This window comes from Jeongeupia sp. USM3 (assembly GCF_001808185.1).
In the GTDB taxonomy this organism is placed as follows: Bacteria; Pseudomonadota; Gammaproteobacteria; order Burkholderiales; family Chitinibacteraceae; genus Jeongeupia.
Genome location: NZ_CP017668.1, coordinates 3,430,040 through 3,545,382, shown reverse-complemented (window position 1 = coordinate 3,545,382; position 115,343 = coordinate 3,430,040). Strand labels below are relative to the sequence as shown.

Here is a 115,343-nt window from a genome sequence, read left to right as displayed (position 1 = left end):
CAGGGCCTCGCGGTGCTCGCAGCGATGACCGTGCTCTTCGTCGTCGCCTACGGCGTCACCGTCTGGGCCGAGCTGGCCGGCAACCCGGCGCTGCAGCACGCCGGTGCCGCCAGCAGCATCAATATGGAGGGCAAGGAAACGCGCTTCGGCATCGTCGCCTCGAGCCTGTTCGCGACGATCACCACCGCCGCGTCGTGCGGCGCGGTCAACGCGATGCACGACTCGTTCACGCCGCTCGGCGGCATGGTGCCGATGGCGCTGATGCAGCTCGGCGAAGTGGTGTTCGGCGGTGTCGGCTCGGGCCTGTACGGCATGCTGGTGTACGCGATCCTCGCGGTGTTCATCGCCGGGCTGATGGTCGGCCGCACGCCGGAATACCTCGGCAAGAAGATCGAGTCGTTCGAGATGAAGATGACCGCCGTCGCCATCCTCGCCACCCCGGTTCTGGTGCTCGCCGGCACGGCGATCGCCGTCAGCGTTGCCGCCGGCAAGGCGGGCGTGCTCAACCCGCAGGCGCACGGCTTCTCGGAAATCCTCTACGCCTTCTCGAGCGCCGCCAACAACAACGGTTCGGCCTTCGCCGGTCTGTCGGCCAACACGCCGTTCTACAACGTGATGCTCGGTCTGGCGATGTGGTTCGGCCGCTTCGCGATCATCGTCCCGGTGCTGGCGATGGCGGGTTCGCTCGCCGGCAAGCAGCGGCTTGCCGTCACCGCCGGCACGCTGCCGACGCACGGCCCGCTGTTCGTCACGCTCTTGATCGGCGCGGTGCTGCTCGTCGGTGCGCTGAACTACATCCCGGGGCTGGCGCTGGGCCCGATTATTGAACATTTGCAGATGATTGGCTGATTCGTTCCGGGCCCGACCGGGCCCGGAACGAGACCCTTCAGGGGAATAGAGAAATGACCAAAAGACTCGAAGTGCCGGACGAAGTCGGCACCGAACAACGCACCGGCAGCGGTGCCCGCAAGCTGCCGCTGCTCGACCCGGCCTTGCTGACGCCGGCGATCGTCGACGCGTTCAAGAAACTCGCGCCGCAGGTGCAGTGGCGCAACCCGGTGATGTTCGTCGTCTACGTCGGCAGCATCCTGACCACCCTGCTGTTCGGTCAGGCGCTGTTCGGCACCGGCGAGGCATCGGCCGGCTTCATCGGCGCAATCGCGGCATGGCTGTGGTTCACCGTGCTGTTCGCCAACTTCGCCGAAGCGCTGGCCGAGGGCCGCAGCAAGGCGCAGGCCGCCGCGCTGCGCGCGACCAAGAAGAACGTCATCGCCAAGAAGCTCAAGGCCGGCAAGAAAGGCGCGTACGAGCTGATCGACAGCCCGAGTTTGCGCCGTGGCGACTACATTCTGATCGAAGCCGGCGACACGATTCCGGCCGACGGCGAAGTGCTCGACGGCGTCGCCTCGGTCGACGAATCGGCGATCACCGGCGAATCGGCACCGGTGATCCGCGAATCGGGCGGCGACTTCTCGGCCGTGACCGGCGGCACCCGCGTGCTGTCGGACTGGATCGTCGTGCGCGTCTCGGTCAACCCGGGCGAGGCCTTCCTCGACCGGATGATCGCCATGGTCGAAGGCGCCAAGCGCCAGAAGACGCCGAACGAGATCGCGCTGACCATCCTGCTGGTTGCGCTGACCATCGTCTTCCTCGTCGTCACCGTCACCCTGCTGCCGTTTTCGCAGTACAGCGTCTCGGTCGCCGGCGCCGGCACGCCGATCACGATCACCGCGCTGATCGCGCTGCTGGTGTGCCTGATCCCGACGACGATCGGCGCACTGCTGTCATCCATCGGCGTCGCCGGCATGAGCCGGATGATGCAGGCCAACGTGATCGCCACCTCGGGCCGCGCGGTCGAAGCCGCCGGCGACGTCGACGTGCTGCTGCTCGACAAGACCGGCACCATCACGCTCGGCAACCGCCAGGCATCAAGCTTCATCGCCGCACCGGGCGTCACCGAACAGCAACTGGCCGACGCCGCGCAACTGGCGTCGCTGGCCGACGAAACGCCGGAAGGCCGCTCGATCGTCGTGCTCGCCAAGCAGCGTTTCGCGCTGCGTGGCCGCGAACTCGCCGCCCACCAGGCCGTGTTCGTACCGTTCACCGCGCAGACGCGGATGAGCGGCGTCGACTACGACGGCCGGCAGATCCGCAAGGGCGCGCTCGACGCGGTGCGCCAGCACGTCGCCGACATCGGCGGGCTGTTCCCGGATGCCGTCACCAAAGCCGCCGACGACGTCGCGCGCCGTGGCGCGACGCCGCTGGTCGTCGTCGACGGCACCGCGGTGCTCGGCGTGATCGAGCTGAAGGACATCGTCAAGGGCGGCATCAAGGAGCGCTTTGCCGAGCTGCGCGCGATGGGCATCAAGACGGTGATGATCACCGGCGACAACCCGCTGACCGCCGCGGCGATCGCCGCCGAAGCCGGCGTCGACGACTTCCTCGCGCAGGCCAGACCGGAAGACAAGCTCAAGCTGATCCGCGACCACCAGGCCGAGGGCCGGCTGGTGGCGATGACCGGCGACGGCACCAACGACGCCCCGGCGCTGGCACAGGCCGACGTGGCCGTGGCGATGAACACCGGCACGCAGGCCGCGAAAGAGGCCGGCAATATGGTCGACCTCGACAGCAATCCGACCAAGCTGATCGAGATCGTCGAGATCGGCAAGCAGATGCTGATGACGCGCGGTTCGCTGACGACGTTCTCGGTCGCCAACGACATCGCCAAGTATTTCGCCATCATCCCGGCGGCGTTCGCCACCACCTACCCGCAACTGGGTGCACTCAACGTGATGGGTCTGCACAGCCCAGCCTCGGCGATCCTGTCGGCGGTGATCTTCAACGCGATCATCATCGTCTTCCTGATCCCGCTGGCGCTCAAGGGCGTCAAGTACCGCGCGCAGTCGGCGGCGCAGCTGCTGCGCAACAACATGCTGATCTACGGCCTCGGCGGCCTGATCGTGCCCTTCGTCGGCATCAAGCTGATCGACCTGCTGCTGGTTGCGCTGCATCTGGCCTAACGGAGAAACACCATGAACATCTCTTCCCAACTCCGCCCGGCGCTGACGATCTTCGCGCTGCTCACCGCGCTGACCGGCGTGCTCTACCCCGCCGCCGTCACCGGTATCGCCCAAGGGCTGTTCCCGAATCAGGCCAACGGCAGCGTGATCGTCAGCGACGGCCGCGCCGTCGGCTCCGGGCTGATCGGCCAGAACTTTACCGAGCCGAAGTATTTCTGGGGCCGCCCCTCCGCCACCGGGCCGATGCCGTACAACGGTGGCGCATCGAGCGGCAGCAACCTCGGCCCGACCAACCCGGCGCTCGCCGACGCGGTCAAGGCACGCGTCGCCGCGCTGAAGGCGGCCGATCCCGACAACAAGGCGCCGGTACCGGTCGACCTCGTCACCGCATCGGCCAGCGGCCTCGACCCCGAGATCAGCGTTGACGCCGCCGCCTATCAAATCGGCCGCGTCGCACGCGCCCGCGGCCTGTCGCTCCCGCAGGTCGAAGTGCTGGTTGCCGCCCACACGCAAGGCAAGCAGTGGGGCGTGTTCGGCGAAGCACGCGTCAACGTGCTGAAGCTCAATCTCGCACTCGACACGTTCGGCAAGTAACGCTGTACCCGCCGTGCGCTTTGTACGCCCGCCCCGCGCGGGCGTTTTTTTTGGGGCAGATCGCCCCGGCACCGGCGCAGGGTCAAACCGCGGCAGCCCGCAGTGAAAACGTTGCGCGAATGCGAATCGACCGCGTGTCGGCACACCGGGGCAACCGTTCATCTGCCCGACACCGCCTCCGCACGGGCCTTTGCCGCAGCCCGGCCGAACCGGTTCACGCACCGGTACGGTGCATCAACCCTTACAAGCCCGATGCCGGACCCGGCTGAAAACGTGTAGTGATGTAGTCAAATCAAGCCTTCCACGGGTGCAACCCGTAACGCACCATCCTGCACAACCCCTTGCATTGCATCAGTTTTTCAGTTGGCGCAATGGTGCAACCCTTGGGGATTATCCGTAGTTGTACCGCTCGAACTAGATCGTACTATGGGCCGCATATTCCACTTGTAAGCAACGGACCATGGCCAATACCACGCTGGGGATCAAGGTTGACGACGTGCTGCGGACACGGATCCGCGATGCGGCGCAAACGCTGGAGCGTACGCCGCATTGGCTGATCAAGCAGGCGATCTACGCCTATCTGGAGCGCGTCGAACAGGGCGCGCGGCCGGTCGAGCTCGGCGGCGGTAACACCACCGAGATCGACGAGGCGCAACCCGCCGCCGATGCCCCGCCGGTGCCCTTCCTCGAGTTCGCCCAGAGCATCGCGCCGCAGTCGGTGCTGCGCGCGGCGATCACCGCCGCGTGGCGCCGCCCCGAAACCGAGTGCGTACCGCTGCTGATCGAGCAGGCGCGCCTGCCGAACCCGCAGATGCGCGACGACGTCCAGGCGCTGGCGCACAAGCTCGTTTCCCGGCTGCGCGGCAAGCGCAAGGCCGGCGGTGTCGAGGGGCTGATCCACGAGTTCTCGCTGTCGAGCCAGGAAGGCGTCGCGCTGATGTGCCTGGCCGAGGCGCTGCTGCGCATTCCGGACAAGGCGACGCGCGACGCGCTGATCCGCGACAAGATCAGCAAGGGCGACTGGCGCGCCCACATGGGCAACTCGCCGTCGCTGTTCGTCAACGCCGCGACCTGGGGGCTGATGCTCACCGGCAAGCTCACCGCGACCAACAGCGAGGCCGGCCTCTCCGCCGCGCTGACCCGGCTGATCGGCCAGGGCGGCGAGCCGCTGATCCGCAAGGGCGTCGACATGGCGATGCGGCTGATGGGCGAGCAGTTCGTCACCGGCGAAACGATTGCCGATGCGCTGGCCAACAGCCGCAAGTACGAGGCCAAGGGCTTCCGCTATTCGTACGACATGCTCGGCGAGGCGGCGACCACCGAGGAAGACGCGCAGCGCTACTACGCGTCGTACGAGCAGTCGATCCACGCCATCGGCAAGGCCGCCCACGGCCGCGGCATCTACGAAGGCCCGGGCATCTCGATCAAGCTTTCCGCCCTGCACCCGCGCTACAGCCGTGCGCAGCAGGAACGCGTGATGAGCGAGCTGCTGCCGCGCGTCAAGGCGCTGGCGCTGCTGGCCCGCCGCTACGACATCGGCCTGAACATCGACGCCGAGGAAGCCGACCGGCTGGAACTCTCGCTCGATCTGCTCGAAGCACTGTGCTTCGACGCCGAGCTGGCCGGCTGGAACGGCATCGGTTTCGTGGTGCAGGCGTACCAGAAGCGTTGCCCCTTCGTGATCGACTTCATCGTCGATCTGGCCCGCCGCAGCCGGCACCGGATCATGGTCCGGCTGGTCAAGGGCGCGTACTGGGACAGCGAGATCAAGCGCGCCCAGCTCGACGGCCTCGAGGGCTATCCGGTCTACACCCGCAAGATCTACACCGACGTGTCTTACCTGGCCTGCGCGAAAAAGCTGCTGGCGGTGCCCGACGCGATCTACCCGCAGTTCGCCACCCACAACGCCCAGACGCTGGCGACGATCTTCCACCTCGCCGGCGCCAACTACTACCCGGGTCAGTACGAGTTCCAGTGCCTGCACGGCATGGGCGAACCGCTGTACGAGGAAGTCACCGGCACCGTCGCGGACGGCAAGCTCGGCCGCCCCTGCCGCGTCTACGCCCCGGTCGGCACGCACGAAACGCTGCTCGCCTACCTCGTTCGCCGGCTGCTCGAGAACGGCGCCAACACGTCCTTCGTCAACCAGATCGCCGACGAGAAGATTTCGATCGACAGCCTGATCACCGATCCGGTCAGCGCCGCCGGCGCGGTCAGCCCGGTCGGCGCCCCGCACGACAGGATTGCGCTGCCGCGCGAACTGTTCGGCGCGGCGCGGGCGAACTCGGCCGGCATCGACCTCGCCAACGAGCAGCGTCTGGCCTCACTGTCGGCCGCGCTGCTGGCCGGCGCGCAATGGGGCGCCGCACCGCTGCTCGGCGACAACCACGTCAGTACCGGCAGCCCGCAGTTCGTGCTCAACCCGGCCGACCGCCGCGACGTGATCGGCACGGTCATCGAGGCCGGCCTGGGCGATGTCGAGGCCGCACTGCAGCACGCCGTGGCCGCCGCGCCGATCTGGGCCGCGACGCCGGTGTCCGAGCGCGCGGCGATCCTGCGGCGCACCGCCGACCGGCTCGAGGCGCAGATGCCGTCGCTCTTGGGGCTGATCGTCCGCGAAGCCGGCAAGACGCTGGCCAACGCCGTCGCCGAAGTCCGCGAGGCGGTCGACTTCCTGCGTTACTACGCCGGCGAGATCGAAAGTGAATTCGACAACGACAGCCACCGCCCGCTCGGCCCGGTGCTGGCGATCAGCCCGTGGAACTTCCCGCTGGCGATCTTCATGGGCCAGGTTGCTGCGGCGCTGGCCGCCGGCAACCCGGTGATCGCCAAGCCGGCCGAACAGACGCCGCTGATCGCCTTCGAAGCGGTCCGGCTGCTACGCGAGGCCGGCGTGCCGACCGGCGCCGTGCAACTGCTGCCCGGCCGCGGCGAAACCGTCGGCGCGGCGCTGGTGGCCGATGCGCGCATCCGCGGCGTGCTGTTCACCGGCTCGACCGAAGTCGCCCGGCTGATCTCGCGCACGCTGGCCGACCGGCTCGACCCGCAGGGCCGGACGATTCCGCTGATCGCCGAAACCGGCGGCCAGAACGCGCTGATCGTCGATTCGTCGGCGCTGCCCGAACAGGTGGTGTTCGACGTGCTGAACTCGGCCTTCGACTCGGCCGGCCAGCGCTGCTCGGCGCTGCGCGTGCTGTGCCTGCAGGAAGATGTCGCCGACCGTGTGCTGACGATGCTCAAGGGCGCGATGCGCGAGCTGAGCATCGGCAATCCGGACCGGCTGGCGACCGACGTCGGCCCGGTGATCGACACCGAGGCCCGGCAGAACATCGAGCGCCATATCGCCAGACTGCGCGGCAGCGGCTTTGCCGTCAGCCAGTTGCCGCTGCCGGCCGAGGCGCGCCACGGCAGCTTCGTGCCGCCGACGCTGATCGAGATCGACGCGCTCTCGTCGCTCGAACGCGAAGTGTTCGGCCCGGTGCTGCACGTGCTGCGCTACAAGCGCGACCAGTTCGACGCGCTGATCGACGCCATCAACGCCACCGGCTACGGCCTGACCTTCGGCGTGCACACGCGCATCGACGAGACCATCGCCCACGTCACCCGCCGCATCCATGCCGGCAACCTGTATGTAAACCGCAACGTCGTCGGCGCCGTGGTCGGGGTGCAACCCTTCGGCGGCGAAGGGCTGTCGGGTACCGGCCCCAAGGCCGGCGGCCCGCTCTACCTCTCGCGGCTGCTGTCGCGGCGTCCGCAACGCGTCTGCGCCCTCCCGGTTGCCGCCGAATCGTCGCTCGGCGCACTGGCGGCTTACCGCGATGCGCTCGTCGCCCAGGGCGCCGATCAAGCCGCGGCCCGCTGCAGCCGTTATCTGGCGAGCACGCCGCTCGGCGCCGACGTGACGCTGCCCGGCCCGACCGGCGAAACGAACCGTTACCGGCTCACGCCGCGCGGACCGCTGCTGTGCCTGGCGTCGACGACGGCCGGTGCGCAGGCACAGCTTGCCGCGGCGCTGGCCAGCGGCAACATCGCCCGCTTTGCCGACAGCCCGGTCGCGAACGCGATGCTCGACGCGCTGCCGGCTGCACTGCAGGCACGCGTCGAACGCGCCGACGTCGCCGAGATCGATGGCGGCAGCCGGCTCGGTGCGGTGCTGTTCGAGGGCGACAGCGACACGCTGCTCGAACTCGGCCGCCGGATCGCCCGGCGCGACGGCCCCATCGTCCCGGTGTTCGGGCTGGCAAGCGCCGAACTCGATGCCGGCGACGATTACGACATCACGAGGCTGTTCGCCGAACAGTCGGTCAGCGTGAACACCGCAGCCGCCGGAGGGAATGCCAGCCTGATGACGATCGCCTAGCACGTCCTCGCACGCCGCCCGCCGGCAGCGCACCCGTCCGGCCGCCCAGCGGGGGCATCCCGCCCCCGCGGTACGCCGGAACCCGCCCGGTGCTTGCGAAACCGGCATGAATGCTGGAAAGCACCTACATCAGACAAATCAGCGCCTGGTGTACGTTTGGTTGAAAGGTTTGTTCGTAAGCCAGTTTGAAATTGTCCCGCCAGCCCCCGAGGGCTGACGGCAATCCCCCTGTAGCAACGGACTACAGTCCATCTAGGAGAAGGCACGATGAAGTCGAACATGAAGCAACTGATTGCCATGACCGGTCTGGGCCTGGGCGCCCTGTTCACCGCACAGGCCCACGCCGATTACTCGGTGGCGATCGCAGGCCCGATGACCGGCGCGTACGCGTCGGCCGGCGAGCAGATCAAGCGCGGTGCGGAAATGGCCGTTGCCGACATCAACGCCAAGGGCGGCGTCCTCGGCCAGAAGCTCAAGCTCGAGATCGGCGACGACGCCTGCGATCCGAAGCAGGCCGTTTCGGTGGCCAACGCCATGGTCAACAAGAAGATCGTCTTCATGCACGGCCACTGGTGTTCGAGCTCGACGATCCCGGCATCGGACATCTACAACGAAGCGCAGATCCCGATGGCGACCGTGTCGACCAACCCGCAGGTGACCGAGCGCGGCCTGAAGAACATCTTCCGCATCATGGGTCGCGACGACCAGCAGGGCGGCATCGCCGGCGGCTATGTCGCCAAGCATTTCGCCGGCAAGAAGGTCGCCGTGATCGACGACAAGAGCGCCTACGGCAAGGGCCTGGCCGACGAAATGGCCAAGGGCATGACCGTCAAGGGCCTGAAGCCGGTGCTGCGCGAATCGATCACCGCCGGTGAAAAGGACTACTCGGGCCTGGTGTCGAAGCTGAAGACCGCCGGCGTGCAAGTGATCGCCTTCGGCGGCTACCACACCGAAATCGCGCTGATCCTGCGCCAGGCCAAGCAGGCCGGCATGAAGCTGACCGTGATGGGCGGCGACACGATGAGCAACAACGAGCTGGTGACCGCCGCCGGCGGCAACGCCGACAGCGTGATGTTCACGTTCGCACCGGATGCGCGTACCAACCCGGCCGCCGCCGACGTCGTCAAGCACTTCCGCGACGCCAAGGTCGAGCCGGACGGCTACACGCTGTACGCCTACGCCGCCATGCAGCTGTTCTCGCAAGCGGCCACCCAGGCCAAGAGCGTGAAGTACGGCGACCTGCGCAAGGCGCTGGCCGGCGGCACGTTCAACACCGTGGTCGGCAAGATGGCCTTCGATGCCAAGGGCGACCTGAAGGCGCCGGGCTTCGTCGTCTACCAGTGGAAGGGCAACAAGTACGAAATGGTGAAGTAAGTCCTGACCGTCCGCGCCGGTTGTCCGGCGCGGCACCCGGGCCGGCCGGCAAGCCCAAGGGCCGCCGGCCCGCACGCACCACAGGTGCCCGGGGAAACCGGGCCTCGGCCTGAACCCCCGTAGAAGGTCCCCCGGCGATGCAAGCCGGCACGCCTCGATTGCACCTCATACTCTGGAGCAAGTATTCATGGGACTCCTCATCCAACAGCTGATCAACGGCCTGACGCTGGGCTCCGTGTACGGGCTGATCGCGCTGGGCTACACGATGGTGTACGGCATCATCGGCATGATCAACTTCGCGCACGGCGACATCTACATGGTCAGCGCGATCATCGCCGTCACCATGCTGACGCTGCTCGGCACGCTCGGCATCATGGCCGTGCCGGTCGCGCTGCTGATCACCCTCGTCGTCGCGATCATCTTCACCTCGGTCTACGGCTGGTCGGTCGAGCGGATCGCCTACCGGCCATTGCGCAACGCATCAAGGCTGGCGCCGCTGATATCGGCGATCGGCATGTCGATCTTTTTACAGAACATGGTGCAGCTCACCCAGGGCGCCCGCGTGAAGCCGATCAACGCACTGCTGCCCGGCGGCTTCGAGCTGTTCACCAGCAACGGTTTCACCGTCCACCTCGCCTACACGCAGATCATGATCATCGTCGTCACCGCGGTGTTGCTGGCGGTGTTCACGTACCTGATCACCAAGACCTCGTTCGGCCGCCAGCAGCGCGCCTGCGAGCAGGACCGGACGATGACCTCGCTGCTCGGCATCAATGTCGACAGGACGATCTCGCTCACCTTCGTCCTCGGCGCCGCGCTCGCCGCCGTCGCCGGCGTGATGGTCACCGTCTATTACGGCGTCGTCGATTTCTCGATCGGCTTCGTCGCCGGCATCAAGGCGTTCACCGCAGCGGTGCTCGGCGGCATCGGCTCGCTGCCCGGCGCGATGCTCGGCGGCCTGATCATCGGCATGATCGAGTCGTTCTGGAGCGCCTACCTGTCGCCCGAATACAAGGATGTCGCCACCTTCGTGCTGCTGATCCTCGTGCTGATGTTCCGCCCCAGCGGTCTGCTGGGTCGCCCGGAAGTGGAGAAAGTCTGATGACCACGACTACGCATAACCTGCCGAACATGGCCGGCCGGCTCAAGGACGCGACCGGCATCGCGCTGGTGTCGCTGCTGCTCGGCGTACCGATGATCGGCCTGAAAACCGTCGACGTCGGCGGCGCGCTCGCGATCGCCACCCGCTGGCCGTGGCTGCTGGCCTTCGTCGCGACGATGTTCGTCGGCCGCCTCGTGCTGCAGTACGTGCTCGACCACGTGAGCCTGAACAAGGCCAAGCGTGCGCGCACCCGTCCCGACATCGCCGCGACGCGGCCGTGGCTCAAGTGGGTCGGCTACGGCGTGGTCGGCTTCGCGCTGGTGCTGCCGATCGCGTTCTCCGGCAACCGCTACGTCGTCGACACCGCCACCACCGTGCTGATCTACGTGATGCTCGGCTGGGGCCTGAACGTCGTCGTCGGCCTCGCCGGCCTGCTCGACCTCGGCTACGTCGCGTTCTACGCGGTCGGCGCCTACGCCTACGGCCTGCTGTCGACGCACTTCGGCTGGGGCTTCTGGGAGACGCTGCCGGTTGCCGGCCTGCTGGCCGCCTCGTTCGGCGTCATCCTCGGCTGGCCGACGTTGCGGCTGCGCGGCGACTATCTGGCCATCGTCACGCTCGGCTTCGGCGAAATCATCCGCCTGGTCCTGCTCAACTGGACCGAGTTCTCCGGCGGCCCGAACGGCATCGGCTCGATCCCGCGCCCGACCTTCTTCGGCCTGCCGTTCTCCCCGGACAGCGACGCCGGCCCGACGTTCGCATCGTTCTTCGGCCTCGAGTACTCGCCGGAACACCGGGTGATGTTCCTCTATTACCTGATCCTGGTGCTGGCGCTGCTGACCAACCTGTTCGTCTCGCGCCTGCGCAAGCTGCCGGTCGGCATGGCCTGGGAAGCGGTGCGCGAGGACGAGGTCGCCTGCAAGGCACTCGGGATGAACGTCACCAACATCAAGCTCTCGGCATTCGCGATCGGCGCCATGCTCGGCGGCTTCGCCGGCGTGTTCTTCGCCGCACGGCAGGGCTTCATCTCGCCGGAAAGCTTCGTGTTCTCCGAATCGGCGACGATCCTCGCCATCGTCGTGCTCGGCGGCATGGGCAGCCAGCTCGGCGTGGTGATCGCCTCGGTGCTGCTGGTGCTGTTGCCCGAACTCGGCCGCGACTTCTCCGAATACCGGATGCTGCTGTTCGGCGCGGCGATGATCCTGATCATGGTATGGCGACCGGGCGGCCTGATCGCCCATCGCGAACCGACCTACCGCCTGGCGAAAGGAGCACGGGCATGAGCGAGATGCTGCTCGAAGTAGACCACCTGACGATGGACATCTGCGACCTGACCGCGATCGACGATCTGTCACTGTCAGCGAAACAAGGAGCGCGGGCATGAGTGAGATGTTGCTCGAAGTAGACCACCTGACGATGCGCTTCGGCGGGCTGACCGCGATCGACGACCTGTCGCTGGCAGTGCCCAAGGGCAAGGTCACGTCGATCATCGGCCCGAACGGCGCCGGCAAGACGACGTTCTTCAACTGCCTGACCGGTTTTTACAAGCCGACCGAAGGCAGCGTGCGGATGCACCACCCGGTCCACGGCCCGCTGCTGCTGAACGAGATGCCGTCGTATCACGTCGCCCGCAAGGCCGGCGTCGTGCGCACCTTCCAGAACATCCGGCTGTTTCCGAACATGTCGGTGCTCGAGAACCTGATCGTCGCGCAGCACAACGCGCTGCAATCGGCGTCGCGCTTCTCGCTCGCCGGCCTGTTCGGCCGCGCCGGCTTCCGGCAGGCGCGCGAAGCCGCACTGGAAAAGGCCGAGATGTGGCTGACCCGGCTCAAGCTGATCGAGCTGGCCGACACCGCCGCCGGCAACCTCTCGTACGGCACGCAACGGCGGATCGAGATCGCCCGCGCGCTGTGCGTCGACCCGCTGCTGCTCTGCCTCGACGAACCCGCCGCCGGCCTCAACCCGCGCGAATCGGCCGAACTCAACGAGCTGCTGCTGTACCTGTCGCGCGAACACGGCAAGGGCGTGCTGCTGATCGAGCACGACATGAATGTCGTGATGCGCGTGTCCGACCATATCTGCGTGCTCAACTTCGGCAACAAGATCGCCGAAGGCACGCCGCAGCAGATCCAGAACGATCCGCACGTGATCAAGGCCTATCTGGGCGAAGAAGACACCGACGACAAGGAGGCCGCATGAGCGCCATGCTGGAATACTCGGGCGTGCACGCCTATTACGGCGCGATCCATGCGCTGCGCGGCGTCGACCTTATCGTCAACGAGGGCGAGATCGTCACGCTGATCGGCGCCAACGGCGCCGGCAAGTCGACGCTGATGATGACGCTGTTCGGCAAGCCGGCGGCGTCGACCGGGCGGATCAGCTTCCAGGGCGAGGACATCACCCGGATGCAGACGCACCAGATCGCCCACAAGGGCATCGCGCTGGTGCCGGAAGGCCGGCGCATCTTCCAGCGCATGACGGTGATGGAAAACCTGCAGATGGGCGCCACCTTCGCCGATCCGGCAAACTTCGACGCCGACCTCAAGCGCATGTTCGAGATGTTCCCGATTCTCGAAAAGCGCCAGCAGCAGCGCGCCGGCACGCTCTCGGGCGGCGAGCAGCAGATGCTGGCGATCGCCCGCGCGCTGATGGGCCGGCCCAAGCTGCTGCTGCTCGACGAACCGTCGCTGGGGCTCGCGCCGCTGTACATCAAGCAGGTGTTCAGGATCATCAAGGAGCTGAACACCCGCGACAAGATGACGGTCCTGCTGGTCGAACAGAACGCCCACCACGCGCTTAAGGTCGCGCACCGCGCCTACGTGCTGCAGCACGGCGAGATCGTGCTCACCGGCACCGGCGAGGAGCTGCTCGCCAGCCCCGAAGTCCGCGCCGCCTACCTCGAAGGCAGCGCCGAAGCGCACGGCTGATCGCCGCATCCAACGCCCGGCTGGTCCGGGCGTTTCCCCTCCCCGTTTCGGTACGCAGGTCTCCATCCGGCCCGATGGCGCCAGACCATCCGGCGGCCTGTACGGGTGCCGGTCCCGGCTCGCGGCCGGCCACCCCACCCTTCACATAAATTTCGCCAATATTGCAGACGTGGTAGAGTTTCCCGACATTGCCACCGCGCCGCCTGCCGGCGCGAGAGGAACGACGTCGCATGGCCCGCCCCCTCCCTCCGCTGGACTTACTGATCGGCTTCGAGGCCGCCGCAAGGCAGTTGAGTTTCTCCAAGGCCGGCGAAGAGATTTTCCTGACCCAGTCCGCCGTCAGCCGCCAGATCCGCAAGCTGGAAGAACACCTCGGTCTGGCGCTGTTCGAGCGCCGCCCGCGCACGCTGGCGCTGACCGAGCAAGGACAGCTGCTGTTCGAGGTGGTGAGCGGCACGCTGGCCCAACTGTCGGACACCGTCGAAAGCCTCCGGACCCGGCCGCAGAACCAGGAACTCACCATCTCGACCACGACGGCGTTTTCGGCGCTGTGGCTGGTACCCCGGCTGGCACGGCTGCGCGCGCAGTACCCGGAAATGGCACTGCACATCGAGGCGGACCCCCGCCTCGTCGACCTGACGCAAGGCCGGATCGATCTCTCCATCCGCTACTGCGCGCCGGAACAGGCCCCGGCCGGCAGCAGCATCCTCCTGTCCGGCGAAGCGGTGTTCCCGGTGTGCAGCCCGGCGCTGCTGCGCCGCAACGGCCGCAAGCTCGGCAGCGTGGCCGACCTGCGCCACCACACGCTGCTGCATCTGGCCGATCCGGACAACGCCTGGCCCTGGCTGCTGTGGTCGAGCTGGTTCAGCGACATCGGCGCCGACCTGCAGGTCGGCGACATCGGCTTCCGTTTCAGCCAGCTCGACCAGATGATCCAGGCCGCCGTGCGCGGCCACGGCGTTGCGCTCGGCTGCTCGCCGCTGGTCGACCACCTGCTCGATGAAGGCGTGCTGGTCGCGCCGCTGGCCGAGCGCGTGATCAGCCCGCGGTCGTTCTACCTCTGCCACGGCCCCCGCCGGGACGCGACGGTTGCCGCCTTTGTCGGCTGGGTGCAGAGCGCCATGTCACCGTCCGGCGCCAGCGGGACCGCATAGCGGCCCGGTCGCTGCCGTCGGGCACTGACCGCGTCATGCCGCGACCGCCGGCGCCTTGCAGTAGCCCTCCTGGCGCAGGCGCTCGACCAGACGGCCGCACACCAGCGCCACCGACGCCATCCGCGTCGGATTCATGTGTGCGCGCAGATCGGTTTCGAGGTGCACCAGGCCGTCGGCCGAGTGCGCCGCGCAGATCCGGAACGCGTGTGCAAGCGCCTCCCGGTCGCCGATGCCCTTGAACACCTGCTCCGGCAACACCACGCCCACGCCCGGATCGTTCGGCACGACCAGCGCGCGGATCGCCGGCCAGCCCATTTCGGCCAGCAATACCCCGGCCTCGGGCGAGGTGATGTCCGCCGGCACCCGCCCCTTGACGAAGCGGGTCGGCACGTCGGTCAGGTATTCGACGAACTCCACCCCGCTCTCGAGGTCGACAAAGGCGAGCAGCTCGGCATTGCGTGCGCCGGGAAACAGCGTCTGGCACGGCCGGTAGGCACCTTCGCTCGCCACCGCGCGCGGCACCCCGGTCGCCCGGCAGGCGCGCCGCGCCTTCTCGAGTGCCGCTTCGAACGCGGTCCCCGGGCGACGCACATCGCCGGAAAAGGTGCCGAGCGTGTCGGTGTCGTAATCGTCCGGCAGCAGGACCTGAAAACCGAGCGAGGCCAGCGGGACGGCAAGGACCGCCTCCTTACCGTGCATCGTCGCGATCAGGATCTGCGGCGCGTCGACCGGGCCTGCAAGGTGCGTCAGCGACAGGGACGAAATGCCGTCTCCGCCCAGGGGGCCGAGCGGATGCTGCGGGTGAGTGGTCGTCATGGTGGTTCCGTTGAAGCGTTGTGGCATTAGGCGGCGAGGTGCTGCTGGTCCGGCATCGTCTCGACCGCCGTGCTCGTCAGCCGGGCAAACGGTTCGAGGATGGCGACCGCGTGCTCGTGCATCGATGCTTCCGACAACTGGCCCGATGCACGGGCGGCGCACGCGTCGTCGACCAGGGCGAAGCGGTAGCCGCGGTGATAGCCGTCAACGATGGTCGACAGGCAGCACATCGTGGTGCCGTAACCGATGACGACGAACTCGTGGTCCGCATGGGCGGCTGCGAACGCCTCGAACTCCGGCGCCGAGAACGCCGAATAGTTGTTCTTGACCGCATGTGCCTCGCCGGCCTCGGGCACGAAGCCGTCGATGAAATCCGAGGTGTCGGCGTGGCGGTTGAACAGCTCGCCGTCCTGCAGGTGCTGGACATGGACGATGGGCCAGCCTTCGCGGCGCGCGAACGACAACATGTCGTAGGCGTTGTTCAGCGACGTGCCGATCGTCCTGATCTGGAACTTGCGTCCCATGGCGATGTATTCACGCTGGATGTCGATCAAAACAAGAGCCTTCATGGCGTTTCTCCGTGGGTGAGTTGGGAAAGCAAGCGGGTCAGGAGGGTCAGGCGGTCGCGGTAGGCACTGAGCAGCAGGTGCTCGCTGTCGGTATGCATGCCGCCGCCGTAGGGGCCGACGCCGACGAGCAACTGCATGCCGGTGTCGGACAGGTTGTTGCCGTCGCTGCCGTAACCGACCGCGCGGGCATGGAAGGGCTGCCCCAGCTGGTGGGCGACCGCTTCGAATCGGGCCGCAAGTACCGACGTCTGCTCGGCGGGCAACAGCGGCATCTCGGCAATCTGCTTCACCTCGCTGCGCACGCCGCGTTTCAGCCGGTCGTTGTAGACGTCGCTCTGCCGGGCGATGTCGTCGATGGCCGCCGAAAGCCGCTGCCAGTCGGCCGTTTCCCGGAAGCGGACGTCGAAGGTCACGCTGGCCTTGTCGCAGACGACATTCGGCTTGGTACCGCCCTCGATCACCCCCGGGTTGATCGTCAGCCCCTGCTGCGGCCGCGCCAGCGCGGTGATCCTGGCGACCTTTTTCGCCAAGTCGAGGCAGGCGTCCAGACCGTTCTCCGGCTCCAGCCCGGCGTGGGCCGCCTTGCCGGTCGACGTCAGCCTGATCCAGCGCACGCCCGACTGGCTGCGCACCACCGCGCCGTCCTCGAGCCCCGGCTCGAACACCAGCCCGTAGGGAATGCCGGCCGCCAGGCTGCGCAGGGTCTTCTTCGAATACGGCGAGCCGATCTCCTCGTCGTCGTTGATGACCACGCGGACGTGCTCAAGCCGGCCGGCCTGCTTGAGCTGCGCCAGCACATTCAGCATCAGCACCAGGCCGCCCTTCATGTCGATGATGCCGGGGCCGGCGAACCGGTCGCCCAGATCGGCGAATTGCTGGAAGCGGCTGTCCTTGGCGAATACCGTATCCAGATGCCCGACGAGCATGACCTTGGGCGCCTTGTCCGGCGTATCGAAGCTCAATACCTCGCGGCCTTGCTCGGCCAGCGCATGCCGAGTGGGCGTCATGCCCAGTGCGGCAAATTGCGGAATCAGCAATTCGCGCGCCTGCGCCAGTCCGGCGGTATTGCGCGTCTCGGTATTCACCTCGACGATCTGCTTGAGCAATTGGACATACGCCGGCTCGATCGCGGCAGCCCAGGCTCCGCCGCTGAACGCGGCAGCCAGGAGCAGTCCGGTCAGTCCGTGTTTCATCGCTGCCCCCTTTCCGCGGCCGTGATCCGCTTGGCACTGCGGAAAAGGCCGCGCTCCTGCGGGCCGGGCTGATGCAGATCGCTTTCCGGCCGGTTCAATACCGTCGGCTTGCTGCCGATATGCAGCCAGGGCTGGGCGGTGTGCTCGCTGTCCGACATTTCCATTTCCACATAGTCATGATCCGAAAAGGCAAAATCATTGCCGACCGCACGAAAGCCATAGCCTTCGTAAAAGCGCTGCAACCGCGCCTGCGCATGCAGATAGAAGCGTGAGAAGCCCTTGCGCCGGCATACATCGAGCACGAAGGCCAGCAGGCGGTGTGCATAACCAAGACCGCGGAATTCCTCGCGGATCGCCAGCCGTTCTATCTTGGCGAAACCGTTGAAATAACGGATCCGCGCAGTCAATACCGGCTCGCCCGCATCGGTCAGTCCGACGATTTGCGTCGCGGTGTGATCGTTGAGATCGAATTCCTCGCTGTACGGGCAAAGCTGCTCATGCATGTAGACAATGGCGCGCACGAGCATGGCCTTGAAGCGCTCATCCTCGCCTTCGACGATCTTGATCGTCAGGTCGCCGATCGCCGGCGCGGTATTGCGGTGCAATTGGTGGATGGTCATGTCGCGCCTATGCCTGGTTGCCAAGGGGGAGCTCCGACTCGCGTGCGTGGCGCAGCGATTCGATCATCGCCTGCACCGTTGGCGTCGTCAGTCCGGTTGCGCCATTGCGGATCGCAGTTGCCGATACCTTGTCGCGCCGCACGACCGGGTACGGGTAAATCCAGCCCGATTCGTCGTAAATGCTGCGCACCCACATGCCGCCGAGATCGCTGCCGTGAATACCGTGAACCGGCTGGCCCCGGTAGACCTTCCTGACATAGTTGAGGACGGCATAGAACCCGCCGCGCGCATACTCATCGGGCAAGGACAGCACCTCGACCTTGTCGCTCAGGCCCGCCTCGGCAATCGCGCTGCGCATCATCGCCAGCCGGGTGTCGTATTCGTAAAAGCGGAATCCGGTCGGAAAATAATTGACATGCACGTCGGCGCGCCCGGTTTTCTCGTAGATGCGCATGCCCCGCTCGTAACGGGCAATCCTGATTTCGCCGCGCTGCAATGCCTGCGCGTGCAGTTTCGGTATCGTCGTACTGTGGATGTAGACCTTCTCCAGCCCGCGCTGCGCAATCGCATCGCGGATCAGCGCCAGATGCGTTGTATGGATCGGGTTGAAGGTGCCGAAAAAAACGCCGACGCCACCGCGGCGGAAGAAGCGCGCACGCAGGTCGGACGCCAGACCGATGACAAAGAACAGCGCGCCGAATACCAGCCCCAGCGTCAGGAAGGCCGCCTTGGACCAGGCCAGGCCCAGGGTCGCCAGCGCGGTGATGACGATATTGATCGACAGCGCAATCAGCACGTTGCGGTTGCGATCGCCGATTTCGCGATTGGCGAGCGCCAGCGCAACGTATTGCATTCCCTGCGATGCGCAGGTCGTGATCAGCGCCACGCCCAGAATGCCACCCAGCGTATCGATATTGCCGGGCCGGAAAACGCCGCCCTCGATCAGCACCAGAAAAATGCCGATATTGAAGGCCAGTTGCGGCACGAACCGCCCCATGCGCCCCAGGCTGACGCAGGCGGTCCGCAAATTGATCAGCTCTTCGAGCCTGTTGCTGATTTTCGAGTAATACGGAATGAAGAATCCGACAAAGGTGCACAAGGCAATCAGGGCCGCATTGTCGAAGGCGTGGTGCGCAAAGCCGTAACTGGCATACATCAGCGCACCGATGGTCAAACCCAATTGAACCGAAGGACTCAATAGATACATCCGGCGTTTCATCATTTCTCCCGCTTTTGGCGCAAGTCAGTAAAAGCACTCGTGTATTTCAGACCGGCAAATCCGGAAAACAATTGGCTGAATTGGCTGCCGGCCGTCAATCAGCCGGCGTCGCCTTTTTGCGGCGTTTGTCCTGACTGGATTAGCGGACGAATTGTGGTGATTCGGCACCTGCCATTCAAATGACTTTTTGGCACGCCTTGCATGCGCGGCCGGAATGCATGCCCGCCCGGCCGAGGACTGCGCCGCTTGCGGCGCGGGCGCGTACAATGGCCGGTTATCCATTTCCTGCCCCCCCCATGTCCGAAGCCATCCGCCTTTCCAAACGCATGACCGAACTCGGCCTGTGCTCGCGCCGCGAAGCCGACGAGTTCATCGAACAGGGCTGGGTCCGCGTCGACGGCCAGGTTGTCGACGTGCTCGGCAGCCGCGTGTTTCCGCACCAGAAGATCGAGCTGCAACGCCGCGCCGCCGCAGTGCAGGCCGAACGCGTGACCATCCTGCTCAACAAGCCGGCCGGTTTTCTCGCCGGCCCCGGTGAACCGGGCATCCGCCCGGCATGGCAGCTGATCAAGCCCGAGACGCACTTCGCCGACGACCGTTCGGGCATCCACCCGCTCAAGCGCCATTTCAGCCATCTGGCCGCCGCCGGCTGGCTCGACCTCGCCGCTTCGGGCCTGATGGTGCTGACGCAGGACGGCCGCGTCGCCAAGGCGCTGCTCGCCGACGATCTCGATTACGAGAAGGAATACCAGGTCCGCGTGGCCGGCACGATCACCGAAGAAATGGTCTCGCTGCTCAACCGCACCTACACGATCGATGGCGTCACCTGGAAGGCCGCCAAGGTCAGCCAGCAGAGCGAGCACCAGTTGCGCTTCGTGCTGCGCGAATCGCACAAGAAGCAGATCCAGGAGCTGTGCGAGGCGGTCGGCCTGCGCGTCGTCGGCATCAAGCGACTGCGCATCGGCCGGATCGGCCTCAGGGACCTGCCCGAAGGCCAGTGGCGCTTTCTGGGACAGAACGAGCGCTTCTAGGCCGCAAGCGCCGCCCCGCGCGGGGCATGCAGCGCGTCGGTCCGGGCGCCACCGGGCAGGACGATGCGTTCGCCGTCGGCCGGAATGCGCACGCGGTCGCTGACGCCGGCGCAGCTCAGCGCATGGGCCAGGTCGTCCCGCTTCACCGGGCAATGATTCAGCGCCTCGAGGTGGTTGGCGATCACGATGCCGCGCGCCAGCCGGCTGAACTCGGTCACTTCGGCGATGCCCATGATGATCTCGCCGCCCAGATCGAAGCGCGCACCGCCGGCCGGTACGACGCTGACGTCGGGCTGCCGGGTCGTCACCAGTGCGCGCACCTCGTCGGTCAGGATCGTATCGCCGGCGAGATAGAGGCTGGGCTCGCCCGGCCATTCGATCAGGTAGCCGACGCCGTGCATCATCAGCCGGCCGACCGCGCCACGGCCGTGGCGGCAAGGCACCATGCGGATCTGCCCGCCGAGAAACGGCTGCGCCCCGGTCTGCGCCCGCAGCGCTTGCACGTTCAGGCCCCGTTTCCGCAGGTAGTCCGCATCGTCCGGGCTGCAGATCACCGGCATCTGGCGCTCGCGCAGCCAGCGCGCGCCGGCGCGGTCGAGGTGATCGAAATGCCCCTTGCGGCAGTGCGTGATCAGGCAGTGGGTGACTGCCTCCAGGCAGCCGTCCGTCTCCGGCGGCAGCTCGACGACGGGATTGCGCTGGTGCTGGCCGTCGAGCCAGCGCAACGACGGCAGCGCATGCCGGCGCGCCAGCATCGGATCGACCAGCACGCGATGGGGGCCGGCTTCGATCACCAGCGTGGCGTTGCGCAATTGAACGATGTTCATGGCGATTCCTTCGGTTGTCGGTCAGCGATTGTCGCCCGCCGGCCGAAGCCGCTACCATGGCCGGATCGGACACGAAGCGAGCAAATCCGGCCATGCCCCCATCTCCGCTGCGAATCGGTCTGCTCGTCTACCCGGGCTGCATGCCGGCCGGCCTGCTGGCCTTCGCCGATCTGATTCACGCGGCCAGCCTGCTGGGCGGACAACTGACGACCTGCCTGGTCGGGCTGGACGCCGGCCCGGTCCGCTGCGCCCACGGCCTCGTGCTCGACGCCGAACAGCGCCTCGCCGACGCGCAAATCGACGCACTGCTGCTGCCCGGCTTCTGGGCGACCTCGCTCGAACAGATCGACGCCACGATGGCGCAGCATGGTGCGCTGGTCGCCGCACTGGCCGCACGCCCCGCCACGCTGCAGCTGTGGAGCTACTGCGACGGCGTCGCCTTCGTTGCGGCGGCCGGGCGCCTCGACGGCAGGCAGGCCACCGGAACCTGGTGGATGCTGCCGTGGTTCGAGCAGCACTACCCCAAAGTCGACTGGCAGCTGGCGCTGCCGCTGGTCAGCGACGATGCCCGCATCACCGCCTCGGGCGTGCACGGCTATCTGGCGATTGCCGAACAGGTGATCGAACACAGGCTGGGGGCCGACGCCTATGCCACGCTGACGCGGCTGATGGTGTTGCCGCAGCCGGAGCGGCGCCACCCGGTCTTCGCCCGCGTCGACGTCCTGTCGCAGCGCGACGCGCTGCTGCAGAAGCTGCGCCACTGGGTGCGCCGCCTGCCGGCGAACACGCTGTCGGTTGCCCTGCTCGCCGGGCGGCTGGCGATGTCGGAACGGACGCTGGCGCGCAAGGTCGCCACGGCGACCGGCGACACCGCTGCAAACTTCATCCGCGCGGTCAAGCTGCACCAGCTTGCCGAACGGCTAACGACGTCGCAGAAACCGGCGAGCAGCATCAGCGACGATCTGGGCTTCAGCAGCGACGCGGTAATGCGGCGGATGTTCCGACAGCTGACCGGGCTGACGCCGAATGCCTATCGCCAGCACTACGGCAGGACATCGCTCGCCGCCGGCCCGACGCGCGCACAAAAATCATACAAACGCGAAACTTAAACCCGTCAGCATTCCGGTGACACAATGACGGCAGCATCGGCCGCTCACCGACGACAGGAAAACCGGAATGCCCCAGTGGATGACATCTGCACGCGCGCTCGGCCGGAGTAAGCCGCGATGAACAAGGTCATGATCGTCGAGGATGACCTGCGGCTCTCGCGGCTGATCGCCGACTTCCTCGAACAGCACGGCTACGCGGTCAGCACCGAACACCGCGGCGATACCGCCGTAGCCGCGGTCAAGCGCGTGAAGCCCGACGTCGTCGTGCTCGACATGATGCTGCCGGGCAAGGACGGCCTGCAGATCTGCCGCGACCTGCGCGAATGGTCGAACCTGCCGGTGCTGATGCTGACGGCACGCGAGGAGGACATCGACCAGATCCTCGGGCTCGAGGCCGGCGCCGATGACTACGTCGTCAAGCCGGTCGAGCCGCGGGTACTGCTCGCGCGGATTCGCGCACTGATGCGCCGCCAGCATGCGCCGGCCGGCTCGCCGGACAGGCTGCAGTTCGGCGCGCTGACGATCGACAGCGGCACGCGTTCGGTCACGCTCGACGGTGACGAGGTCGACACCGGCACCGCCGAGTTCGAACTCTTGTGGCTGTTGGCAACCAGCGCCGGCAAGGTGCTGTCGCGCGACGCGATCCTGACCGCGCTGCGCGGCGTCGACTACGACGGTCTCGACCGCAGCGTCGACGTCGGCGTCAGCAAGCTGCGCAAGAAGCTCGGCGACGACCCGCGCGAACCGCGGCGGATCAAGACCGTCTGGGGCAAGGGCTATCTGTTCAGCCGTGACGAGTGGGAAAGCTGACATGTTCCGGCTCTTCATCCGCGTCTACCTGATCCAGATCATCGGCTTCGCGATCGCCATCACCGCGCTCGAGTACGGCCTCGGCTACATCACCCGGCCTTACGAGCAGGAATTGAACTACCAGACCGCGCGCGGTTCGTTCGGTCACCTCGCCGACGAATTGCGCGGCAAGCCGCTGGCCGAACAGCAGGCGCAGCTCCGGCGCTGGCAGCCCGACTACGGCCTCGGCCTGCGGCTGGTCGACGGCGCACGGATGACACTCGCCCCGGACGAGCGTGCGCTGCTCGACAAGGGCGTGTTCTTCGGTCGCGACGAATTCGAGCTGTTCTTCGTGCCGATCGACTGGCCCCGCAACCGGACGCTGCTGGAAATCCACGTCAAACCGCCGCCGCGTACGCTGATCCTGTCGATCCAGATCGGCTCCTACCTGCTGCTGGCACTGACGTTCGCGTTCTGCCTCTACCTGTGGTTCCGGCCGCACTGGCGCGACCTGCAGCAGTTGAAGGCCGCGGCGAAGCGCTTCGGCGACGGTGACCTCGGTGCGCGTGCGGGCCTGACGAAACGCTCGTCGATCCGCGATCTGGCCGCGCAGTTCGACATCATGGCGACGCAGATCGAATCGCTGGTCGCCAGCCGGCGCGACCTGACCAACGCGGTCTCGCACGAGCTGCGCACGCCGATGGCGCGGCTGTCGTTCGAGCTCGACGCGGCGCGCAAGCTCGACGATCCGGCGCAGTGGCGGCCGCTGATCGACAATATGCGTCAGGACCTGACCGAGCTCGAAACGCTGACGTCCGAACTGCTGAGCTTCGCCCGGCTCGAGCACGCCAGCAGCACCTTCGTCCAGGAGCCGGTCCGTGCCGACGACTGGCTGGCCAGCGTCGTCGCCATGGTGGCGATCGAGGCCGAAGCCCGCAGCGTCCGTTGCTTGCTGCGGCCCGATGCACCGGAGACGGTGACGCTCGACGCCCGGCAGATGGCGCGCGCGCTGATCAATGTCGTGCGCAACGGCGTCTACCACGCCCGATCCAGGGTCGAGGTGAGCCTGATCCAGACCGGGTCGCGATTCACCTTGTGCATCGACGACGACGGTCACGGCATCCCCGAGGCCGAACGCCACCGCGTCTTCGATCCGTTCGTGCGGCTGGACGAGAGCCGCAACCGCGCGACCGGCGGCTTCGGCCTCGGGCTGGCCATCGTCCGGCAGATCGTCAAATCGCATCAGGGCGACGTCCGTATCGAGGATTCGCCGCTCGGCGGCGCGCGCTTCGTCCTCGCTTGGGGATGAGCGGCGCGGAATCACTTACCCCGCGCCGCGGGATCAGAACGTGTAGTTCAGCGTCAGCAGCCCGATATAGTTGGTCCTGGTGTCGATCAGCGGGCTGTCGGCCGCGTCGCCGGCATACTGCGTCACCGACGCCGACAGGTCGGTGTTCCAGTGCCTGGTCCACTTGTGCGTCCAGTTGACCGTGGCGCTGTAGCTGTTGATGCCCGCTCCGGCCTTGTACGCCTTGAAACGGCTGGTTCTGCTCTGCGCCTGGGTGACGCCGAAATAGGTCTGGTTGTACTTGCTGTCGCCAAGGTGCAGCGCGCCGGCGATGCCGATCGTGTCGGTCTCGCTCAGCTCGAAGGCGTGGCCGAGCCCGACATGCCACGACAGCCCGCGGTCACTGTTGCTCAGCGCCTGTTCCAGCGACACCGACAGCTGCGTCGCCGGGGTGATCATGAAACCCAGCGATACCGTGCCGAGCACCGATCCCTTGACATCGCCCATGCCCTTGAGCCGGTCCGAGCCTGCAACGAGGTTCTTGTCGCTTTCCGAACGGCCGAAGTCGTAGCCGACGCCGATACCCAGAATGAACCGCTCGCCGAGCGGCGTCTGCCAGCCCACGCCCTGCAGCGGGTCGATATAGATCCCCTCGGGCGTCAGCATGTGCAGGTTGAAATACGGCCCGAACTCGTAGTCCTTGCTACCGGCGAATTTGGGCCCGTAAGCGACGCCGGCGCCGATCGTGTATTCGGACTCGGTGAACCAGTCGCCGACGCCGGTGGTGATCGCGTCGATACGCGGGTCGGCCAGCGCCGGGGAAGCCGCCAGCGCGGCCAGCAGCGGCAGCACACGGCGTTGAATCAGCTTTTGCATGGTAAGAACACTCCGGTTGAAACATGCCGGAGTATGCAAACCGCACCGATGCGACTTGTCGTAGAACTGTCGTTAACTTGTAAAAGTTCGTGCATTTAAAAATAAGGCAAGAACAACGCTCATCGGCGTATTTTTAACGCAACACTTTCAATACAATCGCGCCACACTTTCGCCGAATGCGGAACCGGTGCAGCCCAGAGAATGCCGACGTTGCCCAATCAAGCGGTCGCGTCATGCTCTCCCTTCCCCCCGCCTTTCAGCCGACGTCGCGTCGGTCTGCATTCGTCCCCCAGCCTGCCGGATCGGTCGGCATCCTGATAGTCCACGGTCTCGGCGGCACCGAAGCCGACCTCGGTGCGCTCTCCAGAACCTTGCAGCGCGCCGGCTTCGCGACGCATGCGCTGACGCTGCCCGGCCACGGCGGCCGGCCCGAAGAGCTGCACGGCGTGCGTGCGGAAGACTGGGTTGCCGCCGTCGTCGCCCACTACCGGGCACTGGCGGCGCGCTACCAGACCGTCCACCTGATGGGCATGTGCCTCGGCGCCCTGCTGGCGATCGAGGTCGCCAAGCGCGTCGACCTGCGCGACGGCCGGCTCGTCGTCCTTGCGCCACCGGTGTTCATCGACGGCTGGGCGATGCCGTGGTACCGCGACGTGCGCCACGTCGTCTACCGGCTGCCGTGGCTGGCGCGGCTGCTGCGGATTTCCGAGTCCGAGCCGTACGGCATCAAGAACGAACTGATGCGCGCCATGGTCCAGGCCAAGCTGTCCGACGGCGACGCCTTCCACTACCCGTGGGTGCCATTGACGTGCATCCGCGAGCTCGACCGGCTGCGCCGCTGGGTGCGACTCGAGCTCAACCGCGTCCGCACCCCGACGCTGATCGTCCATGCGCGCGAGGACGAGCTGAGCAGCCCGCGTTCGGCCGCGCTGCTCGCGCGGCGGATTCCCCGCGCCCGGGCGGTGATCGTCGGGAACAGCTACCACATGCTCTGCGTCGACAACGACCGCAAGCAGGTCGCCGCCGAGGTACTGAATCACCTGCTGCCTCAGTCGTCGTCCTGCACCGTCTTGTAGCCGGCGGCCAGCCGCTGCTGCACGTCCGGCGGCACCGCGTCGTAGTGGCTCAGCGTCAGCGCGTACGCCCCCTGGCCGGCGGTGATCGCCTTGAGCCGGCCGGCGTAGCCGTCGAGTTCGGCCAGCGGCACCTGGCCGCGGATCAGCACCCGCTGCAGCGACAGCGATTCGGTGCCGCCGACCTGGCCGCGCCGGCCCGACAGGTCGGCCGTCAGGTCACCGAGATAGCGGTCCGGCGCGGTGATCTCGATCGCCACCACCGGCTCGAGCACGACCGGCGCGGCGGCGCGCAAGGCGTCGAGCATCGCCTTGCGCCCGGCGGCCTGGAAGGCGACGTCCTTCGAGTCGACCGAATGGCTCTTGCCGTCGTAGACCGTCACCGCCAGATCCTCGACCGGGCTGCCCGATACCGGCCCGGCCGCCAGCGCCGCGCGCACGCCCTTTTCGACCGACTGGATGAACTGGCCCGGAATCACCCCGCCCTTGACCGCGTCGATGAAATGGAAACCGGCGCCGCGCGGTTGCGGCTCGATACGCAGGAACACCTCGCCGAACTGGCCCGCGCCGCCGGTCTGCTTCTTGTGGCGGTGATGCCCTTCGGCCTGCCGAGTGATCGTTTCGCGGTAGGACACGCGCGGCACGCTGGTGTCGACCTCGAGCCGGTAGGTGCCCGCCATCCGGTCGAGCAGGTAGCGCAGGTGCAGCTCGCCCATGCCGCGCAGCACCGTCTCGTGCGTGACCGGATCATGGTCGACCTTGACGCACGGGTCCTCCATCTGCAGCCGGTGCAGCACGTCGCCGATGCGCTGCTCGTCGCCGTGGCGGCGGGGCTTGATCGCCAGCCCCTGCATCGGTACCGGAAACGCCGGCGCCTGCAGGCGGATGTGGTCCTCGTCGTGCGAATCGTGCAGTACCGCATCGAAGGCGATCTCGTCGACCTTGGTGACAGCGCCGAACTCGCCGGGCAGCAGCCGGTCGACCTCGTCGTAGCGCTTGCCCTGCAGCCGCAGCAGGTGGCCGACCTTGAACGGCTTCCTGCCGTCGCCGACGAAGAGCTGCGCGTCACGCACCACCGTGCCCTGGTGGACGCGGAAGATGCCGAGCTTGCCGACAAACGGGTCCATCACCACCTTGAACACATGTGCAAGCACGTGCCTGGCCGGGTCCGGCTCGGACCGGAACGGCTTGCCGTTGCAAACGAACAGCGGCGGATTGCCCTCACGCGGATTCGGCGCCAACTTTGCCAGCACGTCGAGCAGCTCGGACACGCCCGCGCCGGTACGCGCCGAGACGAAGCAGACCGGAATCAGATGCCCCTGCCGCAGCGCGGTTTCGAGCGGCGCATGCAGCTCGTCCGGCGTCACCTCGCCCTGTTCGAGGTAACGCGCCATCAGCGCCTCGTCGACCTCGACAACCTGATCGATCAGCGCCTGGTGGGCGTCGGCCACCGACGAGAAGTCCGCGTCGCCGTCGGGCGAAAAAAAACAGTCGACGATGCGACTGCCCTGGCCGGCCGGCAGGTTGAGCGGCAGCACCTCCCTGCCGAAGGCCTCGCGCAACTCGGCCAGCAGCGCCGGCAGGTCGACGCGCTCGGCGTCGATCTTGTTGACGACCAGGATCCGGCACAGGCCGCGCTCGCCCGCCCAGTCCATCATCCGCCGCGTCGTCAGCTCGATGCCGTTCTGCGCGTTGACGACGACGAGCGCGGTGTCGACGGCCGTCAGCGCCGCCAGCGACTGGCCGATGAAATCGTGGAACCCCGGGGTATCGATCAGCCTGACCGCGACGCCATCGTGCCGCAGGTAGGCCAGCGCGGACGCCAGCGAATGACCGTACTCGCGCTCGAGCGGATCGAAATCGCAGACGGTGTCGCCGCGCTCGAGCGACCCCATCACCTGGATCGCGCCGCCGCGGCAGAGCAGCGCCTCGGCCAGCAGCGTCTTGCCACAGCCGCCGTGGCCGACCAGTGCAACCGTACGGACCGCTTCAACCGGATCATTGGACATGGCCGTCTCCGAGCGTCACAGGTGTTTCGAGTATAGCGAGCCGGCCGCGCAGCGAAAGGCAGCGTCCTGTGCGGCAGCCAGCACGGCAACTACTGCAGCGGCACGTGCCGCCTCAGCACCTCGCCGATGTCGACGCCGAGCGGATACCGGTTGAGATGGTGCCAGCCGTCGACCAGCCTGACCCCGTCGAGCTTGGGCCGCGAGTTGATCGCGCCGAACCAGTCGATATTGCCGATGAACTGCTGCGCCTGGGCAAAGCCTTCGGGCAGATCGACAACCGCGCCAAAGGTCGCGATCTTCAGCTGCGCCAGGCACCGGCGGTTTTCCTCATGCGCGCACAGGAACTGTTCGAGAACGAAGTCGAGCAGCAGGCAGCCCTTGCTGTGGCCGACCAGCAGCCGCAGCGCCGGCGGCGCCGCCCCGAGGATGGCCTCGAGCGCCTCGATGTCCGGCGAGGACGGCAGCGCCGCATCGAATGCGTTTGCCACTGTGCCGCCGGCGTTCAGGGTTGCGGCCGGAACCGGCCAGTGGCCCCACCGGCGCAGCTGCGCACGGAGCTTGTACTCGATCGCGTCGCTCATACCGTAGAAGAACCAGCCGCCGAGCGCTTCGGACGCCAGGTCGGCCATGCCGTAACCGGAGACGACGCCGGCCACGTCGATCCCGTACGCATCGGCGACGCTGCGTGCCAGCGCCGCGGTCCCGAGCGCCGAGCTGCCGACACCGGCGACCACCAGCGCCTGCACCCGGTCGCCTTCGGCGGCCAGGTAGGCGTGCGGATCGGCGTAGTGGCGGATCTCGCCGGACGGCCCGCCCGGCGGGACGACGACGATCGCGCCTTCGTGATCGAACTCCTCCCGCAGCTTTTTCTGTTCTTCCGCGTTCAAGCGGCTCACATCGTAGAACAGCGTGTCGAGCAGCGAATTGCGCCATTTGATCGACGGCGGGACGGGCAGAGAATACATGGCAGCGACTCCGGCGCAGGCAAAGCATATCCCCGAGCGCGGCCACCTTTTTTTCGGACGGTCAGGTGTGCCGTCTCCTCTGGATAGCCCCGGCACGCCGCCGCTGCGGCCGGCTTCCGACGGAAGGGCACGGCAAGCACCGGCGCAAAAAAAACGCCGGCACGGGCCGGCGTTCTGGCGGACGACGCGGGTTCAGCCCATCCGTGCGCGGATCGCCTGCTCGATCCCGGCCGCGTCGAGCCCGCAGTCGGCGAGCAGCTGCTTCTGTTCGCCATGCTCGACGTAATCGTCTGGCAGGCCGAGCTGCAGCACCGGCTTGACCAGCCCCTGCCGCATCATGCTCTCGATCACCGCGCTGCCGGCGCCGCCCATGATGGCGTTCTCCTCGACGGTGACGATCAGCTCGTGGCCGGCCACGAGTTCGGCGACCAGTGCGTCATCGAGCGGCTTGACGAAGCGCATGTTGGCAACCGTGGCGTCGAGCGCTTCGCCCGCGTTCAGCGCAGCTTCGAACAAGGTGCCGAAGGCAAGGATCGCGACCTTGCTGCCGGTCCGGGCGACGCTCCCCTTGCCCCAGGGCACGCCGGTCATCTCCATCTCGACCGCAACGCCCATGCCGCTGCCACGCGGGTAACGCACCGCCGCCGGGCCGGGATGCTGGTACGCGCTGTAGAGCATCTGCCGGCACTCGTTCTCGTCGGCCGGCGCCAGCACGGCCATGTTCGGCACGCAGCGCAGGAAGGACAGGTCGAACGAACCGGCGTGCGTCGGGCCGTCGGCGCCGACGAGACCGGCGCGGTCGATCGCGAACGTCACGTCGAGGTTCTGCAAGGCGACGTCGTGGACCAGCTGGTCGTAGGCGCGCTGCAGGAAGGTCGAATAGATCGCGACGACCGGCTTGAGCCCTTCACAGGCCAGGCCGGCGGCAAAGGTCACCGCGTGCTGCTCGGCGATGCCGACGTCGAAATAGCGCGCCGGAAACTGCTGCTCGAAGCGCACCAGGCCCGAGCCTTCGCGCATCGCCGGCGTGATGCCGACGAGCTTGTCGTCCCGTGCGGCCATGTCGCACAGCCAGTCGCCGAACACCTGGGTGAACGACACCTTGGCACCGCCCCCTTTCGAACCGCCGCCCATGCCGTTCTCGGGCTGGAACGGCGTCACCGCGTGGTACTTGACCGGGTCGTCGACAGCGAGCTTGTAGCCCTGGCCCTTCTTGGTCACGACGTGCAGGAACTGCGGGCCCTTGAGCTGCCTGATGTTCGCCAGCGTGGTCACCAGCGCGTCGAGGTTGTGGCCGTCGACCGGGCCGATGTAGTTGAAGCCGAGCTCCTCGAACAGCGAAGCCGGCGTCAGCAGCGCCTTGACGTGCTCCTCGCCCTTCTTCGCCAGCTCCTTCAGCGGCGGCACCGCGCCGAGCACCTTTTCGGACGCATTGCGGAAGCCGTTGTAGAACTTGCCCGACAGGAGCTTGGCCAGATAATTGTTGAACGCACCGACGTTCGGCGAGATCGACATTTCGTTGTCGTTGAGGATCACCAGCAGATTGGTGTCGCGGCGATGGCCGGCGTTGAACAGCGCCTCGATCGCCTGGCCGGCGGTCATCGCGCCGTCACCGATCACCGCAATCGCATGCCGCTGCTCGCCCTTGAGCAGCGCCGCCTCGGCAAAACCCAGCGCCGCGCCGATCGAGGTGCTCGAATGACCGACGCCGAAGGTGTCGTACTCGCTTTCGTCGCGCTTGGGGAAACCGGCCAGGCCGCCCTGCTTGCGCATCGTGTTCATCCGTTCGCGCCGGCCGGTGAGGATCTTGTGCGGATAGCTCTGGTGGCCGACGTCCCACACCAGCCGGTCTTCCGGGGTGTTGAACACGTAGTGCAGCGCGATCGTCAGCTCGACCGCGCCGAGGTTGGACGCGAAATGGCCGCCGGTATGGCTGACCGAATCGAGCAGGAAGGTCCGCAGTTCGTCGGCCAGCGGCACGAGCTGCTTGCGTTCGAGCTGGCGCAGGTCGGCGGGACAGGAAATCGTTTCTAGCAACATGGAGTCAGAACCGGCGGTCGACGATGAAGTCGGCAAGTTGGGCCAGCCGCGCGGCGCGGTCGCCGAACGGTGCAATGGTGTTGCGGGCGTCGGCCAGCAGTTCGGCGGCCTTGTCCTTGGCGCCCTTGAGGCCGAGCAGCGCGACATAGGTCGGCTTGTGGTTGGCGGCGTCCTTGCCGGCGGTCTTGCCCAGCGTGGCGGTATCGGCCTCCTCGTCGAGGATGTCGTCGACGACCTGGAAAGCCAGGCCGATGCACTTGGCAAAGTGGTCTAGCCGCGCCCTGTCGTCGTCGCTCAGCGCCGTACCGCAGTCGGCGCCCAGCAGGACCGAAGCGCGGATCAGCGCACCGGTCTTGAGGATGTGCATCAGCTCGAGCTGCGGCAGGTTCAGGGCCTCGCCGACGCTGTACAGGTCGATGCCCTGCCCGCCGCACATGCCGTAGCTGCCCGAGGCGCGCGCCAGCGTGCGCACCATGCCGAGCTGCACGGCGGCATCGTCGGCAAGCGGCCTCGCGGTCAGCGCGTCGAAGGCCGCGGTCTGCAGCGCATCGCCGGCGAGCAGTGCGGTCGCCTCGTCGTACTTCACGTGCACGGTCGGCTTGCCGCGGCGCAGCACGTCGTTGTCCATCGGCGGCATGTCGTCATGGACCAGCGAATACGCGTGGATCATCTCGACCGCCGCTGCGGCGTGGTCGAGCCGCGCCGGGTCGGCGCCGACGAGCTCGCCGGCGGCGAATGCCAGCAGCGGCCGGACGCGCTTGCCGCCGTCGAGCACCGCGTAGCGCATCGCCTCGTGCAGCCGCGCCGGGTGCTGCGCAGCCGGCGGCAGCAGCGTTTCAAGCACGGTTTCGACGCGCGCCTGCACGGCGTGCATCCAGCCGGAAAAGGACTCGGTCACCGGCGCAACGGGTTCAATCGGGGAAACGGTCATTCGGACTCCGGCTGGAAGGGCTTGAGCTGGCCGGCTTCGAGGATCTTCAGTTGCTGTTCGGCGTCGGCGAGCTTGCCCTGACAGAAACCGAGCAGCGTCTGGCCGCGCTGGTAGGCGGCAAGCGAAGCTTCAAGCGGCAGGTTGCCGGCTTCCAGCTCGGCGATCAGGGCTTCGAGCTCGCGCAGTCCGGACTCGAAATCGGCCGGTGCGGCGGACGTCGTTTTGGCGGCTTTGGGCATGGGGACGCGGGCGGCAGTAAAATCCGCCCAAAATACCCCCAAGCCCCGTTCAAAGTCAATCGCAGACTGGGTTTCAGCCCAGCAAGGCGCGCTCGAGGAAGCCGTCGAGCAGGCGGTTTTCCTTCAGGTACAGCGTCACCGTGTGCTGCGCGTCCGGGTACGGGTACAGCCGCACCGACGGATGCGCCGCCAGCCGCAGCGCATGCACCGCATCCAGACACACCGCTTCGGCATTGCCGCCGCCGGCATCGGTACCGAAGCCGACGTGCAGCTCGCCGCGGAAATCGTGCGCGGCCAGGAGCGCGGACAGGTCGTCGCACATGCCCGCGGGCGGCCTGGCTGCCAGCGCCTGCATCACCGGCAACCAGCGCCGGTCGTTGTAACGCAGCGCCTCGTCGACCTTCAGGTGCGACAGCGGCCCGAACGCGGCAATCCGCGCCGCGCCCAGCCGCACGCCGTAGTGGATTGCGCCATACGCCCCCATCGACTCGCCCAGCGTCGCCACGTACGACGGGCGGATCCGCTCGATCAGCGTCTGCAGGCTGGCCAGCGTTTCGTCGACACCGTCGCCGAGCCCCTGCACCCCCTGCTGGTACCACTGGCTGCGCCGGTCGCGCAGCAGGATGCGGTTGACCGGCCGGCCGGCGATGTCCGCCAGCTTGCGCGTGCGGCCCCAGCCGTAAAAGCCGGGATGGCCGTTCCAGTCGACGAAGGCGAAGGTGATCACCAGCGGCGCGCCGGGGTGGATTTCGTCGATCAGGAACTCGCCGGGCGCGGCCTCGACGAGTTCGCGCGACAGTGCCGGAAACGGCTGGGCGAGGAATTCGGGGGTCAGGATATGGCTCATTCAGGCTCCGTGTATTGGCAGGGTTCCAGCGCTAGTAGTCGAGCTGGCCCGGGTAGAAACCGGTGAAGTCATTATCCCAGCGGAAGTTGATCGACGAAACCGTGCAGGACACGTCGAGCCCTTCGACGAAATGCCAGCAGCCGACCGGCAGGAACAGGATCTCGCCGGGGTTGAGGATGCATTCGAGCACCTGCACGTCGCGCATCATCGGGAAGCGGGCGTAGTCGATATTGCGGCCGTCGACCTCGCTGAAGCAGTGGCGGTGGTTGTACACCCGTGCCACCTCGGCCGGCGGGATCAGCAGCACGCGCTTGCGGCCGAACACCTGCGCCATGAAGTTGTTGGTCAGGTCGTGGTGGAACGGCGTGATCGTCCCGGCCGGCCCGAGCCAGAAGAAACCGTCGTCGGGCGAGCCGGCGTCCTGGTACTCGGACAGCGGCTTCAGGTCGCGCCACAGCCCGGCCAGCGCGCGGCGGTTCTGCGAGGTGTTGTTCGCCGTCATGTAGAAATCGTTGGTGCGGCCGGCGTTCGCGATCTTCGCGACATAGTCGCCGAAACGCATCGTCTGCCGGTGCTGGACCGAGTTGATCTCGTACTGCGCATCGCGGTCGCGACCGAACTGCACCTGCACCTCGGCATCGCCGAACTTGCCGGCGAAGTAGTCGAGGTTCCACTTCTGCATCGCCGGCCAGTCGTCGAGCATGCCGGTGATGATCACCGGCCGGCCGGTGCTGTAGAACTCGCGGTAGAAGCGGTCGCGGCCGAGCTTGTGATGCCGCTCGACCTGCAGCTCGAACTGGCGGTTGAGCTTGCGCTGGATGTCGAGAATCCAGTCGTGCTTGGCCAGCCGGTTCTTCAGCCGCGTCGCGCCGGCGAGATAGGGGCTGGTCTGCGCGGCATCGAGCTCGCGCCGTGCCTCGGCGGCGTCGATCCCGGCGCCGACCATCACGTCGCACAGCGATTGCGGCGCGCTGCCGAGGATCAGGTTCTCGGCGATCCAGCGCCGCCATTCGTCGTCGACGCGCATCGCGCCCTGGCTGACTTGCTCCATGCTCCATCCTCCTTGTTCGTATGCCGCAACAAAACGGCGCCCACCGCGGTCGACCGGATGATCGCCGGACTTTGTACTCGCTGGGGCCATGACTACTTTATCCGCATATTCAGCCCGGCTTAAGCCGCACCATTGTTTTTGCGCTAGGCTGGAGACACCGTTCCCCCACCCCGCCGCGGCCAGCCCAATGAGCACGATTTTCGGATTTTCCAGCCAAAACAATGCCATCGCGCCGCTCTCGCAATGGCTCAAGCAGCATCCCGAAGTCGGCTACCACCATTTGTCTGCGCTCGGCGGCCAGCCCGATACGCCGTGGCAGCTGCGCGCCGGTGGCGCACAGGCCGCGCTGGCGGAAGCGCTGTCGCAGCGCGACGGCCTGCGCCTGCTCGCCCGGCTCGACTGGACCCACGGCAACGATCACGCGGTCGCGCTCAGCCGCAGCCGGATCGGCGTCGTCATGCGCGGCCAGCTCGAGAATGCCGCCGCGATCGCGGCCAGGCTGCAGGCGCTCGGCTACGACGCCGACGCCGACCGCCCGGCATCGCTGATCGCCGACCTGCTTCACTGGCACGAGCGCACGCTCAAGGACCTTGGCCGCGCGGCGTGGACGGTGCGGCAGGAGCTCGCCGGCATCTATGCCTTCGGCGCCGTCTGCAGCGACGAGGGCAGCCCGCTCGTGTTCACCGCCAGCCGCATTCCGCTGCACCTGTCGCTGTCGATCGGCGGCCTCGCCTGCAGCGACGACGCGCAACTGCTGCCGGCCGACCGGCGCGAGCAACTGCTGCTGCACGACGGCGACGTCGCCAGCCTCTATCCGGGCCATTTCGACGTGCTCGGCGCCACCGGCCTGCCGGTCCGCCGCAACACGACGCTGGCCTTGGGCGGCGAGCAGACGCTCGACCACTTCGGCCATCACATGGAGAAGGAAATCGATGCCCAGCCGGCGCTGTTTGCCGATGCGCTGGCCGGGCAGCCCGCACTGCCGGCACTCGCCTCGCTGCTCGACGGCGACGATGTCGGCGCGCTCGACGACGTGCGCTCGGTGGCGCTGGTCGCCAGCGGCAGCAGCCATCACGCGGCGCTGACCGCGCGCTACTGGCTCGAGGCGATGACCGGCCTGCCGACGCAGGTCGAGCTCGCCAGCGAGTTCCGCTATCGCGAAGCGGCACCGCTGCCGCAGACGCTGATCGTCGCGATCTCGCAGTCCGGCGAAACCGCCGACACCGTCGCCGGGCTGCGCTACGCCGCCCAGCTCGGCGCGACCCACACGCTGGCGATCTCGAACGTCGGCGACAGTACGCTGATGCGCCAGGCGCGCTGGCGGCTGGCGACCAATGCCGGCCCCGAGGTCGCGGTCACGTCGACCAAGACCTTCACCGCGCAGTTGCTGGCGCTGTACCGGCTGGCGTTCGCGCTGGCGCGGCAGCGCGGGCGCGCACCCGACGAGGCCGCGGCAACCGCCAGGCTCGCGCAGCTGCCGCAGCGGACCGTCGAGGTGCTGGCGCTCAAGCCGCAGCTCGACGACTGGGCCCGCCATATCGCACAGGGGCAGACGCTGTTCTGCGTCGGCCGGCATGCACATTTCCCGGTCGCGATGGAAGGCGCGCAGAAGGTCCGCGAGGTCGCCTACCTGAATGCCGAGGGCCATGCCGGCGGCGAGCTCAAGCACGGGCCGCTTGCGGTCGTCGACCGCCACCTGCCGGTGGTGGCCTGTCTGCCGTGGAACCGGCTGGCCGAGAAGATGCTCGCCAACCTGCAGGAAGTCCGCGCCCGCCAGGGACGCATCTACGTGCTGACCGACGCGGCACTGGCGTCGGACGAGCGGATGAGCGTGATCCGGATGCCGGCGTCGCTGGGCGAGCTCGACCCGCTGCTGTACGCGGTCGCTTTCCAGCTGCTCGCCTACCGGATCGCCGTACACCGCGGCAACAGCATCGATACGCCGCGCTATCTGGCCAAGACGGTGCTGACCGAGTAGGCGCGGCCCGTGCCGGCCGGCGGCACCGTACTCGCTGCCCTGCTCCCTGCCGGTCCCGGGCGTGCCCTCGGACGTGTCGTCCCCCTTGCCTGTGCACCGCGCGCCGCCGGTGCGCCCGGCGCAGTCGCCGCAGCACTCAGCATTCGGCCGCCAAGCTGCCGAGCGTGCGCATCGCGGTATTGAGCTCGCGCGTGTACGGCAGCCCGCACGACAGGCGAATGCACGAATCGAAGCGGTCCGAGTTCGAAAACATCTGCCCCGGCGCAATGGCGATGCCCTCGCGCATCGCCCGCTCGAACAGCAGCTCGGACGATGCCCGCCCGGGCAGCTCGACCCACAGGATCAGGCCGCCCTGCGGCGGCGTCAGCCGGGTACCTTCGGGAAAATAGGTCGCGACGGCTTCGATCATCTGCTCGCGCTGGTCCCGCAGCGCCAGCCGCAAGCGCCGCAAATACCGCTCGTAGGCGCTGCTGCCCATGAAATCGGCCACCGCCAGCTGCAACAGCACCTCCTGCGCGCGGCTCTGCGCATGCTTGAGCTGCGCGACCCGCTCGTGCCAGCGCCCCGCGCTGATCCAGCCCAGCCGCATTCCCGGCGCCAGCGTCTTGTGCAGCGACGCGCAATGGATCACGTTGCCGGTCCTGTCCCACGCCTTGGCCGCCGACAGCGGCGTATCGGTACTGCCGAGCAGGCTGTAGGTGTCGTCCTCGATCAGCGGAATCGCATTGGCCTCGCACCACGCAACCAGTCTGGCCTTGCTCTCGTCGGGCATCACCGCACCCAGCGGGTTCTGGAAGTTCGGCACGACGACGACCGCCTTGATGTCGCGGTAGGTCTGCGCGGCGAGCTCGAGCGCCTCGACCGAGATGCCGCTCTGCGCACTCGACGGGATTTCGAGCGCCTTCATGCCCAGCGCCTCGAGGATCTGCAGCAGGCCGTAGTAGGTCGGCGATTCGACCGCGATCACGTCGCCCGCTTGCGCCACGGCGCGCAGCGCCAGGTTCAGCGCCTCGATGCAGCCGTTGGTGATGATGATGTCGTCGCGGCCCAGCACGATCCGCGACGGCAGCGCCCGCTCCGCCAGCACGCTGCGCAGCGCTGCGCTGCCCATGGGCGGTGCCGACGACGTCAGCACCGACGGATCATTGCGCAGCGCCCTTATCGTCGCCTGCTTGAGTGCCTCGGCCGGATACAGTTCGCACGCCCCGCTCGCGGCCGCGAGATTGAACTGCACCGGATACTGCTTGCCCTGGGCGATGATGCTCGTCACCCGCTCTTGAATGCCGACGTAACGCGCCGGCTCGGCAAGCCGGACCGCGGGTTCGGACACGGGCTCGCACGCGGGCCGCCTCGGCTGGCGCACGAAGTAGCCCGAGCGCGGCCGCGCCTCGAGGTAGCCGTCGCGTTCGAGGTGCCGACAGGTCTGCAGCGCGGTCGACAGGCTGACCGCATGCCGGTCCATCAGCGCGCGCAGCGACGGCATGCGGCTGCCCGGTGCGAGGGTGCCGGCGTCGATCGCCTGCCGGTAATGGATCGCCAGCTGGCGGTAAAGCGGGAGTGTGTCCATGCCTGCGATCATAGCCGCGGCCGGCGATGGAAACAGATACAGATGCACGGCTTCTGTATCGCAACACGGGCGATTTTCCGCCGCTGTTCCGTATCGCCGCTGCACGGCCTATGCCTCGAAGCGCGCCGGCCCCGCCGATAAGCTGGCCGGGTCGATTCAGCGGAGTCCGTACCATGGCCATTCAGCACGCAATCCGGCTCGCCGCCGGGCAGACCGTCAACCTTCCCGTCCGCCCCGGCGCGGTGCTCCACGTCGTCCACGGCCGCATCGCCCTGCTCGCCGCGCCGCAGTGGCTGGCCGAAACCATGCTGCCCGGCGAGCACCCGCTGCGCCTTGGCGAGCACTGGCTGTTCGAGCGAGAGGGCTGCATCACCCTGCGCGCCGACGTGGGAGCGCAGCTCGTTTACCAGGAGCCGGCGCCGCGTCGCCGCCGATGCTGGTTCGTTGCCTTCTGGCGGCCACACATCATTTCACCAGTCTGACAACAACAGTGATTGCAAACGGCAGCGCAGCGTCGGGCCTCGGAGAAAACCACGGCCTTTCTCGACGCCGCTGCCGACATTGTGCCATTCATCAGGATTTCATAATTCATCAATACGCTCCAGGCTTACAAAAACAACCGGAAAGCCCCGTGCGTATCGCAGCCCAGCTCAAACTCGTCAGCATCATTACCGTGTGCGCGCTGGGTGCGCTGGCCGGCTGGATCAGCTGGCAGAACCACCGGCTGCATCAGGAATACGGCCAGTTCCGCGACAACCAGGGCGCGCTCGGCGCGATCGCGACGATCAAGGGCGAGATGCTGATGCTCTCGCGGCTCGATCCGCTCGCGGCCGACGCCGAGACCCGGATCGCGCGCGCCGAGCAGACGGTCGCCGCTGCGGCGCAGAAGCTCAGGCCGCTGCTCGACCGGGACGGCGCGGCGCGGCTCGACGCACTGCTCGGCACCCGCTGGGCCAATTACCTGAAGCAGTACCGCAGCGCGGTGGCGATCTCGGCGACCAGCCCGCAGGATGCGCTCGGCATTCCCGAGTCGATCTACCACGCCGAGCTGGAGCCGACGCTGGCCGGACTCGACGCCGCATCGCAACGCAGCCGCGGCGACGCGGCCGCCGTCACCGCGGCGATCGACCAGCGCGCCGGCCGGCTGCTGGTGCTGACGCTGCTGCCGCTCGGACTCACCGCCCTGCTGATCGTCGCCAGCCAGCGCTCGTTCGCCCGCACGCTCGACCGGCGGATGGCGACAATGGCCGGCGCCGTCACCCGGCTGTCCACCGGCCAGCTCGACCTGCGCCTGCCCGAGGGCAAGGACGAGTTCGGCCGACTGGGCGAGCAGCTGAACCGCTTCATCGACCGGCTGGCGTCGACGCTGAAGCAGGCGCAGCGCGCGGCGCAAACCGCGCGCGACGACGCCGGCGACGTCGCCCGGCTCGCCGGCGACATCCACGCCGACGCCGAACGCCAGACCCGGCACCTGCAGGACATCGCCGGCAGCAGCGCCAGCCTCGAAACCGCGGTCCAGCAGGTCGGCGAGCGCGCCGAGCAGGCCGCGGCCGCGGCACTGCAGACGCTGGATGCGATCGACGCCGCCCGCGACGCCGGCGATGCATCGCTGGCGCGGCTCGATCGGCTCGAACACAACTTCGGCCACGCCGAACAGTCGATGCGCTCGCTCGCCGACGCCATCGACCGGATCGTCTCGGTGGCCGCGAGCATCGACGCGATCGCCGGCCAGACCAATCTGCTCGCGCTGAACGCGGCGATCGAAGCCGCGCGCGCCGGCGAGGCCGGCCGCGGCTTTGCCGTTGTTGCTGACGAAGTCAGAAAACTTTCGCAATCGACGACCGAGTCGACCCAGCAGATTCGCCAGATCCTCGATGCGACGCATGCGCGCACGCGCGAGACGCTGGCGGCGATGCAGGCCGCCGCCGCCTGCGTGGTCGAGTGTCACGACGACGGCGCCGTCGTCGGCGGCGCGCTGGCCCGGATCGGCGGCGCGGCCGAGCGCGTCGGCGCGATGATGGCGGCGATTTCCGATACCGTCGACGAACAGGGCCGCGCCAGCAGCGCGATCCGCGAAAGGCTGGAAAACATTGGCGACAGCGCCAGCGACAGCAGCAGCAAGAGCGAAACGATGCGCAACGACATGGACGGGCTGACCGCGACCGCCAACGCGCTCGACGAGCAACTCGGCTGGTTCCGGCTCGCGGCCTGACCGCCCCGCCACCACGCCTTAGCGCAGTTTTTTCCTTTCCGCATCAGGGAAACACCTGAATGATGCGGACGGCATTCCCTCGTCGGCATGGCGCCGTGCGTGCAATAATGCTCGCCACATCTAGTAAGAATCAACCTTACTAACGCTGTTTGTCGCACACAAGGACATGCTGGTGTTAAGTAATAGCTACAACGATGTTCTTGTTCTTTGCTCGCTGCTGGTCGCCATTCTCGCCTCGTACACCGCACTGGACATGGCCGGCCGGGTCGCGACGGCGCAAGGCCGTGCCGCGCGCTGGTGGCTCACCGGCGGGGCGTTCGCAATGGGGCTGGGCATCTGGTCGATGCATTTCATCGGCATGCTGGCCTTCAGCCTGCCGATCCCGCTCGGCTACGACCTGCCGATCACCTTTGCATCGCTGCTGATCGCCATTGCGGCGTCGGCGTTCGCGCTGTGGCTGGTCTGCCAGCAGACGCTGCCCTGGGGGCGGCTGGCGCTCGGCGCCCTGCTGATGGGCGCCGGCATCGCCGCGATGCACTACACCGGCATGGCGGCAATGCGCATGCTGCCCGGCATCCGCTACGTGCCGTCGCTGTTCGTGCTGTCGATCGTCATCGCCGTCGCCGCGTCGGGCGCGGCGCTGTGGATCGCGTTCCGGCTGCGTTTCGCGTCGCCGCACGTCAAGCTGATCCGTTGCGGCGCGGCCGTGGTCATGGGGCTGGCCATCGTCGGCATGCATTATACCGGCATGGCCGCCGCGCAGTTCCCGCTCGGCAGCTTCTGCGCCGCCGCCAACAGCGGCATCAGCACCAGCTGGCTGGCGATGCTGGTCATCGTCGTGACGCTGGCGGTGCTGGCATTCGCGCTGATGGTGTCCGTGCTCGACAGCCGCATGGCCGCGCGCACCGCGGTGCTGGCCGCGTCGCTGGCGGAAGCCAACCACGAGCTGATGCACCTGGCGCTGCACGACAACCTGACCAAGCTGCCCAACCGGCTGCTGCTCGAAGACCGGCTCGAACAGGCGATCCGCAAGGCCGGGCGCGAGCATGGCCGCTTCGCGCTGATGTTCATGGACCTCGACGGCTTCAAGGCGGTCAACGACGCCTACGGCCATCACGTCGGCGACGGGCTGCTGATCGAGGTCGCCGACCGGATCCGCCGCGGCGTGCGCGCGCAGGACACGATTGCCCGGCTCGGCGGCGACGAATTCGTGCTCATTCTCGAGCTCGGCGGCCCGCAGGACGCCGCGTCGGTCGCCGAAAAGCTCGTCGACGCGATCGACCAGCCGTTCACGGTCCAGCGCCACGCGCTGAGCGTGTCGGCCAGCATCGGCATCGCCCTCTTCCCCGACGACGGTATCGAGCAGCGCGAGCTGATGGCCAATGCCGACGCGGCGATGTACCACGCCAAGGACACCGGCCGGAACGGCTACTGCTTCTTCGAAGCATCGATGAACGCCAACGCGCAGGCGCAGCTGCAACTGATGCACGATCTGCGGCTGGCATTGAGCCGCGGCGAACTGTTGCTGCACTACCAGCCCAAGTTCAGCGCACCGAACGCCCGCGTCGTCGGCGCCGAAGCCTTGCTGCGCTGGAACCATCCGCAGCGCGGCCTGATCAGCCCGGAAGCCTTTCTCGACCAGGCCGAGCGCTCGGGCCTCGTGCTGCAGATCGGCGACTGGGTGCTCAACGAGGCCTGCCGGCAGATGCGCGTCTGGCGCGACGCAGGCCGTGACTGGTCGATCTCGGTCAACCTCTCGGCGCTGCAGTTCGCCCACGCCAGCCTGCCGCAGACGGTTGCCGGCGCACTGGAGCGCCACGGCCTGGCGCCTCAGCACCTGACGCTCGAGATCACCGAAACCACGGCGATGCGCGACGCCGAAGCCAGCCTTGTCATCCTGCGGCAGCTGGCGGCGATGGGGGTCGGGATTTCGATCGACGATTTCGGCACCGGCTACTCGAGCCTGCTGTACCTGAAGCGGTTGCCGGCGAACGAGCTGAAGATCGACCGCGGCTTCGTCAACGAACTGGCGCACGACAGCGACGACGCGGCGATCGTCTCGGCCATCGTCGCGCTCGGCCAGACGCTGAACCTCAGCATCGTCGCCGAAGGCGTCGAAACGCCGGCGCAGCAGGAATTCCTGACCCGGCTCGGCTGCGATTCGCTGCAGGGCTACCTGCTCGGCCGCCCGGTCCCGGCCGACGATTTTCCGGCGGTGGTCTGCGGCGATGCCGCCCGCTGAGGCGGGGCGTCGTCGTCGGGCAGCATCGGCCTCGCCGGCGCCTGCAGGCTGGCAATGACGATGCCCGCCAGCACGCAGGCCAGCGCAATGCCATGGACCAGCGTCGGCTGCTCGCCGAGAAAAACGATGCCGTAGCCGGCCGCGGCAACCGGCAGCACCGCGGTGAACACGCCGGCCAGTTGCCCCGGTACGTGGCGTATGCCTTTCATCCACAGCCAGAACGAGAACACGCTGGCGGCCAGCCCGTACCAGAGCACCAGCGCCCAGGTACCCGCGTCGACGCTGGCAAAGTCGAACGACCACGCCGCCGACACGCCGAACGGCAGCATCAGCAGCAGGCCGATCGCATGCGTATACGCGCAGATCTCGATCGCCGGCAGCGTCTGCGTCAGCCGGCGTGACAGGATCACATACAGCGACTCGCAGCAGACCGCGCCGAGCACCAGCAGGTTGCCGAGCAGCGAACCGCCGTCGCTGCCGCCGCCGCGCGCGACGTTGACGATCAGCACGCCGCCCATCGCCAGCGCCACCGCCAGCAGCGCGCGCCGGCTCGGCGTTTCGCGCAGCACGGCCCAAGCGAGCAGGATCACCACCGCCGGGATCGTGCTGGTGATCACGCCGGCCGCCAGCGCGCTGGTGTGGCGCACACCGTAGAGCATCAGCAGGGTAAACAGGAAGGTGCCGAACAGCGCCTGCAGGAACAGGTTGAACCATTCGGCCCGGCTGACCCGGCGCAGGCGCGACAGCCGGAACACCGGCAACAGCACCGAGACGCCAACAACGAAACGCAGCAGCGCGAACAGCAGTACCGGCATCGTCGCGACGATGGCCTTGCCGATGCCGACATTGCTGCCGACCATCAGCATCGACGCGATCAGACAGAGCGCGTAGCGGTTCATCGTCAACAGGCTCTCACAGCACGAAGCGCATCGACAGATCGATCGCCCGCACGTCCTTCGTCAGCTTGCCGACCGAGATCCGGTCGACACCGGTTTCGGCGATCGCGCGCAGCGTATCGAGGTCGACGCCGCCCGATGCCTCGAGCAGCGCCCGGCCGCCGCTGAGCGCCACCGCGTCGGCCATTTGCGGCAGGGTGAAATTGTCGAGCAGCACGCTGGCCGCGCCGGCGGCAAGCGCCGCATCGAGCTCGAGCAGGCTTTCGACCTCGATCTGGATCGACACCCCGGCCGGCGCCAGCGCCTGCGCCGCGGCCAGTGCCTCGGCGATGCCGCCGGCGGCCATGATGTGGTTTTCCTTGATCAGGATGCCGTCGTACAAGCCGATGCGCTGGTTGGCGCCGCCGCCGACGAGCACCGCGTACTTCTGCGCCCGCCGCAGCCCCGGCAGGGTCTTGCGGGTATCGAGCACGCTGGCGGCGGTGCCGGCGACGATGTCGGCGTAGCGGCGCGTCTCGGTGGCGACGGCCGACAGCAGTTGCAGGAAGTTCAGCGCCGAGCGCTCGCCGGTCAGGAGGCTGCGCGCCGGGCCGGTCAGCTCGCACAGCAGGGTGTCGGCCGAGACGCGCTCGCCTTCGGCGACGCGCCATTGCACGCTTACATCCGGGTCGAGCTGGCGGAACACCTCGTCGAACCACGCGATCCCGCAGACGACCGCGTCCTCGCGCGCCAGCACCGTCGCCCGGCCGCGGGCGCCGGCGGCGATCAGCTCGGCGGTCCAGTCGCGCTCGCCGACGTCCTCGGCCAGAGCGGCGGCGACGTTGGCGGCGATCAGTTCATGGGACGGCAAGGGGTGGGACATGCGGAAAACCTGTGGGCGATGGATTGAAAGACGGGAAGGCCGCAGTGTACCGAGGCCGGCCGGCGCAACACCAGTCGGGTCTCGACCTAGACGGCGAACGCGGGAAACGGCAACGGCGCCAGCGCCGCGGCGAGTTCGTCCCTGATGCGCAGGATCGCCTCGCGCGTATCGGCTTCGATCCGCAAGGTCAGCACCGGCGTGGTGTTCGACGCGCGGATCAGGCCGAAACCGTCGGCGTACTCGATACGCAGGCCGTCGACCTCGAGCACGCCGGTCGCGGTCGGGAACGTCGCCGATGCGGCGATACGGGCGACGACGGCATGGCCGTCCTCGGGCACCGGCAGCTGCAGTTCGGGCGTTGCCAGCCGGCTCGGCAGCGCGGCGAAGGCATCGTCGAGGCGCACGCCGCCGGCGACGAGCTGCAGCAGCTTCGCGCCGGCGTAGAGGCCGTCGTCCAGGCCCCAGGCACCGAAGGCGAAGTGGCCCGACAGCTCGCCGGCAACGAGCGCGCCGGTCTCCTTGAGCCGCTTCTTCATGTGCGTGTGGCCGGTCGCGATGATCTCGCTCGTGCCGCCGTGGTCCTTGATCCAGCGCGACAGCACCCCGGTCGACTTGACGTCGTACAGCACATGGCCGCCCGGCCGCCGGGCCAGCTCGGCGGCGGCGAACAGCATCAGCAGCTTGTCGCCGGGGATGAAACGGCCGGCCGGCGTCACCACGCCGACGCGGTCGCCGTCGCCGTCAAACGCAAGGCCGGCGTCGGCGCCGGTCTCGATGACGACGCGCTTGAGCTCGGCAACGTTCTTTTCGACCTGCGGATCCGGATGGTGGTTCGGAAAGCGGCCATCGACGTCGCAGTACAGTTCGGCCACCTCGCAGCCGAGCGCACGGTACAGCGCCGGCGCGAAGGCGCCCGGCGCGCCGTTGCCGCAGTCGACGACGATCCTGAGCGGTTTCGCGAGCGGCAGGCTGGCGACGATCGCATTGCGGTATTCGGCGTCGATGGCGAGCGGGCTCACGCTGCCCTGGCCGTCGACGAAGTCCTCGCCGGCGATGCGCTCGTAGAAGCCCTTGAGCTGGCGACCGCCGACCGGCACGCCGGCCATCATCACCTTGATGCCGTTGTAGTCGGGCGGATTATGGCTGCCGGTGACGATGGCACCGCAACCGGCCGCATGGCGGATCGCCGCGTAATACATCATCGGCGTTGCCACGAGGCCGAGGTCGAGCACGGCGATGCCGCTCTCGGCCAGCCCGCGGATCAGCGCCTCGGCCAGCGCCGGGCTCGATAGCCGGCCGTCGCGGCCGACGACGACGCAGGCCTGCCGCCGGGCACGGGCCTCGGCGCCGAACGCCCGGCCGATCAGGTACGCCGCTTCGGGCGTCAGCAGGTCGGTGCGCGCCCGCACGTCGTAGGCCTTGAAGATTTGTGCGGGAATCGTCGCCATGGTCATCCTCGGCTAGGGTGTCTGGTTGCGCTGCGGACCCGGACCCGACCGGCTCGCGGCGGCGACCCCGGCCTGCCGCGCTAGCGCGCGTCGGGCGCATGGAACTGAAAATACCGCATCAGCGTGGTCGGCAGCCAGTCGAGCTTTCCCGGAGGCGGGCCGGACGGAAAGCCGACATGGCCGCCCTCTTCCGGCTGCAGCAAGGTCACCCAGCGCGACACGTCGTCGTCGCCGGGCAAGGCACCAGCCGGTACGAAGGGATCATTGCGGGCGTTGATCACCAGTGTCGGAATGCAGATGCCGGCAAGGCCGGGCTTGCTACTCGCGCGCGCCCAGTAGTCGTCGACACCGTGGTAGCCGTGCAGCGGCGCGGTGACGAGATCGTCGAACTCGCGCAAGGTCGTCGCCGAACGCACCCGGTCCCGGTCGATGAACGGGTTGTCGCTGATCTTGAGCTTGGCGAGCATCTTGCGCTTGAGCGTGCGCAGGAAGTTGCGCGTGTAGACGCGGCGATTGAAGCCGGTATCGAGCGCGGCACCGCAGACCGCCAGGTCTAGCGGTGCGCACACGGCCGCGGCGGCCGTCACGACGTCGCCGGCGGCGTGGCCCTGTTCGCCCAGCCATTTGAGCAGCGCATTGCCGCCGAGCGAGACGCCGACCGCGTAGACCGGCGCATCCGGATGACGCGCGCGGACGCGCCTGAGCACCCAGTCGATCTCGGCGGCATCGCCGGCGTGATAGGCGCGCGGCAGCCGGTTGGTCACGTTGCCGCACGAGCGGAAATGCGGCACGACGCCGCGCCAGCCTTTCGGATAGAAATGCTGGAACAGCGAGGTCGCGTAGTGGCTGCGCGAACCGCCTTCCAGGCCGTGGAACAGCACCAGGATCGGCGTTCCGGCACGGCCGTCGACCCAGTCGACGACGATGCTGTCGAGGTCCGGCGTCACCCAGGTCTCGCGCCGGTAGGCGAGCGAGCGCTGCCACAGCAGCGTGGCCGGATAGATCGTCTGGGCATGGCCACCGGGCAGCCAGCGCGGCGCGCGGTAGACGGGCAGTTGCAGCTGGCTTTCTCGTTGCATGATCGAACGCTAAACCGGGTTATTCGTAACGACAAGCCGGGGAAACGATCCCCAGTCCGTCGAGCAGATGGAAAAAACGCCGTTCGCCCTTGGGCAAACAGCGTCGGATGCGAATGCACGCACTGAACCTGCACCAGTAGGCGAGCGAGCCAAAGCAGTTCGCACTCGCCCGAAGCGCAGGGACCGGAATGGACATCAAGTCCATGAGGATCCCGAGCATCGGACGGGGGCGAAATGCGCGGGCGCAGCCGCCGAATGAGGCAAGTTTTACTCGAGGCCGCGGCTTTCGAGGTATTCCTCGTAACCGCCGAGGTAATGGGTGAACGTGCCGTCGCCGTTGAGCTCGAGGATCTGCGTTGCCAGCGAGGACACGAAGGTCCGGTCGTGCGACACGAAGATCAGCGTGCCCTTGTACAGGTCGAGCGCGAGGTTCAGCGACTCGATCGACTCCATGTCCATGTGGTTGGTCGGTTCGTCCATCACCAGCACATTGGTCTTCTCGAGCAGCAGCTTGCCGTAGAGCATCCGGCCCTTCTCGCCGCCGGACAGCACCTTGACCGACTTCTTCACGTCGTCGCCGCCGAACAGCAGCTTGCCGAGGATGCCGCGGATCACCTGGTCGTCGTCACCCGGCTGGCCCCACTGCTTGAGCCAGTCGAACACGGTGACGTCTTCCTCGAAGTCTTCCTCGTGGTCCTGCGCGAAGTAGCCGATGGTCGCCTTCTCGGCCCATTTGACCGTACCGGCATCGGGCTTGAGCGCACTGACCAGCAGCTTCATCAGCGTCGATTTGCCGACGCCGTTGCCGCCGATGACCGCCAGTTTCTGGCCGGCCTCGAAAATCAGCGACAGGCTCTGGATCAGCGGCTTGTCGAAGGACTTGGACAGATTGGTCGCCTCGAAGGCCTGGCGGTGCAGCTTCTGCTTGTCGTCGATGTCGAAGCGGATGTACGGGTTCTGCCGGCTCGACGGCTTCACCTCGACCATATTGTCCTTGATCTTGTCGGCCAGCTTGAGGCGCGACGTGGCCTGACGGCTCTTGGACTTGTTGGCGGCAAAGCGCTGGGCGAACGCCTGCAGCTCGATGACCTTGTCCTTGGCCTTGGCGTTGTCGGCCAGCAGCCGTTCGCGCGCCTGCGTGCTCGCCAGCATGTAGTCGTCGTAGTTGCCCGGATAAATGCGGATCTCGCCGTAGTCGACGTCGGCGATGTGGGTGCAGACCTGGTTCAGGAAGTGGCGGTCGTGCGAGATGATCAGCATGGTCGAATCGCGCTGGTTCAGCGTGTTTTCGAGCCAGCGGATCGTGTTGATGTCGAGGTTGTTGGTCGGTTCGTCGAGCAGCAGCACGTCCGGATTGCTGAACAGCGCCTGCGCCAGCAGCACGCGCAGCTTCCAGCCCGGCGCGACTTCGCTCATCGGGCCGGTGTGCAGCTCGATCGGAATGCCGGCACCCAGCAGCAGCGCGCCGGCGCGTGCTTCGGCGGTGTAGCCGTCGTATTCGGCGACCTTGCCTTCGAGCTCGGCCGCGTGCATGTAATCGTCCTCGGTCGCTTCGAGGTTGGCGTAGATCGCATCGCGTTCGTGGATCGCAGCCCACAGCTCGGCGTGGCCCTGCATCACCACGTCGATGACGCGCACGTCCTCGTAGGCGAACTGGTCCTGCTTGAGCTTGCCCAGGCGCACACCGGGTTCGAGCGAGACATTGCCGCCGGTCGGCTCGAGGTCACCGCCGAGTATCTTCATGAAGGTCGACTTGCCGCAGCCGTTGGCGCCAATCAGGCCATAGCGGTTGCCGTCGCCGAACTTGACGTTGACCTTCTCGAACAGCGGCTTGGCGCCGAACTGCATGGTGATGTTTGCGGTACTGATCATGGGTGTAAATATCCGTCGTGGCGCGCCAGAAGCGGCCGAAGCGATTTAGAATCCTTGCCTGCAGCCCGATGTCCGGCACCGGTAGGTGCTTGATCGTTTTGCGAAATTCGCCGGATTTTAACACAGATGACCCCAGCTTCCCGCCTTGCCGAGATCGCCCCTTTCCACGTCATGCGCATCCTTGCCGACGCGCAGGCGCTCGAGGCCGCGGGCCGCGACGTCATCCATCTCGAAGTCGGCGAGCCCGACTTTCCGACGCCGCAACCGATCGTCGATGCCGGCATCGCGGCGCTGGCGAATCACCAGACCTTTTACACCGGCGCCTGCGGCCTGCCGCAGCTGCGCGCCGCCATCGCCGGCTTCTACGCCAGCCGTTTCGGCGTCAGCGTCGACCTGCGACGGATCATCGTCACCCCCGGTGCATCGGGCGCGCTGCAACTGATCCTCGCGCTGCTGGTCGACCGCGACGACGAGGTGCTGCTGACCGACCCCGGCTACCCGTGCAACCGCCATCTGGTCCGGCTGTTCGAGGGCAAGGCGGTCAACGTGCCGGTCGGCCCGGCGAGCCGCTACCAGTTGCTCGCCGGCGACCTTGCCGCGCACTGGTCGGATCGCACCGTCGCGGCGTTGGTCGCCAGCCCGGCCAATCCGACCGGCACGGTGCTCGAGCAGGCCGAGATCGCAGCGCTCGCCGCCGCCTGCCGCGAACGCGGCGGCGCGCTGATCGTCGACGAGATCTACCAGGGGCTGGTTTATGGCCGGCCGCACGAGACGGCGCTCGCGGTCGCCGACGACGTGTTCATCGTCAACAGCTTCTCCAAGTTCTTCCAGATGACGGGCTGGCGGCTGGGCTGGCTGGTCGCGCCCGAGTGGGCGGTCGCCGGTCTGGAAAAACTCGCACAGAACCTCTTCCTTGCGCCGCCGACGCCGGCACAGCACGCGGCACTGGCGGCGTTCGACGCGCCGACGCTGGCGATTCTGGAAGCGCGGCGACGGGAACTCGAGGCCCGGCGCGACTATCTGGCGCGGCGGCTGACGGCACTCGGCTTCAAGCTGAACGCGCCGGCCGAAGGCGCCTTCTATCTGTGGGTCGACGCCGCGCGCCTCACCGCCGACGCGGCGGCATTCGCGGCCGGGCTGCTCGCCGCCGAAGCCGTCGCGGTCACGCCGGGACTCGATTTTGGCCACGCGCCGACGATGCTGCGCTTCGCCTATAGCCAGCCGATCGAGCGGCTCGGCGAGGCTTGCGACCGGCTCGCGCGCTTTTGTAAGTCAGCCTTGCCACAGGACAAGCATGCGCTATAGGCTTGGCCGCAGAGCTGACAGGAGTAGCGGACATGTTTGATTTCAAGGCGCTGGTCGGCGCTTTGTTCGGCCGAAGCGAACAGCAGGGCGTCCACGACTACAAGTCGGCAACCGTGCTGATGCAGGCGCTGCCCGAGAGCGACATCCTGCAGGCGCAGATCGAGATCGTCCACGCGCTGCACCAGCTCAACGGCAACGCCGGCATCAGCCTGAAAGAGCGGCTGCGGACCGTCCCCTATCTCGACGAGAAGGCCCGCTCGCTGCAGGCCCACCTGGTCGCCGTCTACCGCGGCGAGCTGATCGACGAGGGCGCCGCGCCGCACCAGATACTGCCGACACTGCTGGCGTTCTGGCGCGAAATGGCCGATGCCTATCGCCTGTGCGTCAAACAGGCGCTGCAGAGCGGCCACAACCGCAACCTGCAGCCTTACGTGCTGCGCGGGCTGATCTACGCCGGCGAGCGTGCCCGCTGGGCGATGCTGCGTTACGCGGACGTCGATGCCGGCGGCTGGCGCCAGCTGCACCGGCTGTTCCAGTATGCCGAGGCGCTCGGCTGCGCACAGACGCCGCAGCAGCCGTATCCCGGCGGCGAACTCACCGACGCCAGGCGCGAATACCTGCAAGTGCTGATGCTGGCGCTGTCCGGCCCCGAGCAGTTGCAGACCGGCCAGATCGAACTCGCCAGCCGGTGGCTCGCCCGCTGGAGCGCAAAAATCGAGCTCGAATCGCAGATCCGCCCGAATCGCCAGCTGTTCGCCGCCAATCTGGCCGGATCGACCGCGCCCAAGCGGCTGCGCCGGGACATGGTCGGCGACAACTGGCGCTACGGGTCCACCGATGCGCTGATCGAACACCTGCAGATCGTCCACGATGCGCTGGCGCAGGGCGCAGCGCCGGCGAAGTACGGGCTTCCCGACGAATCGGCACAGCCCGCCGGCCTCGAACTGCTGGCCCGGCTGATCGCCCGCTGGTCACGCGACACGCCGCCGCCGGTCCGCAGGCACGAGCGCCAGACGATCAAGCAGACGGTATCGGTCTGGCGCGGCCTCGACGAGGCGGTACAGGCGCTGCGCGGCGCCGGCCGCGCGCGCCAGTGGGAGATCGTCAACGAAAGCGCCCACGGTCTGGGCATCCACTGCCGCGCCGGCAGTGACGACGTGCAGGTCGGCGAACTGCTCGGCATCCAGGGGCAGGACCGGCGACCGTTCAGCGTCGGCATCGTCCGCTGGATCAGCCGCAAGACCGACGGCACCGTCGACCTCGGCATCGAAACGCTGGCCGGCAGCCCGATCGCCGTCGAGCTGACGCCGATGCTCGGCGAGCGCAGCTGCGCCGGCCTCTACGTCGCCGAAACCGAACAACAGGGCCGGCTGCTGATCCTGCCGCAGGCCTTCTACGCCGACCACCGCGAATTCCGCCTCGGCGCCAAGAGCAAGCGCTACCGCATCCGCCTCGGCAACACGGTCGAGACCACGCTGCACGGCGCCCTCGCCCGCTTCGCCGTGCTGGAGAAACTCGCCGCCTGAGGGCTGCCAGACGCCGGCCACTCTGATAGAATCGCCGGCTTGCTGGAAGCGTGGCTGAGTGGTTTAAGGCAGCGGTCTTGAAAACCGTCGGGGATTTACGTCCCCCGTGAGTTCGAATCTCACCGCTTCCGCCAGATTGCGAAAAGCCCCCTGTCCAAGGGGGCTTTTCAGTTTCCGCCGATGCTGACGATGGCAACCTACAGCGCACGGTACACGTCGTGTATCCGCCGGGTGACGGCGTGCCAGTCGTAGTCGCGGCGGACGCGTTCGGCCCAGGCGGTCCAGCGCGGGCCGCCCGTGGCGAAGCAGCCGAGGCGCTCGGCCAGCGCGTCGGTGTCGCCGAGCGGGAAGTAGCTCTCGGCAGGCAGCTGCATTTCCAGATGCGGTTCGATATCGCTGACGATGGCCGGTGCACCAAGGCCCAGCGCCTCGAGCAGCGCGATCGGCAGCCCTTCGTGCGACGACGGCAGCACGAAGACGCCGCAATGCGCGTAGAGGCTGGCGAGCTCGGTCGCGGTCTTGCGGCCGAGAAAGACGATGTCGTCGCCGGCGCGTTCGAGTACCGATGCCGAGTACGCGTCGGCGTGGTCGGCCGCGCCGGCGAAGGCGAGCTTCCACCCCGGCGGCGGCCGGCGCAGGAAGGCGTCGATCAGGTCGTGGTGGCGCTTTTCCGGCACGAAGCGGCCGACGTGCAGGATGTAGCGCCCCGCTTCCAGTCCCATCGCCGGCAGCAGGCCGGCGTCGCCGCTGCCTTCGGGAAAGGCGGTCACGCCGTTCGGGATCAGCGTTGCGTCCTTGCCGAAGCCCGTTTGGACCCAGCGGCGCAATTGCTGCGAGATCACGATCACCCGGTGGGCGCCGAGCACGCCGAATCGCTCGGCGGTGCGCAGGAACAGCCGCGCGCCGCGCCCCCATTTCTGCCGCTGGTAGTCCTGGCCGTGATGCGTCATCACGACTTTCATGCCCAAGAGCCGCGCCAGCGGGACGAAGAACGACGGGCCGATCGCGTGGAAATGGATCACCCGGTTGCGCTGCCACGCCGCGGCGAGTACGGCGAGCAGCGTGTGCGCCAGCGTTTCGGTCGACTTGCCGACCGGCGACCAGATCCGGCAGAAGCGCACGCCCTGCCAGTGATCCCCTTTCACATGGCGCATGTACGGTGCGCGCACGTAGACCGTGACATCGGCGCCCTGGCTCACCAGCAACGGCGCCAGCGACTCGACGTGGCGCTCGACCCCGCCCTGCACGTCCGGAAAACCGCGCAGGCCGACGATGGCGACCTTGATCCGGCCCGTTGCCGGCGATTGCTCCCGCTTCATACCCTGACCCCGACCTCGCGATAAACCTGCTGCAAGCGTGCGACGTGACGCTCGACGGTGAAATCCTGCTCGACCCACGCCCGCGCCCTGCCGCCCTGTTCGGCGATATCGGCGTCGGCCATTGCCGCATAGTCACGTAGCACGCGGGCGAGGTCTTCGCTGTTGCCGCTGTCGAATACCGCCCCGGTTTCGCCGGGCCGGATCAGCTCGGGAATGCCGCCGATCGCCGCGCCGATCGCCGGCTTGCCGCAGGCGTAGGCCTCGAGGATCGTCAGCGGCGCGTTTTCGTAGCACTCCGACGCCAGTACGATCGCGCGGCAGTCGCGCACCAGTTGCCACAGCGCGTCGCCTTGCTGGAAGCCGCAGAAACGCACGTTCGCGCCGGTCTGCTCGGCGCGCTGCCGCAGTTCCGCCTCGAGCGGGCCGGTGCCGACCAGCCACAGCTCGACCCCGGCGCTGGCGACCGCGTCGATCAGCGTCAGCAGCCCCTTTTCGCGGCTGAGCCGGCCGAAATAGAGAAAGTGCCGGCCCGGCCGGTACTGCGGCGGCAGCGCGCCGACATCGGCAAAATTGGGCACATGTGCCAGCGGTGCGCCATCCCAGCCCCACTCGCCGAACTTGTCGGCGAGGAAACGGCTCGGCGAGATCAGCCGGTCGACGTGCTTGCGGTACAGGCCCAGCGCGTCATGCAGGCTCGACTCGAGGTAGATCAGTCCGCTCAGCGCCAGCGATCCCTTCAGGCAGCGTTTTTCCAGCAGCGCCTTGCGGCCGCGGGTATTGCAGTCCTCGCAGACCCGGCCGTGCGAGAGCATGCTGTACGCCGGGCACAGCAACTTGAGGTCGTGCGCGGTCAGCACCACCGGCACGCCGCAGTCGTGCGCGGCCTTGAGCACCGACGGCGACAGGTGATGGTAGACGTTGTGGGCATGGACGACGTCGGGCTTCACCTTCTCGATCAGCCGGCGGATCTTGGCCGCCGACTCGAACGAGTAGATGATCTTGGCCGCGTGCTTGGCCTTGGTCAGCGCGCCGTAGCCATGGCCGAACTCGATTTCCTCGGCAAAGTACTCGCCGTAGTCGCTCGCCTCGTTGCGCGGGTGCTGCATCGCAAAGTCGGCGACGTGCCAGCCCTGCTCGCGTAGCAGCCGCGACTGTTCGAGGTAGACGACGTCGGCGCCGCCGCGGCGGTAGTGGTAGTTATTGACGGCCAACAGCGTGGGCACTTTGCTCTCCGGTCATGCTTGTTCCTTATCGTTGTATCTGCAGCTGCACGTAGACGGTCGGGTCCGCGCCGGCGGCGGTGTCGTCGAGCTCGAACGCCAGCACGCCGTTCTGCAGCGACACCGGCACGCTGCGCGCGGCGCTGCCGTCGAGGTTGAGCACCGTTGCGCTGGCGCCGGTCGCCGCGCCGAGTTCCAGTTCCAGCGCGACCTGCGACGGCGGCATCTTCAGCGGAAAGCTGCCGAGCCGGCGCAAGGTCGTCCGGCCGGCGTCGTCGAACCCGATATTGCTGTTGAGCGCGTCGCTGCCGAGCATCAGCAGCGCCTGCCCGGTCTGGGCGAGCGGTTGCATGTCGAGCGACGACAGCGCGACCAGCATTGGCGTGTTGACGCGCAAGCGCCTGAACACGCCGGCCGGCACGGCCTCGCCGGCCTGCGGCAGCAGCAGCGCCTGGGTGCGCGGCGTGAGCACCGTCATCTTCCGCGCCACGGTGTCGGTGACGATCTGGCCGCCGGGACTGCGGAAATAGCCGTCGACCGGCCGCGATTCGTTCAGTTGCCCGGCGGGCAGTTGCGCCGCCATCCCGCCCTTCGGCGATGCGGGAACCAGGCCGGTACGGCGCGCGAGGCCGCTCATCGTCAGGCTGAAGTTCGACGGCGAATCGACGTTGACGTTGAGGACGCCGGGTGCCTCGAGCGCCGTCGCCGCCGACTCGATACCGCGCAGCAGGCCGATCTCGCCGTAGCTGTCGGTCACGCCCCAGTACTTGAACGTCGCCGCGTCATTGGCACTCGCACCAAGCACCAGCCGGATCCGCTGGCTGTCCGGAGTCAGATCGCCGCGCCGGTACAGCAGCGCGGTCAGCCGCTCGGCAAGCACCGCAACCGGGTCATAGCCGATCGCGTACGGCCGCAGTGCCTTGTGCCAGCCGTCGCTGCGGTCGTAGCGAAGCTCGGCCGGGCTGTTGGCGTGCTGGCACAGGCCGTCCCAGTCCTGCAGCGCGGCGTAGGCCGGCATGACCAGGCTGGCTTCGCGCCGCCATTCGCTCCAGAACGGCTGGCCGTACTCGGTGACGGTGAACGGCTTGCCGGCGATCCGGTTCTGCGCCAGCAGCTGGTAGTAGCGCAGCCGCGAATCGAACGAGCTGGTGTTGCGCAGCGTACTGCCCGGGCTGACGAAGGTTGTCGGCTCGCCGTTGTAGGCATGCAGGTCGACCCAGTCGAACTGGTTGCGGCCGAGCCAGCCCTGCAGCGACGGGTTGTTGTCGTACGAGGTGACCGGGCCGCGATAGCCGAGTTCGCGCAGCCTTGCGCTCATCCAGCTCGCGGTGTCGCGCTCGCGCTCGCTGAAGTAGGCGAGCACGTCGGTCATCGCCGGCGTGCTGCTGACCGGATCGGGCAGGACCAGCGTCTCGTCGGCGATCGCCGAGTACGGCTGCCCCCAGACGGCGCCGAACCGTTCCGGGTCGGCCGCGTAGCGTTGCGCCAGCCATGCGCGCAGGCCGGGACGTACTGACAGCGGAATCTTCTGGCCGGCCATGGACAGGAAGTGCAGCCCGCCCTCGTTGACCTGGATCACGCCGGCGAGCGCGTCGTCGGCCAGCGTCGTCGTGCCGGTATACGGATTGACGCGGCCGTACAGCGTCCGGACCAGCTCGAGCCAGTGCTCGCGTGCCGCCGGATCGACATGGACGTCGGCCTTCAGGCTGTACTTGCCGACCCAGCGGTCCGGCTGCACGTCGCCCTTGGCACCGTTCCACGACGTCATCGCGTCGATGTACCAGTAGATGCCCTGGTCTTTCAGCGCCTTCAGGAAGAAGAAGAAGCGGTCGAGCTGCTCGGGGTTGTAGTCGAAATCGAACTTGCGCCCGTGCATCAGGTTGGCATCGGTAAAGTGGAAACGCACCAGGTTGTAGCCGGCCATCCGGTACTGGCGCGCATAGGCCAGTGCCTTGTCGTGATCCGGGTAGCCGCCGTAGGGCGTGCTGAAGCTGGCCGCCGCGCAGTTGAAGCGCAGGCGCCCGGCGTCGTTGGCGAAATGGCCGTCGGCGTCGATCCGGACCGGCCCGTCGATCCTCTGCGCCGGAAACAGGCCGCTGAAGTCCAGCGCGCTGCCCGGCTGGATCGCCAGTTCGGGGCGGCTCAGCGTCAGCCAGTCCTGCGGCACGCCGAACACGCCGTCCGCACCTGGTGCAAGGGTCGCGGCCGACGCCGCCGGCAACCACGAATCGGTCGGCCCGAAACCGGGCTGGCCCTTGCCGCAACCGAACAGTTGCACCAGCGCGAGCAGGCATGCGGCCTTGAGGAATGAGCGCGTCATCATTGAGCTCCAGCGAGTCGGAAATAGATCGCCGCCACCCCCTCCGCCAGACGAGCGTAGCTGCGATGCTGCTCAATGTAGGCCCGCCCATCGGCCGCGCGCAATCGCGCAATATCAGGCTCATGTAATGCAAACGTAATTGACTTGACAAATCCGGAAGCCGTGCCATCGGTCAGCCAGCCGCGCTCGGAGTCGCCGAGCACGGCCGCCTGGTCGGGTGAGTCGTTGGCGACGGACGGCATGCCGATCGACAGATATTCGGCGAGCTTGGTCGGCGACGACACGTCGAACAGGAAGCCGCGCGGCACGTAGGACAGCGCCAGATCGCAGCCGGCGACCAGCGACCACGCCCGCTCGCTCGGCAGCCAGCCGGTGACGCACACCAGTCCGGCGATGCCGAGCTCGGCCGCGCGCCGCTCGAGGAAGGCGCGCTCAGGCGGATGCGAGCCGTCGCCGATCAGCAGCAGCCGCACGCCGGGTACCGCGGCCTGCAACTGCGCGATCGCGTCGATCAGCACCTCGAGCCCGCGCAGGCGGTCGAGCGCACCGAGATAGCAGACAACCGGGCCTTCGCTGCCGGCCGGCCAGCCGGGCCAGCGCTGCGGCGTGACCGCGGCGACGCGTTCGAGGTCGACGCCCATCGGCACCGCCGACAGCCTGGCCGCGGCAATTCCGCGACCGGCGACGTAGTCGCGCATCGCGTCGCTCTGGGTGAACACATGGTCGGCCAGCGGCAGGATCAGCCGGTACAGCAGCTGGTATTCGAGCCAGCCCTTGGCGAACAGCAGCGGCCGCTTCCACGCCGCGACGCTCTCGCTGCGGTCGCGCGCGCGCCGCATCCGGCTTTCGCTCATCAGGAACGACATCCAGTAGCAGAAGCGCTTGCCGCTCAGCCTGGCCAGCAACAGCCCCAGCGCCCCGGCCCAGACCATGTCGCGCACCTGCAGCACATCGTAACGGCGATCGAGCCCGGCCTTTAGCAGCGTGGCGGCGAAATGCAGATGCGCGCCGAGCTTGCCGCGCCCGGCACCGACGGCGACACAATCGCCGCCGCCCCAGTCCGGCGCCGGCGCACCCGCCGCGTAACCGACGATGTCGTTGCGGATGCCCAGCCGCGGCAGATAGCGCGCGAACAGCGCCTGCACGTCCGGCCGGTGCGTCGGCAGGGTTTCGGGAACGAACTGGATCAGCCGCACGTTCACGCCGCAGCCCTCAGTGTTTCGTCGACAACCGCGAGGAATTGCGGCTCGATGCTGGACCACAGGTACTGCTGCCCCGCAGCGTGGGCGCGCTGCGACATCGCCGGCAAGGCCGAACGCTGTGCGACGATCCGCTGCAGGCAGTCGGCAAAGGCCGCGGCGTCGTAGTCGAAGATCCAGCCGTTGTCGCCGTCGCGGACGTAATCGGTATGCGTGCGGATCCGGCTGGCCATGACCGGCAGGCCGGCGACAAGGTACTCGAACAGCTTGGTCGGCGGATTGAAGCGCCACCACAGCCGGTCCTCCCAGACGCAGATACCGACATCGGCCTGCGAGAGGTAATCCGGAATCCGTTCGCCGGGTACGCGCCCGACGATCTCGACGGCAGCGGCGATGCCCAGCCGAACGGCCGATTTGCGGCAGAACGCCAGTTGCTCGTCGCTGGCGCCGACCATCGTCAAGCGCACGTCCAGCCCGCGCTGGCGCGCCAGCGCCACGCCCTCGAGCATGACGTCGCGGCCGCGCTCCCTGATCACCGTGCCGGTGTAGACGAGGCGCAACGCCGCTTGGCGGTTGACCTGCGCCAGATAGCCGAACCGGTCCTCGACGCCCATGTAGATCAGCTCGGCCCTGGCGGCCGGCACGCCGTGGGCCAACAGGTCCTCGTGATGCGCCTCGCCGATCGGCATCACCCGGGTCACCCGCCTGCCGGCGGCGTAGTTGCCACGCAGCAGACCGCGGTACACGAGCCGCTTCAGCGGGTTGCGATGATCCGGCTCGAAAAAATGGCTCGGGTGTTCGTTCCAGTACAGCAGCGTCGGCACACGCCGGAGCATGTAGGCCCCCAGCGCCAGTTGCGACCCGAGCAATACCAGCAGGTCCGCGCGCCCCGCCGCGCGGGCGCAGCGGTGCATGAAGCCGAACTGTTCACGGATACCGGTGCCCGAGGTATGCAGCACTTCGATCGTCAGCGGCAGGTCGGCAAACTCGTTGCGAAAACTCGCATGCCGCAACAGCAGGGTCACTCGATATCGCTTTGCCAGGGCGGCAATCCGGTATTTGAAATCGAGAAAACCGGGTTGGCCTTCGAAAAACCAGGTCGCGATGACGATATGGGCTTTCATGCACCCTCGGCAAACTTCGTCAGGCTGTGCGGAATGTCGTCAATGCTCGACGCAAACCGGACTTCGCCCGCGCGCTGCGTCCACGCCTGATGGAAGGTGGAGATCTTTCCGTAGTTGTTGTCCAGAACCACATGCTGCTTGCCCAGCAACAGGCACAGAATGTGGGCGTGCAGCCGGTCGGTCACCACCTGCTTGCCGCTCGACAGCTGGCGAATGCCCCGGTTCAGGCGCTGCCGGGCCAGCAGGTTCGACAAGGCCACCATCGCCGTCCTTCCCGGGGCACTGCCGTTGCAAACGCCGTTGAGCAGGCAGAGGGCGCGCATCAGCAGCGCCTCGAAGCGGTCCGACTCCAGCCAGTCGCCCCGGGTCCAGCGCCCATGGAGCGAGGCCAGATTCAGATTGGCCACCGAGTTTTCCCCCGAAGACTCGATATCCCCTCTGGCCAGCACCATGCCGTCGTGGCTGGGCGCCACCGCCTGGCAGGCGCCGATAAAGAACGCCATGTCCGGGGTCAGGACCGTCGGGCAAGCGAAATGCTGCTTTGCAAAGTCGAACGATGCCCGGTCGCGGAGAAACAGCACCACGTCGCCATGTGCGGCGATCGCGGCCTGGGTTGCGGCGATGCTTTCTGCCGTTTCGAACTTCACGGTCTGCGGGAACTGGATGACCCGGATGCCCTGCAAATCCTGCAATACGCGCAGGCGCAAGGCATGGGGGCCAGGCCAGAGATCGCCAAAGTTGCCGCCACCGTGAAACAGCACTACGCCATCCTTCCCCAACACCTGACGGATTCGTACCGGATCATAGGCGCCATACCAGCAGGAATAGACAATCTCGGCCCCGCGCCGCCTCAGGTATTCGATTTGCCCCAGCCAGATGTATGAATCACCGGCATTGGAGCCGAACGGAAAATCAACCAGCGCTACGCGCATTCCGGGCTGAATGTAAAGATCGAGTTCGGCCGATACCTTGGACTGCAAATCGGAAATCAGTTCTACGTGGTTCACGGGATTCATCCATATGAAGATGCACAATAAACGCTAGACAGCCAGGACCTGCTTGCGAATCCGCCTGAAAAGGAAAACGCAGGACACCAGTAGTACGCCGCCCCCCAGCGCGAGTTGTAGCGACCAGCTGGCCCAGGCAGGCAACGCATGCGCTCCGACGCGGGCGATCGATACCGACAAGATGATCAGTGCAACGGTCAGCATCGCCGGCAGGAGTGCGGAAAAATAGGATTTCAATTCAAGCGAAATGTATCTGGCGAGAAACCCGCGCCCCGCAGCAAACATGATCACGCCACGTCCCGCCTGCGCGATCAGGATGCCGCTCATGCCGAAGAAACCACCCAGCAGCAAGGCCAGAATCGAGAACAGGTTGCGCGTGAACGAGTAAAGCAGACTGACCCTGGGCGGCGCAGCGGCCATGAAAATGGACCAATTGAACTGACTCAGCGGCGCCAACAGGCCGGCGATGCAGAAAAACTGCAGCACCCAGACCGATGGCTGCCATTGCGAACCGAAAACCCACGGTACGACCAGCGGGCAAAACAGGAAAAGCAGCGTGTAAAACGGCATCACCAGCCAGGCCGACATTTGCATCGCACGTACATAGAGCGCGCGCAATTGCGCGATATCACCCTGCGAACGGGCAAACACCGGCCCGGCAACCTGTGCGGTTACCGTCGTCATCATCTCGGTGCAGATCTGGTAGATGCGCTTGCCGACCGAATAGATGCCCAGCTCCTTCTGCCCCATTGCCCCCCCGACGATCAGCTCGTCCAGGTTGGCGGCCAGCACGTCGAGCATCCTCGCGCCAGCCACATTGCGGCCGTAGCGCACCACGACACCGAACCCGCCGAAGCCGATCCGCCAGCTCGGGCGCCAGGCCGCAGCGCGCCAGACCAGAAAGGTCAGCAGCGTCACTTCGGTCAGGTACTTAATGACAATGCTCCACAGACCTAATCCGCAATAGGCGGCAATCACGCCCAGGGCGCCACCCGATACAGACGAAATCAGCGATCGCTGCGCAATGGATTTGAAATCGAGCTGTTTGCGGAACAGCGTGTCCTGAACAACGGACAGGGACAGCAGCGGCAAACTCCAGCACATGACCCTGATGACATTGGCCGAATCATGCTGCCCGAGCCGGTTCAATATGATCGGCGCAAGAATGAACGTCGCAATGGCCAGGGCCGTGGCGACGATCTGCTGGAACCAGAAAATCTGGCTCCGCGATTTCTCGTTGTCATCCGCGTAGAGCAGGTAATCGGCAAGGCCCAGCTCGCTCAGGGCCATCAGAATGGCCAGAATTGCCGAGACCATGGCAACTGCACCGATCTCGGCAGATGACAGCAAGCGTGCCAGAATCAGGAATACGAGCAGACTGGTCGCACGAACACCCCACGCCCTGAGTGCGGCCCATTTCACGCCGTTGAGCACCCGCAGCTTATCGCTCAAGGAGATCGGCCCCCATCGCGTTCACCCCGTTCACCGGCGGCAGCTTGCAATCCTGCAGGAAGGCTTCAAAGCCCTGATACGGCGCACGGTGATGATTGCGGTAATGCTCGAACGAAGCGCCAAGCTGCCCCTGGACCGGCACACCGTCCGCCAGTTGATCGCCATTCAGAAAGAGCGGGAACTCCTCCCAGAAATCGCTTGGTACCGGACGTCGGCCGAACGCCTCGACCAGACTGCATGCATAGTCCCTGGCCTCGGCAAGATGTTCGGCCCGGCGTTTGTCGCGGTATTCGTCGATCGAGCAAATGACCCGCGCCGGAACACCGGCAACGACCGAATTGGCCGGAATGCTCCGGGTGACAACCGCACCGGTGCCGATGATGCAGTTGTCGCCAATGGACACCCCCTTGAGCAGGGTGACGTTGAAACCGAAAAAGACATTGTTGCCAATCGTCACCCGGCCGGATGATGCATAGACCTCGCCATAGAGATTCCGCAGTACATACCAGTCGTAGCCATGCGTCAGGAGCAGGAAGCCGCGCGTGATCTGCACGTTGTTGCCGATCTGGACCAGCGAAGGCCTGGTAATGTCGATGACCGTATTCCGCGGGTCAAAAAAATTGACGCCATGGCCGATCCGCACGCCCTTGCGGCGCAAATAGCGGATATAGCGGTCATTGCCGGACTCGGCCCAGGCCCGCTGTATTTTAGAATGCAGTTTTTTCAGAAATTTAAGCATCGTTCGAAGCCCGGTTCAGTCCGCGCGACAGATAACCGAAAGCCAGCGCCACCAGCAACTGCGTCGCCGGCTCGTCGATCAGCGTGCGGTTGTAGATCAGCGTCATCAGGCAAAGGACGAGAACAGCGGCAATCAAACGTTGCTGGTTTGGGAATATCGCCGTAGCAACCGCCCGCCAAGCGGCACCGATTGCCGTCAGGAACAGGCCGATATAGCAAAGCAAGCCCAGAATGCCGTAATCCCACAACAACACCGCAATGCCGGTCGAGCCGATATCGAGCGGGGCATAGCGTTTGGCGACGGTGCCGCTGGAAATCGCCCCGGAGACCGACGAGCCGATGCCGTTGCCGAGCCATCGGCCATAGGTGTCGAGCGTCCGGTCGTTCAGCCACAGCGCAATCGAGGCGCCACGGCTGACTTCACCGGTCCGGTTGTCGATCAGTTTCGGATCGAAGAAATAGTCGACCGAATGCTCGGCGTTTTCCGAGAGCCCCTTTTGCGGCGCATCCGCCCAGTAGAGCCTTTCGTAGACCGTTCCGACGATTGCCACGAACAGGCCCAGGCCGAGCAGGGCCAGCAAGAGCTGGGCGGGATTGCGTATCAGCCGCTTGCCGAGCAGCAGCAGCACGCCGAGCGGCAGCCACAGGAAGGCCGCCTTGACCTCGCCGAGCAGGATGACGAGCAGCGCGCACACCCCGTAAGCCAGCGCGCGCCGCAACGGGATGCGTCCGTCCAGGTACAGCGCGATCACCAGCAGCGTGGCAACGACGGTGTACAGCACCATCACCGCGTTCAGGCCGCCGGCGTCCGGATTGCCGCCGAAGGAGCCGACCACGGCGTCCCAGCCCATCACCGCACGGCCGGCGGCGATGAAGAAGTGCTGGTGCAGCACCAGCGGTACCTGGCAGACCAGCACCAGCAGCAGGAAGCGCCAGATGGCCGACCAGTCGCGATCGTCGAGCCTGGCGAGGGGCAGATACAGCGCCACCAGCCAGAACGGCAGCTGGTTCTTCACGCCGGCGATCAGCTGCGGCAGCGGCGGCCGGTTGATCAGCACGCCGAGCAGCACGACGGCAGCGAACGCCAGCAAGGGCCAGACCCACGGCGGCGCAGCCCGGCGCGGCCGCGGCGCAAGCAGCCGGGCGCCGAGCTTGACCGCGAACAGCCCCGCCAGCCCGTAGGCAAGCCACGAGATCTGGGCAAAGCCGCTGTAGTAGCCGACGGTGCCCTGCAGCAGCAGCACGACGGCCATCAGCAGCAGCACCGCGTGGCGGTCGGGCAGGCGCAGGAAGACCGCGCCGACCAGCAGCGCGGCCAGCAGTGCCGGTACCGCGTAGAAGCCGATCGCGATCGCGCCGCCGAGCAACAGCGCCAGGACGCCGGCCAGCAGCGCGCCGCCGGACCACAGCACCAGCCGCCACGGATCGGCCGGCCACCGCAGCCGACCGGCGGCGATGCCGTGCAGGCGGATCGCACCGTTCCTAAGCACCGCCCTGCCCCGTCAGGATCGCCCGCGCCGGTGCCGGCGTCGCCTGCAGCAGCTGGTCGAGGAAGCCCTGTTGCGCCCGATAGGCGGCATCGGCATTGCCGTCGATCGACGACACGCGGAACAGCAGGCCGTCGGGCAGTTGGCCGAGCAGGCCCGACTTGAGCTGGGCGCGCTTGGCGTCCCAGCCGGTCAGCACCAGTTCGTTGCCGACCGTCATCCAGTAGGTGATCGGCTCGACGCGCAAACCCAGCGTCGCGACCAGCCTGCGTACCGGCAGCGTCCGGCCGGCAACGTCGACCTCGCCGAACAGCGACGGGCCGACGACGAAACCCTGGCCGCCGTAGCAGCCTTCGGGCTGGTGGACGCGCAGGCTGTCGTTCTGCTGCTGACCGTAGGCGATCAGCAGCATCATCCGCTCGCCGCGATTGTTGACATAGGTGCGGCTGAGCACGTCGGTATAGATCCTGTCGACCGCGGCCTGGACGGTCGGGTCCGGCGCCACCGGCACGATGCTGGTGTCGAGCTGCCAGTCGCCGAAGCGGGCCGGCACCGCCTGCTCGAGCCACTGTTTGGGCAGCGTGCGCAGCAGCTGCGTCGGCCGCAGCTCGGCGGCCGCGATGCTGGCGACGATCATCAGTACGGCCATCAGCCAGGCCTGTGCGCGGCGGTTCATCGGGCGTCCTCCGTTGCAGGCCACAGCCGGCCGAGCACGCCGTCGAAGCCCAGGATCAGCAGCAGCGCACTGCCGAACATCACCATGCCGGCCAGCCCGTGCATGAAGCCTTGCGCGGCCTCATCGCCAAGGTAATAGGTGATCAGCACCAGCACGATCACCCGGATCAGGTTGGCGACGATTGCGAACGGCACCGCCAGCGCCAGCAGCGCGAGGTTGCGCCAGCGGCTGCGGTACTGCTGCAGGTACAGGTAGAGGCAGGTCAGCGCCGACAGCGAGAACAGCGAGTGCAGTCCGGCGCAGGCATCGGCGACCAGCAACTGGTACTGGCCGACGTAGAGGATGACGCCGCTGCGCGTCACCGGCAGGCCGGCTGCGTAGAGCAACTGCTCGGCGATGCCGGAAATGAAATGCTTGAGCGGCCCGGTCAGCGCGTCGACGAGCGCGCCGGGCAGCGGCGCGCTGAACATCAGGAAGAACAGCGGAAACGCCAGCGCGCGCAGGCAGGGCCAGCCGCCGAGCACCAGTGCCAGCCCGGCGCCGACTGCGCTCTGCGACAGCACCGCAAGGAACTGGATGTCCTGCGACTTGCTGACCACGTAGAGCAGCAGCCCGGCGCCGAACAGCAGCAGCCCCGGCGCGGGCCGCGGCGTGCCGGCCGGCAGCGGGCCGCGCCAGAGCAGCCGGCCGACCAGCCATGCGCAGATCAGCACGATGAACGGCCCGTGGGCCTGGTCGTCGGTCTGCCAGGTACCGGCGAGCAGTTCGCGGTACAGCGGCAGGTACATCGGCAGCAGGCCCAGCGCGACCGGCAGGGCCAGTGTCCAGTCCAGCCGGACCGGCAGGCGGCGCAGCGCGTCAATCATTGAGGACCACCCCGATCAGCTGGACACCCGACGCCTGCAGCCGGGCCTTGGCGGCGAGCAGCGGCTTGAGCCGGGTGTGGTTGCGTGTCGCGACGACGATGGCACCGCGCGAGCGCGTCGCCACCAGATGCATGTCCGACGGCTGGTCGAGTGCGGTGCTGACGACGATCACCGCGTCGTAGCGCGTACCCGCCTGCTGGAGCAGCTCGGCGAACAGCGGCCGGGACAGCAGTTCCTGCGGGTTCGGTGCCTCGGTTCCGCCCTGCAGCAACTGCAGGTTGTCGATCCCGTCGACGCTGCGGACGGCGTCGGCGAACGGGCTTCGCGCCGCCAGGCAGTCGGCCAGCCCCGGTCCGGCAGGCACGTCGAGCAGCGCGTGCTGCGTCGGCCGGCGCAGGTTGGCGTCGATCACCAGCACCTGCAGCGATGCCTGCGCCAGCGTCACCGCCAGGTTGGCGGCGAACAGCTCGCCGTGCCGGGTATCGCCGTCGGCCGGCACGACCGCGACGAGCTTGCGCTGGCCGTCGAGCCAGTGCAGCAGCAACTGGGTCCGCGCGCCGCGCACCGCCTCGGCCTGCGGCGAGTACGGGTCGTAGGCGCAGACGACGTGCCGGTGGACGCGGCCCGCATCGGCGAGGACCGGAAAATCGAACTGCGCCGACAGCGCGCTGCGGATGTCCTTCTCGGACAGCAGCCCGAGCCGGACGGCCGCCTCGCCGAAGCGCAGCCCGTGTTCTCGCTGGCACTCGGCGATGCGCGGCAGATCGGCCATGCCGATCTGCTGCTTGGCCAGCAGGATCTGGCCGATCAGGCCGCCGTGCTGCTCCCGCGCTTCGGGCAGGGGCAAACGTATCGCTTGGTTCATGTCTGGCTCCGGTCGGTCATTTCAGCGCCGGGATCGCCGCGAGCACGTCGAGCCCCAGCGCATCCTCGATGTCGGCACGCGCGCGGACCCGGCGGTCGAGCAGCTCGACCGCCACCGCGGTCGCCACCGCCAGCACGCCGCCGGCCAGCAGCGCCAACAGCAGGTTGAGCAGCACCCGCGGCTGCGACGCGCGCGCCGGTTCGGTCGCGCTGCGCAGCACGACGATATTGGCCTGGTCGGCGCGGCTTTCGAGCATCGTCTGCGACGCACGCTGCAAGGCCTGGTCATAGGCGCGCTGCGCGCTTTCGAGATCGCGCTGCAACACCTCGGCACGCGAGCGCTGCGACTTGAGTTCGAGCACCCTGGCCTTCTGCGCGGCCAGCGCCTGTTGCAGCGCGCCTTGCCGCGCCGCCGAATTGCCGGCCGCGCCGGACAGGCCGCCGGCGTATTGCGCGAGCATCTGCTTGAGCTGGGCGCGGGTCGCCTCGACTTCGGCCTGCGCCTGCAGATAGTGCGGATGATTCGGCCCGCTCTTCTCGGCCTGCTCCTCGAGCTTGGCCTCCTGCTGCGCCAGCTGGTTCTTCAGCTGCTGGATCAGCGGGTTGTTCAGCACGTCCGGCGCCGCCGCACCGCCGCGCGCGCGCGACTGCGCGTCGAACGTCTGCGACTGCACGCCGACGAGCTGGCTGCCGATCTCGTTGAGCCGCTGGGTTTCGATGTCGAGGCGCTCGTCGGCGGCAACGAGCCCCTGCTGCTGCTGGTAGTCGGACAGCCGCTGCTGGCTCTTCTCCAGGTTCGCCTGCAGCCCCTTCAGTTGTCCCTGGAAGAACAGATTGCTCTGCTGCGCCGCGGCGGTCCGGATCTCGCCGGTGGTCCGGATGTAGGCCTGGACGAAGGCATTGGCCAGCGCCGCGGCGAACTTCGGCTCGGTTGCCGTATAGCCGACGCTGATCACGTTGCTGTCGCGGCTGGGCCTGACGCTGAGGTTCTTCAGCAGCGTATCGGCGAACCATTGCCGTACGTCGCCATGGCCGCCGGTGGCCTCGAGGAACTGGCTGCGCGCTTCGGGCAGGTTGGCAAAACCCAGCGTATCGACGACCTTCAGCGCCGCGTTCTGGCTGGCGAGGATGTCGACCTGGGTCGCCATGAAACTCGGCGCCAGATAACCGGCAACGGGCTGGCCGCTCACCGGGTCGGTGGCCTTGATGTCGACGGCGATCGTCGATTCGGCGGTGTACTGCCTGGGCAGCAGCAGGCTGACCGCCAGCGCCGACAGCAGCACCAGCGACCAGACCGCCAGCACGATCCACTTGCGCGCGCGCAGGATGTGCCAGAACTGTTCGAATTTCATCATCGTCCCTTCATCTCAGAACAGGCTTTCCTGCACGTAGATAACGTCGTTGTCGCGCACCGGGTCGGTCAGCTTCGGCGCCACCTCGGCGATGCTGCCGTCCGGCTGGCGGCGGTGGATTTCGACGCTGCGCTTCGACGCGCGCGGGTTGTAGCCGCCGGCGCTGGCGATCGCCTGCATCACCGTCATCCGCTCCTCGAGCCGGAAGCTGCCGGGCCGGTTGACCTCGCCATAGACATAGACCTGCTGCATCCGCGGCACGAAGATCACGTCGCCGTTCTGCACCTTGAGCACGCGCTCGCCGGCACGCTGCGCCGCCAGCAGCTGCGACAGCAGCAGTTCCTGCCGCGTCTCGCCGCGCACCAGCAGCAGCCGGTCGCCGCCGCTGTTGCCGATCCCGCCGGCGACGGCGATCATCTCGACGAGGTCGGCGTCGTGCTCGAGCGCATAGCGCCCCGGGCGGCTGACCTCGCCGAGCACCGAGACGCGCTGGCTGCGGTACTGGGCGATCAGCACGTTGACCTGGGCGTTCCTGATGAAACCGCCCTCGCCCAGCCGGCGGGCGATCAGTTGCTCGACCTCGGTGAACGACAGCCCGCCGGCACGGAGCTTGCCGATCAGCGGGAAGTTCAGCTCGCCGTTCTGCGTCAGCTGGATCTCGGACTGCAGGTCCGGATGGTCGTAGACCGACACCTTGACCACGTCGCCGGGGCCCAGCCGGTATTCGCCGCGCACCTCGGCGACCGACGACGCGGCGGCCAGCCAGAGCAGGCCGGGCAGCAGGCAGCGCAGCATCAGTTCAACCCCTTCAGGCCCGACTGCAGCGACACGTCCTTGCCGTCGGCGGTGGCAAAGCGCTGCAGGTATTCGACCTTGGTCGCGCCGCGCAGCGCCTTGAGCCGGCTGTCCTCGCGCGCCCCGCCCTGCTCGGCGAGCAGGTACTGCTTGATCGGCGCCTGCACCTCGGCCGCCTGCAGCGGTGCGGGCGTGCTGCCCTTGAGCTGCAGCAGCAGCACCTTGTCGCCATCGGGCAGGGAAATGATGTCGCCGTGCTTCATCGCGGCGATCTTCGGCAACAGCGGCAGCGGCAGTTGCTCGGGCGCCCGCTGCACCTCGACCGGCTGCGCATCGATGCCGGCCTGCTGCAGCGCCGCCGCCGTCTCCGCCGCATTGCGCGGCGACTGCAGCGCCTGTTCGAGCTCGGGCTTGAGCGCGCTCGCCGCCAGCGCGAACACGGTGAAGTCATAGAGCTTGCGCTCGGCAAAGAGCTGCGGATGCGCAACATAGAACGTGTCGATCTGCGCCTGTGTCGGCTCGACCGGCTTGCCGATCTCGCGCTCGACGGCGGCGCGCGCCAGAATCTGCCGGCGCGTCGCCTCGACGGCCTGGACGACATCGGGATCGCGGTCGAGCTTGAGTTCGACCGCCTTCTGCACCAGCAGCTCCTGGTCGACCAGGCCGTCGAGCACCTTCTGCTTGACCTGCGCGTCGCCCGGGTTGGCCTGCTGCGCCAGCAGGTAGTTGAGCTGGTGCACGGTGATCTCGGCGTCACCGACGCGGGCGACGACCTGGCTCGGCGACTTCTTCTCGCCGTCGTCCTTGCACGCAGCCAGCCCCAGCACCATCGCGGCCAGCACCGCGGTATTCGTGTACAGCATCTTCATCGGTCGGTCCCTTGGTCAGTAAGCGTTCTTGTCGCCACCGGCCATCGAAAAGGCCGTTTTCGCGACGATCTTGAGGTCGAGCCAGATCGACCAGTTGCGCAGGTAGTCGAGGTCGAACTCGATCCGGCGCTGCATCTTCTCGAGCGTGTCGGTCTCGCCGCGGAAGCCGTTGACCTGCGCCCAGCCGGTGATCCCGGGCTTGACCTTGTGGCGCATCATGTAGCCCTTGATCAGCGACCGGTATTGCTCGTTGTGGGCATTGGCGTGCGGCCGCGGCCCGACCACGCTCATCCGCCCCTGCAGCACGTTGATGAACTGCGGCAGCTCGTCGAGCGAGCTGCGGCGCAAAAAGCCGCCGATCGGCGTGAAGCGCTGGTCCTGCCTGGTCGCCTGGACGACCTTGTCGCCGTCCTCCAGCACCGTCATCGAGCGGAACTTGTAGACGACGATGCTCTCGCCGTCGGCGCCATAGCGGCGCTGCTTGAACAGCACCGGGCCCGGCGACGTCAGCCTCACCGCCAGCGCAACGGCCAGCATCACCGGCCAGATCAGCGCGACGATGGCCAGCGCGAGCACGATGTCCGAAAAGCGCTTGAGCACGCCGCGCAGCCCCATGAACGGGCTTTCGCACACCGCAACGACCGGAATCCCGGCGACATGGTCGAAACGTGCCTGGATCAGGTCGAACACGAACAGGTCGGGCACGAAGTAGATCGACGCGGTCGAATCGCTCAGCGCATCGAGCATCGCCAGCACGCGCGGCTGCGAGCTCATCGGCAGCGAGATATAGATGTTGTGCACACCGTGGCTGCGCACGTAGCGCGGCAGGTCGCGCAGCGTGCCGAGCAGCCGCGACGGCGCCACGTCGGCCAGCCGCGACGACTCGCGGTCGTCGAAGTAGCCGAGCCAGTTGATCCGGCGCAGCGGGTCGGTCTGCAGCGCCTCGGCCAGCGCGACGCCGGGCCGGTTGGCGCCGATGATCACCGCCCGCCGCTGCCCCTGCGCCGAATCGCGCGGCAGCAGGAAGATCGGCCGGAACAGCGCGTGGACGACGACCAGCGCCGCCGGCGCCAGCACGAACCACGCGACGATGTACGGCGGGTAGAAGTAGGCGGCAAAGCCCGTCACCCAGCCGAGCAGCATCAGCGTCATGCAGATGAACAGCCACTGCACGGCAAAGCGCCCGAGGCCGAGCAGGGGCCGCTCGTGACCGGGCACGAACAGGAACAGCCCGTCGAGCACCTGTGCCGACAGCAGGAAGCCGAACGCCGCGAGCAGGCAGGTATAGCCGTCGAACGCGACCTGGAACGGAAAACTCAACAAGTAGAGCACGACGACGACGACGACCGGGTCGACGAAGGACTTGAACACGCTGACCAGCGGCGCGGCATTGACGAACTCGCTGAACCGGCTGTTCAGCGACGACAGCCGTGGCGGCATCGACGCATCGTCGATCATCGCGGCGTGCTGCAACTGCGGCTCCAAGTGGCTCATTGCTCCACCCCCGTCATTCCTGTCCATTCCTGTTCAAAACATCACCTTCAGATCGACGCCGGCCTGCACGGCGCGGTAGTCGTTCTGCGACAACGCCGAATCACGCGCCTGATGCTGGCCGTACACCGACAGCTGCCAGGCCGGGTCCGGCCGGTACTTCAGGCCCAGGCGCCAGTAATCGGTCTGCTGGCTGTAGGCGAGCACCTGCCTGAGCTGCTTGTCCTCGCGCCGCCACGACAGCTCGACGCCGACCAGCGCCGTCGCCTGCCAGGCGCCACCGACGCCGTAGCCCTCGATCAGGTTGCGGCCGATGTTCTGCCCCGGCGCCTCGAACGCGCGCCGGTAATCGGCGTACAGCCGCGTCTTCTCGCTCGCCTGCCACGACAGCGCGATGTCGCCGGTCGGGCTGCGCTGCCAGTCGTCCTCGATGCGGTACTTCCAGTTCGTCCAGCCGTAGCCCGCCTGCAGCCGGGTCTTGGCGCCGAGCGGCCAGACGCCGCCCAGCCTCGCCTGCCACTGGCGGTAACCGCGTTCGTCGGCCGGCATGGTCAGCAGCGCCTCGCTGTATTCGACCTGCATGTAGTCGAGCCGCGCCGACACCTCGCCGCCAAGACCGCTGCGGTAACGGACGCCGCCACCGGCACCGTCCTGCCGCAGATCGAGGTAGCGGCGCCGGTCGTGCTGCTGCCGGCTGCTCGTCAGCGAGCCCTGCAATGCCCAGTCCGATGTCAGCGCATACGCCGTACTCAGCTCGCCCCCCTGCTTCCGGACCAGATCCTTGATTCCCAACTGCACGTCCTCGAACTCGGACAGCGTGCGCTCGTCGCTGTAGCCCAGCCGCCCCGACCACGCGCTGCCCCACTGCCAATCCCACGCCAGCAGCCCCTGCCAGCCGGTGTAGTCGAGCTGGCGATGCCGTGTGTACGTCGGCCGCGACAGCTGCGCATCGAGCAGCAACACCTGCCTCGAAACCGGCCAGTTGGCGCGGATGCCGACGCTGGGGTCGACGATCACGTCCGCCTTGCTGCCCCCGTACTGCGCCGCCGGCACCCCGTCGGCCAGCCGGAACACGTTGCTGTCGTACACGGTGGACACGTCGGCATGGACGATCAGCGGATCGGTTTCGTCGACCGCCGCCTGCGTCGCAGGCGCGAGCAGCCCGGCCAGCGATACGGCGACCCGGCCAAGCTTGCCCATCCGGCCGCCGAATCCCGCTGCCTCCACGTCCCCACCCTCGGAAATCACATTGCCGCCTGGTCAAACCGGCACCCTTGCGCCGCCGACCTGCCCAATTCGCGCCCGGGCGCACACCCGCTCAAGGTCATTGCGCCCGAGTGCCCCATCATTAGAAAATCCTGATTCAAAGGAAACCGAATTGACCGCTGCGCGATGGCAATTCCAATTCCGGATTGAAAGCGGCAGCAAACCTATCACGCAGGCAATGACAGAATCTTTGCATTAACGATGCAAAACAATGACCGGGCCGGAAAATGCCAGCCGCTTAAAGCGGCGGCCGGCTTACTGCAATGACCGGCGCGGGGATGCGGACCTGCCGGCAGTCCGCCCCCCGGCTTCAGGCTTAAGCCGCGATCGCGGTACGCTGCTTACGACGACGCGACAGCAGCACGCCGAGCAGGCCGGCGCCCATCAGCGCGTAGGTTTCGGGTTCCGGCACCGGCACCACGTTCAGGTTCAGCTTGCCGACCCAGTTCGCGTCCTTGGTCACGGCAAAGAACGACGTGTAGGTACCGGCAGCAGGCAGGTTGAAGCTGCCGCTGAAGCTGCGGGTACCCTGGTTGAATACCAGGCTCTGCAGGCCGACCAGTTGGCCGACCGGTGCCAGCTGGTAGCTGACGGCGAACAGGTTCGCCAGGCTGCCGGTCAGGTTGGCCGGCAGCAGTTCGAAGGTCAGCGTCGACGGGCCGGCGACGGTGAAGGTATCGGCAGCGGCGATCGGCGCCACGCCAACGTTGTAGGTCTTGCTGAACGCGGCATGGCTCAGGCCGGCGGCGGCAAACATCGTCACCGCGGCAATTGCTTTCAAGCTCTTCATGAAAAACTCCTAATATAAGCAAAATGTTTATTACAATCGCCTGATTAACAGCTTAAGGTTTTTGCTTTTATGCCGCGGAGAATGCCATGGGATACATGTCATTACAATGACGAATGAATAATTAACTATTGGCTAATATTAGAATTGGTTTGCACATCCGCGGCCAGACTGGCCTGGCGCCGGATCAACATCCGATCCGTAATGAAAAAATAATCACTACGAAACAAAACAAACCGTATTGACCGCAATGGACAATACGCCATTCCACTGACACCGGCCGGAATTAAAGAACCGATGAATTGGCGATGCAATTCATCGGCGCATATCGGTGCTGACACGTCAGCGGCGTGGCAGCGGGAAATCCGAGCGCCGGATCAGTGGCGCAGCGCAGCGATCTCGGTCGACGAGCGGGTGGCAACCCAGCGCAGCAGCGCATCGAGCACCGGCATTGCACCGGGTGCCTTCGGGTGATTGAGCAGCGCGACGACAACCCAGTCGCGGCCCTGCTGGTCGCGCACATAGCCGGCGACGGCGCGCACGTCCTTGAGCGTACCGGTCTTGATGTGTGCGGCGCCGGCTTCGTCTTTCAAGCGCTTCTTCATCGTGCCGTCGATGCCGACGATGGGCAGCGAAGAGATGAATTCGGGCGCCAGCGGGCTGCGGTAGGCCGACACCAGCATCCGGCCGAGGTGTTCGGCGCTGATCCGCTCCACCCGCGACAGGCCGGCGCCGTTTTCCAGATGCAGCTCGGCCATGTTCAGCCCCTGCTGCTGCAGCCAGCCGCGCACGCGCGCATCGGCCGCGGCCGCCGTGTCGCCGGCCGGATCGGGCGAGGTCGCGCCGAGCGTCAGGAACAGCTGCCGCGCCATCAGGTTGTTGCTGAACTTGTTGATGTCGCGAACGGCCTCGGTCAGCGGCGGCGAGATGCTGGTCGCCAGCAGCCTTGCCTGCGGCGGCGTCACGCCGTCGCGCACCTGCCCGCTGAAGCGCCCGCCCTGCTCCTGCCACAGCGAGCGGAACAGGCTGGCGGTGTAGGAGCGGGCGTCGAGCACGGCAAAGTAGCGGTCGCCGGCGCAGTCGGCCGGGAAACGGCCGGCAACGCTCACGCGGGCCGATTGCCCCGCATCGTCGAGCCTGAGCTGGACACCGTCCTTCCATCCCGCACAACTGGCGCCCGCAGCCAGCTTCACCGAACTGTCGAGCCGCAACGCATCGAGCGCCGGCTCCAGCGTCGCGCGCACCGTGCTGCCGTCGCTGCGCAGCATCAGCCGCACGCTGCCGAAGTTGCTGACCAGCGCGTCAGGCGTCACCAGATACGGCTGGCCGGCCTCGTCGCTGTCGTCGTCGAACGCCGAGGTCGATACGGGCAGCCGGAACGCGCTGCGGTCGAGCACCAGATCGCCGCGGATCTCGCTGACGCCGGCCGCGCGCAGTTCGCGCACCAGCAGCCACATCCGCTCGAACGTCAGCTTCGGATCACCACTGCCCCTCAGGTACAGCGGGCCGTTCAGCACGCCGTTCGCGACCGGCGTGTCGGACAACAACTGCGTCTTCCAGCTATAGGCCGGGCCGAGCAGGTTCAGTGCCGACCAGGTGGTGACGAGCTTCATCGTCGACGCCGGGTTCATCGGCCGGGTGGCGTTCTCGAGCAGTACGGCCGGCCCGCCGTCGACCGGCAGGATCGCCGCCGCCAGCGCCGACGCCGGCACGCCGGCCTTGGCCAGCGCGGACTCGACGTCGACCGGCAGCGCCGCATTCGCGGCACCGGCGCACAGCCACAGTGACAACAGGGCTTGCTTGATCGTCGGTTTCATCGGCGCGGCAGGTCCTTGAACTCGGGATGACGTTGCAGCCACGCCGCATAGTCGCGGCGGTAGGCATGCAGCGCCTCGGCATAGGTGTCGAAAATGCACGGCTCGCAGCCGCTGCCGCAGCACTCCTCCAGCGCCGGCTCGAACGGCGGCTCGGGCGGCGGATCGTCGACGGGGAAAGCGGGTCGTTGTTGATTGTCTGCGGGCTGATTGTCTGCGGGCTGATTGGACGGAGTAGGCATCTGTTAGAATCCGGGCATGGCTTATCAAGTTCTCGCCCGCAAGTGGCGCCCCAGGACCTTTGCCCAGCTCGTGGGCCAGGAGCACGTGATCAAGGCGCTCTCGAACGCGTTTGCGAACGAGCGCCTGCATCACGCCTACCTGCTCACCGGCACGCGCGGTGTCGGCAAGACGACGATCGCGCGGATCATGGCCAAGGCGCTCAATTGCGAGACCGGCATCACCGCCGAGCCGTGCGGCGTGTGCGGCGCGTGTACGCAGATCGATGCGGGGCGTTTTGTCGACCTGCTGGAGATCGACGCGGCGTCGAACACCGGTATCGACAACATCCGCGAAGTGCTCGACAACGCCCAGTACGCACCGACCGCCGGGCGGTTCAAAGTGTACATCATCGACGAAGTGCACATGCTCTCGAAGAGTGCGTTCAACGCGATGCTGAAAACGCTCGAGGAGCCGCCGGGCCACGTCAAGTTCATCCTCGCGACCACCGACCCGCAGAAGGTGCCGATCACCGTACTGAGCCGCTGCCTGCAGTTTTCCTTGCGGCAGATGACGCCGCAGCAGGTTTCGGGTCATCTGCACAAGGTGCTCGACGCCGAACAGGTCGCTTTCGAACCCGGCGCGCTGCCCATCCTCGGCCACGCCGCCAACGGCTCGATGCGCGATGCGCTGTCCCTGCTCGACCAGGCGATCGCCTACGGCGCCGGCCAGGTCGAGGAAGCCGGCGTCCGGGCGATGCTCGGCGCGGTCGACCAGGGCTATCTGTTCGAACTGTTGAACGCGCTGCTGGCCCGTGACGGCGCGCAGCTGCTCGCGACCGCCGACAGCATCGCCGGCCGCGGCCTGTCGTTCGAAGCCGCGCTCGGCGAGCTGGCGCACCTGCTGCGGCAGATTGCCGTCGCGCAAATGGTGCCCGGCGCGCTGGCCGACGATCTGCCGGTGCGCGACGCGATCATCGCACTCGCCACGGTGATGTCGCCCGAGGACACGCAGCTCTACTACCAGATCGTGCTGCACGGCCGCCGCGACCTGCCGCTCTCACCGGACGAATACGCCGGTTTCACGATGACGCTGCTGCGGATGCTGGCCTTCGCGCCGAGTGACGCAGTCACGCTGGCGCAATTGCCCAAACAGCCGCCGAGCGATGCAGCCACACTAGCGCAACTCCCCAAGCAATCGCCGAGCAATGCAGTCACGCCGGAGCATCTGCCCAAACAGCCACCGAGTGATGCAGCCACACCGGCGCAACAGCCCAAACAGCCGCCGAGTGACGCAGCCGCGCCGGCGCAATTGCCCAGACAATCGCCGGGCGAAACCGGCGCACCGTCGCCGGCACGTGCTGCGCCGCAAGCCGTCGTACCAGCCACAACCGAAACGCCTGCGGCTGCACCTGCACCTGCACCTGCACCTGCACCTGCACCTGCACCTGCTGCGAGTGTGGCGCCGGCTCAGGACATGCCACCTTGGGAAGACGCCCAGCCGGCGAACGAGCCGGCACCACGCGCACCGTATCCGGAAGAAGCCGAACCGGCTGCACCGGTCGTCGCCGCACCGTTCGACGGCGACTGGCGCGCACTGGTGGTGCAGCTCAAGCTCGGCGCCGCCGGCATGCTGGCGCAGAACGCCGAACTGATGGGCTGGCGCAACGACCGCTTCGAGCTGCTCGTTGCCGACGCCCACCGCGCCGTCGCCACGCGCGACTTCCAGGACAAGCTGCGCGAAGCGCTGTCGCAACATTTCGACCGCCCGATCCAGCTGGTCGTCACGCTCGGCGAAGCCGGCGGCGACACTCCGGCGGCGCAACTGCTGCGCGAAAAGGAACAGCGCCAGGGCGAGGCCGAAGCCGAAATCCAGAACGACCCGTTCGTCCAGACGCTGGTGCGCGACTTTGCCGCCACCGTCCTGCCCGATTCGATCAAACCACTCTGACGTCGCAAGCCGTCGATCTTCACACTCAGGAGCACATCATGTTCAACAAGGGTGGCATTGGCCAACTGATGCAACAAGCGCAGAAAATGCAGGAAAAAATGCAGAAAGCGCAGGAAGAACTCGCCAACGTCGAGGTCGAAGGCCAGGCCGGCGCCGGCATGGTCAAGATCGTCATGACCTGCAGCCATGCGGTCAAGCGCGTGTCGATCGACGATTCGCTGCTCTCCGACGACAAGGAAATGCTCGAAGACCTGATCGCCGCCGCGTTCAACGACGCACAGCGCAAGGCCGAGGCGACCAGTCAGGAACGCATGGCGGGCATGACCGCGGGGCTGCCGCTGCCGCCGGGCTTCAAGCTGCCGTTCTGAGAGTCTATCGAATCAGGCGGCTGCGCCTTCGCATTTTGTCCCCGTCCGATGCCCGGCCCCCCGCAAGGGGGCTACCTCCGGGTCGTCCTCATGGACCTCATGTTGATGAAGGTTCCTGCTCTTCGGGCGGGGACAAACTGCTTTGGCTCGCTCGCCTACTACGATAGATTCCGTGCATCGTTGCCCTATCCCTTCCTCCATGTCCACAGTCCCCTCCTCGCTCCAGCAACTGATCCAGGCGCTCAAGGTGCTGCCCGGCGTCGGCCCGAAGTCGGCCAGCCGCATGGCCTATCATCTGTTGCAGCGCGATCAGGCCGGTGCAGCCAATCTGGCACATGCAATCGAGTACGCGATCGCGACGCTCAAGCATTGCCGTCACTGCAATACCTTCACCGAGGCCGAGGTCTGCGAGATCTGCCGCGATGACGAGCGCAGCCGGCACCAGCTGTGCGTGGTCGAGATGCCGACCGACCTGCTGATGATCGAACAGACGCTCGCCTACCAGGGGCTGTACTTCGTGCTGATGGGCCGTTTGAGCCCGCTCGACGGCATCGGTACCAAGGACATCGCCTTCGAACGTCTGCTCGAGCGCGCCAGCGACGGCGAAGTCGGGGAGGTCATCCTCGCGACCAACTTCACCGTCGAAGGCGAAGCAACCGCGCACTATCTCGCCGAGACCCTGCGAGCACGCGGCCTCAAGGTCTCGCGCATCGCCCGCGGCCTGCCGGTCGGCGGCGAGCTCGAACACGTCGATCCGAGCACGCTGGCACAGGCGCTGGTCGAGCGGCGCGGCCTGTAAGCAGAATCTCCCCGATCCCCCCGCCGGGCGCGTTCAGCCGATCCGCACCTCGGTATCGGGATCGAACAGCACGGCCTTGCCCATGTCGGGCCGCAGCTTGATGATGGCGCCCGGCAAGCGGGCGTCGCGCGGATGCAGCCGGGCCTGGACGCCAATGCCGTTGACGCGGGTGAACACGATGGTGTCGGGGCCGGTCGGCTCAAGCAGGTCGATGCTGCAAGCCAGGCCGTCGGCCGCCACATCCCACTGTTCCGGGCGGATACCGACGATCACCCGCTTGCCGACATGGGCGGCATAGCGGGCACTGTCGGGCAGCGGCACGAAACACGCCGCCTCGCCGCTCTGCAGGCTGACGCCGACCACCCCGCCCTCCCTGGCCAGATGGGCCGGGATGAAGTTCATCGACGGCGAGCCGATGAAGCCGGCAACGAACAGGTTGGCCGGCGTGTCGTAGATCTGCTGCGGGCTGCCGAACTGCTGGATCACGCCGTCCTTCATCACCGCGATCTTGTCGCCGAGCGTCATTGCCTCGATCTGGTCGTGGGTCACGTAGACGATCGTCGTTTTCAGCCGCTGGTGCAGCTGCTTGATCTCGGTGCGCATCTCGACCCTGAGCTTGGCGTCGAGGTTGGACAGCGGTTCGTCGAACAGGAAGAGCTTGGGGTTGCGCGCCAGCGCCCGCCCCATCGCGACACGCTGGCGCTGGCCGCCCGAGAGCTGGCCGGGCTTGCGGTCGAGCAGATGATCCATCTGCAGCATCTTCGCTACCCGCGCAATGATTTCGTCCTGCTCCTTCTTCGGCACGCGTCGCGTCTCGAGCCCGAAGGCAATGTTCTGCCGCACATTCATCGTCGGATACAGCGCGTAGCTCTGGAACACCATCGCGATGTCCCTGTCCTTCGGCGCCACATCGTTGACGATGCGGCCGGCGATGTGGACCTCGCCGCTGGTCGGCGACTCGAGGCCCGCGATGATGTTCATCAGCGTCGATTTGCCGCAGCCCGAAGGTCCGACCAGAATCAGGAACTCGCCCGCATCGACATGAATGTCGATGCCCTTGAGGATCTGCGTGTCACCGAAACGCTTGATGACGTTCTTGATGGCCAATGCCCCCATCGGTCCTCCCCTTATCCCTTGACGGCGCCGGCCGACAGGCCGCGCACGAAGTACTTGCCGGCCAGCACGTAGACGGCAATGGTCGGCAGCGCGGCGATCAGCGCCGCCGCCATGTTGACGTTGTATTCCTTGACCGAGGTCGAGGTGTTGGCAAGATTGTTCAGCCCCACGGTGATCGGCTGGCTCTCGCCGCTGGAAAACACCAGGCCGAACAGGAAATCGTTCCAGATCTGGGTGAACTGCCAGATCAGCGTCACCATCAGGATGGGCAGCGACATCGGCAGTACGATGCGCACGAAGATGCGCCAGAAGCCGGCGCCGTCGAGCCGCGCGGCCTTGATCAGCTCGTCCGGAATGCCGACGTAGAAGTTGCGGAAGAACAGCGTCGTACCGGCGATCCCGCAGACGACGTGGACGAACACCAGCCCGAACATCGACCGGGCCAGCCCGAACCAGCCGAGTGTCTGCGCCATCGGCAGCAGCAATACCTGGAACGGGATGTAAAGCCCGAACAGCAGCATCGCGAACGCCAGCTCGGAACCGCGGAAGCGCCATTTCGACAGCACGTAGCCGTTGAGCGCGCCGAGCGCGGTCGAAATCAGCACCGCCGGGATCACCATCCTTACCGAGTTCCAGAAATAGCCGGACAGTCCCGAGCATTCGATCCCGGTGCACGCGGTCCCCCATGCCTTGCGCCAGGCATCGAAGCTGATCGCGCCGGGCAGCGACAGCAGATTGCCGGCGCGGATTTCGTCCATGGTCTTGAGCGACGTCGACAGCATCACGTACAGCGGCAGCAGGTAGTACAGCGCCGCGATGATCAGGACGGCGTAGAGCACGCTGCGCCAGGGTCTAGACATGGCGGCTCCTCCGCAGCTCCGAATACAGATAAGGCACGACGATGGCCGACACGGTGAGCAGCATCATCATCGCGCTCGCCGCGCCCAGCCCCATCTGGCCGCGGGTAAACGCCATCTGGTACATGAAGGTCGCCGGCAGATCGGACGAGAAGCCGGGGCCGCCACCGGTCAGCGCCATCACGAGGTCGAAGCTCTTGATCGCGATATGCGTGAGGATCATCAGGGTCGAAAAGAACACCGGCCGCATTGCCGGCAGCACGATGCGCCAGTAGATGCGCGGCAGGCCGGCACCGTCGATCTGCGCGGCCTTGATGATCGAATCGTCGATGCCGCGTAACCCGGCGAGGAACAGCGCCATCACGAAGCCCGACGACTGCCAGATGCCGGCAATGACGATCGTGTAGATCGACCGGTCCGGATTCACCAGCCAGTCGAAACTGAAGCCGGCGTAGCCCCAGTCATGCATCAGCTTCTCCAGCCCCAGCCCCGGATTGAGCATCCAGCCCCAGGCCGTGCCGGTGACGATGAACGACAGCGCCAGCGGATACAGATAGATCGTCCGCAGCGTACCCTCGGCGCGTACCTTCTGGTCGAGCAGGATCGCCAGCACGATGCCGACCACCATCGCCCCGCCGATGAACAACACGCCGAAAATGAATAGATTGTGCACGGCCACCCACCAGCGCTCGCTGGCAAACAGCGCCTCGTATTGCGCCAACCCGACCCACTCGTAGTTGGGCAGCAGCCGCGATGCGGTGAACGAGAGCGCGCCGTTCCAGGCGATGAACCCGTACAGGAAAACCAGGACCAGCAGGAACGACGGCGCCAGCACCAGCCGGGGCAGCCAGTGCTCGGCGAAGCCGTAGTGCGCCGGGCGCGATATCGCGGACATGTAGAAGACCTCCAGGGCAGGCAAGATCCGGCCGGGCGCTACCCGGCCGGCAGAGACGGTCGCCGGCTGCGTCTGCACGCAGCGCGACACTCACCTTCCGGATCAGCGGACCTTGGCCGCAGTGGCAAGCTTCTCGGCAGTCTTCTGTGCGCTGGCCGCGTCGTCGTTCCAGAATTGCGAGATCACGTCGTACATCGCGCCCTGCGTCGCCGACGACATTGCCATGCCGTGCGCGAACGACGGCAGCAGCGTGCCCTTGGCCGCGTCGGCCTTGAAGTCCTCGGCCGACTTCTTGCCGCACTCGTCGAACTTGCTCATGTCCATGCCCATGCGCGCCGGAATCGAGCCCTTGTTGAGGTTGAACAGCTCCTGGAACTGCGGGCTCATCAGCGTTTCGGCCAGGTTCTTCTGTCCCTTGACCGCATTCTTGTTCGGCAGCTTGAACATCACGAAGCTGTCGATGTTGAACGTGTACGCACTGGCGGTCCCCGGTGCGGCGACACAGAGGAAATCCTTGCCCGGTACCTTGCCGGCGGCGAGGAACTCGCCCTTGGCCCAGTCGCCCATGAACTGCATCGCGGCGGTGCCGTTGATGACCATCGACGTGACGAGATTCCACTCGCGGCCGGCGCTGGCCTTGTCGGTGTACGGCTTGATGCGCTTGTAGGTCTCGAGCACCTTGACCATTGTCGGCCCCTTCAGCGTGGGCTGATCGAGCTGGACAAAGGCTTTCTTGTAGAAATCGGCACCGCCGACGCCGAGCGCCACGGTTTCGAATACCGTCGCGTCCTGCCACGGCTGGCCGCCATAGGCGACCGGCTGGATGCCCGCCTTCTTCAGCGCATCGGCGACCTTGAAGAACTCTTCCCACGTCGTCGGCGCCTTGACGTTGGCCTTCTTCAGCAGCAGCGGATTCACCCACAGCCAGTTGACGCGGTGGACGTTGACCGGCGCGGCGACGTACTGGCCCTTGTACTTCATCACGCTGGACACGGCGGGCGGCAACACCTTGTCCCAACCGTCCTTCTTCGCGACGTCGTCGATCGACGCCAGCACGCCCTCGGCGCCCCACTCCTGGATCGCCGGCCCCTTGATCTGTGCCGCCGCCGGCGGATTGCCCGACACCACGCGCGCCTTCAGCGCAGTCATCGCGTTCTCGCCGGCGCCACCGGCAACGGCAAAGTCCTTCCACTTGTAGCCCTTGGCCTCGAGCATCTTCTTGAGCTCGCCAGCCGCCTTGGCCTCGCCACCGGAAGTCCACCAATGCAGCACCTCGACCTCGGCTGCATTCGCCGCAAACGCCATCGCCAGAACCGCGGCCCCCATCGACATACGCACAGCTTGCATTCTTCTTCTCCCCTCGGAGCGGGCCACCCCGCGGTGACCTCGTTCAGGAAGCGTAGGAAAGATGAAAGGACGCCGATATCAGGTGATCGCCGATCAGGTCAGGAATGTAGGGCCGACACCGTAGGCTACAAATTGAATCGGCGCCCCCGCAGGCGCGCCGATCGAAATGAAAAAAGGGCGACCGAAGTCGCCCTTTCTAAGACCTAGCAAATCGAATCAAACGAATCGATTAGAAGCCGGTCCAGGTACCGAACAGCAGACGGTAGCTGTCGCTATCCTTAGCCAGGGTTGCGTAGTTTGCGCCCATGACCGCATTTTCGCCGGCCATCGAGTAACGACCTTGAACGTAAGCAACGGTGTTGTTCGACAGCGAGTAGTTCCACTGACCGTAGATCACGTTCGAGTCGCTATCGTTGATCTTGCTGCCGTTTTGCTCAACATCGTCGAAGTAGTTGTAGGTCAGGCCAACGGTGTGCTTGCCAGCCGAGTAAATACCTTGAACGAAGTACTGGTTCTGGTCGCCAGCGAGACCGGCCCACGAATTTTCCCAGCCTTTGTAACCAGCCTTGACGGTGAAGGCGCCGAAGTTGTAGCCACCTGCAACAAACCAGAACTTGCTCGGATCTTGCTGGTGCGTCAGCACGCCGCCGACAACAGCGTTGGCTTCGGCTTGCTGATAGCCAGCGTCGATCATGAAGCCACCACCCGAGTAACCGGCGGTCACGTCAACGAAGTATTCTTGGTCAACGCCATCAACCTGGTTTTGTTGGCCCAGGAACGAGTACTGACCCGAGAACGAGAAACCACCCCAGTTCGGCGAATCATAGGTGATTGCGTTGTCCGGGTTGAAACCAACCAGACCCAGTTCGGCAACGTGCATCGCGCCGCCCAGGTTGCCGTACGGCCAGTCCAGCTTCAGGTACGAAGGAGCGTAGGTCTTACCGAAACGCAGGGTACCCCAGTCGCCTTGCCAGCCGCCCCAAGCTTCACGGTTGCCCCAGGTCTTGTCCTTTTGTTCACGGTAGTTTTCAACACCGGTCCAGATCTTCCAGATGACCTTGGAGCCGTTATCGAGCTTGTCGCTACCCGAGAAGAACAGGCGCGGCTCAACGTCGAGTTCGACTTCGTCACGGAAGCCGTTCGCATTGGAACCGTGGATATAGATGTCGGCTTCGATCGAACCGCCGATGGTGACTTCGGCGAAAGCCGGAGCCGCGAAAGCAGCTGCCAGGGAAGCAGCAACCAGAGCACGTTTGAACATTTATAGGTCTCCTAGATACGAGAGTTGGTTTCTTTCTAATTAGATGAAGAACCAGCCGTAACAGCACGATTTGCGGTACGTCTGACGCAACCTTGCTCTACGGGGCCAGAATAAAAGAATCGACTTGCTACGGGCAAACCCGCCTGCGCTTACGCGGTGAAACCGTTGCCCACATACAACACGTCAAATAAAAAACCGCCTGTAAGCGGCGGTTTTTAAAGTGTTTTCTGTTTCTACACACGTTCGAGCCCATGCTCCGCGGTGCCTTGGCAAGGCAGTGGATACGGCTCGAGCATCTCAGCTCATTGTCATGGTACGACAGCGCTTCCCTGTATCCAGCCAACAAAAAACCCGCCGAAGCGGGTTCCTTGTTCTGCGTGAAATGCGACTTACTTGGCAGCCATCACGCGGACCATTTCCAGCACCTTGCTGGAGTAGCCCCACTCGTTGTCATACCAGGCCACGAGCTTGACGAAGGTCTTGTCGAGTGCGATGCCGGCGTCGGCGTCGAACGTCGAGGTGCAGGCTTCTCCGCGGAAGTCGGTCGAGACGACTTTTTCGGTGGTGTAACCGAGCACGCCCTTCATCGGGCCTTCCGACGCTGCGCGCATGGCGGCGCAGATTTCTTCGTAGCTCGCTTCCTTGTTCAGCTCGACGGTCAGGTCGACGACCGAAACGTCCGACGTCGGCACGCGGAACGACATGCCGGTGAGCTTACCCTTCACTTCCGGGATCACCACGCCGACGGCCTTGGCGGCACCGGTGCTCGACGGAATGATGTTTTCCAGGATGCCGCGGCCGCCGCGCCAGTCTTTGTTCGACGGGCCGTCAACGGTCTTCTGCGTCGCCGTCGCCGCGTGGACGGTGGTCATCAGGCCGCGCTTGATGCCGAAGTTGTCGTTGATGACCTTGGCGATCGGGGCCAGGCAGTTGGTCGTGCACGACGCGTTGGAGATGATGTTCTGGCCGGCATAGGTGCTGTCGTTCACGCCGTAGACGAACATCGGGGTGTCGTCCTTCGACGGTGCCGACATGATGACCTTCTTGGCGCCGGCGGCAATGTGCTTCTCGGCGGTTTCCTTGGTCAGGAACAGGCCGGTCGACTCGACGACGACATCGGCACCGACCTCGCCCCACTTCAGTTCGGCCGGATCCTTGATCGCGGTCAGGCGGATGGTCTTGCCGTTGACGACGAGATGGCCGCCTTCGACCTTCACATCACCCTTGAACTTGCCATGCACCGAGTCGAACTTGAGCATGTAGGCGAGATAATCCGGCTCCAACAGGTCGTTGATACCGACAATTTCAATGTCGTCCGCGAAGTTGTAGACGGCGGCACGGAATACCATGCGGCCGATGCGGCCGAAACCATTGATACCTACTTTGATAGCCATGGATCATCTCCAGATAAATAGAGGATGGAACAGATTGGACGGTCAGAGCATACAAGCGCCGGCACAAGGCGCCTTTGTGCCATGACAAGCATCGTACGTACATTAGGGACTTACGCGACCGTCATAGTCAGATGGAGCACTGCGCAAGCCTTCAGTCTACCAGTCGAAGGGGACGGGCAGCATTTTGCCGCCCCTTGCGACGACCTGTGGTCAGGCGCGCAGCGCGGCCGCTTCACGGGCAAGCTTGGTGATGCCGGCCCAGTCGCCGTTGGCGACCATGTCCTTCGGTGCAAGCCACGAACCGCCGACACAACCGACGTTCGGCAGCGCCAGCAGCTTCGCCGCCGACTCGAGCGACACGCCACCGGTCGGGCAGAACAGGATCTGCGGTAGCGGGCCGCCCATGGCCTTGAGCATGCCGAGGCTGCCGGCCTGTTCGGCCGGGAACAGCTTGAGCGCATCGAAGCCTTCTTCGAGTGCGGCGATCGCTTCGGACGGCGTCATCACGCCCGGCAGCAGCTGGATGCCGGCTTCGCGCGCGGCGGCGGCGAGCCTCGGCGTCAGGCCCGGGGTCACGGCGAACTTGGCGCCGGCAGCCTGAGCCAGGGCGAACTGCTCGGGGCGCACGACGGTACCGACGCCGACGATGGCGTCCGGCACGTTGTCGGCGATCGCCTTGACGGCCTCAAGCGCAGCTTCGGTCCGCAGGGTCACTTCCAGCACGCGAATACCGCCGTCGACCAGCGCCTTGGCCAGCGGCACGGCGTGTTCGACCTTCTCGATCACCAGCACCGGCATGACCGAGCACGAACGCATGATTTCACGAATTTGCATGGCAGGGTTCCTAATGTATTAAGCAATAAGTGAAAGCCGGCCCGGAGGCCGGCTGACGATTGACATCAATGCGCGAGACCGAGGCTCAGCGCACCTTCTTCGGCACCGGTCGCCTGCAGGCGGAAACCGGCAAACAGCTCGCGGCCCATGCCGTGGCCGTTCTTGCTCATGTCGGCGGTTGCGCATTCGCGCTTGGCCCATTCGGCCGCGTCGACCTTGGCGACCAGATCGCCGGTCACCGCGTCCAAGCGGATGACGTCGCCGGTACGGACCTTGCCGAGCGGGCCGCCCGAGACGACTTCCGGGGTGATGTGGATCGCCGCCGGCACCTTGCCCGACGCGCCGGACATGCGGCCATCGGTCACCAGCGCGACCTTGAAGCCGCGGTCCTGCAGCACGCCGAGTGCCGGGGTCAGCTTGTGCAGCTCCGGCATGCCGTTGGCACGCGGCCCCTGGAAGCGTAGAACCGCAATGAAGTCCTTCTCGAGTTCGCCGCGCTGGAACGCCGCGAGCACGTCGTCCTGGTCGTCGAAGACGATGGCCGCCGCTTCGACGACGCGATGCTCTTCGGCCACGGCCGAGACCTTGATCACGGCGCGACCGATATTGCCCTCGAGTACCTTGAGGCCGCCGTCCTTGCTGAACGGGTGGGTATGCGGGCGCAGCACCGTGTCGTCGCCGGACTGGACCGGCGACTCGCGCCAGACGGCCTTGCCGTCGTCGCCGAGGAGGGGCTCTTGCGAGTGGGTGCGCAGGCCGTGACCGGTGCAGGTCAGCACGTCGTCGTGCAGGAAGCCGCCGGCGATCAGTTCGCGGATCAGGTAGCCCATGCCGCCTGCGGCGTGGAAGTGGTTCACGTCGGCCGAGCCGTTCGGGTAGACGCGCGCCAGCAGCGGAACGACTTCGGACAGGTCGTGGAAATCGTCCCAGTTGATCTCGATGCCGGCCGCCTTGGCGATCGCGACGAGGTGAATCGTGTGGTTGGTCGAGCCGCCGGTCGCCAGCAGGCCGACGATGCCGTTGACGACGGCCTTCTCGTCGATGACCTTGCCGACCGGGATGAACTCGTTGCCGAGCGCGGTGATCTGCGCAACACGGCGCGCAGCGGCGGCGGTCAGCGCATCGCGCAGCGGGGTGTTCGGGTTGACGAAGGCGGCGCCCGGCAGGTGCAGGCCCATCACTTCCATCAGCATCTGGTTGGAGTTGGCGGTACCGAAGAAGGTACACGTGCCCGGGCCGTGGTAGCTGCCCTCTTCCGATGCCAGCAGCTCGTCGCGACCGCACTTGCCTTCGGCGAACAGCTGGCGGACCTTGGCCTTGTCCTTGTTGGAGATACCCGAGGTCATCGGGCCGGCCGGCACGAAGATCGCCGGCAGGTGGCCGAACTGGAGCGCGCCGATCAGCAGGCCCGGAACGATCTTGTCGCAGACGCCGAGGCAGAGCATGCCGTCAAAGACGTTGTGTGACAGACCCACCGCCAGCGACATCGCAATGACGTCGCGGCTGAACAGCGAGAGTTCCATCCCCGGCTGGCCCTGGGTCACGCCGTCGCACATCGCCGGCGTGCCACCGGCGAACTGCGCGGTCGCACCGACTTCGTGCACGGCCGCCTTGATGATCGCCGGGAAGGTTTCGAGCGGCTGGTGCGCCGAGAGCATGTCGTTGTACGAGGAAACGATCGCGATGTTCGGCTGGCGCATCTCGCGCATCATGATCTTGTCGCCTTCGGGCGCGGCGGCCCAGGCGTGCGCCTGGTTGGTACAGGCCAGCCCCTTGCGGACCGGTTCCTTCTGGGCAGCAGCTTCGAGGCGCTGCAGATAGCGGGTACGCGATTCACGGCTGCGCTCGATGATGCGGGCCGTAACTTCGGTAAGACGGGGGTGTAAAGCCATGACGAACTCCGGTTGACCGCGCCTCGACACGCGCTGCTACATGGATCGCGGTAGTGTATGTCGCAAGATTACGGCGTAGTTTTACTACAACCCCCTAGCAAACTCAACCACAACTGCTTACGAAGCGGCATTACCGCAACGCACCATTTTCGTTCAACGGCGCGGCTTTGCTGGATTTTTCGGCGAATGACGTTCGGGAAATCCCGAACGCCGCCGAAAGCGTTTGCGCCGGATTTTGCGCATGTAGTAACATTACGAAGTCTTACTACGCCCAGACCTCGGCGCGTATGCAGCCCCCGCCCAACAGGCCAGGGGACAACGGATGGACCTGCACGCGGCCGAGTTCAACGAATAACTCAGGAAGGATGCTATGACCCAGATCGACGCGTTCGACATGGTGCTGTTTGGCGGCACCGGTGACCTCGTGATGCGCAAACTGTTGCCGGCGCTGTATCACCAACACCAGGACGGCAACCTGCCGGCCGAAGGTCGTATCGTCTGTCTGGGCCGCAGCGTGCCCGATACCGCCGCCTACCTCGACAAGGCACACGCGCTGGCCAAGGGCTACCTCGGCAAGCATTACAACGACGCCGACTGGGACTCGTTCGCCGCCCGCATCCAGTACCTGAAGATCGACGCCAACAAGCCTGAGGAATTCGGCCTGCTCGCCGACGCGCTGAACGAGTTTCCGAAGCGTGCTCGCGTGTTCTACCTGTCGACCGCGCCGGACCTGTTCGCACCGATTTCGAAGAGCCTGGCCGGTGTCGGCCTGACCAAGGGCAATGCCCGCGTGGTGCTCGAAAAACCGCTCGGCCACGATCTCGCCTCGTCGAACAAGATCAACGACGAAGTCGGTCAGTACTTCGAAGAACACCAGATCTACCGGATCGACCACTACCTCGGCAAAGAGCCGGTGCTCAACCTGATCGCACTGCGTTTTGCCAACACGCTGCTCGAACCGCTGTGGCGCCGCGAATGGATTCGCGACGTGCAGATCACCGTGACCGAACAGGTCGGCGTGGAAACCCGTGCGGATTTCTACGACAAGACCGGCGCGCTGCGCGACATGATCCAGAACCACCTGCTGCAACTGCTGACCATCGTCGCGATGGAGCCGCCGGCGAGCATCGACGCCGACGCGGTCCGCGACGAGAAGCTCAAGGTCTTGCGCGCGCTCAAGCCGCTGACCGTCGAGGACGTCCACACCAAGGTCGTCCGCGGCCAGTACCGCGCCGGTGCAGTCGGCGGCAAGCCGGTGCCGGGCTACCTGGAAGAGCCGGATGTCCCGGCGGGCTCCAAGACCGAAACCTTCGTCGCGCTCAAGGCCGAAATCCAGACCTGGCGCTGGGCCGGCGTGCCGTTCTTCCTGCGGACCGGCAAGCGCCTGCAGGAGCGCCTCGCCGAGATCGTCATCAACTTCCGCGAGGCACCGCATTCGATCTTCGGCAAGATGGGTACGCCGAACCGTCTGGTGATCCAGCTGCAGCCGGATGAGTCGGTCCGCCTCTACCTGATGGCCAAGGAACCGGGCAACCAGGTCCGCCTGCGCCCGGTCCACCTTGACCTCGACTTCAAGGAAACCTTCACGACCCGCAGCCCGGAAGCCTACGAGCGCCTGCTGATGGACGTGATCCGCGGCGACCTGTCGCTGTTCGTCCGCCGTGACGAGCAACGCGCCGCGTGGAAATGGGTCGAGCCGATCATCGACACCTGGGAAGCCAGCCCGGACGCGCCGAAGGCCTACACCGCCGGCACCTGGGGCCCGGCCGCGTCGTCGGCACTGTTGTCGCGCGACGGCCTGTGCTGGCACGAAGAAAGCTGAAAACTTGCTGCGCGGCGCCATGGCTTTGTCGCGGGCGGGCTCGACCTCCTCATGGACATCTAGTCCATTCCGGGGGCTCGCCCTTCCGCTCCGTGCCCTGACGCCGCTCGCTGCGTTTTGCTCCGGCACGCTGCACGTACAGATTATTTAAATTAGGCGCTCCGCCCTTCGCTGGCGTTGTGTCCGTCCCCCGAGGTAGGCAATGGCTTTGCAATGGCATGAATTCGCGTCGAAAGACCAACTCGACGCGGCGCTGGCCGCGCACATCGCCGAGCGCCTGAGCGCGGCGATCAACGCGCGCGGCGCGGCGAGTCTGGCCGTTTCCGGCGGCCGCACGCCGGCCGGCATGTTTGCCGCGCTGTCGCAAGCTCAGATCGACTGGCGCCGCGTCAACGTCACCCTCGTCGACGAACGCTGGGTCCAGCCCGACCACGCCGACAGCAACGAGAAGAGCGTGCGCACCCATCTGCTGCAAGGGCCAGCGGCCAAGGCCAACTTCATTTCGCTGGTCAACGGCGCGGCGACCCCGCACGAAGCGCTGCCGGCGATCGAAGCGCGGCTGGCGATCTTCCCGACGCCGATCGACGTGCTGATCCTCGGCATGGGCGACGACGGCCACACCGCATCGCTGTTCCCGGATGCGGCCGAACTCGAAGCCGCCTGCGCATCGACCGCGCTGCTCGCCGCGGTCACGCCGCCGGTCGCGCCGCACCAGCGCATCACGCTGACCCTGCCGACGATCGCCAGGGCGCGCGACGTCATCGTCCATGTCACCGGCGAAGGCAAGAAGAGCTTGCTGCTGACCGCGATGTCCGAGGACAAGCCGGTGCAGCAGCAATACCCGATCCGTCGCGTGCTCGATCAGGTCGCGACGGCCAAGTCGGTGTTCTGGACCGCCTAACACCAGTACCGCGCACGGGGCCGAGAGGCCCCGTGGTTCCAATCACGTTTGACTGAGAACCGGGCGATCCCCGGCCCAGCCGAGCTACAGCTGGCCCGATCGCCGTTTGAGTGAGACCCACCGACCATGCTCGAACGTATCAAGACCCTGATCGACACCCTGAGCAAATCCGAGCGCAAAGTCGCCGAACTGGTACTGGCGCAACCGAATCTGGTTGCCAACGCGCCAATTGCCCAGATTGCCGACCTGTCCGGCGTATCGCAGCCGACGGTGATCCGCTTCTGCCGCAGCCTCAACTGCTCGGGCCTGCAGGATTTCAAGCTCCGGCTGACCCGCAGCCTGGTGTCGGGCGTGCCCTATGTCCACTCGATGGTTTCGGCCGACGATTCGGCGCACGACCTCGCCAAGAAGCTGTTCGACAACAACATCTCGCACCTCTTGCGCTGCCGCAACGAGCTCGATACCGAAGCGCTCGAGCGCGCGATCAAGGTGCTGGCGAACACGCACAAGATCGAGGTCTGGGGTCAGGGCCAGTCGGGCGCCGTCGCGATCGACGCGCAAAACAAGTTCTTCCGTCTCGGCGTGCCGACCGTCGCCTACACCGACCCGCACATGCACGGCATGAGCGCGTCGATGCTCAAGCCCGGCGATGCCGTCGTCGCCGTCTCCAACTCGGGCCGCACGCTCGACATGCTTCGCTCGGTCGAGATCGCCCGCGATGCCGGCGCCGACGTCATCGGCATCACCCACTCGAAGTCGCCGCTGGCCAAGCGCTGCAACATCTGCCTGTTCGCCGACACGATGGAAGACCCGGACCTGTACACGCCAATGATCACCCGCATCGTCCATCTGGTGATCATCGACGTACTCGCCGTCGGCGTGGCGCTCAAGCGCGGCCCCGAACTGATCGACCAGCTCGAGAAAATGAAACGCAACCTGAAGGAAAAACGGGTTCGCGGGCATGACAACTAAAAACCTGTTCCGGCAGGCGAGCGAGCCAAAGCAGGCTGGTGCCGCCCGAAGCGCGGAATCCGCATGGACATCTAGTCCATGAGGAATCCGGGCATCGAACGGCGGCAAAATGCGCAGCCGCAGCCGCTTGACCTGAGAGAATCAAAGACCGCGGCCCACCGCGGCAAACGTACCGTGAAGAAAAACGTGAGAAGGAAAGAGTCGATGTCGAAGTTGACCCAGTCGCCGGCGTGGCAAGCGCTCGCCGCGCACTATCAGGAAGTGGCGCCGCTGCACATGCGCGAGCTGTTCGAGCAGGATGCCCGGCGCTTCGAGAAATTCTCGATCGAATCGGGCGGCCTGTTCTTTGACTATTCGAAGAACCGCATCACCGAAGAAACGATGTCGCTGCTGTTCAGGCTGGCCGAGCAGTCGGGGCTGAAGGCGCGCATCGAGCAGATGTTCTCCGGCGAGAAGATCAACATCACCGAAAACCGCGCGGTGCTGCATATCGCGCTGCGCAACCTCGACAAGAACCCGATCCTTGTCGACGGCGAAGACGTGATGCCCAAGGTCAACGCGGTCAAGGAGAAGATGTTCCAGTTCTCCGACGAGATCCGTTCGGGCGAGCGTACCGGCTACACCGGCAAGGCCTTCACCGACATCGTCAACATCGGTATCGGCGGCTCGGACCTCGGCCCGGTGATGGTCTGCAACGCGCTGAAGGACTTCGGCCACCAGCGCCTGACGATGCATTTCGTCTCGACCGTCGACGGCGACCAGATCGTCTCGACGCTGAAAAAGCTCAACCCGGAAACGACGCTGTTCATCGTCGCGTCCAAGACGTTCACAACGCAGGAAACGATCACCAACGCCCGCACCGCGCGCAAGTGGTTCATCGACCGCGTCGGCAACGAGACGCACATCGCCAAGCATTTCGTCGCCGTGTCGACCAATGCCAAGGCCGTGGCCGAATTCGGCATCGACACCAACAACATGTTCGAGTTCTGGGACTGGGTCGGCGGCCGCTATTCGCTGTGGTCGGCCATCGGCCTGCCGATCGCGATCTATCTCGGCAAGCACGACTACCAGGACCTGCTCCACGGTGCCTACACCATGGACGAGCACTTCAAGAACAAGCCGCTCGAGCAGAACCTGCCGGTGATCATGGGCATGCTCGGCATCTGGTACGTGAACTTCTTCGGTGCCAACACCCAGCTGATCTCGCCGTACAACCAGGCGCTGCAACGCTTCCCGGCCTATCTGCAGCAACTGGACATGGAATCGAACGGCAAGACCGTCGACCTCGACGGCAACCGCGTCGACTACCACACCGGCCCCGTGGTCTGGGGTGATGCCGGCATCAACGGCCAGCACGCCTACTACCAGATGCTGCACCAGGGCTCGCAGCTGGTGCCGATCGACTTCATCGCCAGCATCGAGCACCCGGAAATCCCCGAGCCGCACAGCACCATCCTGATGGCCAACTTCTTCGCCCAGACCGAAGCGTTCATGCGCGGCAAGAACGACGCCGAAGTGCGCGCCGAGCTCAGCGCGGCCGGCATTACCGGCGATGCGCAGGACGAACTGGCACCGCACAAGATTTTCGAGGGCAACCGTCCGACCAACTCGATCCTGATGCAGCGGCTGACGCCGCGCCGTCTCGGCGCGCTGATCGCGCTGTACGAGCACAAGGTTTTCGTCCAGGGGACGGTCTGGAACGTCAACTCGTACGACCAATGGGGCGTCGAACTCGGCAAGCAGCTGGCCAAGAAGATCGAGAGCGATCTGGTCACGCCAGGGCTGACCGCGAGCCACGATGCGTCGACCAACGGATTAATCAACTACTACAAGCGGAACGTGCCGCGCTGAACGCTCTCAGCGAGGCGCCGAACCGCGACTCACCACTACTAACCTCTTTAGTTAAAAAGGTAGAGACATAAATGGCAGAGCAGCATCACGATCTCGATCCGCAGGAAACACAGGAATGGCTGGCGGCGCTTGACGGCGTCCTGGCCAACGAAGGCGCCGAACGCGCCCACTTCCTGGTCGAGCAGCTTGTCGATCACGCCCGTCAGGACGGCGTGAACATCCCCTACACCGCCACCACTGCGTACATCAACACGGTGCCGGCACATCTGGAAGCCAAGAGCCCGGGCAACCACGGCTTCGAAGAGCGCATCCGTTCGTACACCCGCTGGAACGCCGCGGCGATGGTCGTCAAGGCCAACAAGCCGGGCAAAGGCGATCCGGGTGGCCACATCACCTCGTTCGCATCGGCCGCGACGCTGTACGACGTGGGCTGGAACCACTTCTGGCATGCCCCGAGCGACAACCACGGCGGTGACCTCGTCTACTTCCAGGGCCACTGCGCACCGGGCATGTACTCGCGCGCCTTCCTCGAAGGCCGGATCACCGAAGACCAGCTCGACAAGTTCCGCAAGGAAGTCGACGGCGGCGGTCTGAGCTCGTACCCGCACCCGTGGCTGATGCCGAACTTCTGGCAGTTCCCGACCGTGTCGATGGGCCTGGGCCCGATCATGGCGATCTACCAGGCCCGCTTCATGAAGTACCTCGGCGACCGCGGCTTCGAACAGAAGGGCGACCGCAAAGTGTGGTGCTTCTGCGGCGACGGTGAAATGGACGAGCCGGAATCGCTGGGCGCGATCTCGCTGGCCGGCCGCGAGCACCTCGACAACCTGATCTTCGTGATCAACTGCAACCTGCAGCGCCTCGACGGCCCGGTACGCGGCAACAGCAAGATCATCCAGGAACTCGAAGGCGATTTCCGCGGTTCGGGCTGGAACGTCATCAAGGTCGTCTGGGGCTCGGGCTGGGACGCCCTGCTCGCCAAGGACGCCAAGGGCCTGCTGCAACGCCGGATGATGGAAGTCGTCGACGGCGAGTACCAGACCTACAAGTCCAAGGATGGCGCCTACGTGCGCGAGCACTTCTTCAACTCGCCGGAGCTGAAGGCGCTCGTCTCGAACATGTCCGACGACGACATCTGGCGTCTGACCCGCGGCGGCAACGATCCGCACAAGGTCTACGCCGGCTACAAGGCCGCGGTCGAGCACAAGGGCCAGCCGACGCTGCTGCTGGTCAAGACCGTCAAGGGCTACGGCATGGGCGCGGCGGGCGAATCGCAGAACGTCGCCCACCAGACCAAGAAGCTGTCGGAAGACGACCTGCTGCACCTGCGCGACCGTTTCAAGATCCCGCTCACCGATGAAGAAGCCAAGGCATGCAAGTTCTACATGCCGCCCGCCGACGCGCCGGAACTCAAGTACATGCACGAACGCCGCGCGGCGCTCGGCGGCTACCTGCCGGCGCGCAAGCCGGTCGACGAGCCGCTGCAGGTGCCGGGCCTCGATGCCTTCAAGGCGCTGCTCGAATCGACCGGCGAGCGTGAAAGCTCGACCACGATGGCCTTCGTTCGCCTGCTCGGCACGCTGGTCAAGGACAAGACCATCGGCAAGCGCGTCGTGCCGATCGTCCCGGACGAGTCGCGTACCTTCGGCATGGAAGGCATGTTCCGCCAGCTCGGCATCTGGTCGCACGTCGGCCAGCTGTACGCGCCGGAAGACGCCGACCAGCTGATGTTCTACAAGGAATCGACCACCGGCCAGATCCTGCAGGAAGGCATCAACGAAGCCGGCGCGATGAGCGACTGGATCGCCGCGGCCACCGCCTACGCCAACCACGGCGTGACGATGATTCCGTTCTACATCTACTACTCGATGTTCGGCTTCCAGCGTATCGGTGACCTGGCCTGGGCAGCCGGCGACCTGCGCGCCCGCGGCTTCCTGCTCGGCGGCACCGCCGGCCGGACCACGCTGAACGGCGAAGGCCTGCAGCACCAGGACGGCCACACCCAGCTGTTCGCCGAGTACATCCCGAACTGCGTCTCGTACGACCCGACCTTCGCCTACGAGCTGGCCGTGATCGTCCAGGACGGCATGAAGCGCATGTATCAGGATCAGGAAAACATCTACTACTACCTGACGCTGATGAACGAGAACTACGCGCACCCGGCGATGCCGGAAGGCGCGGAAGCCGGCATCCTCAAGGGGCTGTACAAGTTCCGCCAGGGCGACGCCGGCAAGCTCAAGGTCCAGCTGATGGGTTCGGGCACGATCTTCCGCGAAGTCATCGCCGCGGCCGAGCTGCTGAAGGCCGATTTCGGCGTCGACGCCGACATCTGGTCCGCGACCAGCTTCAACGAACTGCGCCGCGACGGCGTCAATGCAGCGCGCTACAACCTGCTGCACCCGACCGCCGAGCAGCAAGTGCCGTACGTGACCCAGTGCCTGAAGGGCGCCGAGGGTCCGGTGATCGCCGCGACCGACTACAAGCGCACCTTCGCCGACCAGATCCGCGAATACGTGCCGGGCAAGTATGTCGTACTCGGCACCGACGGCTACGGCCGTTCGGACAGCCGCGAGGCGCTGCGCAGCTTCTTCGAGGTCGACCGCTACCACGTCGCCGTGGCCGCGCTGAAGGCACTGGCCGACGAAGGCAAGATCGGTACCGACAAGGTGGCCGAAGCCATTGCCAAGTACGGCATCAACGCCGACCGTCCGGCGCCCTGGACCGTCTGATTGCGTGAGTGAGGCGTCCGGCCCGTGGCCGGACGTGATTGATCCGAGGCAGGGCCGGGCGCCCTGTCCCCAACCCCTCACAGGGAACAACAATGAGCAACATCATTGAACTGAAAGTCCCCGATATCGGTGGGCACGACAACGTCGACGTCATCGAAGTGCTGGTCAAGGTCGGCGACACGATCGAAGTCGAGCAATCGCTGATCACGCTGGAAACCGACAAGGCGACGATGGAAGTGCCGTCGACCGCCGCCGGCGTCGTCAAGGAAATGAAGATCAAGGTCGGCGACAAGGTCTCCGAAGGCAGCGTCGTGCTGGTACTCGAAGCCGCTGCGGCCGCATCGGCGCCCGCGCCGGCTGCTGCTCCGGCTCCGGCTCCGGCTCCGGCTCCGGCTCCGGCCGCTGCGCCGGCGCCGGTCGCCGCACCGGCGGCAGCGCCCGCCGCGCAGTCGATCGAAGTCCGCGTGCCGGACATCGGCAACTTCGACGCGGTCGAAGTGATCGAAGTCAGCGTCAAGGTCGGCGACACCATCGCCGTTGACGACAGCCTCGTCACGCTCGAGTCGGACAAGGCGTCGATGGAAGTCCCGTCGACCGCCGCCGGCGTCGTCGAATCGGTCGCGATCAAGGTCGGCGACAAGGTCGCCCAGGGGGCGCTGATCGTCACCGTCAAGGGCGCCGCCGCTGCGGCTGCTCCGGCAGCCGCACCTGCTCCCGCAGCTGCAGCCCCTGTCGCTGCGGCCCCGGCACCGGTCGCCGCGCCCGCGCCGGCGGCCGCAGCCGTTGCCGCGCCGGCAGCGAAGATCGACGACGCGAGCTTCAAGAAAGCCCACGCCAGCCCGTCGGTACGCCGTTTCGCCCGCGACCTCGGCGTCGATCTGTCGCGCGTCAGCGGCACGGGGCCGAAGGGCCGGATCGTCCACGAGGACGTGCAGAACTTCGTCAAGTCGGTGATGTCCGGCGCGACCGCTGCCCCGGTTGCCGCGGCCGCAGGCGGTTCGGGTGCCGGTCTGGACCTGCTGCCGTGGCCGAAGGTCGATTTCGCCAAGTTCGGCCCGATCGAAACCAAGCCGCTGTCGAAGATCAAGAAGATCTCCGGTGCCAACCTGCACCGCAACTGGGTGGTCATTCCGCACGTCACGTTCAACGACGAGTGCGACATCACCGAGCTGGAAGACTTCCGCAAGACCATCGGCAAGGAATGGGAAAAGGCCGGTCTGAAGCTGTCGCCGCTGGCCTTCATCATCAAGGCCGCCGCCGAAGCGCTGAAGGCGTTCCCGGAAATGAACTCGTCGCTCGACGGTGACAACCTGGTGCTGAAGCAGTACTACAACATCGGTTTCGCCGCCGACACGCCGAACGGCCTCGTCGTGCCGGTCATCAAGAACGTCGACCAGAAGGGCCTGAAGCAGATCACCAAGGAGCTGACCGAGCTGTCGGCGCTGGCGCGTGACGGCAAGCTCAAGCCGACCGACATGCAGGGCGCAACGTTCACGATCAGCTCGCTCGGCGGCATCGGCGGCACCAGCTTCACCCCGATCGTCAATGCACCGGAAGTCGCGATCCTCGGCGTCTGCAAGAGCCAGATCAAGCCGGTCTGGAACGGCAAGGAATTCGCGCCGCGCCTGATGTGCCCGCTGTCGCTGTCCTTCGATCACCGCGTGATCGACGGCGCGCAAGCCGGTCGCTTCACCGTGCATCTGGGCAAGCTGCTGGCGGACATCCGTCGCCTGGTCCTCTAAAGCCGGTGGTGCGCGTCCGCAAGACCGCACCGCTCGTCCTGCGGCGGCCGCCTGACCGCGGCCGCCCCAAGCAACTGAATTGGAAGCAACCATGAGCACGATTGAACTCAAGGTTCCGGATATCGGCGGTCACGACAACGTCGACATCATCGAAGTCTTCGTCAAGGTCGGCGATACCGTCGCCGTCGAAGACAGCCTGATCACGCTGGAAACCGACAAGGCGACGATGGAAGTCCCGGCGACGCATGCCGGCGTCGTCACCGAAGTCAAGGTCAAGGTCGGCGACAAGATCTCCGAAGGCGGCCTGATCGCCGTGGTCGAAGTCTCGGCCGGCGCAGCAGCCCCCGCTCCGGCGCCGGCACCCGCCGCGGCAGCACCGGCGCCCGCCGCGGCCCCGGTCGCCGCACCGCAAGCCGGCAGCCACAGCGGTGGCGCCGACATCGAATGCGACATGATGGTCCTCGGCGGCGGCCCCGGCGGTTATTCCGCCGCGTTCCGCTCGGCCGACCTCGGCATGAAGACCGTCATCATCGAGCGCTTCGCCACCCTCGGCGGCGTCTGCCTCAACGTTGGCTGCATCCCGTCCAAGGCGCTGCTGCACAACGCCTTCGTGATCGACGAAGTCGCCCACCTGGCCGAGAACGGCATCAAGTTCGGCGCGCCGGAAATCGACATCGACGCGCTGCGCGGCTACAAGGAAAAGGTCATCGGCAAGCTGACCGGCGGCCTCGCCGGCATGGCCAAGGCCCGCAAGGTCGAGACCGTCCGCGGCGTCGGCACCTTCATCGACCCGCACCACATCGAAGTGCAGCTGACTTCGGGTTCGGGCAAGGCGCTGACCGGCGAGAAGAAGATCATCAAGTTCAACAAGGCGATCATTGCCGCCGGTTCCTCGGTGTTCAAGCTGCCGTTCGTGCCGGATGATCCGCGCGTGGTCGACTCGACCGGCGCACTCGAGCTGAAGTCGGTGCCGGGCAAGATGCTCATCCTCGGCGGCGGCATCATCGGTCTGGAAATGGGCACCGTGTACTCGACGCTGGGTTCGCGTCTGGACGTTGTCGAAATGACCGACGGCCTGATGCAGGGCGCCGACCGCGACCTCGTCAAGGTCTGGGAAAAGTGGAACGCCCACCGCTTCGACAACATCATGCTCAACACCAAGACCGTGGCGCTCGAAGCCCGCGAAGACGGCATCTGGGCGACGTTCGAGGGTGAAAAGGCGCCGAAGGAGCCGGTCCGCTACGATCTGGTGCTGCACGCCACCGGCCGCGTGCCGAACGGCAAGAAGATCGGCGCCGAGAACGCCGGCGTGATCGTCGATCCGCGCGGCTTCATCAACGTCGACAGCCAGCAGCGCACCAACGTGCCGCACATCTTCGCGATCGGCGACCTCGTCGGCCAACCGATGCTGGCGCACAAGGCCGTGCACGAAGCCCACGTCGCCGCCGAGAACGCCTTCGGCGAGAAGGCCTACTTCGACGCGCGCGTGATCCCGGGCGTCGCGTATACCGATCCGGAAGTGGCATGGGTCGGCCTCACCGAAGATCAGGCCAAGAAGGATGGCAAGGCGATCAAGAAGGGTGTATTCCCGTGGGCTGCCTCGGGCCGCGCGATCGCCAACGGTCGTGACGAAGGCTTCACCAAGCTGATTTTCGACGCCGAAAACGGCCAGATTCTCGGCGGTGCCATCGTCGGCCCGCACGCCGGCGACATGATCGGCGAAATCTGCCTGGCGATCGAAATGGGCGCGGATGCCGTGGATATCGGCAAGACCATCCATCCGCACCCGACTATGGGCGAGTCGATCGGCATGGCCGCCGAAGTCGCCAAGGGCGTCTGCACCGACCTGCCGCCGCAGCGCAAGCGCTGATCCGCAAGCAGGTGAGACGAAAACGCCGCATCGTTCGATGCGGCGTTTTTTTATGGCCAGGCCGGACGCGGCGTCAGAACGCGTGCGACAGGTAAAGCCGCCCGGTCCACACGTCCAGATCATGCCGGCCGATGCTTTCATAGCCGAGGCTGGCTTCGAGCATCGTCGACGCCGACCACAGTGCCCGCACGCCGACGTGCGCCGCGCCGGACCACGCCCCGGTTTCCACGTAGTCCAGATCCCCGGTCATGACCATGCCGTCGTTGGCGCGCTCGAACTCGTACTTGACCGCGACATCGGCGTACGGCATGTAGCGCAGCCCGTCCTTGCCCTCGAAGGTCCGGTTGAACTCCGAGCTGAACTGCAGGTAGCCGTAGTTCGAGCTGCTGCCGTCGTTGTCGAACGAAAAATCGCGCCCCAGCACGGCGCCTTGCATCCGGTAGGCACCCGCGCTGTTGTGCCCGTAGTACAGCGAGAACTTGGGACGGACGTAGGCTTCGCCATAACGGTACTGGCCGGTGGTGTTCAGCGATGCGGCCCACTGCGTGGACGTGTAATCGCCTGAGAACATCACGATGCGCCGTTCGTTGTCGGTCCGACCATAGGTGAGCGACGCATCGGCCACCCAGTCCTCGGCATACTGGTACGCCACGTACGGGCCGGCGTTGAAGCCGTTGGACTTCAGCGTCATGTCGCCGTCGAACATCTCGCTGCGGCTGTTCTGCATGCCGAGCAGACCGCCCAGGATCAGGCCGCTGTCGAGGCGGCGGTCGACGCCGACGGTCAGCGAGTACGAATGCCCGTCGAGGTCGAGCCCGTAGCGCTCGTCCGATATTTTCGAATAGCTGTTGTCGACCCAGGCATTCCAGCCGCTGTCGGGCGCCACCTCGCGCCCCGGCGTCTCCGGCAAGGCCTGCGTGCCGGACAGATTGCGCTCGGCGCGCGCACGCTCGTCATCGGTCCGGATGCAGTCGAACGGGCGATTGGCCGCAACCGACGCCTGGCCGTCCGGCACCGCCGGGCAGGGCGGCCGATACGCCTGATCACCCTCGGTATACGTCCGCGTCCTGCTGGCCTGGTCCGCTGCTGGCCCACCGCCCGGACCGCGCGGTACCGGCCGGATGTTGGACGGATCAACACCTGGTACTGGTGCCGGAGCAGGAGCCGGGGCTGGTGCGGGTGCGGGTGCGGGTGCCGGGGCCGGGGCCGGGGCCGGGGCCGGGGCCGGAGCTGGAGCTGGAGCTGGAGCTGGAGCTGGAGCCGGAGCCGGAGCCGGGGCCGGGGCCGGAGCGGGGGCCGGGGCTGGTGCGGGTGCCGGTGCGGGCGTGCCTCCACCGTTATCGCCGCCACCTCCGCCGCTATTGTCACCGCCGCCGTTGTCGCCCCCGCCACCACCGGGCCTTATCCAGTCCGGCAGGTTGTCGGGGATGACAGGTTTGAAACCGGGCGGAAAGGTAATCCGGCCTGGCTGTTGATTGGCCGAATCGACGAAACGGCGATCGTAGACCGACGTCTGGGCATTCTCGTAGTTGTACAGGATGTGCGTGCCGCCCCACTCCGCCTGTTCTGGCGAGACGGTGATGTGCAGACCGCGGCGCGTCTGCGTCCAGCGGTCGTAAGGCTGGTTGGTCATCGCCGAACTGACGTCGAACTCGCCGGGCGATACCCTGGAGAGCCAGACCGAGTGCTTCAGATCCGAGGTGCGGCCGAGGAAGTAGATTCGCCCGCTGATGTCGCCGACGCAGTTGCTGCACGAGCCGGCCCAGGCTGCGGCGGGAACCGTGGCGATCGCGCACGCCAATGCCGTCGCGCGACCGATACCGGAAAATGGCGAGGCCACTCGCCCCTGATCATGCGCCATGCGTTCTCCCTGTCATTATCGTGAGTTTGAAAAGCAGGCGGCCGCCCTTGCGCGACCTGACCATACCAAGCGCCTTTCCAAATCAACTATTCAACTTTCGCGAAAGGCTATCACAACCCTTGCACGGGCTCGCCGCGGATTTATGACGATATCGTCACGATTCGGGCACCGGCTCGACAGCGCCGATCCCGCTGCCGGGCCGCGGCTTCGTCTGGCCGGCAGCGGGATCGGCGACCGGCCAGGCCGGACGTCGTGGCCACGCGGCAGTACTGCAAGGAAATCGGGCGCATACCGGCGTATATTTCGGCTGCATGCGATGCTGGAAGCCGGCGTGATGCGATCGGCGCTCCAAGAGGCAGACCGGGATGGCCGGTCGTGCGCATGACGAGCGAGTCGCGCCGCCATCCGGCCGGGCCATGTACGCATGGTTGCAATTTGCCTGTGCGACCTTACCGACCGGATGCGGCCGTTTTGCCAACCCGGTACCGGTTCGCACATTAACGCTGCATGGCCACTCCCTCCGACCACCAAACCGCCGTGACCCGCGCATGATCCGATTCCAATACTTCCCCCGTCAGGTCGTCGACGCCGGCGGCAACCGCTGGGACTGGGCACTGCTGCCGCTGGTGCTCGCCGCGCTGGTGCTGCTTGCCTACGGCGCGCGGCAGATGGTCGCGCCGTACCAGATCGGCGCGGTGCTGCCGATCTCGCTCGACCCGGCGTCGCTGCCCTACTACCTGCTGCGCACGACGCTGCGGATGTTCATCGCGCTCGCCGCATCGCTGCTGTTCGCCTTCGTGTTCGCCGCGCTGGCCGCCAAGATCCGCGCCTGCGAGAAGGTGCTGGTGCCGATGCTCGACATCCTGCAGTCGATTCCGGTACTCGGTTTCCTGTCGATCACCGTCACCGGCTTCATCGCGCTGTTTCCGGGCAACCTGTTCGGCGTCGAGTGCGCGGCGATCTTCGCGATCTTCACGTCGCAGGCGTGGAACATGGCGTTCTCGCTGTACCAGTCGATGCGCACGGTGCCGAACGAGCTGCAGGAGGCCGCGCGGGTCTTCCAGCTCTCCGGCTGGCAGCGCTTCTGGCGGCTGGAACTGCCGTTCGCGATGCCGCAGCTGTTGTGGAACATGATGATGTCGATGTCGGGCGGCTGGTTCTTCGTGGTCGCGTCCGAAGCGATCTCGGTCTCGGGCCAGGACATCAAGCTGCCCGGCATCGGCTCGTACATCGCCGTGGCGATCGAGGCCCGCGACCTCGGCGCCATCGGCTGGGCGATCGGGGCGATGGGCGTCGGCATCCTGCTGTACGACCAGCTGTTCTTCCGCCCGCTGCTCGCCTGGGCCGACAAATTCCGTTTCGAAGCCACCGGCAGCGATTCGGCGCAGTCGTCGTGGCTGCTGACGCTGATCCGGCGTACCGACGTGATGCAGAAGGTCGCGCTCTCGGGTATCGCGGTGTTCGAGCGCAGCTTCACCTGGTTCCGCAAGGCGCATGACGGCACGTCGATCCTTGCCAAGCCCGCGCCGGCGCCGGCCTGGCAAAACCGCGCCGTCGACGCGGTGATTGCCGCGCTGGTGTTCTTTGCGCTGTACCAGCTGTTCGGCTTTGTCCATGCCGAAGTCGGCTGGGCCGAGGCCTGGCACGTGTTCGTGCTCGGTTTCTATACGCTGGTCCGCGTGCTGCTGCTGATCGGCCTGGCGGCGCTCGTCTGGGTACCGATCGGCATCTGGATCGGCCTGAACCCGCGCTGGGCAGACCGGCTGCAGGCGATCGCACAGTTCCTCGCCGCCTTCCCGGCCAACCTGATGTTCCCGATCGCGGTGATGGTCATCGTGCATTTCGGCCTCAACCCCAACATCTGGCTGTCGCCGCTGATGGTGCTCGGCACGCAGTGGTACATCCTGTTCAACGTGATCGCCGGTGCCTCGACGGTGCCGACCGAACTGCGCTACGCGGCGCAGAACCTCGGCCTCTCCGGCTGGCTCAAGTGGAAGCGCTACCTGCTGCCGGCGGTGTTCCCGAGCTTTGTCACCGGCGCGATCACCGCCAGCGGCGGCTCGTGGAACGCCAGCATCGTCGCCGAGTACGTCTCCTGGGGACCGACGACGCTGAAGGCCGAAGGCCTCGGCAGCTATATCGCGCAGATGACCGCCGCCGGCGACTTCCCGCGCATCGCGCTCGGCATCGGCGTGATGTGCGTGTTCGTGATGAGCCTCAACCACTTCGTCTGGCGCCGGCTGTACCGGATCGCCGAATCGAAAATGCATTTCTGAATCGGCCTGAAAACATGGCTGCGCTCGGTCACTCTGCGTCGCGCGGTGCTCGCAACACCCCGGGGGTGCTGCCTGCGGGACGTCCTCATGGGCATCCAGTCCATTCCGCTTACTGTGCGCCGGGCTTCTTGATCGACCATCGCTCGCCGATGTTTTGAGACCGATTCGACCTGTAAAGGTATTAATAGAATGACCGAAAAACTGATCGAACTGAAAAACGTCGGCAAATCGTTCCGCTCGGCCGACGGTGCCGCGCGCACCGTGCTCGCCGGCGTCGACTTCGCGCTCGCCGACGGCGAGATCGTCGCCCTGCTCGGCCAGTCCGGCTCGGGCAAATCGACGCTGCTGCGCATCATGGCCGGGCTGATCAACGCCGACGGCGGCGACGTCAACTACCGCGGCCAGCCGCTGTACGGCCCGGCGCGCGGCATCAGCATGGTGTTCCAGTCGTTCGCGCTGTTCCCGTGGCTGACGGTGCAGCAGAACGTCGAGCTCGGTCTCGAAGCACAGGGCATCGCACCGTTTGATCGCGCCCGTCGCGCCGAGGCGGCGATCGACATGATCGGGCTGTCCGGCTTCGAGGGCGCGCTGCCGCGCGAGCTGTCGGGCGGGATGCGCCAGCGCGTCGGCATCGCCCGCGCGCTGGTGATGGAACCCGACGTCCTGCTGATGGATGAAGCGTTTTCCGCGCTCGATGTGCTGACCGGCGAACAGCTGCGCGACGACATGCTCGAGCTGTGGGAAGGCAAGACCACGCCAATGAAGGGCATCCTCGTCGTCTCGCACAATATCGAGGAAGCCGTGATGATGGCCGACCGCGTGCTGATCTTCGCCAGCGACCCCGGTCGGGTCCGCGCCGAGCTGCGCATTCCGCTGCCGCGCCCGCGCGACGCCGACAGCCCGCAGGTGCGCTCGCTGATCGACCAGATCTACGCGCTGATGACCGCCAAGGCGCCGCGCCGCGCCCTTGAGGATACCCGCCTGACCCTGGCCAGCCGGCTGCCGGCGGCCGACGTCCACCGGATGGACGGCGTGCTCGAACTCTTGATGGAACCGCCGTTCCACGGCCGCGCCGACCTGCCCAAGCTGGCCGAGGATACCGAGCTGACCGACGACGAGCTGTTGCCGCTGACCGAGGCGCTGCACCTGTTCGGGCTGGCACAGCTGGCGCACGGCGACATCGTCGTCACCCCGCTCGGCCACCGCTACCTCCAGGCCGACAACACCGAGCGCCAGCGGCTGTTCGGCGAGCAGCTGCTCGCCCAGGTGCCGCTGGCCGCGCACATCCGCCACAGTCTCTTGCAGGAAAACGACGGCGAGCTGCCGGAAGAACCGTTCCTCAAGCTGCTGCGCGAATCGCTGCACGCCGAGGAGGCCGAGCAGGTACTCAAGACCGTGATCGAATGGGGCCGCTACGGCGAGGTCTACGAGTACAACTACCACACCGGGATGATCCAGTTGCCCGAGATCGACGCCGGCTGAACGCGCCAGGCAAACCGGCGGCGCTGCCGTACTGACACCGGCAATCTTCGCCTCGCGCGGCTTGCCTGCACCATTGCACTTGCCCGCCGCGCGGCTCGACGCCCATCGCAGCATTGCCGTTCACATGACGCCGGCGTACGCTGGTTTCATCCCCCGTGGAGGCCGCCATGTTCCGTTTCGCCCCCGCCCTGCTGCTCGTCGCCGGCGTCGCCGAGGCCGCGTGCCCGCCGCTGCTCGACCACCGGTTCAAGACGCTGCAGGGCCAGCCGTTCGACCTGTGCCAGGCCGCCGGCAAGCCGGTGCTGGTCGTCAACACCGCCAGCAAGTGCGGCTTCGCGCCGCAGTTCGACGCGCTGGAAAAGCTCCACACCAAGTACAAGGACCGCGGCCTGCTGGTCGTCGGCTTCCCGTCGAACGACTTCAAGCAGGAGCTCGATACCAACAAGGAAATCGGCGACTTCTGCCGGCTGACCTATATGGTGCAGTTCCCGATGATGGAAAAATCGGCCGTGCGCGGCGACGACGCCAACCCGTTCTACCGCGGGCTGATTAAGGCCAGCGGCACCAGCCCGAAGTGGAACTTCTACAAATACCTGATCGCCCCGGACGGCAAGACCGTCACCGCGTACACGCCGATGACCAGGCCCGACGACAAGGAGATTGTCGGGAAGATCGAGGGGTGGCTGCGGTAGACCGCGCCATATCGAACCGAGCATCTATTGCTGCAACGGGTGAGCGTCGCCAAGGTTGACTCGGCTCAATCGTCCCCATTGACTGGATTTTTCTCCAAATTCGTCGCGGTCAGCTCGAAAGCATCGTTGCCTTCATGGATATATCAGCGCGCCTGCAAGGCCCGTTTTTTTGGTGCGGTGAGTTCGATCAGTTGCAGCTCGGGTGAGTCGTGCTTTTTGTTCGGAGGACGAACCTGCCAACGCCACTCGGCAAAATACTCGTGATGCTGCCGCGTCCCGTCGTCGTTCCAGCGACCTGCGAGCGACAGGCTGTACCACGACGGTGCACACGCTCGAAACAGCAGAGCGCCCTCGCCGCGCTCCCGTTGTTGGGCTCGCACTTCATCCAGTGAGGCAGCAAGCAGACTGGCAGGCGAGACTTCAAGCAAATGCTGGTGGACAAAACGGCCACCTCCACCCGAGTACCCCTCCATCCAGCCGGTTTCCAGTCGCAGGAAGCGCCGCTCGGGCAGTGCCTTGAACTGCAGGGCATTCACGCTTCCCGGAGATGCGAGCCCCTCCGAGCCGGGCGTACCGCCAAGTTCGCAATTGCTGGGCATGGGCGAGGTCAGACGTGCCAGCACTGGCGGCCACGCCGCAGGCCAATGCTCTCCTGTCACCGCCAGCATCAGAACGGCAAGCCGCGTATCACTACGGCCAAAGTCCAGACGGCCTTGAGTGCTGTATCCCAGTTCAATCCGGTAGGGAATGACCAGCAAGGCCCGATCGGCGAGCGGCAAAGCAAAGAGCAGTGGCTCGGACTGACCGCCAGCCTCGAGATCAAACCGCACGAATGCAGGAACCTCGCCAAAGTAATGCTCGAACAAGCTGGCGCTGTCGGGCAGTTTCATGTCGAGTGCAGCACCAGTTGCAACCGGCGTGTCGCGCCCTTCCATCTGCTGTTGCCAGTTGCGCCGCGCTTTCTCGTAACGCGCATTGCATTTGGCAGCCTGAGCCAAGTTCATCGCCTTGCACGATACGGCTGCGCTGGCGGACGGCATGCCATGCAGCCCGGCAAACAGCAACATGCCTGCAGCCACCGGTTTCGCCGTCAACCATGATCCGGTTTTACTCATCTGGTGCATCGGTCAAGCCCGGAAACAGCACATCGGTAAACCCGAACCGCGTCATGTCCCGAATCCGCTGCGGATACAGCACGCCCCACAGGTGGTCGCATTCATGCTGGACGACGCGGGCGTGGAAACCGCTGACCTCGCGGGCGATCGGCGCGCCGTACTGATCGAAGCCCCGGTAGCGGATGCGCGCGTAGCGCGGCACTTCGCCGCGCAGTCCCGGCACCGACAAACAGCCTTCCCAACCCAGCTCCTCGTCGTGGCCCAGCGGCGTGATCTGCGGATTGACGAGCACCGTCTGCGGCACCGGTGCGGCGTCCGGGTAACGCGGGTTGGCGTCGAAGCCGAAGATCACCACCTGCAGGTTGACGCCGATCTGCGGTGCGGCGATGCCGACGCCGTTGGTCGCGTGCATCGTGTCGAACAGGTCCTGCACCAGCGCGTGCAGCTCGGGCGTGTCGAACTCGGCCACCGGTTCCGAGCGTTGCAGCAGGCTGGGCGTACCCATTTTCAATACCGGGCGGACGGCCATCGCGGACTCCTGTTCGTTACGGAGATTGAGAGCTGCTAACAAAATCCAGCGCAGCGGTGCTGGCAAGACGTGCGAGACGCAGACAGTACAAGCAGTACGGCAAGTGAGCACAACGCAGCCAGCAGGATTTTGTTTGCCGCGCCGGCTCAGCGCAGCAGCGCCTGACCGAATGCATTGGCGATACGCTCGACCTCGGCGGCCCCCACCTGCCAGTGCGTGACGAAGCGCCACAGCCCGGCCTCGGGCGGGTTGGCCTTGATTCCCTGCGCGAGCAGCTTGGCGACCAGATCGTCCGGGTTCTGGTGGATGTCGAGCAGCTCGAAGAACACCATATTGATGTCGAGCTGGTCGCGGTGGACGACGACGCCGGGCAGCTTTTCGAGCAGTTCGGCCAGCAACCGGGCGTTGGCGTGGTCGTCGGCCAGCCGCGCACTCATCTCGTTCAGCGCGATCAGCCCCGGTGCGGCCAGCACGCCGGCCTGGCGCAAGCCGCCGCCCATCAGCTTGCGCTTTTTCCGCGCGCGTTCGATGAAGTCGGCCGGGCCGGCGAGGATAGACCCGACCGGCGCCGCCAGCCCCTTGGACAGGCAGAACATCACGCTGTCGGCGTATTGCGCCAGCTCGCGCGCCTCGACGCCGAGCGCGGCCGCCGCGTTGAACAGCCGGGCGCCATCGAGGTGGACCGGGATGCCGGCGGCGCGGGCAACGTCGTGGATCTCGCGCATCGTCTCGAGCGGCATCACGCTGCCGTTGCCGCGGGCGTTCTCGACGCAGACGAGGCCGGTGCGCGGCAGGTGGATGTCGCCGCCGGGCCGGATGCGCGTGCGCACGGCGTCGCCGTTCAGCACCGCCACCGGCCGCAGGTTGACGCCGGCGATGATCGCCGCGCCGCCGACCTCGTGCCAGACGATGTGGCTGTCCTCGGCCACGATGACCTCGTCGCCGCGCTCGCAGTGCGTGAACAGCGCCAGCTGGTTGCCGAAGGTACCGCTGGGCACGAACAGCGCCGCGGCCTTGCCGAGCCGTTCCGCCGCGGCGGTTTCGAGCGCGGCAACGGTCGGGTCGTCACCGTAGACGTCGTCACCGACGACGGCCTCCGCCATCGCCGCGCGCATCGCCTTGGTCGGCTGGGTCACGGTGTCACTGCGTACGTCGATCCATTCCATTGCCCAATCCCCTGTGTTTTCGAATGTCAGAACAGCGCCCCCGGCACGAAGCGGCCGGCAGGCGCGTGCCGGCGGCGGTCAAAGGCCGGCGAACTGCCTTGCCGTATAGATCAAGAGGCCGATCAGCCCGCCGACCAGCGTGCCGTTGACGCGGATGAACTGCAGGTCGATGCCGACATTGAGTTCGAGCCGGTCGACCAGCACCTTGTCGTCCCAGCCCTTGAGCTGGTCGGCGATGAACACGCCGATCTCGCCGCGGTAGCGCGCCAGCGACTGCGCGGCAAAGGTCCGCAGCCGGGCGTTGAGCCAGTCGACGAAGGCGGTGTCGTCGCGCAGCCGCAGGCCGAACTGCTTGACCGCGGCACCGACCTTGGCGCGGATCTGCGAATCGTCGCGCTCGAGGTCGTGGCGCAGCCAGCCCAGCGCATCGCGCCACAGCTGTTCGAGTCCATCCTGCAGCCCGGCGTCGTCGAGCAGCTTGCGCTGCCATTGCGCCAGTTGCGCACGGGTGTCCGGATCATGGCCGAGCGCGCCGATCCAGTCGCCGAGCTGCCGCTCGAACGCCTGCCGCAGCGGGTGGTCCGGCTCGGCGAGCGCGCGCTCGAGCGTCTGCGACGTCGCGCCGATCAGCTTGCGCGCCAGGTAACGGCCGCCGGCCTCGTCGAGCGCGACCCAGCGCAGCACGTTGAACTCGCTGGCGATCACCCCGGCGACATAGTCATGCGCGTTCGGCGTATCGAGCCGCGAGAGCGCCGCCCTGACGATGCCGTCGAACAGCTTGTGATGCTGGCCCGAGTGGCGGACGATCTGCAGCAGCGCGGCGCTGCGGCGGCCCAGATCGACCTGGCCGAGCCGCCGGACCGCGAAGTCGCGGACCAGCTGGGCCAGTTTGGGCTCGTCGAGCATGTCGAGCACGAAGCGGAACAGCTGCGTGCCCTGCTCGGTCAGCTGGCGCGCATTCGCCGGCCTCGCCAGCCACACCGCCAGCCGCCGCGCCGGATTGAACGCGTCGATGCGCTTGGCCAGCACCTCGGGCAGCAGGAAATGCGTTTCGATGAACTGGCCGAGGCTCTCGGCGATCCGCACCTTGTTCTGCGGCACGATCGCCGTGTGCGGAATCGGCAGCCGCATCGGGTGCCTGAACAGCGCGGTGATCGCGAACCAGTCGGCCAGCGCACCGACGACGGCGGCCTCGGCAAACGCCGCCAGATAGCCCCAGCCGCCCCGCCCCTCGCCGACGAACAGCGCCAGCAACGCCAGCACCACCATCGACAGCAGCAGGCCGGTCGCGCCGGCCCGGGCACGGCGCAGCCGCCGACGCTTCTCGGCCTCGCGGCGGGCGTAAAGTTCGCTAGCGGAATCGTCCAGTGGCATCGCGGCTCGTCAATATGCTGTCAGCCATAAGATAACAGCGGCGCGCCCGCGCACCAACGCCAGCTTTGCCACACCGCCCCCGCCGGCGCCATTCGGGCGACATGATTCGGTGCTATACCTCATCGATGCCCCTTCATTGATCGAGGATCACCATGCTCAAAGGAAAAGTTGCCCTGGTCACCGGCTCGACCAGCGGCATCGGACTCGGCATTGCCCGCGCGCTGGCGCATGACGGCGCAACCGTGGTGCTCAACGGCCTCGGCAACGCCGACGAAATCGAGGCCGTGCGTGCGCAACTGGCCGCCGACACCGTCGCCGACGTCCGCTTCATCGGCGCCGACCTGAGCCGCGCCGACGCCGTCGCCGGGCTGATCGCCAGGATCGAGGCCGAGCTGGGCCGGCTCGACATCCTCGTCAACAACGCCGGCGTCCAGCATGTCGCGCCGATTGAGGACTTCCCGCCCGAAAAGTGGGATCTGATCCTCGCACTGAACCTCGGCGCCGCCTTCCACGCAATCCGCCTCGCCGTGCCGGGCATGAAGCTGCGCGGCTGGGGCCGGATCATCAACGTCGCGTCGGCCCACGCCCTCGTCGCCTCGCCGTTCAAGTCGGCCTATGTCGCGTCGAAACACGGCGTGCTCGGGCTGACCAAGACCGTCGCGCTCGAACTCGCCGAACACGGCATCACCGCCAACGCGATCTGCCCCGGCTACGTCATGACGCCGCTGGTACAAAAGCAGATTCCCGATACCGCCAAGGCGCGCGGCATCAGCGAGGAAGAAGTCGTCCGCGACGTGCTGCTCGCATCGCAGGCGACCAAGCGTTTCGTCGAGGTCGACGAACTCGGCGCGCTTGCCGCCTTCCTGTGCAGCAACGGCGCAGCATCGATCACCGGGACCGCACTGCCGGTCGATGGAGGCTGGACCGCACACTGAAGAGAAACACCACAAGGGAGAAAACAATGACAAAACGTAAAATCGCCATCGCCTGCCAGGGCGGCGGCAGCCAGACCGCGTTCACCGCCGGCGCGCTGAAGGCGCTGTACGACGGCGGCTTCGACGAGCATTTCAGGCTGACCAGCATCAGCGGCACCTCGGGCGGCGCCTTGTGCGCTGCGCTAATCTGGTACGCGCTGCTCAAGCGCGACGACGACGTCACCGAGCGACTGATGGCCTTCTGGGCCGACAACACCGCGCAGACACGGGCCGAGGAGCATTTCAACCATTACGTGACCGAATCGCTGCGCGCCACCAACAAGGGACAGCTGCCGCAATACAACTTCAGCCCGTATTCGCCGCTGATCCAGACGATGATGAGTCTGTCGACCTCGCAGCTGCGGCCGCACTTCACCAACTTCCACGCGCTGCTGAGCAAGCACATCGACTTCGACGAACTGGCCGCCACCGGCCCGCGTCCCGACCTGCCGGCGCTGCTGATCGGCGCGGCCGAGGTGCTGTCCGGGCAACTGGTCAAGTTCAACTCGCGCGAGCAGGCGATCCGCATCGAACACCTGCTGTCGTCATGCGCGGTGCCGAACATCTTTCCGGCGGTCGAGTTCGACGGCGGCGCCTACTGGGACGGGCTGTTCTCCGACAACCCGCCGGTCGACGAGCTCGCCAAGGCGCTCTATGTCGGCGCCGACAACCTGCCCGAGGAGATTTGGGTGATCAAGATCAACCCGACCGGCAGCAAGACGGTGCCGCGCGCGCCCGAGCAGATCGCCGACCGGCGCAACGAGATGGTCGGCAACATGTCGCTGTTCCACCAGCTGACGAACATCGGCTTCCTCAACAACCTGCTGCTGCGCGGTGCATTCAACACCGACTTCCTCAACCAGTTCCACATCACCGAGCCGGTGCTGATTCCGCGCTGCTTCGACGACGAACCGGCCCAGCCCTACCACATTCCGTTCATCGAAATGTCGCAGCCGCTGCAGGACGCGCTCGACTACGAGACCAAGATCGACCGCAGCCCGGAAAACCTCGGCCGGCTGATCCGCGACGGCGAGGCGCAGGCGGCGCAGTTCCTCGGCGAGCGGATGGCGGCACTGCGGCTCGGCTGAGCGGGCATGCGGAAATGACGTTGTCGCACTACATCGTCATTTTCGCGCGCACCGTGCGCGCGCCGCGCTGCTAGACTCGAGCACCCGCCCCGCCTGGACCAGCCATGCACCTGCTCTGCCCCATCGATACCGTCCATTCCGACATCCTGACGCCCGCGCTCGACCGCGTGTTCGGCATCCAGCACATGACGGTGGCCGCACACAGCCACCGGCTGGCCGCCGCCGCCGATATCGCCGACATTGCCGAGGCGGCGCAGATCCGCTGCGACATCATCGAGCTGACCGGCGAGGATTCGCCGTCGCTGCTGCGCGGCACGCTGGCGCAGATCATCAACGACGCCGAACTGCCGACGCTGATCAACCTCAGCGGCGCCAGCCCCATCCTCGCGGCGCTGGCGCAGGAAGTGGCACTGCTGCGCCAGGTGCCGAGCTTCGTGATCCACCCCGAACGCGACACGCTGGTCTGGCTCAACCACCTGCCGAACTCGGGCCCGGCACAGGGCTACAACGTCGCCGACCGGCTGACGCTCGACGGCTACTTCGGTCTGTTCGGCTGCGAGATCACCGAAGTCTCGGTCGACCTGAAACACCGCGACCCGCAGCTGGAAAAGCTAGCCCGCCACATGGCCTGGTTCGCCAGCCGCGATTCGCGCCAGCTCTACTCGCTGATGCAGCATGTGGTCCGCGCCGACGCAAGCGGCCTGACCGCGCCGCTGCCGCGCGAACTGCACCCCTATCTGATGCCGATCGAGCAGACCGGGCTGGTCACGCTGCTGCACGGCGGCGAACTGAAGCTGCGCGATGCGCAGGCGCTGCGTTTCCTCAACGGCGGCTGGCTCGAATACTGGCTGTTCGCCGAGGCCGCCAGCCTGATCGGCCAGAGCCCGATCCATGATCTGGCCTGCGGCGTGCAGATCGTCACGCAGGACGGCGTCAAGAACGAATACGACCTGGCGCTGCTGTGCAACAACCAGCTCTACCTGGTCGAATGCAAGACCCAGCAGCCGGACAACCGCCAGACCGGGCGCGGCGTCGGCAACGACGTGCTGTTCAAGCTCGACAGCGTCTCGCACCTGTCCGAGCTCGATGCCCGCGCGATGCTGGTCAGCGTCAGCCGGCCGACCGAGCACGAAATCCACCGCGCCGACGAGCAGCACATCGAGATCGTCTGCGGCCACGATCTCGTCAATCTGCGCGAGCGGCTACGGGACTGGCTCAAGGCCAATTGATCGGGACTGGCGCATAATCGCGGCTTGGCCCCACCGGCCCCGTCAACGATTGGAAACGCCATGAGCAACAACGACATCCACCGCCACAACCCGACCTCGCTGTGGTCCGATGCGGTCGTCTTCAACCGCATCGCCTGCTTCGTCGAAGTCCCGGAAAGCGGCAACAGCTTTGCCGAGCAGACCCGTGCGCTGCTGGCACAGGCCGACCGCACGCTCGCGGCGATCGGCTCGGACAAGAGCCGGCTGATGATGGTGACGATCTACCTGCCCGAGCTCGCCAACCGCAAGGCGCTGAACGAGATCTGGGCCGAGTGGCTGCCCGAGGGCTGCGCACCGGCGCGCGCCTGCGTGAAGGCGGAGCTGGCGTCGCCCGAGCTGCAGATCGAGATCGCCTTCACCGCCGCAACGCGCGGCTGAGTCCGTCCGCCGTCATGGCTCCCGGTGTACGCAGGTGCACCAGACCACCCCGGCGATCAGGCAGACGATGGCCACCGCCTCCAGCACACTCGGCAGGCGGTGCGCCCACAGAAAGCCGTACAGCAGCGCGAACACCGTCTCGAAGATGATCATCTGGCCGCCCAGCGTCAGCGGCAGCAGGCGGCTGGCACGGTTCCAGAAGCCGTTGCCGAGGATGGACGCGAAGATCGCCACCGCGGCGGCAACGCCCCAGAACACCAGCCAGTCCGCCGCCGGACGCGCGGCCTGTTCACCGGCAAACGCGGGCACGACCAGCAGCAGGGCCAGCCCGCCGGTCGCAACACCGGTCAGCAACGACCAGTCGTGCCCCGAGATGTCCGGTCGCCGGGCAAGCCAGCGCTGGTTGGCGACCGAGTACGCCGCCCACGACACCAGCGCGCCCACCGCGCACAGCAGCCCCGCGGCGCGCACGCCCGGACTGACGTCGACACGCTCGGTCATCAATGCATCGGTGCCGACCAGCGCCACGCCGAGCAGGCACAGCCCCAGCGGCGCGACGAGCCGGCCGAGCCGGACCGCGCCGTCGTCCCGCGTGCCGACGAGCGTGACCAGTACCGGCAGCAGGCCGATGATCAGCGACGTCGGCGCACCGCCGGCCCAGCGGACCGCATTCGACAGCAGGATGTAGTAGGCGATGTTGCCGAGCAGGCTGAGCCCGAGCAGCGCCAGCCACTCGTCGCGGCCCAGCACCAGCGCGCGCCAGCGCGGCAGGAGCAGCAGCACCGCCGCCAGCCCGTATACCAGATAGCGGGCGGCCGACAGCTGCAGCGCCGAAAAACCGTTGAGTATCTGCGGCGCCAGGAAGACGAATCCCCACAACGCCCCCGCTGCGACACCGTTGCCGACGCCGATCGCCATCTGTCCGCGCATTCCGTCCTCCCTCCGATGAAGGCGAGGATAGAACCGGATGCAGCGCCGGTCTTGACCGGATCTCGCGCGTTTTGTGCCCGGACTATCGCCGGTGGCGTCTGCGGTAGGCGGCGGGCGTCTCGCCGGTCGCGAGGCGCATCGCCCGGGTCAGGGCGCTCTGGTCGGCGTAGCCGGCATCCAGCGCCAGTTGCGCGATCGGCCGGTCGGAACCGAGCAGCGCATCCTGCACCGCGCGCAGGCGCAGCCCGGACAGCCAGGCCTGCGGCGTCTGGCCGGTTTCGGCGCGGAACAGCGCATGCAGCCGGCTCGCACTCAGCCCGACCTCGTCGGCCATCCGCGCCACGCTCCAGTCCTCGCCCGGCGTCGCCTCGACCCGGCGGCGCAGGGCATCGAAACGCTGCGGCCGTACCTCCGGCGGCGCCAGCGACGCGAGCAGCAGGGGCAGGCCGTGCTGCACGACGGCCGGCGGCACGTTCCGGCCCTGGCTGGCCAGATCGATGAATTCGATCAGCCGCCGCGTCGCCGCCGAAATGGGCACGAAAGTCTGCCGCCGCAGCCGTTCGACCGCATCCTCGCCCAGATCGGCCACCTCGCAATCGAGGATCAGGAAGCGGTTCTCGCCGTCGGCCGACTGCGCATGGGCGGTATCGGGCGCGACAAAGGCGCCGCGCGCCACATCGAGCCGTCCGCCGACGCCCCCGACCTCGATCTCGAGCCGACCCAGCACCGGCAGGACGAGCTGGACGTGCGCGTGCCGGTGCGAAGCGCCACCGACACCGTAACTGCGCAGACTCAGGGGAAGCAGGGAATCCATCACCGCACCATACGCCAGACGCATACCCTCGTCGACCTGTCGTACTGGCCGATCCGCGAAACGCCGCGACGCCCCGAAGGCCCGTGCGGTAAAGTCAAGCGGCGCAACGGCATCACCGGGGAAAACATGCCGCATCACTACGCATACACCGACTCGCCGCTCGGCAGGCTCAAGCTCGTTGCCGACGGCGTGGCCCTCGTTGCCATCCTGTGGGAAAACGACCGGCCCGGACGGGTGCCGCTCGGCGCCATGCGCGAAGACCGGGACCACCCGGTACTGATCGAAACATCGCGCCAGCTCGACGAGTACTTCGCCGGCCGCCGCACCCGCTTCGGGCTTGAACTGCGTTTTACCGGCACCGCCTTCCAGCAGCAGGTATGGACGGCGCTGCTGACGATTCCCTACGGCGAAACGCGCAGCTATCAGGACATCGCCAGACAGATCGGCAATGTCAGCGCGGTGCGTGCCGTCGGCGCAGCCAACGGCCGGAACCCGCTGTCGATCGTCGTCCCCTGCCACCGGGTCATTGCGGCATCGGGACAGCTGACCGGTTTTGCCGGCGGGCTCGGGGCGAAACAGCGGCTGCTGGATCTCGAATCGGGCGGCGGACGCTTTTCCGCAACCGTCCAGAGCTCTCGAACAACGGCCTGACGCCGGCGCAGCAAGGACTCAGGGCAGCACGCCGATCAGGGACCAGACCCGTCGGGCCTCCGAATCGCTGTCGATCAGTTCGGACAACAGCTCCGGCAGCGGACGCCGCCCCCATTCGACGGCGCGGTTGATCAGGTAGGGCACCGGGCTGTGCGGCTCGACCTGGGCGAGATAGGTGGCGATAAGCTGGAGCTGGCGATACGCATCCTCCCGGCCGGCGATGATGCCCGATGCGGCCTGCGGCTGCGCAGCCACCGCGCCGCCCGATTC

Annotated in this window: 95 protein-coding genes and 1 tRNA gene (2 of these 96 running past the window's edge); 40 read left to right on the top strand and 56 right to left on the bottom strand. The window is 66.6% G+C overall.

The annotated features are described in order from the left end of the window. From kdpA to BJP62_RS16620, 10 genes are all read left to right on the top strand, one after another. Positions 1–849: the end of a potassium-transporting ATPase subunit KdpA gene (kdpA, locus tag BJP62_RS16665; RefSeq protein WP_070531541.1), read on the top strand. 933 nt of this gene lie to the left of the window's left edge; only the last 849 of its 1,782 coding nucleotides appear in the window; its start codon lies beyond the left edge, outside the window; it ends in the stop codon at positions 847–849. 53 nt (positions 850–902) lie between these two features. Continuing rightward, the gene (gene kdpB, locus BJP62_RS16660) at positions 903–3,020 is read left to right on the top strand and encodes a potassium-transporting ATPase subunit KdpB (protein ID WP_083300981.1); all 2,118 of its coding nucleotides are present in this window, start codon (positions 903–905) and stop codon (positions 3,018–3,020) included. Positions 3,021–3,032: 12 nt separating this feature from the next. Then, on the top strand, positions 3,033–3,614 hold the full coding sequence (kdpC, locus tag BJP62_RS16655; RefSeq protein ID WP_070531538.1) for a potassium-transporting ATPase subunit KdpC: 582 nt from the start codon (positions 3,033–3,035) through the stop codon (positions 3,612–3,614). A gap of 460 nt (positions 3,615–4,074) precedes the next feature. Then, positions 4,075–7,974: a trifunctional transcriptional regulator/proline dehydrogenase/L-glutamate gamma-semialdehyde dehydrogenase gene (gene putA, locus BJP62_RS16650; protein ID WP_070531536.1), complete on the top strand. Its 3,900-nt coding sequence runs from the start codon at positions 4,075–4,077 to the stop codon at positions 7,972–7,974. Between the two features lie 279 nt (positions 7,975–8,253). Next, a complete protein-coding gene (locus tag BJP62_RS16645) occupies positions 8,254–9,348 on the top strand; it encodes a branched-chain amino acid ABC transporter substrate-binding protein (protein WP_070532886.1) in 1,095 nt (364 codons plus the stop codon). A 187-nt stretch (positions 9,349–9,535) separates the two neighbouring features. After that, a complete protein-coding gene (locus BJP62_RS16640; RefSeq protein ID WP_070531533.1) occupies positions 9,536–10,450 on the top strand; it encodes a branched-chain amino acid ABC transporter permease LivH in 915 nt (304 codons plus the stop codon). Further along, entirely contained in the window at positions 10,450–11,733 is a 1,284-nt protein-coding gene (gene livM, locus BJP62_RS16635) for a high-affinity branched-chain amino acid ABC transporter permease LivM (RefSeq protein WP_070531530.1), read from the top strand. Before BJP62_RS16640 ends, livM begins: the two co-directional genes overlap by 1 nt. 97 nt (positions 11,734–11,830) lie before the next feature. Further along, positions 11,831–12,649 (top strand): ABC transporter ATP-binding protein, encoded by an 819-nt coding sequence (locus tag BJP62_RS16630; RefSeq protein ID WP_070531528.1) that lies wholly within the window; start codon positions 11,831–11,833, stop codon positions 12,647–12,649. 5 nt (positions 12,650–12,654) lie between these two features. After that, positions 12,655–13,377 carry an ABC transporter ATP-binding protein gene (locus BJP62_RS16625; RefSeq protein ID WP_070532883.1) on the top strand — a complete coding sequence of 241 codons (723 nt, stop codon included), beginning with the start codon at positions 12,655–12,657 and terminating at the stop codon, positions 13,375–13,377. Positions 13,378–13,607: 230 nt separating this feature from the next. Beyond that, the gene (locus BJP62_RS16620; RefSeq protein WP_070531525.1) at positions 13,608–14,531 is read left to right on the top strand and encodes a LysR substrate-binding domain-containing protein; all 924 of its coding nucleotides are present in this window, start codon (positions 13,608–13,610) and stop codon (positions 14,529–14,531) included. Positions 14,532–14,564: 33 nt separating this feature from the next. Here the strand turns inward: BJP62_RS16620 and BJP62_RS16615 are convergent, their stop codons facing one another. Genes BJP62_RS16615 through BJP62_RS16595 form a run of 5 tightly spaced genes read right to left on the bottom strand, consistent with a single transcriptional unit; the run spans position 14,565 to position 18,948 of the window. Then, complete coding sequence (locus BJP62_RS16615; protein ID WP_070531523.1) at positions 14,565–15,347, bottom strand: DUF6671 family protein; 783 nt, start codon at positions 15,345–15,347, stop codon at positions 14,565–14,567. Positions 15,348–15,373: 26 nt separating this feature from the next. Further along, a complete protein-coding gene (locus BJP62_RS16610) occupies positions 15,374–15,916 on the bottom strand; it encodes an isochorismatase family protein (RefSeq protein ID WP_070531520.1) in 543 nt (180 codons plus the stop codon). Further along, positions 15,913–17,109, bottom strand: a complete 1,197-nt coding sequence (locus tag BJP62_RS16605) for a M20/M25/M40 family metallo-hydrolase (protein ID WP_070531517.1) — start codon at positions 17,107–17,109, stop codon at positions 15,913–15,915. The genes BJP62_RS16610 and BJP62_RS16605 overlap by 4 nt, the downstream gene beginning before the upstream one ends. Then, the gene (locus tag BJP62_RS16600; protein ID WP_070531514.1) at positions 17,106–17,729 is read right to left on the bottom strand and encodes a GNAT family N-acetyltransferase; all 624 of its coding nucleotides are present in this window, start codon (positions 17,727–17,729) and stop codon (positions 17,106–17,108) included. The genes BJP62_RS16605 and BJP62_RS16600 overlap by 4 nt, the downstream gene beginning before the upstream one ends. Positions 17,730–17,736: 7 nt before the next feature. Beyond that, entirely contained in the window at positions 17,737–18,948 is a 1,212-nt protein-coding gene (locus BJP62_RS16595) for a hypothetical protein (RefSeq protein ID WP_205700921.1), read from the bottom strand. Positions 18,949–19,244: 296 nt separating this feature from the next. On the opposite strand from BJP62_RS16595, the gene BJP62_RS16590 reads away from it, so the two are divergent. Continuing rightward, the gene (locus BJP62_RS16590) at positions 19,245–19,979 is read left to right on the top strand and encodes a pseudouridine synthase (protein ID WP_070531512.1); all 735 of its coding nucleotides are present in this window, start codon (positions 19,245–19,247) and stop codon (positions 19,977–19,979) included. Here the strand turns inward: BJP62_RS16590 and BJP62_RS16585 are convergent. Further along, positions 19,976–20,806, bottom strand: a complete 831-nt coding sequence (locus BJP62_RS16585) for an MBL fold metallo-hydrolase (RefSeq protein WP_070531509.1) — start codon at positions 20,804–20,806, stop codon at positions 19,976–19,978. The genes BJP62_RS16590 and BJP62_RS16585 overlap by 4 nt on opposite strands. A gap of 92 nt (positions 20,807–20,898) precedes the next feature. On the opposite strand from BJP62_RS16585, the gene BJP62_RS16580 reads away from it, so the two are divergent. From BJP62_RS16580 to BJP62_RS16570, 3 genes are all read left to right on the top strand, one after another. Continuing rightward, positions 20,899–21,915 (top strand): GlxA family transcriptional regulator, encoded by a 1,017-nt coding sequence (locus tag BJP62_RS16580; RefSeq protein ID WP_070531508.1) that lies wholly within the window; start codon positions 20,899–20,901, stop codon positions 21,913–21,915. 117 nt (positions 21,916–22,032) lie between these two features. Continuing rightward, positions 22,033–22,725, top strand: coding sequence for a response regulator (locus BJP62_RS16575; protein ID WP_070531505.1), 693 nt, complete (start codon positions 22,033–22,035; stop codon positions 22,723–22,725). Position 22,726: 1 nt separating this feature from the next. Next, complete coding sequence (locus BJP62_RS16570; RefSeq protein ID WP_070531502.1) at positions 22,727–24,013, top strand: ATP-binding protein; 1,287 nt, start codon at positions 22,727–22,729, stop codon at positions 24,011–24,013. A gap of 33 nt (positions 24,014–24,046) precedes the next feature. On the opposite strand, the gene BJP62_RS16565 is transcribed toward BJP62_RS16570, so the two are convergent. Next, positions 24,047–24,868, bottom strand: coding sequence for a MipA/OmpV family protein (locus tag BJP62_RS16565; RefSeq protein ID WP_070531500.1), 822 nt, complete (start codon positions 24,866–24,868; stop codon positions 24,047–24,049). 233 nt (positions 24,869–25,101) lie between these two features. Between BJP62_RS16565 and BJP62_RS16560 the strand changes: the two genes are divergently transcribed. Further along, on the top strand, positions 25,102–25,944 hold the full coding sequence (locus BJP62_RS16560) for a carboxylesterase (RefSeq protein ID WP_083300980.1): 843 nt from the start codon (positions 25,102–25,104) through the stop codon (positions 25,942–25,944). On the opposite strand, the gene fusA is transcribed toward BJP62_RS16560, so the two are convergent. The 7 genes from fusA to BJP62_RS16525 all read right to left on the bottom strand — a co-directional run bounded on the left by fusA (position 25,917) and on the right by BJP62_RS16525 (position 34,023). Then, positions 25,917–27,950: an elongation factor G gene (gene fusA, locus BJP62_RS16555; protein ID WP_070531497.1), complete on the bottom strand. Its 2,034-nt coding sequence runs from the start codon at positions 27,948–27,950 to the stop codon at positions 25,917–25,919. The two genes, BJP62_RS16560 and fusA, sit on opposite strands and share 28 nt — an antisense overlap. Before the next feature lie 89 nt (positions 27,951–28,039). After that, positions 28,040–28,915 carry a hypothetical protein gene (locus tag BJP62_RS16550; protein ID WP_070531494.1) on the bottom strand — a complete coding sequence of 292 codons (876 nt, stop codon included), beginning with the start codon at positions 28,913–28,915 and terminating at the stop codon, positions 28,040–28,042. 192 nt (positions 28,916–29,107) lie between these two features. After that, complete coding sequence (gene dxs / locus BJP62_RS16545; protein ID WP_070531492.1) at positions 29,108–30,955, bottom strand: 1-deoxy-D-xylulose-5-phosphate synthase; 1,848 nt, start codon at positions 30,953–30,955, stop codon at positions 29,108–29,110. A gap of 4 nt (positions 30,956–30,959) precedes the next feature. Continuing rightward, positions 30,960–31,886: a polyprenyl synthetase family protein gene (locus BJP62_RS16540; protein ID WP_070531490.1), complete on the bottom strand. Its 927-nt coding sequence runs from the start codon at positions 31,884–31,886 to the stop codon at positions 30,960–30,962. Continuing rightward, positions 31,883–32,125 (bottom strand): exodeoxyribonuclease VII small subunit, encoded by a 243-nt coding sequence (locus BJP62_RS16535; protein WP_070531489.1) that lies wholly within the window; start codon positions 32,123–32,125, stop codon positions 31,883–31,885. The genes BJP62_RS16540 and BJP62_RS16535 overlap by 4 nt, the downstream gene beginning before the upstream one ends. Positions 32,126–32,198: 73 nt before the next feature. After that, positions 32,199–32,972: a hypothetical protein gene (locus BJP62_RS16530; RefSeq protein WP_070531487.1), complete on the bottom strand. Its 774-nt coding sequence runs from the start codon at positions 32,970–32,972 to the stop codon at positions 32,199–32,201. Between the two features lie 31 nt (positions 32,973–33,003). Beyond that, positions 33,004–34,023 carry a cupin-like domain-containing protein gene (locus BJP62_RS16525; RefSeq protein ID WP_070531484.1) on the bottom strand — a complete coding sequence of 340 codons (1,020 nt, stop codon included), beginning with the start codon at positions 34,021–34,023 and terminating at the stop codon, positions 33,004–33,006. A 187-nt stretch (positions 34,024–34,210) separates the two neighbouring features. Between BJP62_RS16525 and glmS the strand changes: the two genes are divergently transcribed. Beyond that, a complete protein-coding gene (gene glmS, locus BJP62_RS16520) occupies positions 34,211–36,001 on the top strand; it encodes a glutamine--fructose-6-phosphate transaminase (isomerizing) (RefSeq protein ID WP_070531481.1) in 1,791 nt (596 codons plus the stop codon). 136 nt (positions 36,002–36,137) lie between these two features. Here glmS and BJP62_RS16515 read toward each other — a convergent pair whose 3' ends face one another. Continuing rightward, positions 36,138–37,568: a PLP-dependent aminotransferase family protein gene (locus BJP62_RS16515; RefSeq protein WP_070531478.1), complete on the bottom strand. Its 1,431-nt coding sequence runs from the start codon at positions 37,566–37,568 to the stop codon at positions 36,138–36,140. A gap of 173 nt (positions 37,569–37,741) precedes the next feature. On the opposite strand from BJP62_RS16515, the gene BJP62_RS18745 reads away from it, so the two are divergent. The 3 genes from BJP62_RS18745 (at position 37,742) to BJP62_RS16500 (ending at position 42,022) form a co-directional block, all read left to right on the top strand. Continuing rightward, positions 37,742–38,050 (top strand): hypothetical protein, encoded by a 309-nt coding sequence (locus BJP62_RS18745; RefSeq protein WP_070531475.1) that lies wholly within the window; start codon positions 37,742–37,744, stop codon positions 38,048–38,050. A gap of 149 nt (positions 38,051–38,199) precedes the next feature. Next, on the top strand, positions 38,200–39,780 hold the full coding sequence (locus BJP62_RS16505) for a methyl-accepting chemotaxis protein (protein ID WP_070531473.1): 1,581 nt from the start codon (positions 38,200–38,202) through the stop codon (positions 39,778–39,780). A gap of 166 nt (positions 39,781–39,946) precedes the next feature. Then, positions 39,947–42,022 (top strand): bifunctional diguanylate cyclase/phosphodiesterase, encoded by a 2,076-nt coding sequence (locus tag BJP62_RS16500; RefSeq protein WP_236943620.1) that lies wholly within the window; start codon positions 39,947–39,949, stop codon positions 42,020–42,022. Here the strand turns inward: BJP62_RS16500 and BJP62_RS16495 are convergent. From BJP62_RS16495 to BJP62_RS16475, 5 genes are all read right to left on the bottom strand, one after another. Next, the gene (locus tag BJP62_RS16495) at positions 41,953–42,921 is read right to left on the bottom strand and encodes a DMT family transporter (protein ID WP_083301064.1); all 969 of its coding nucleotides are present in this window, start codon (positions 42,919–42,921) and stop codon (positions 41,953–41,955) included. The two genes, BJP62_RS16500 and BJP62_RS16495, sit on opposite strands and share 70 nt — an antisense overlap. A 13-nt stretch (positions 42,922–42,934) precedes the next feature. Next, complete coding sequence (gene nadC / locus BJP62_RS16490; protein ID WP_070531470.1) at positions 42,935–43,780, bottom strand: carboxylating nicotinate-nucleotide diphosphorylase; 846 nt, start codon at positions 43,778–43,780, stop codon at positions 42,935–42,937. A gap of 86 nt (positions 43,781–43,866) precedes the next feature. Continuing rightward, a complete protein-coding gene (locus BJP62_RS16485) occupies positions 43,867–45,228 on the bottom strand; it encodes a phosphomannomutase/phosphoglucomutase (protein ID WP_070531468.1) in 1,362 nt (453 codons plus the stop codon). 80 nt (positions 45,229–45,308) lie between these two features. Then, the gene (locus tag BJP62_RS16480; RefSeq protein WP_070531465.1) at positions 45,309–46,307 is read right to left on the bottom strand and encodes a YheT family hydrolase; all 999 of its coding nucleotides are present in this window, start codon (positions 46,305–46,307) and stop codon (positions 45,309–45,311) included. Positions 46,308–46,574: 267 nt separating this feature from the next. Beyond that, the gene (locus tag BJP62_RS16475; protein ID WP_070531462.1) at positions 46,575–48,179 is read right to left on the bottom strand and encodes an ABC-F family ATPase; all 1,605 of its coding nucleotides are present in this window, start codon (positions 48,177–48,179) and stop codon (positions 46,575–46,577) included. A 126-nt stretch (positions 48,180–48,305) separates the two neighbouring features. Here BJP62_RS16475 and BJP62_RS16470 point away from each other — a divergent pair, with 126 nt between their 5' ends. The 3 genes from BJP62_RS16470 to BJP62_RS16460 all read left to right on the top strand — a co-directional run bounded on the left by BJP62_RS16470 (position 48,306) and on the right by BJP62_RS16460 (position 51,144). Further along, positions 48,306–49,484 carry a pyridoxal phosphate-dependent aminotransferase gene (locus BJP62_RS16470; RefSeq protein ID WP_070531459.1) on the top strand — a complete coding sequence of 393 codons (1,179 nt, stop codon included), beginning with the start codon at positions 48,306–48,308 and terminating at the stop codon, positions 49,482–49,484. A gap of 32 nt (positions 49,485–49,516) precedes the next feature. Further along, the gene (locus BJP62_RS16465) at positions 49,517–51,010 is read left to right on the top strand and encodes a hypothetical protein (protein WP_070531456.1); all 1,494 of its coding nucleotides are present in this window, start codon (positions 49,517–49,519) and stop codon (positions 51,008–51,010) included. A 44-nt stretch (positions 51,011–51,054) separates the two neighbouring features. After that, positions 51,055–51,144: transfer RNA gene (locus tag BJP62_RS16460), tRNA-Ser, on the top strand. Between the two features lie 63 nt (positions 51,145–51,207). On the opposite strand, the gene BJP62_RS16455 is transcribed toward BJP62_RS16460, so the two are convergent. The 20 genes from BJP62_RS16455 to BJP62_RS16360 form a co-directional block, all read right to left on the bottom strand. Next, positions 51,208–52,329 (bottom strand): glycosyltransferase family 4 protein, encoded by a 1,122-nt coding sequence (locus BJP62_RS16455; RefSeq protein WP_070531453.1) that lies wholly within the window; start codon positions 52,327–52,329, stop codon positions 51,208–51,210. Continuing rightward, positions 52,326–53,552, bottom strand: coding sequence for a glycosyltransferase family 4 protein (locus BJP62_RS16450; protein WP_070531450.1), 1,227 nt, complete (start codon positions 53,550–53,552; stop codon positions 52,326–52,328). Before BJP62_RS16450 ends, BJP62_RS16455 begins: the two co-directional genes overlap by 4 nt. 25 nt (positions 53,553–53,577) lie before the next feature. Next, positions 53,578–55,869: a hypothetical protein gene (locus BJP62_RS16445; protein WP_070531445.1), complete on the bottom strand. Its 2,292-nt coding sequence runs from the start codon at positions 55,867–55,869 to the stop codon at positions 53,578–53,580. Beyond that, the gene (locus BJP62_RS16440) at positions 55,869–57,071 is read right to left on the bottom strand and encodes a glycosyltransferase (RefSeq protein ID WP_070531441.1); all 1,203 of its coding nucleotides are present in this window, start codon (positions 57,069–57,071) and stop codon (positions 55,869–55,871) included. Before BJP62_RS16440 ends, BJP62_RS16445 begins: the two co-directional genes overlap by 1 nt. Next, positions 57,068–58,192 carry a glycosyltransferase family 4 protein gene (locus tag BJP62_RS16435; RefSeq protein WP_070531437.1) on the bottom strand — a complete coding sequence of 375 codons (1,125 nt, stop codon included), beginning with the start codon at positions 58,190–58,192 and terminating at the stop codon, positions 57,068–57,070. The genes BJP62_RS16440 and BJP62_RS16435 overlap by 4 nt, the downstream gene beginning before the upstream one ends. Next, positions 58,189–59,199, bottom strand: a complete 1,011-nt coding sequence (locus BJP62_RS16430) for a polysaccharide pyruvyl transferase family protein (RefSeq protein ID WP_070531434.1) — start codon at positions 59,197–59,199, stop codon at positions 58,189–58,191. The genes BJP62_RS16435 and BJP62_RS16430 overlap by 4 nt, the downstream gene beginning before the upstream one ends. A 33-nt stretch (positions 59,200–59,232) precedes the next feature. Then, positions 59,233–60,651, bottom strand: coding sequence for a lipopolysaccharide biosynthesis protein (locus tag BJP62_RS16425; protein WP_168163847.1), 1,419 nt, complete (start codon positions 60,649–60,651; stop codon positions 59,233–59,235). Next, entirely contained in the window at positions 60,641–61,390 is a 750-nt protein-coding gene (locus tag BJP62_RS16420) for a DapH/DapD/GlmU-related protein (protein ID WP_070531427.1), read from the bottom strand. The genes BJP62_RS16425 and BJP62_RS16420 overlap by 11 nt, the downstream gene beginning before the upstream one ends. Next, a complete protein-coding gene (locus tag BJP62_RS16415) occupies positions 61,383–62,879 on the bottom strand; it encodes a hypothetical protein (protein ID WP_070531424.1) in 1,497 nt (498 codons plus the stop codon). Before BJP62_RS16415 ends, BJP62_RS16420 begins: the two co-directional genes overlap by 8 nt. Further along, positions 62,872–63,552 carry an exosortase-associated protein EpsI, B-type gene (epsI, locus tag BJP62_RS16410; RefSeq protein WP_070531423.1) on the bottom strand — a complete coding sequence of 227 codons (681 nt, stop codon included), beginning with the start codon at positions 63,550–63,552 and terminating at the stop codon, positions 62,872–62,874. The genes BJP62_RS16415 and epsI overlap by 8 nt, the downstream gene beginning before the upstream one ends. Next, a complete protein-coding gene (gene xrtB, locus BJP62_RS16405) occupies positions 63,549–64,418 on the bottom strand; it encodes an exosortase B (RefSeq protein ID WP_070531420.1) in 870 nt (289 codons plus the stop codon). The genes epsI and xrtB overlap by 4 nt, the downstream gene beginning before the upstream one ends. Then, the gene (locus BJP62_RS16400) at positions 64,411–65,283 is read right to left on the bottom strand and encodes a CpsD/CapB family tyrosine-protein kinase (RefSeq protein ID WP_070531418.1); all 873 of its coding nucleotides are present in this window, start codon (positions 65,281–65,283) and stop codon (positions 64,411–64,413) included. The genes xrtB and BJP62_RS16400 overlap by 8 nt, the downstream gene beginning before the upstream one ends. 16 nt (positions 65,284–65,299) lie before the next feature. Continuing rightward, positions 65,300–66,634 carry a chain length determinant protein EpsF gene (gene epsF, locus BJP62_RS16395; protein ID WP_070532871.1) on the bottom strand — a complete coding sequence of 445 codons (1,335 nt, stop codon included), beginning with the start codon at positions 66,632–66,634 and terminating at the stop codon, positions 65,300–65,302. 15 nt (positions 66,635–66,649) lie between these two features. Next, complete coding sequence (locus tag BJP62_RS16390) at positions 66,650–67,429, bottom strand: SLBB domain-containing protein (protein ID WP_070531415.1); 780 nt, start codon at positions 67,427–67,429, stop codon at positions 66,650–66,652. Then, the gene (locus BJP62_RS16385; protein WP_070531412.1) at positions 67,429–68,298 is read right to left on the bottom strand and encodes an EpsD family peptidyl-prolyl cis-trans isomerase; all 870 of its coding nucleotides are present in this window, start codon (positions 68,296–68,298) and stop codon (positions 67,429–67,431) included. The genes BJP62_RS16390 and BJP62_RS16385 overlap by 1 nt, the downstream gene beginning before the upstream one ends. A gap of 15 nt (positions 68,299–68,313) precedes the next feature. Continuing rightward, positions 68,314–69,792, bottom strand: a complete 1,479-nt coding sequence (locus BJP62_RS16380) for an undecaprenyl-phosphate glucose phosphotransferase (protein WP_236943619.1) — start codon at positions 69,790–69,792, stop codon at positions 68,314–68,316. Between the two features lie 33 nt (positions 69,793–69,825). Next, positions 69,826–71,016 carry a surface lipoprotein assembly modifier gene (locus tag BJP62_RS16375; RefSeq protein WP_145927238.1) on the bottom strand — a complete coding sequence of 397 codons (1,191 nt, stop codon included), beginning with the start codon at positions 71,014–71,016 and terminating at the stop codon, positions 69,826–69,828. 355 nt (positions 71,017–71,371) lie between these two features. Next, the gene (locus tag BJP62_RS16370) at positions 71,372–71,845 is read right to left on the bottom strand and encodes a PEP-CTERM sorting domain-containing protein (RefSeq protein WP_070531407.1); all 474 of its coding nucleotides are present in this window, start codon (positions 71,843–71,845) and stop codon (positions 71,372–71,374) included. Between the two features lie 374 nt (positions 71,846–72,219). Continuing rightward, positions 72,220–73,659 (bottom strand): D-alanyl-D-alanine carboxypeptidase/D-alanyl-D-alanine-endopeptidase, encoded by a 1,440-nt coding sequence (gene dacB / locus BJP62_RS16365; protein ID WP_070531404.1) that lies wholly within the window; start codon positions 73,657–73,659, stop codon positions 72,220–72,222. Next, complete coding sequence (locus BJP62_RS16360; RefSeq protein ID WP_070531401.1) at positions 73,656–73,898, bottom strand: oxidoreductase-like domain-containing protein; 243 nt, start codon at positions 73,896–73,898, stop codon at positions 73,656–73,658. The genes dacB and BJP62_RS16360 overlap by 4 nt, the downstream gene beginning before the upstream one ends. 16 nt (positions 73,899–73,914) lie before the next feature. Between BJP62_RS16360 and dnaX the strand changes: the two genes are divergently transcribed. From dnaX to recR, 3 genes are all read left to right on the top strand, one after another. After that, a complete protein-coding gene (gene dnaX / locus BJP62_RS16355) occupies positions 73,915–75,825 on the top strand; it encodes a DNA polymerase III subunit gamma/tau (protein ID WP_070531397.1) in 1,911 nt (636 codons plus the stop codon). 38 nt (positions 75,826–75,863) lie between these two features. Beyond that, positions 75,864–76,193 carry a YbaB/EbfC family nucleoid-associated protein gene (locus BJP62_RS16350; protein WP_070531394.1) on the top strand — a complete coding sequence of 110 codons (330 nt, stop codon included), beginning with the start codon at positions 75,864–75,866 and terminating at the stop codon, positions 76,191–76,193. 199 nt (positions 76,194–76,392) lie between these two features. Beyond that, the gene (gene recR / locus BJP62_RS16345; RefSeq protein ID WP_070531391.1) at positions 76,393–76,992 is read left to right on the top strand and encodes a recombination mediator RecR; all 600 of its coding nucleotides are present in this window, start codon (positions 76,393–76,395) and stop codon (positions 76,990–76,992) included. A 33-nt stretch (positions 76,993–77,025) separates the two neighbouring features. On the opposite strand, the gene BJP62_RS16340 is transcribed toward recR, so the two are convergent. The 8 genes from BJP62_RS16340 to edd all read right to left on the bottom strand — a co-directional run bounded on the left by BJP62_RS16340 (position 77,026) and on the right by edd (position 86,588). Continuing rightward, entirely contained in the window at positions 77,026–78,108 is a 1,083-nt protein-coding gene (locus tag BJP62_RS16340; RefSeq protein ID WP_070531388.1) for an ABC transporter ATP-binding protein, read from the bottom strand. An 11-nt stretch (positions 78,109–78,119) separates the two neighbouring features. After that, entirely contained in the window at positions 78,120–78,968 is an 849-nt protein-coding gene (locus BJP62_RS16335) for a carbohydrate ABC transporter permease (protein ID WP_070531385.1), read from the bottom strand. Further along, positions 78,961–79,860 carry a carbohydrate ABC transporter permease gene (locus BJP62_RS16330; protein ID WP_070532866.1) on the bottom strand — a complete coding sequence of 300 codons (900 nt, stop codon included), beginning with the start codon at positions 79,858–79,860 and terminating at the stop codon, positions 78,961–78,963. Before BJP62_RS16330 ends, BJP62_RS16335 begins: the two co-directional genes overlap by 8 nt. Before the next feature lie 102 nt (positions 79,861–79,962). After that, positions 79,963–81,207, bottom strand: a complete 1,245-nt coding sequence (locus BJP62_RS16325; RefSeq protein ID WP_070531383.1) for an ABC transporter substrate-binding protein — start codon at positions 81,205–81,207, stop codon at positions 79,963–79,965. 229 nt (positions 81,208–81,436) lie between these two features. Further along, entirely contained in the window at positions 81,437–82,468 is a 1,032-nt protein-coding gene (locus BJP62_RS16320; RefSeq protein ID WP_070531380.1) for a porin, read from the bottom strand. A gap of 389 nt (positions 82,469–82,857) precedes the next feature. Beyond that, on the bottom strand, positions 82,858–83,862 hold the full coding sequence (gene gap, locus BJP62_RS16315) for a type I glyceraldehyde-3-phosphate dehydrogenase (RefSeq protein ID WP_070531377.1): 1,005 nt from the start codon (positions 83,860–83,862) through the stop codon (positions 82,858–82,860). A gap of 210 nt (positions 83,863–84,072) precedes the next feature. Further along, positions 84,073–84,696, bottom strand: a complete 624-nt coding sequence (gene eda / locus BJP62_RS16310; protein WP_070531374.1) for a bifunctional 4-hydroxy-2-oxoglutarate aldolase/2-dehydro-3-deoxy-phosphogluconate aldolase — start codon at positions 84,694–84,696, stop codon at positions 84,073–84,075. A gap of 65 nt (positions 84,697–84,761) precedes the next feature. Next, the gene (gene edd / locus BJP62_RS16305) at positions 84,762–86,588 is read right to left on the bottom strand and encodes a phosphogluconate dehydratase (protein WP_070531372.1); all 1,827 of its coding nucleotides are present in this window, start codon (positions 86,586–86,588) and stop codon (positions 84,762–84,764) included. A 370-nt stretch (positions 86,589–86,958) separates the two neighbouring features. Here edd and zwf point away from each other — a divergent pair, with 370 nt between their 5' ends. From zwf to lpdA, 7 genes are all read left to right on the top strand, one after another. After that, positions 86,959–88,410 (top strand): glucose-6-phosphate dehydrogenase, encoded by a 1,452-nt coding sequence (zwf, locus tag BJP62_RS16300; RefSeq protein WP_070531369.1) that lies wholly within the window; start codon positions 86,959–86,961, stop codon positions 88,408–88,410. Positions 88,411–88,612: 202 nt separating this feature from the next. Beyond that, positions 88,613–89,311, top strand: coding sequence for a 6-phosphogluconolactonase (gene pgl / locus BJP62_RS16295; protein ID WP_070531366.1), 699 nt, complete (start codon positions 88,613–88,615; stop codon positions 89,309–89,311). A gap of 126 nt (positions 89,312–89,437) precedes the next feature. Beyond that, positions 89,438–90,283 carry a transcriptional regulator HexR gene (gene hexR / locus BJP62_RS16290; RefSeq protein ID WP_070531363.1) on the top strand — a complete coding sequence of 282 codons (846 nt, stop codon included), beginning with the start codon at positions 89,438–89,440 and terminating at the stop codon, positions 90,281–90,283. 204 nt (positions 90,284–90,487) lie between these two features. Then, positions 90,488–92,134 carry a glucose-6-phosphate isomerase gene (gene pgi, locus BJP62_RS16285; protein ID WP_070531360.1) on the top strand — a complete coding sequence of 549 codons (1,647 nt, stop codon included), beginning with the start codon at positions 90,488–90,490 and terminating at the stop codon, positions 92,132–92,134. Between the two features lie 71 nt (positions 92,135–92,205). Continuing rightward, a complete protein-coding gene (gene aceE, locus BJP62_RS16280) occupies positions 92,206–94,863 on the top strand; it encodes a pyruvate dehydrogenase (acetyl-transferring), homodimeric type (RefSeq protein WP_070531357.1) in 2,658 nt (885 codons plus the stop codon). 92 nt (positions 94,864–94,955) lie between these two features. Beyond that, on the top strand, positions 94,956–96,605 hold the full coding sequence (gene aceF / locus BJP62_RS16275) for a dihydrolipoyllysine-residue acetyltransferase (RefSeq protein ID WP_070531355.1): 1,650 nt from the start codon (positions 94,956–94,958) through the stop codon (positions 96,603–96,605). Positions 96,606–96,696: 91 nt separating this feature from the next. Next, entirely contained in the window at positions 96,697–98,475 is a 1,779-nt protein-coding gene (lpdA, locus tag BJP62_RS16270; protein WP_070531352.1) for a dihydrolipoyl dehydrogenase, read from the top strand. Positions 98,476–98,548: 73 nt separating this feature from the next. On the opposite strand, the gene BJP62_RS18550 is transcribed toward lpdA, so the two are convergent. After that, positions 98,549–100,336 (bottom strand): autotransporter outer membrane beta-barrel domain-containing protein, encoded by a 1,788-nt coding sequence (locus tag BJP62_RS18550; protein WP_145927237.1) that lies wholly within the window; start codon positions 100,334–100,336, stop codon positions 98,549–98,551. Positions 100,337–100,884: 548 nt separating this feature from the next. Between BJP62_RS18550 and BJP62_RS16260 the strand changes: the two genes are divergently transcribed. The 3 genes from BJP62_RS16260 (at position 100,885) to BJP62_RS16250 (ending at position 104,786) form a co-directional block, all read left to right on the top strand. Continuing rightward, the gene (locus BJP62_RS16260; protein WP_070531348.1) at positions 100,885–102,612 is read left to right on the top strand and encodes an ABC transporter permease subunit; all 1,728 of its coding nucleotides are present in this window, start codon (positions 100,885–100,887) and stop codon (positions 102,610–102,612) included. Positions 102,613–102,801: 189 nt separating this feature from the next. Beyond that, a complete protein-coding gene (locus tag BJP62_RS16255) occupies positions 102,802–104,094 on the top strand; it encodes a nitrate/sulfonate/bicarbonate ABC transporter ATP-binding protein (RefSeq protein WP_070531345.1) in 1,293 nt (430 codons plus the stop codon). 167 nt (positions 104,095–104,261) lie between these two features. Then, complete coding sequence (locus BJP62_RS16250; RefSeq protein ID WP_083300972.1) at positions 104,262–104,786, top strand: glutathione peroxidase; 525 nt, start codon at positions 104,262–104,264, stop codon at positions 104,784–104,786. 143 nt (positions 104,787–104,929) lie between these two features. On the opposite strand, the gene BJP62_RS16245 is transcribed toward BJP62_RS16250, so the two are convergent. The 4 genes from BJP62_RS16245 to BJP62_RS16230 form a co-directional block, all read right to left on the bottom strand. Continuing rightward, on the bottom strand, positions 104,930–105,910 hold the full coding sequence (locus BJP62_RS16245) for a hypothetical protein (RefSeq protein WP_145927236.1): 981 nt from the start codon (positions 105,908–105,910) through the stop codon (positions 104,930–104,932). Continuing rightward, positions 105,894–106,430, bottom strand: a complete 537-nt coding sequence (gene def, locus BJP62_RS16240; RefSeq protein ID WP_070531340.1) for a peptide deformylase — start codon at positions 106,428–106,430, stop codon at positions 105,894–105,896. The genes BJP62_RS16245 and def overlap by 17 nt, the downstream gene beginning before the upstream one ends. Before the next feature lie 146 nt (positions 106,431–106,576). Beyond that, complete coding sequence (gene ltaE / locus BJP62_RS16235) at positions 106,577–107,596, bottom strand: low-specificity L-threonine aldolase (protein ID WP_070531337.1); 1,020 nt, start codon at positions 107,594–107,596, stop codon at positions 106,577–106,579. Between the two features lie 78 nt (positions 107,597–107,674). Next, entirely contained in the window at positions 107,675–108,970 is a 1,296-nt protein-coding gene (locus BJP62_RS16230; RefSeq protein WP_070531335.1) for a DUF445 domain-containing protein, read from the bottom strand. Between the two features lie 152 nt (positions 108,971–109,122). Between BJP62_RS16230 and BJP62_RS16225 the strand changes: the two genes are divergently transcribed. From BJP62_RS16225 to BJP62_RS16210, 4 genes are all read left to right on the top strand, one after another. Beyond that, positions 109,123–109,905 (top strand): 3-hydroxybutyrate dehydrogenase, encoded by a 783-nt coding sequence (locus BJP62_RS16225; protein WP_070531332.1) that lies wholly within the window; start codon positions 109,123–109,125, stop codon positions 109,903–109,905. 26 nt (positions 109,906–109,931) lie between these two features. Continuing rightward, positions 109,932–111,032: a patatin-like phospholipase family protein gene (locus BJP62_RS16220; protein ID WP_070531329.1), complete on the top strand. Its 1,101-nt coding sequence runs from the start codon at positions 109,932–109,934 to the stop codon at positions 111,030–111,032. Positions 111,033–111,136: 104 nt separating this feature from the next. After that, complete coding sequence (locus tag BJP62_RS16215) at positions 111,137–112,261, top strand: Card1-like endonuclease domain-containing protein (protein ID WP_070531328.1); 1,125 nt, start codon at positions 111,137–111,139, stop codon at positions 112,259–112,261. A gap of 60 nt (positions 112,262–112,321) precedes the next feature. Further along, positions 112,322–112,678, top strand: coding sequence for a RidA family protein (locus BJP62_RS16210; protein ID WP_070531325.1), 357 nt, complete (start codon positions 112,322–112,324; stop codon positions 112,676–112,678). Between the two features lie 12 nt (positions 112,679–112,690). Here BJP62_RS16210 and BJP62_RS16205 read toward each other — a convergent pair whose 3' ends face one another. Both BJP62_RS16205 and BJP62_RS16200 read right to left on the bottom strand, forming a co-directional pair. Then, positions 112,691–113,608 (bottom strand): DMT family transporter, encoded by a 918-nt coding sequence (locus tag BJP62_RS16205; protein WP_070531322.1) that lies wholly within the window; start codon positions 113,606–113,608, stop codon positions 112,691–112,693. Positions 113,609–113,690: 82 nt separating this feature from the next. Then, on the bottom strand, positions 113,691–114,422 hold the full coding sequence (locus BJP62_RS16200; protein ID WP_145927235.1) for an AraC family transcriptional regulator: 732 nt from the start codon (positions 114,420–114,422) through the stop codon (positions 113,691–113,693). A gap of 126 nt (positions 114,423–114,548) precedes the next feature. Between BJP62_RS16200 and BJP62_RS16195 the strand changes: the two genes are divergently transcribed. Continuing rightward, positions 114,549–115,073, top strand: coding sequence for a methylated-DNA--[protein]-cysteine S-methyltransferase (locus BJP62_RS16195; RefSeq protein WP_070531319.1), 525 nt, complete (start codon positions 114,549–114,551; stop codon positions 115,071–115,073). An 18-nt stretch (positions 115,074–115,091) separates the two neighbouring features. Here BJP62_RS16195 and tssA read toward each other — a convergent pair whose 3' ends face one another. Beyond that, a protein-coding gene (gene tssA, locus BJP62_RS16190) for a type VI secretion system protein TssA (protein WP_070531317.1) crosses the window boundary here: on the bottom strand, positions 115,092–115,343 show its final stretch. 831 nt of this gene lie beyond the right edge of the window; only the last 252 of its 1,083 coding nucleotides appear in the window; its start codon lies beyond the right edge, outside the window; its stop codon occupies positions 115,092–115,094.

Bases quoted from the DNA above. Each gene is read 5' to 3' on its own strand.
- BJP62_RS16370 (WP_070531407.1), bottom strand. From the start codon at position 71,845: ATGAAGAGCTTGAAAGCAATTGCCGCGGTGACGATGTTTGCCGCCGCC.
- BJP62_RS16495 (WP_083301064.1), bottom strand. From the start codon at position 42,921: ATGAACCGCTACGCGCTCTGTCTGATCGCGTCGATGCTGATGGTCGGC.
- BJP62_RS16580 (WP_070531508.1), top strand. From the start codon at position 20,899: ATGCCCCCATCTCCGCTGCGAATCGGTCTGCTCGTCTACCCGGGCTGC.
- BJP62_RS16340 (WP_070531388.1), bottom strand. From the start codon at position 78,108: ATGGGGGCATTGGCCATCAAGAACGTCATCAAGCGTTTCGGTGACACG.
- edd (WP_070531372.1), bottom strand. From the start codon at position 86,588: ATGGCTTTACACCCCCGTCTTACCGAAGTTACGGCCCGCATCATCGAG.
- BJP62_RS16390 (WP_070531415.1), bottom strand. From the start codon at position 67,429: ATGCTGCGCTGCCTGCTGCCCGGCCTGCTCTGGCTGGCCGCCGCGTCG.
- BJP62_RS16620 (WP_070531525.1), top strand. From the start codon at position 13,608: ATGGCCCGCCCCCTCCCTCCGCTGGACTTACTGATCGGCTTCGAGGCC.
- ltaE (WP_070531337.1), bottom strand. From the start codon at position 107,596: ATGGAATGGATCGACGTACGCAGTGACACCGTGACCCAGCCGACCAAG.
- zwf (WP_070531369.1), top strand. From the start codon at position 86,959: ATGACCCAGATCGACGCGTTCGACATGGTGCTGTTTGGCGGCACCGGT.
- BJP62_RS16540 (WP_070531490.1), bottom strand. From the start codon at position 31,886: ATGACCGTTTCCCCGATTGAACCCGTTGCGCCGGTGACCGAGTCCTTT.
- BJP62_RS16380 (WP_236943619.1), bottom strand. From the start codon at position 69,792: ATGAGCCACTTGGAGCCGCAGTTGCAGCACGCCGCGATGATCGACGAT.
- BJP62_RS16585 (WP_070531509.1), bottom strand. From the start codon at position 20,806: ATGAACATCGTTCAATTGCGCAACGCCACGCTGGTGATCGAAGCCGGC.
- BJP62_RS16640 (WP_070531533.1), top strand. From the start codon at position 9,536: ATGGGACTCCTCATCCAACAGCTGATCAACGGCCTGACGCTGGGCTCC.
- BJP62_RS16225 (WP_070531332.1), top strand. From the start codon at position 109,123: ATGCTCAAAGGAAAAGTTGCCCTGGTCACCGGCTCGACCAGCGGCATC.
- BJP62_RS16605 (WP_070531517.1), bottom strand. From the start codon at position 17,109: ATGAAACACGGACTGACCGGACTGCTCCTGGCTGCCGCGTTCAGCGGC.
- pgi (WP_070531360.1), top strand. From the start codon at position 90,488: ATGTCGAAGTTGACCCAGTCGCCGGCGTGGCAAGCGCTCGCCGCGCAC.
- BJP62_RS16230 (WP_070531335.1), bottom strand. From the start codon at position 108,970: ATGCCACTGGACGATTCCGCTAGCGAACTTTACGCCCGCCGCGAGGCC.
- BJP62_RS16550 (WP_070531494.1), bottom strand. From the start codon at position 28,915: ATGTATTCTCTGCCCGTCCCGCCGTCGATCAAATGGCGCAATTCGCTG.
- BJP62_RS16565 (WP_070531500.1), bottom strand. From the start codon at position 24,868: ATGCAAAAGCTGATTCAACGCCGTGTGCTGCCGCTGCTGGCCGCGCTG.
- BJP62_RS16590 (WP_070531512.1), top strand. From the start codon at position 19,245: ATGTCCGAAGCCATCCGCCTTTCCAAACGCATGACCGAACTCGGCCTG.
- BJP62_RS16260 (WP_070531348.1), top strand. From the start codon at position 100,885: ATGATCCGATTCCAATACTTCCCCCGTCAGGTCGTCGACGCCGGCGGC.
- BJP62_RS16575 (WP_070531505.1), top strand. From the start codon at position 22,033: ATGAACAAGGTCATGATCGTCGAGGATGACCTGCGGCTCTCGCGGCTG.
- BJP62_RS16525 (WP_070531484.1), bottom strand. From the start codon at position 34,023: ATGGAGCAAGTCAGCCAGGGCGCGATGCGCGTCGACGACGAATGGCGG.
- BJP62_RS16600 (WP_070531514.1), bottom strand. From the start codon at position 17,729: ATGACCATCCACCAATTGCACCGCAATACCGCGCCGGCGATCGGCGAC.
- BJP62_RS16400 (WP_070531418.1), bottom strand. From the start codon at position 65,283: ATGAACCAAGCGATACGTTTGCCCCTGCCCGAAGCGCGGGAGCAGCAC.
- BJP62_RS16250 (WP_083300972.1), top strand. From the start codon at position 104,262: ATGTTCCGTTTCGCCCCCGCCCTGCTGCTCGTCGCCGGCGTCGCCGAG.
- BJP62_RS16205 (WP_070531322.1), bottom strand. From the start codon at position 113,608: ATGCGCGGACAGATGGCGATCGGCGTCGGCAACGGTGTCGCAGCGGGG.
- BJP62_RS16610 (WP_070531520.1), bottom strand. From the start codon at position 15,916: ATGAAGGCTCTTGTTTTGATCGACATCCAGCGTGAATACATCGCCATG.
- BJP62_RS16200 (WP_145927235.1), bottom strand. From the start codon at position 114,422: ATGGATTCCCTGCTTCCCCTGAGTCTGCGCAGTTACGGTGTCGGTGGC.
- dnaX (WP_070531397.1), top strand. From the start codon at position 73,915: ATGGCTTATCAAGTTCTCGCCCGCAAGTGGCGCCCCAGGACCTTTGCC.
- BJP62_RS16530 (WP_070531487.1), bottom strand. From the start codon at position 32,972: ATGAGCCATATCCTGACCCCCGAATTCCTCGCCCAGCCGTTTCCGGCA.
- BJP62_RS16220 (WP_070531329.1), top strand. From the start codon at position 109,932: ATGACAAAACGTAAAATCGCCATCGCCTGCCAGGGCGGCGGCAGCCAG.
- BJP62_RS16470 (WP_070531459.1), top strand. From the start codon at position 48,306: ATGACCCCAGCTTCCCGCCTTGCCGAGATCGCCCCTTTCCACGTCATG.
- BJP62_RS16625 (WP_070532883.1), top strand. From the start codon at position 12,655: ATGCTGGAATACTCGGGCGTGCACGCCTATTACGGCGCGATCCATGCG.
- BJP62_RS16630 (WP_070531528.1), top strand. From the start codon at position 11,831: ATGAGTGAGATGTTGCTCGAAGTAGACCACCTGACGATGCGCTTCGGC.
- kdpC (WP_070531538.1), top strand. From the start codon at position 3,033: ATGAACATCTCTTCCCAACTCCGCCCGGCGCTGACGATCTTCGCGCTG.
- BJP62_RS16645 (WP_070532886.1), top strand. From the start codon at position 8,254: ATGAAGCAACTGATTGCCATGACCGGTCTGGGCCTGGGCGCCCTGTTC.
- BJP62_RS16330 (WP_070532866.1), bottom strand. From the start codon at position 79,860: ATGTCCGCGATATCGCGCCCGGCGCACTACGGCTTCGCCGAGCACTGG.
- fusA (WP_070531497.1), bottom strand. From the start codon at position 27,950: ATGTCCAATGATCCGGTTGAAGCGGTCCGTACGGTTGCACTGGTCGGC.
- BJP62_RS16615 (WP_070531523.1), bottom strand. From the start codon at position 15,347: ATGACGACCACTCACCCGCAGCATCCGCTCGGCCCCCTGGGCGGAGAC.
- BJP62_RS16515 (WP_070531478.1), bottom strand. From the start codon at position 37,568: ATGGACACACTCCCGCTTTACCGCCAGCTGGCGATCCATTACCGGCAG.
- BJP62_RS16350 (WP_070531394.1), top strand. From the start codon at position 75,864: ATGTTCAACAAGGGTGGCATTGGCCAACTGATGCAACAAGCGCAGAAA.
- BJP62_RS16560 (WP_083300980.1), top strand. From the start codon at position 25,102: ATGCTCTCCCTTCCCCCCGCCTTTCAGCCGACGTCGCGTCGGTCTGCA.
- xrtB (WP_070531420.1), bottom strand. From the start codon at position 64,418: ATGATTGACGCGCTGCGCCGCCTGCCGGTCCGGCTGGACTGGACACTG.
- aceE (WP_070531357.1), top strand. From the start codon at position 92,206: ATGGCAGAGCAGCATCACGATCTCGATCCGCAGGAAACACAGGAATGG.
- BJP62_RS16435 (WP_070531437.1), bottom strand. From the start codon at position 58,192: ATGAAAGCCCATATCGTCATCGCGACCTGGTTTTTCGAAGGCCAACCC.
- glmS (WP_070531481.1), top strand. From the start codon at position 34,211: ATGAGCACGATTTTCGGATTTTCCAGCCAAAACAATGCCATCGCGCCG.
- BJP62_RS16420 (WP_070531427.1), bottom strand. From the start codon at position 61,390: ATGCTTAAATTTCTGAAAAAACTGCATTCTAAAATACAGCGGGCCTGG.
- BJP62_RS16595 (WP_205700921.1), bottom strand. From the start codon at position 18,948: ATGAAACGCCGGATGTATCTATTGAGTCCTTCGGTTCAATTGGGTTTG.
- BJP62_RS16325 (WP_070531383.1), bottom strand. From the start codon at position 81,207: ATGCAAGCTGTGCGTATGTCGATGGGGGCCGCGGTTCTGGCGATGGCG.
- putA (WP_070531536.1), top strand. From the start codon at position 4,075: ATGGCCAATACCACGCTGGGGATCAAGGTTGACGACGTGCTGCGGACA.
- recR (WP_070531391.1), top strand. From the start codon at position 76,393: ATGTCCACAGTCCCCTCCTCGCTCCAGCAACTGATCCAGGCGCTCAAG.
- epsF (WP_070532871.1), bottom strand. From the start codon at position 66,634: ATGAAATTCGAACAGTTCTGGCACATCCTGCGCGCGCGCAAGTGGATC.
- BJP62_RS16320 (WP_070531380.1), bottom strand. From the start codon at position 82,468: ATGTTCAAACGTGCTCTGGTTGCTGCTTCCCTGGCAGCTGCTTTCGCG.
- BJP62_RS16195 (WP_070531319.1), top strand. From the start codon at position 114,549: ATGCCGCATCACTACGCATACACCGACTCGCCGCTCGGCAGGCTCAAG.
- BJP62_RS18550 (WP_145927237.1), bottom strand. From the start codon at position 100,336: ATGGCGCATGATCAGGGGCGAGTGGCCTCGCCATTTTCCGGTATCGGT.
- nadC (WP_070531470.1), bottom strand. From the start codon at position 43,780: ATGTCCCACCCCTTGCCGTCCCATGAACTGATCGCCGCCAACGTCGCC.
- BJP62_RS16465 (WP_070531456.1), top strand. From the start codon at position 49,517: ATGTTTGATTTCAAGGCGCTGGTCGGCGCTTTGTTCGGCCGAAGCGAA.
- dxs (WP_070531492.1), bottom strand. From the start codon at position 30,955: ATGTTGCTAGAAACGATTTCCTGTCCCGCCGACCTGCGCCAGCTCGAA.
- pgl (WP_070531366.1), top strand. From the start codon at position 88,613: ATGGCTTTGCAATGGCATGAATTCGCGTCGAAAGACCAACTCGACGCG.
- BJP62_RS16475 (WP_070531462.1), bottom strand. From the start codon at position 48,179: ATGATCAGTACCGCAAACATCACCATGCAGTTCGGCGCCAAGCCGCTG.
- BJP62_RS16570 (WP_070531502.1), top strand. From the start codon at position 22,727: ATGTTCCGGCTCTTCATCCGCGTCTACCTGATCCAGATCATCGGCTTC.
- BJP62_RS16215 (WP_070531328.1), top strand. From the start codon at position 111,137: ATGCACCTGCTCTGCCCCATCGATACCGTCCATTCCGACATCCTGACG.
- epsI (WP_070531423.1), bottom strand. From the start codon at position 63,552: ATGAACCGCCGCGCACAGGCCTGGCTGATGGCCGTACTGATGATCGTC.
- BJP62_RS16255 (WP_070531345.1), top strand. From the start codon at position 102,802: ATGACCGAAAAACTGATCGAACTGAAAAACGTCGGCAAATCGTTCCGC.
- BJP62_RS16485 (WP_070531468.1), bottom strand. From the start codon at position 45,228: ATGGCGACGATTCCCGCACAAATCTTCAAGGCCTACGACGTGCGGGCG.
- BJP62_RS16245 (WP_145927236.1), bottom strand. From the start codon at position 105,910: ATGCACCAGATGAGTAAAACCGGATCATGGTTGACGGCGAAACCGGTG.
- aceF (WP_070531355.1), top strand. From the start codon at position 94,956: ATGAGCAACATCATTGAACTGAAAGTCCCCGATATCGGTGGGCACGAC.
- BJP62_RS16335 (WP_070531385.1), bottom strand. From the start codon at position 78,968: ATGTCTAGACCCTGGCGCAGCGTGCTCTACGCCGTCCTGATCATCGCG.
- BJP62_RS16445 (WP_070531445.1), bottom strand. From the start codon at position 55,869: ATGACGCGCTCATTCCTCAAGGCCGCATGCCTGCTCGCGCTGGTGCAA.
- BJP62_RS18745 (WP_070531475.1), top strand. From the start codon at position 37,742: ATGGCCATTCAGCACGCAATCCGGCTCGCCGCCGGGCAGACCGTCAAC.
- def (WP_070531340.1), bottom strand. From the start codon at position 106,430: ATGGCCGTCCGCCCGGTATTGAAAATGGGTACGCCCAGCCTGCTGCAA.
- BJP62_RS16385 (WP_070531412.1), bottom strand. From the start codon at position 68,298: ATGAAGATGCTGTACACGAATACCGCGGTGCTGGCCGCGATGGTGCTG.
- hexR (WP_070531363.1), top strand. From the start codon at position 89,438: ATGCTCGAACGTATCAAGACCCTGATCGACACCCTGAGCAAATCCGAG.
- dacB (WP_070531404.1), bottom strand. From the start codon at position 73,659: ATGAAACCGACGATCAAGCAAGCCCTGTTGTCACTGTGGCTGTGCGCC.
- livM (WP_070531530.1), top strand. From the start codon at position 10,450: ATGACCACGACTACGCATAACCTGCCGAACATGGCCGGCCGGCTCAAG.
- BJP62_RS16535 (WP_070531489.1), bottom strand. From the start codon at position 32,125: ATGCCCAAAGCCGCCAAAACGACGTCCGCCGCACCGGCCGATTTCGAG.
- eda (WP_070531374.1), bottom strand. From the start codon at position 84,696: ATGCAAATTCGTGAAATCATGCGTTCGTGCTCGGTCATGCCGGTGCTG.
- BJP62_RS16360 (WP_070531401.1), bottom strand. From the start codon at position 73,898: ATGCCTACTCCGTCCAATCAGCCCGCAGACAATCAGCCCGCAGACAAT.
- lpdA (WP_070531352.1), top strand. From the start codon at position 96,697: ATGAGCACGATTGAACTCAAGGTTCCGGATATCGGCGGTCACGACAAC.
- BJP62_RS16480 (WP_070531465.1), bottom strand. From the start codon at position 46,307: ATGCAACGAGAAAGCCAGCTGCAACTGCCCGTCTACCGCGCGCCGCGC.
- kdpB (WP_083300981.1), top strand. From the start codon at position 903: ATGACCAAAAGACTCGAAGTGCCGGACGAAGTCGGCACCGAACAACGC.
- BJP62_RS16210 (WP_070531325.1), top strand. From the start codon at position 112,322: ATGAGCAACAACGACATCCACCGCCACAACCCGACCTCGCTGTGGTCC.
- gap (WP_070531377.1), bottom strand. From the start codon at position 83,862: ATGGCTATCAAAGTAGGTATCAATGGTTTCGGCCGCATCGGCCGCATG.
- BJP62_RS16500 (WP_236943620.1), top strand. From the start codon at position 39,947: ATGCTGGTGTTAAGTAATAGCTACAACGATGTTCTTGTTCTTTGCTCG.
- BJP62_RS16455 (WP_070531453.1), bottom strand. From the start codon at position 52,329: ATGAAGCGGGAGCAATCGCCGGCAACGGGCCGGATCAAGGTCGCCATC.